This is a genomic window from Pseudohalocynthiibacter aestuariivivens, from assembly GCF_018457175.1.
GTDB lineage: Bacteria > Pseudomonadota > Alphaproteobacteria > Rhodobacterales > Rhodobacteraceae > Pseudohalocynthiibacter > Pseudohalocynthiibacter aestuariivivens.
In genome coordinates, this window is the sequence record NZ_JAGFNU010000014.1 from 1 (window position 1) to 109,525 (window position 109,525).

Consider the following 109,525-nt stretch of genomic DNA (forward strand, 5'->3'; position numbering starts at 1 on the left):
CTCTGAGGCCGCAAAGAAAACACGAAAGGAAACACCGACATTGACCGCGAAATAAACGCTGATACATAATCAAGGGTGGGTCAAATCTCGGTGAAAATACCGGGTCAGTTCTCAACGCAAATCAACATTTGGTCCAAGAAAGTGAACGCTTGCAACTATGGCGGTACTAGCGTGGGGCGGTACTCAGGCGCTCATTCGTTGTATTTTTAGGCGCATTAAATCTTTGGAAACAATGTGCTTTTTGACAACCTAAAATTGACTCATCCATCCTTCCATATTGTTTCTGCCCCAAGAAGTGGCAATCATTTGGTGCGAACCATTTTCGAAGCTTACTCTCACAGGCCGACAGAAGGGTGTCTCGGTATCAAATCTGACCCCCCAATCCATTCGAGGAAGCTGAATTTAGAAAAAAAACTAATAACAATTTCGGATACTCGTCCAATTGCGTTCAAGGCACATAGAGTCCGAGAAGTTTTTCTACGCGAAAAGAATTGGGATGAAGCAAGCGGCCTGATTTTCGTTTTGAGGGATCCAGTTAGCGCGATATCTTCGCAACTGGTTCGATCTGGCATGATGAATAATAATCCACTGAAGAACATGACTCGCAAACGTCGTCTTTTTCTTCAAGATGCTGTTGAAAACTACATATCATTGATCAATTTGTACAAGCTTTGGAAAGAAAACAATAAGATTCTTGTAAGATTTGAAGACCTGATCTCGGTTGAAAAACAAGACTCTCAAATAGATTTGCTTTTAGATTTTGCTGGTCTCGATAGAAGAGCAATCCAGTCACCTATAGAAGAGTTGTTCTCTCTAGGGCAGGAAAGTCAGCTCGACAAACTAAAGGATAGGCCGAGAAAGCAGTCCAAAGCTAAAGAGCAAGTTTCGAGTATTATTACATACGCTGATGTAGAGAAGCTTTTGCTTGGGCATATGTAGCCTGAATTTAAGCATTTGAACTTACAGCCTAGAACTTGTGAACAGAGATTTCATGATTTTCTGAAATACTCTCGCCATGCTCACTGGCGGGGGAAAGCGGTGTACCACCACCGCTCACCACGCAGCCTGCGTTAACAATAGCTGCGCCGACGTACTTACCAGAAACCGTCGCCCGACTCTCGCGAGAGCGGGCAACTCTTATTCTGGAATCAAAGACAATGACAATGGAACAAGTGCGGGCTGCCGCGCCTGTCGCCCCGTGGCTGGGTGGCAAGAAACAGCTTTCGAAAACCCTGATCGAGCGGATCGATGCGATACCACATGCAACCTATGTCGAACCATTCGTCGGCATGGGAGGGGTGTTCCTGCGCCGAAGCTGGAAACCAAAAGCCGAAGTGATCAATGATTTGAACGGAGAAATCATCAATCTGTTTCGGATTCTGCAGCGCCATTACCCGCAGTTTATGGATTGCCTGAAGTTTCAGGTGAGTTCGCGCCGGGAATTTGAGCGGCTACGGCAAACCGATCCGGCCACGCTCACCGATCTGGAGCGTGCGGCGCGATTCATCTATCTGCAGCGACAGAATTTTGGCGGAAAGCGTGATGGTGTTTTTGGCGTCGCGACAGGCCGGGCATCCCGGTTTGACCTTTCCCGGCTTGGCCCGTTGCTTGAAGCCGCGCATGAGCGCCTGTCCGGTGTAGTTTTTGAGAACCTGGACTGGTCAGAGCTGATCACCCGCTATGACGCGAAAGATACCCTCTTTTATCTCGACCCGCCCTATTTCGGGGGCGAGAACGACTATGGGAAAGGGATGTTTGACCGGGGAGCCTATACGCAGATGGCAGAACAGCTTTCCTCGATCGAGGGTGCATTCCTGATGTCGATCAATGACAAGCCCGAAATCCGGGAAGTCTTCGCTCCGTTCATCATTGATGAGGTGCGCCTGAGTTACACGATCAGTAAAGGGAAGTCGGGCGGAAAGGTTCAGGAGCTAATTATTTCGAACAGGTCGACGGTGGCGGGATTGCTGTGAATGTTTAAAGCCGGAAATGCGTTTTGTCGCACTTCCGGCTTTTTCTTCTAGCTGATTCAGTCACGCACACATTTCGAGCGGCGTGATGTCAGAAACATCCACTTCTTTTCGTGCGCCAGCCAGATCATAGCTGCGCTGCAAGTTCATCCAGAACTCAGCAGAATTACCAAAGAAGCGAGACAACCGCAGCGCTGTGTCTGCTGTCATCGATGTTTGCTCCTTCACCAACCGCTCTATCCGCGTGCGTGGCACATTGAGCGATTTGGCCAGTTTGATTGGCGATATTTCCAGCTCATCCAAAAACTCTTCTTTAAGAATTTCTCCCGGATGAACGGGGTTTTTCATTTCTATAGCCCCGCTAATGCTTTGACCCATTGCCTTTTTCTCTCCTTTTCCAAATCTGGAGCTTTCCGCTCTCTTGTTGGTGTTTGTATTGTCCTCTTATCGGGACCTTAGTGATAGTCAGTTATCTCGACCTCCGTTGCGTCCGTTCCATCCCATTTAAAACAAATTCTCCATTGCTTATTTATTCGGATGGAATGTTGTCCTTTGCGGTCACCGCTCAAGGCTTCCAAGTTGTTCGATGGTGGTATGCGCAGATCATTCAGGTCTCGCGCACTGTCCAATATCGCAACTTTTCGTTCGGCGCGGCGGACAAGATCAGAGGGAAAGCCCTTACCGGGTTTACCAGCAATGACTGCCGCGATTAACTTGCCCTTAGTCCCCTGTATCATGTTGTGATACGTATCGTGACACGATACATGTGTCAAGTCGTGATACATATTTAAGTGTCTGCGTTTAACTTCACAAGCTGCGGATAGATCACCTTGCAGGTATTGCTGATCAGCCGGTTCGTCGGATCGTGTTTTGGGCAATCCTTCGATAGTATGTGCAATGCGTCTGGGCCCGCGGTGTTGGCTCCGACAATTTCACAGAACCGTTTCTTCGAATACTTCCCGTATCGTCCGCAGGTTTTGCAGCGGATTTCTACCGTTTCATAAGGGAAGTCGAAGACGCGCATGATTCACCATGTTTACGATGTCGTGTTTTTGTAACAAAGTGGGTCAGTGCGCTTCACCCGCACCATTTTTTTTCAAATGATTGACCGACAATATTGTACCGATAGGGTAATTAGGCATTTGTTGAGGAAATTGAAATGACCGAACTGACGCCTGCCAACGAAAATCCATGGTACATTCTGGCGACAATATGTGGTGAGTTTGAAAGACATGTCCCGAATTCAGAACTACTGGCCCAAAATAGACGTATGTGGAATGGTTGGGCTTGTTCGGGAATGTCTGATGAACACCGCAAATCTATAGCGAACAAAATTGGGCTACCGATAGAAGAACTAGCCGAGTTAGAGATTGAAGAGAGGATGCAGTTAGAAGCAGCTTTTCGCGACCGCGTACCCGAAGGAATCGCAATTCCATTGCCGAAGGACCAAGTAGCCCTCTCAAAAACCTTGTTTTCTAACACGGTAATTTTTAACAAATACGTATTCGCCGGAAGTGCTAGTATCGCAGATTGCATCTTTGAAGGTGGTGCAGATTTTTCATCATGCTATTTTTGCGAATTTTGCAACCTTGGCGGCACTGAATTCAAATCAAACGCATGGTTTGAGGCCGCCACATTTTGTGGCCCTCCAAGTTTTAACTCAGCGATTTTTCTAGGTGCAAACTTTACATCAGCTGAATTTGGAAAAATGACCGATTTTGGTAAAGCGATTTTCAGTCATGGTGCAGACTTTTCCAATTCAGTTTTTAAGAAGACTGCTCGATTTAATCGTACAAAATTCGCCGGGGCAGCCCCCAAATTTTTTGAAACTGTATTGCATCAAGATACTCGACTTAGCACCGAAACAGAATATTGGCCGCCCGTAAGTGAAGGCGACCCGCAAGACAGTATCGAGGCCTATACCCGGTTGCGACAAGTCATGAATGAGCTGCAAAAACCTGAGGAGGAGCATTTCTTTTATCGGCAGGAAATGCGTTGGAGAGTAAAAGGTGCCTCGGGCTGGAAATGGCTTTTGCTTGTGCTATTTCAAGAATTATCTGAGTTTGGATACAGTATTGCACGACCCATTTACTGCCTGACAACCTTACTGATAGTACCATTTCTGATTTACCTAGTAAAATTTAACTGGGACGAAATTGTTTACGAAACTTACCACACGAAGTTTGAATCCATAGCTTTATCGTTTGCAAGCATATTCAAGATATTTGGTTTTCAAGGTTTGTATTTTGACAGTAAATATATGAACGGATTGCATCCTGCTCTACAATTTTTGTCAGGGATCCAAACCATCCTAGGTTTCGTATTTCTGTTCTTTCTAGCGTTAGGGCTTCGTAATCGATTTAGGTTGCGGTAGGAGGTATATTTCGGAGATCAACTTTCACAATATGTTGCGAGTTTTTTCCCGGAAATGCGCGTAGATAACAATCTGAATAAGAAAACAATCAAATAGTCTATTCTTCAGTGTCTTTCTTTGCTGGCCAGAATGAAGACGCGTCCCAAATTTCAAACCTTAGGTTTTCAAGTTTTGCATCACCTTTGAAGTTGCCAGTTACGGTCATATCGGGGTGATACTTGTATTTGTCTACATGTTCATCAAAAGTGATGTCCTTTATCCCATTCTTCCAGAATAGAGACGGCCAATCAAATCCGTCCGGAGGATAGTTTTCGGAGACTCCCGTCAATTCTCCTGACAAATACAACTCCTGACCTAACGGACCACGCGGTTTGTTGTATGGTTCACCCATAATTTTTTCCAAAGTGTCTTGATCAAGATCGAGCACACTAAAAATAGCTTCGCGGAGGTATTTTGCGGTCAAAACTAAATTGTCTCTAGCCCTTGGTATCAGAGTGCCCATATTCTCCAAGCCATGTTCGTATCTGTCGCTGACATCTTTCGCAGCATTGTACGTATCGCGGTCTGATTGAAAGACGAGTTCTCCTTTTGCGGCTGCGTCTAGGTATTGTTGGATCGTCATATTCCCGCCGCCTTCGACCCAGCCCCAGTCGGCTGCGAGCTCTTCACTAGTTTTTCCATCTTTCTTTAACTTATGACGCAAACAAGCCTTTTGAATTGCTTCGACGCCCATGAACAGGTGAGACAATGCAATCAATTCAAATCCGTGTCGCCAGTTCCGCAATGCTTGAGCGTATTGAGCAGTCGCTCTGATTATGCGGTCCTGCTCGTCCGAAGCATGAACAGCAGTAATGGCCTTTGAAGCAGCCTCGACGTTGATGAACCTGGATGTAAGTGCGGGTTTGTCGGCACGCATAAATCTCTGAAAATATTCCCCTCTATCCGACTCTGGTTCGACTTCAAACGATATTTCCGGTTCGAGTATACTAGCGTGAGCGTTTGCCACGCACGCTATTATCGCGATCAAAACCTGCCCATGCATTAGAAATGACTGCGCGGCCTCCATGCAATTTGGCGCGTCGCCTTGGGCAAACACCATCATGTCTCCCGGATGGGGGACAGTGAAATTCTTTACGTATCGTGTAATGAACATGTAACGAACAAGTCGCCCATCCAATTCCGAATGGACTTCTAGCTTGTCGTCACTCCGAAAAATTGAACTCGCTTTAGATCGTGCGGTCACGCGGAAAGTTTTCATGTGTATCGACCTGCCCGATTTGTTGAGTTTCCATGAGATTATGGGCTTACGGTCAAATTTTGCAAAGTCTTCTTCCTGCACAAGCCGCCCATAGAGGGATAGACGATGCAATGGTCATTTTGGATCGTTGGGGGCGTTCGCCACACTACTGCCAAAGGGCTGCTAAGCGAGCGATACTGGAGCTTAGAATCCTCGTAAAGTTAATGTTGATAGTAGAGTTTTAAGGGCGAGCCCTTGAAACTACCAATCTCTCGGCGCTGCAGATTTCCTGTAAGGTATTAATTTCATTGGTGCACCCGACTGGATTCGAACCAGTGGCCTCTGCCTTCGGAGCGCACTGCTTGTTCAGGAACACCAACATCCAGAACAGGATTTCAGATAAATTACACATGGAAGTTTTGCAATTTGCTTAGTCGTTCGATCCACTCCCAGCCGTCGTATTTGTCCCCAACCTGATCAATGTGGGTATATCGCTGGAGCGATGACCAAGACCTATGGCCTGACACAGCCGCGACCTGAGGAATAGAAAGTCCCATTTCAAACAGGCGCGAAACTCCTTCATGTCTTAGATCGTGAAACCGAAGGTCATTTATTTCCAAAAACTTACAAGCTCTTGTGAAAGCAGCGCTGATAGCGTCTGTGCGGTAGGGGAAAATGCGCGCATCGACAGCAGGCATAGCCTCTGCAATTGCGCACGCAGGATCCGGCAGGTCGCACCGGACATTGTTGCCAATCTTATCACCCGGATGCTTCATGTTAGTCACTAGAACACGTTCATTTTCTGTGTCCAAACCCGCCCAAGTAACGCGCGTTATTTCCTCCTGTCGCCTAGTGGAGAAGAGGGCGAAGGCAACCACGCGATGCATGGGGATGGACTTCGGGCGATGCAAGTGCTTTTGCTCGAACAGCGCCATTAATGCATTAAGCTCATCCAGCGTCGGTCGACGATCCCGTTCTTTCGATTTTCCTGTGATGCCCAACCGATTGCAAACCGCAAATGCGTCTTTCATTGCCTGCCCGTCAAGCGGTAAACCCCAAGCAGGGCGGGCAATGGTGAATACCGCGCCGAGATGTGACATGTAGTTGCTGACGGTTGCAGGAGACCGGCTGGTTGAAAGGCTTCGCGCAAAATCAACGATGTCGGGGCTTTTTATGTCCTCGCATCTCATATCTGCAATATCGAACTCCAAAATCGTATTCAGGACTTGCGCTTTTGTGCGGCCAATTTCCTTGATGCTTTCCCGAGAGTATTTGCGGATCGCATCTCCAAGAGATTTACCCTTCGACTTTAACGAGCCGAGATCTTCGCCTGCAGCGTCAATTTCTTTTTTCCGTTTCTTGATCCACGCATTTGCGGCGGATTTGCGATCAAATGTTTTTGCTTCCCGGTGAACCCGTTTGCCATTTCTTTTGATGTCGATTTGTGCCAGATAGGCCGACGACCCGTCTTTACGCTTTCGTTCAATGATGTGAGGCATCGGGCCAACATTCCAAATTTCAGACCAACATTTGTTGGCCCTGAATGACAGAACGGGCAAAAATAGGCAATAATCGATACTAAATGGGCAACTAAAAATATCCAAATGAGTGGCGATAACGTAAATAAAACAAGCAATTACAAGGCATCCCGTCTATCGATCGCACCCATGATGGATTGGACAGACCGACATTGTCGCTACCTGCACCGGTTAATGAGCCGGCGTGCCTTGCTTTATACCGAAATGGTGACAGCGCCTGCTTTGGTGCGTGGCGGAGCGCGGCATTTACTGCGTTACAGCCCTGCGGAGCATCCTGTTGCTGTTCAATTGGGTGGTTCTGACCCGGCAGAGCTTGCCGACGCGACCGCAATTTGTTGCGAGGAAGGCTATGATGAGGTCAACCTCAACGTCGGGTGCCCATCTGACCGGGTGCAATCGGGATGTTTTGGCGCGGTTCTGATGGAGCGCCCGGCGCTTGTTGCTGACTGCGTTGCTGCAATGATCAAAGCCTCATCCGTCGAAGTAACGGTAAAATGCCGGATCGGGGTAGATAATCAGAACCCCGACAAGGTCCTGCCTGACTTTCTGGCACGCGTCAGGGATGCGGGTGCGCGTCGCGTGCAAATTCACGCACGCAAAGCCTGGCTCCAGGGGCTGAGCCCCAAGGAAAACCGGAACATACCGCCGCTTAACTATGCGCTTGTTTTTAAGATGAAAGACGCCTTTCAAGATCTTGATATATCAATAAATGGTGGTATTTCGAGCCTCGCTCAGGCAAAAGAAATGCTGGCGGCTGGATTGGATGGTGTGATGATTGGCCGGGCGACTTATCATACACCTTCTGACATTCTGCTTGACGTCGACCGCGAAATATTTGGTGAAATCACCCACAAATCTGCCCACCAGGTTGTGCGCGAAATGCGCCCCTATATCGACGCGCATATAGCCGAAGGTGGCAAGCTTATGTCGGTCAGTCGCCATATGCTTGGGCTGTTTGCCGGCCGGCCGGGCGCGCGTGGGTGGCGACGGATGCTTTCTGAAAACGGGCACCGTGCGGGCGCTGACTGGGGTTTGATCGAACAGGCACTGGACTGTGTTGAAGAATTCCCTGAGAGTGCCGCAACCACAGCCTAGGAGCCACCATGCCAGAGATGTCGATACTTTTGCAGATGGCGGGTCTATTGCTTGTCATTGGTGCATTCGCAGGCGTTATGGCCGGCCTTTTAGGGGTCGGCGGCGGCATCATTCTGGTGCCTGCATTTTTCTATACGTTCAGCGCACTTGGGTATCAAAGCTCTCAGCTGATGCAAATCTGTCTGGCAACCTCTTTGGCAACGATCATTGTGACATCGCTGAGATCGGTGGCCAGCCACAACAAAAAGGGCGCGGTTGACTGGGAGATTCTGCGCCGGTGGGCCCCGGGCATCGTCGTCGGGGCTGTTTTGGGCGTGATGGTCGCGGCTTCGTTAAGGTCGGTTGTTTTGCAGGGCATATTCGGTGTCCTGGGAATTATCGTCGGACTATACCTTGGATTTGGGCGTGAAAACTGGCGGTTAGGCGCGGCTATGCCGGGTGGTTTGACCCGGATTATCCTGTCCCCGATACTAGGGTTTCTTTCAGTTTTGATGGGAATCGGTGGCGGTTCATTCGGTGTTCCTTTGATGAGCCTTTACGCGCAGCCAATTCACCGCGCCGTTGCAACAGCTGCGGGCTTTGGCGTGATCATTGCGGTCCCTTCTGTTATTGGGTTTTTGCTAAGTGTTCCGGATGTTCGCCCTCCCTATACCATTGGTTCAGTTAATGCTCCTGCGTTTATACTTGTTATACTTATGACCATGATAACAGCGCCTTACGGGGTAAAGATCGCGCATAGCATGGATCCAAAACCACTGAAACGCGTGTTTTCATTTTTTCTGATATTGGTTGCGCTTAACATGCTGCGAAAGGCTGCCGGACTATGAATGCGCTGCTGGATAAGGGTTGGCAGAAATTTGCGAGCGATCCGGCGGTACTTGAGTGGCTTAAATCTGCAGTTCCAGTCGCATTGAAGGCACGGCGTGACCTTGCTTTTGTGCGGGACTGGCTGGATTGTGAAGGCACCTGGTTTGTTGGCGTTGATGCCCTGAACGCCGATGAACGCGGCGCGGTCGAAGGGTCCGGCCCACTAAAGGGAACAGTATTGGAGTTTCTACGCAGCTATCTTGGGGGCGCTTTATTGCCCTTTGATAAGGGGCAGGTTTCCATTGTTTATCCGGGGTATCCGCGTCCGCGCATGGGCGAAAGTGACGCTGGCTTTTGGTATCGACAAAACCGGGACGCCGCACATGTTGATGGGTTGAAGCCTGTTGGGAAAGCCCGGCGCCGCATGGTGAAAGAACCCCATGCCTTCGTGCTTGGGCTTCCGATGACCGCTTGCAATGATCGCACAGCTCCTCTGGTGATCTGGGAAGGCAGCCACAAGATCATGCAGCGTGTTTTCAGAACTGCGCTGAAGGCGCATCCTGTTGAAACTTGGATGGATGTCGATTTGACCAATGTGTATCAGACCGCCCGCCGCGAGGTTTTTGAAACCTGCCCGCGGGTGAAAGTTACCGCCCAACCGGGTGAGGCCTATCTTTTGCATCGCCACGCATTGCACGGTGTCAGCTCGTGGGAAGAGGGGGCAGAAGCCCCTGACGAGGGCCGGATGATCTGCTATTTCAGACCGGAATTCACAGGCGGCGTGAAAGAATGGCTGGATGCGCCGTAGTAAAACTCTTGCAAAGAGTTTTAAAAAAGTTTTGAAAACTTTTTGGGTGCTACCGGTTCAGCCGTGCCGCACGTCCGCCACGTCGTTTGGCGAGTTTTGGGGCGCGGCCAGACAATTCTGACATGATATCGCTGCGTGTTTCGGGGGTCATCCGCGACCAGTCCCGAATTTCATCCATTGTGCGGTAACAGCCCGTACAAATCCGCGCTTCAGGATGGACGACGCAGATTTTGATGCAGGGCGATTGCACCTCATCTCTTTTCCAAACATCGTCTTTCATCTTGTGGCGCCCTATTTCAAATGGCCGAGTCTGTCCAACACACCCTGCAGGATATACCCTGCCGCGACGTGATCTATGACCTCTGCGCGACGTTTTCGTGTCGTATCCGCCTCTAAAAGCGCTTTTTCGGCGGCCACAGTCGACAAACGCTCGTCCCAGAATCCGATTGGCAGATCTGTCAGACGACTTAGGTTTCGGGCAAAGGCGCGGGTTTTCTGGCAGCGCGGGCCCTCAGAGCCATCCATGTTTCGCGGCAGACCAAGCACGAGCCCGCCAAGCCTGCGCCCATCGGCAATTTCGAGCAGACGAGCGGCGTCGAGCGTGAATTTCTTACGACGAATGGTTTCAAGCGGGGTAGCAACCGCGCGGTAGCTGTCAGAGACCGCCACACCAATTGTTTTTTCACCAAAGTCGATCCCGGCGATCGCCTGCATCGATGGCAATGCGGCGGCGAATTCGGAAATATCGTCGTAGATCATTCAGCTATTCCAGCGTTTTTGGCGGCGGTACCGATTTCCGCAAGCGCCGCTGGGCTGTCTGCAAAGACCTCCTGTGCATCTACCCATATAGCCTGCGCACGATCCTGTTCACCTAAAACACCAAGGGCCGTAATCAGACGTGCCCATTCCGACTGTGTCCCGCCTTCAGAGGCGAGCCGCGCTGAAAGCCCTTCAACCATGTTGCGGATCATTGCCGTGCGTTCTTCAACGCTCATGTTTTGCGCTGCTTCAACATCTGCAGCACTTGGACCGATGGGTGCACTTTCCTTTGGCGGCAGGGTGTATTTCACCCCGGCAAGATAGGCGATATCTTCGATTTGAGCGCGAATAGCCGGAACCCAGGGGGCGTCCGGCGGGCTGCCGTCCAAAAGGCCACGCCAGAACTGAAAAGCAAGGTCAGGACGCCCGTTTTGAGCAAAAAGCAATCCTGAATAATAGCGCGCCGTTCCGTTTTCCCTGTCAATTTGCAGGCTGCGCATGAGTGCGTTTTCTGCTTCGGGGGAAACATACCCTCCAGCGGCCAGAACGAGGAAATCAGCATATTTTGCGTAGTCATCCGCGGTCGCGCTGTCGCCCTTCAGTTCCAGAACCCGGCCTTGCGCGCGGTAGGCGGCTTCGAAATTACCCATGATGGCTTCGTTCGAGGCGAGCAGGCGAAAGCCTTCAAGATCATTGGGGCGGCGTTCAAGCGCACTGCGCAACTGAACCATCAGTTCAACAAACTGTGGATCGCGCGGGATCGCTGTTGCGGGAACACTCGATTCTACTGTGGCCTGATCCGGTCGGCTGGCGCGGGCCTCTGCCGCATTTTCCAAGCGTGCCTGAAGTGGTAAATCGGGGTAACCTGCAGCACCCAGTTGATGGTACAATGCATATGAGCCACCCAGCAGAACCAGCGACACAAGCAAAGCAGTGAAGCGCGACATTTTTTCAGGGGCTTTGATGGCTGCGTCACGCCCTGCTGCGTCTTTATCAGCGCTCAGAATGCGGCGCGAGATTTCCAGCTTTGTTCTTTCTGCCTCATCATGGCGTACAACGCCGCGGGCAAGATCGCGTTCAAGCTCTTTTAGCTGATCACGATAGACCCGCATATCATGGGCTGCGGGGGCATCAACACTTTCGCGTCGCCGCAGAAGTGCTGTTAGCATCAATGCCAGCACCAGAATGCTCAGGCTTGCAGATGTGATCCAGAACCCCATTGGCCCCTCCGAATTTCCTGCAAGACATCTATATGCGAAGCCGAGGGATAAAAAGGGGCGATGGGTCGCAACTCGGTACAATTTAAGAGTTGGTTGAAGGGACGCGGCATGAGTTCTGCCTCAATTAGGGGCGCTATGTCGCATCTTTTATCATTTATGCCGCTGGGGGTGTCCTTAGCAGCCGAGTTCTGCCGCACAAGGAAGGATAGGCAGGTATGGGCCTGCTTTCCCCAATCTGGACGTGCCAATGAAACGCTATTCCGCCTTTGCAGTCGCCCGTGAAGCTGTTCGTTACCATCAAGGGTGGGAGCGCGCCTGGGCCTCTCCGCAGCCTAAAAAACGGTATGATGTTGTTATTGTCGGTGCCGGTGGGCACGGGCTTGCGACAGCATTCTACCTTGGTAAGAATTTTGGTATCACAAATGTCGCGATCATCGAAAAAGGCTGGCTGGGTGGCGGAAACACGGGCCGGAATACAACGATCATTCGCTCGAACTATCTGCAGGACCCCTCTGCCGCGATCTATGAAAAGGCGCGCAGCCTTTACGAGACCATGTCACAGGATCTGAACTACAACGTGATGTTCAGCCCGCGTGGTGTGATGATGTTGGCGCAAACCCAGTCAGAAATCCGCGGCTATGAACGCACAGCACATGCAAACGCCTATCAGGGCGTGAAGACAGAATTCATTGGCCCTCAGCGCGTGAAAGAACTGTGTCCGATCATAAACATCGATGGCCCCCGCTATCCGGTGCTTGGCGCACTGTGGCAGGCGCGTGGCGGCACAGCACGTCACGACGCCGTTGCATGGGGGTATGCACGCGCCTGTTCAGACATGGGTATGGACATCATCCAGAAATGCGAAGTTACGGGTGTTCGTCAGAACGCTGGTAAGGTGGTTGGCGTTGACACAACCAAAGGCGCGATTGACTGCGATAAACTGGCGATTGTTGTTGCCGGGCATTCCGGTGAGCTGGCGGGTATGGCTGGCTTCCGTCTGCCAATGGAATCTGTCGCGCTTCAGGCTTTGGTGTCTGAGCCGATCAAGCCTTGCATGGATGTGGTGGTCATGGCCAACACCGTGCACGGCTACATGTCCCAGTCTGACAAAGGCGAAATGGTGATTGGCGGCGGCACAGACGGGTTCAACAACTACACCCAACGTGGTTCGTTCCATCATATCGAGGAAACCGTGCGCGCATTGGTCGAAACCTTCCCGATGATTTCACGCCTCAAAATGCTGCGCCAGTGGGGTGGGATCGTGGATGTAACGGGTGACCGTTCACCGGTCATCACCAAGACACCGCTTGGCAACTGCTTCATGAATGGCGGCTGGGGAACCGGGGGCTTTAAGTCCATTCCGGGGTCTGGCTGGGCGATGGCGGAACTGGTTGCCAAAGGGGAACCCGGACCACTGGCTGCTGCCTTTGGTATGGACCGTTTCAAAGAGGGTCGGTTTATCGACGAAAGCGTTGCTGCGGGGGTGGCGCACTGATGCTACAATTGACTGGTATCTCCTCCGAATCCACCTTTGTTGATTTGTTCAGCGCGGTTAAGGCCAGCGTTGGGTTTATGAGCTTCGTGCTTTTGGTTCGCAATGCGTTGTTGTTGCGCGCGTTTTTCACGGCGAACAATCAGAACACATCCGAAAACCACCAGCCCCAAAGTCAAAATAGTTATAATCCAACCGATACTCATGCCATCAAGAATGGTCCAATTGGAGCGTTGATGCAATGTTGACTCTAGACTGCCCATATTGCGGCGTGGCCGCCGAAGAAACCGAACTCCACGGCGGGGGCGAGGCGCATCTGAAACGCTTTGGCCCAGCCTCTTCGGACGAAGATTTTGAAGGCTATTTGTTTATGCGTGAAAACCCCAAGGGGGTGAACTTTGAACGCTGGCGGCATGTGAATGGTTGCGGCAAGTGGTTTCATGCCGCGCGCTGCACCATGACGCTTGAGGTGTTCGGCACCTACAGCGCGCAAACGACAGAGCCACCAAAGGCACTGCTCGCGAAAATCAAAAAGAAACGCCCCCAATGGCCCGGATATGGAGCCGAAAAATGAGCACACGTCTGCCAAACGCTGGCCGCCTGCTGAACCGCAGCAAGGCCGTGGAATTCACCTTTAACGGCAAGCGCCTTAAGGGATTTGAGGGCGACACGCTGGGCGCTGCCCTGCTTGCCAATGATCAGATGATGGTTGGCCGGTCGTTTAAGTATCACCGCCCACGCGGGATTATCGCGAGCGGTGCAGAAGAGCCGAATGCGCTTGTGAACATGGGGCAGGATGGACGTTTCGAGCCAAACCAGCGCGTCACCACGACAGAGCTGTTTGATGGTTTGACGGCGACCAGCCAGAACCACTGGCCTAGTCTTGAGTTCGATGTGGGTGTTGCAAATAACTACGTCGCACGCTTTCTGCCAGCCGGGTTCTACTACAAAACCTTCATGGCGCCACGTGCCGCGTGGAAGCATGTGTTTGAGCCGATCATCCGCCAGTCAGCGGGTCTTGGTAAAGCACCAAAGGACCGCGACGCCGACCGGTACGAACATTTCTACGCCTATGTGGACGTAATGGTCATTGGTGGCGGTATCGCCGGTCTTCAGGCTGCGAAAGCAGCGGGTGACTCTGGCGCCAAGGTTCTGCTTGTTGAGCAAACCAGACACTGGGGTGGTCGTGCGCCGGTTGACGGGGCAAAGATTGACGGCAAGCCGGCGGATGAGTGGATCACAGAAACGCTTGCTGCACTCGCAGCGATGGACAATGTTTCTGTCCGCACGCGCACCATGGGTTCAGGTGTTTATGACCACGGCTACGTGCTGGCGTATGAACAGGTCGCAGACCATACTCCGGGCGACGGGCGTCCGCGTCACCGCCTGTGGCGGGTGCGCGCAAAGCAGATTGTTACGGCAACTGGTGCGATTGAGCGGCCATTGTCGTTTGCTGGAAACGACATTCCCGGCGTAATGCTGGCAGGTGCTGTACGCGACTATGCGATTAACTGGGGCGTGTCGGTTGGCGACCGCTCGGTTGTTGTCACCAACAATGACGATGCATATAGAACAGCGATTACGCTGAAAGAAGCGGGGCTTGATATTCCTGTCATCATCGATGCCCGAGCCGAGGCTAACGGCGACTTGCCAAATCAGGCACGCGCACTTGGCATACGGATCGAGACTGGCAAAGCAATTGCCAAGGTCAAAGGCGGCAAACGCGTGACCGGTGTTGCGATTTGTCAGCAAGCAGGCGAAGGCGCGGTTCTGGAAGAAATCGCATGTGATTCGGTTGCCATGTCCGGCGGCTGGTCCCCTGTGGTGCACCTCTGGTCACACTGCGGTGGCAAGCTGATCTGGGATACCGAACAGGCCCATTTCCGCCCCGACGCGGACCGCTCGCCAACAGGTGCTGATGGCGCTGCCTTTGTCGTTCCCGCAGGGATCGCCAATGGCGCTATGGGAACGGCCGATGTTCTGGTGGATGCAGATAAGGCAGGTAAAGCAGCGGCCAAAGCTGCCGGCTTCACTGCGAAACGCACAGCAGCACCGAAAGCCGTGCAGGTTGACGAAGCTGCTCTTTCACCGGTCTGGATCATGCCACAGGGCGCTGGCCCCAAGGCACGGATGAAAATGTGGCTCGACTATCAGAACGACGTTAAGGTTTCCGACGTTCAGCTTGCCGCGCGCGAGGGGTACGAATCTGTTGAGCACACCAAGCGTTACACAACGCTTGGTATGGCGACGGATCAAGGTAAACTAAGCAATATCAACGGTCTGGCAATTCTGGCCGACAGCCTGAATGCTGATATTCCGCAAGTTGGAACCACGACCTTCCGCCCGCCTTACACGCCGATCTCGATGGGAGCGATTGCGGGTGAGGCGCGGGGCGAGATTTTCCAACCCCTGCGCAAAACCCCGATACACGGCTGGCACGAAAAAAACGGTGTTTATTGGGAACCTGTCGGTCACTGGCGGCGTCCTTACTGCTTTCAGCGGTCTGGTGAGAGCGTTGAGCAGGCTGTGCACCGTGAAGTGAAAAACACACGTGAAAACCTAGGTCTGCTTGATGCATCGACACTTGGCAAGCTGGTGGTCACGGGGCCGGACGCAGGCCGCTTCCTCGACATGATGTACACCAATATGATGTCGAACCTGAAAGTCGGCAAATGCCGCTATGGCTTGATGTGTTCAGAGAACGGTTTTCTGTCCGACGATGGTGTTGTCGCGCGCATCGACGAGGATACATGGCTTTGCCACACGACCTCTGGCGGGGCAGACCGCATTCACGCCTGGATGGAAGAATGGCTTCAGACCGAATGGTGGGACTGGAAAGTCTATGTCGCCAACCTGACCGAACAATTCGCGCAGATCGCAGTTGTTGGCCCCAACGCACGCAAGGTTCTTGAAAAACTGGGGGGTATGGACGTTAGCAAAGAGGCGCTGGCCTTCATGGAATGGAACGAAGGTAAGATCGGCGGGTTTGATGCGCGGGTTTACCGGATTTCGTTCTCAGGCGAATTGTCCTATGAAATTTCGGTGCCTGCCTCGCAGGGGCGGGCATTCTGGGATGCGCTGCATGAAGTCGGGGCCGAGTTTGGTGCGATGGCCTATGGCACGGAAGCGCTGCACATCATGCGGGCCGAGAAAGGCTTTATCATGATCGGTGACGAAACCGATGGCACGATCATTCCGCAGGATCTGGGTTTGAACTGGGCGCTTTCCAAGAAGAAAGAAGACTACCTTGGCAAACGTGCGCAACAGCGTAGTCACATGACCGACCCGAACCGCTGGAAACTGGTCGGGCTTGAAACGCTTGACGGGTCTGTGCTGCCAGATGGCGCCTACGCGATCGCGCCGGGCAACAACGATAACGCTCAGCGCAACATGGTTGGGCGGGTGACCTCGACCTATCATTCCCCAACGCTCAACCGTGGCATCGCCATGGGGTTGGTTCTGCATGGACCGGACCGGATGGGGGAAGTCATCGAATTCGGCAAAACCGATCAGACCATGGTGAAGGCGAAGATCGTTGATCCGGTTTTCTACGACAAAGACGGGGAGAAGCAAAATGTCTGAAGCAGTCAGCGCATTGAATAACGCAAGCTACGCGGGCTTTGTCGAGGTCACGGAAATGGGCCTTCAGGGCATGATCACGCTACGCGGTGATCTGTCTTCTGCCGCGATCAAAAAAGCTGTCAAAACTGCCGTAGGGGTGGGCGTTCCTGAACAGCGTAAGATGGCTATGGCCGACGGCAAGGGCGCTGGCTGGATGTCGCCGGACGAGCTTTTGCTACTCGTGCCGTACGCTCAGGTTGAAAAGACCGTTACTGGCCTGCAAAAAACGCTCGCCAAGGCACATTTCATGGCGGTCAATGTTTCGGACGCTCGGGTCATGTTTCGCCTGAAGGGTGCTGGTGCACGCGAAGTGCTGGCCAAGGTTGCCCCGGTTGATTTGTCATCTGATGCATTTGGAGAAGGTGACCTGCGCCGCAGCCGGATTGCACAGGTTGCGGCAGCCTTCTGGATGTCCGGCGAGGATGAATTTACACTGGTCGCCTTTCGGTCAGTCGCCGATTATGTCTTTGGCGTTCTCAAAATCGGGGCGCAGCCGGGGTCCGAGGTGGGTTACCTCTGAACGGTGCGCAGGTTTGTTGGAAATCTCTGGCTTGCCCCTTGACCTTTGGGGCAGCTAACCGCCATTTAGACGATGAGTTTCACACGCGAACAAAGGGGTCCAACAATGGCTTTCGAACTTCCTTCACTTCCTTATGCCCATGATGCGCTGGCTGACGCCGGTATGTCGAAAGAAACACTCGAATATCACCATGACCTGCACCACAAGGCTTATGTCGATAACGGCAACAAGCTGATCGATGGCACAGAGTGGGCGGACAAATCTCTCGAAGAGATCATCGTTGGTACCTATGACGCGTTGTCTGTTGCGCAGAACGGTATTTTCAACAACATCAGCCAGCTTTGGAACCACAACCAGTTCTGGGAAATGATGGGTCCGGGCAAATCAGCAATGCCGGGTGAGCTGCAATCACGTATCACGGACGCCTTTGGGTCCGTTGATGATTTCAAATCGCAGTTTAGCGCTGCAGGTGCAGGCCAGTTTGGTTCTGGCTGGGCCTGGCTCGTCGCTGACAAAGACGGCAGCCTGAAAGTGACCAAAACGGAAAACGGCGTGAACCCGCTGTGCTTTGGCCAGACAGCGCTGCTTGGCTGTGACGTTTGGGAACATTCCTACTACATCGATTTCCGCAACAAGCGCCCGGCTTATCTGACCAACTTCCTTGATAATCTGGTCAATTGGGAAAACGTGGCTGAGCGTCTTTCTAACGCCTGAATTTTGAAGAATTGAGATCCGGCCTGTGGCCCGGATCAAGACATATCTCAGCCCCGCAGCCAAGACTGCGGGGTTTCGTGTTTAGTGTGGGTATCGAGTGCCGTGACAGACAAGCTGTTCTTGCAGAGGTGCAGAGCGTTTTAAGAAGGAATTGTGGTTTTTAGCTCGGAGACAAGTGTTTCAACGCTGTTCACACTGCGCAGGTAGGTTGTAAGCGAAGGGTCCGCAAACCCCTCGACAATTACATGATCAAGCAAGGCAATGAGCGGATCCCAATAGCCGTCCAAGTTCAGCAGAAAGATCGGTTTTTGGTGCAGTCCAAGCTGACGCCATGTTAGAACTTCGAAAAATTCGTCCAATGAACCGGCGCCGCCTGGCAGTACGATTATTGCGTTTGAATTCATGTACATGATCTTTTTACGTTCATGCATGTTCTCGGTCACAATGAATTGTGACAGATCGCGTTTCCCGACCTCAAGCTGCATCAGGTGGACAGGGATTACGCCGAAAGTCTCGGCACCGCCCTTTTGCGTGGCATTTGCAACGGCGCCCATGAGCCCGACATCACCGGCACCATAGACGAGACGCCAGTTTTCCCTTGCAATTGATTCGCCAAGTTCGATTGCCGCGGTTTCGAATGCCGGGTTTTCACCTTTTCGGGAACCACAATAGACACAGACAGAAAACGGAAGCATAGCACAGACCTATGAAAGGGGTTGTTTTGACCCGTGATACCTGCGTTGTTATGGTCGTACAAGCGCTGCTCTTTGGGGGGGCGGCGTTATCTTGGAGATTGGGGAATGGCAGACGGAAAACTTTCCGGTGTAAGTAAAGGAATGCTAGTTGGTGGCACCGTTGCCGCCGCTACGGCATTCCTGGGGCATTTTGGGTATAAGGCGTTGGAAGCTGCGCGCGAACCCGTTGTGATAGCAGAAGGAAACAGAGAAACAGAACAAGTCGCGCTGGTGGCGCCCGAGGCTTCAGAGCCTTCGGAAAACAACGGTGCAACGGGTGCAGGTGAAGCAACTGACGATACGGCAGCGGTTGAAGAGGCTGAAATGACAGAAGAAGTTGTCAGCGAAATGCCGGTCGACGACACAGCGACCGAGGCTGATGTAACGCCCGAGCCGCCGACGTTTGATGTTGTGCGCGTTGATCCGGACGGTGCTGCGTTGATTGCCGGGCAATCCCCCGCTGGATCGTCTGTCGAAATTCTTGTTGATAGTAGCGTCGCGGCAGAAGCGGTTGCCGATGGGCAGGGAAAATTTGTCGCTTTGTTTGATATTGAACCAAGCGATCTTCCACAGGTTTTGACGTTGCGGGCAACTGATGCGAACGGTCAGACGATAGTGTCCGACGAGAATGTTATCTTAGCACCAAGACCTGCCCCTGTTGTTGTCGCAGAAGCCCCGGCAGAAGAGGCAGTGACACAGGAAGAAACACTGCCTGAAGATGAAGCTGCAGCGGAGGCAGATGCAACAGGTGTTGATGTGGCAATGGCTGACTCGACGCAGACAGAAAATGAAGTCGATGAGACAGCGTCCGCAAGCGAAGGCGCGACGATAGCAACTGAGGAAAACGCGCCAGATCCGGCGCTAGAGGTTGAAGAGATCTCAGAGCCGGTTGCTGAAGTTGCAGAAGCGGCAACCGAAACAACAACAGTAGAAACTGAATCTGCCGATCCAGAACCAGTAGCTCCAGCCGTTTTGCTGGCTGATGCAACCGGTGTGCGCGTCTTACAACCTGCAATTCCAAAACCCGACGTTTTGCAAGATGTTATAATTGACGCCATTTCTTACGGCGCTGCAGGAGAAGTCTCTGTTAGCGGCAGGGGTGAGGAAAACAGCTTTATCAGGATTTATCTGAACAACGCGCCGGTTGGAGCGACAGAAATACAAGATAACGGTAACTGGTCGGTCGAACTGTCTGGAATCGAACCTGGCGTCTATGCAATGCGCATTGATCAGCTGAACGAAGCAGGGGCGGTGACATCACGGGTGGAAACTCCTTTCAAACGCGAAGCTGCAGAGGTCTTAGCTGCTGCGCGCGACGAAGCCGCAGCGGCTGCAGAAGCTGAAACAGTCGCTGAAACAGTAGCTGAGACGGAGACGGAATCTGCGTCAGAAACAGTGACTGCGACAGCGGCACCGGCAAGCCGTGTTCAAGTAAGTGTAGTAACCGTGCAGCCCGGCTTCACACTTTGGGGGATTGCCAAGGAAAACTACGGCGACGGGTTGCTTTATGTTCGGGTTTACGAGGCGAACAAAGATCGTATTCGTGACCCTGATCTGATCTATCCCGGCCAGATTTTCACTGTACCGAATTGAGATTGCGACCAAAACAATTCCGCATGTAAGCTGCAGCGACACTGCTTGTTAATATGTGTTAATCCACTGGCAATCCCGGACGAGGGTGACTACTTTCTGCGTTCAGGCAGGCGGAGACCGCAGAATGCGCAGATTAACCCATACGGATGCAAACCTAAGCGATACTGCCCGTGTCAGTGGGTTGCGCACGATTAAAAAGGTTGTGCCCTACCTGTGGCCAGCCGATCAGAGCTGGGTAAAGTTTCGGGTCTTCGCAGCAATGTTTATGTTGCTGCTGGCGAAGGTTGTCGCGGTGGGAACCCCATTTCTTTACAAAGCGGCAGTTGATGTGTTGGCCGGAGATGGTACGGACGCCCCCTGGATGCTGGGTGTCGGTGCCGTCGGTCTGACGGTGGCTTACGGGGGTGCCCGTCTGGTTACTGTGGGTTTCCAACAGCTTCGCGATGTAATTTTCGCAAAGGTCGGACAACGCGCGCTCCGCTCGCTTGCGCTAGAGACATTCCGCCATATGCACCGTCTTTCGTTGCGGTATCATATCGGGCGTAAAACCGGTGGCCTGTCCCGCATTATCGAACGTGGTGTGAAGGGCGTTGATTTTCTGCTGCGCTTCCTTTTGTTCAGCATCGGCCCGCTTGTGCTGGAACTTTTGATGATTTCAGCAATTTTGTTTTTTGTGTTTGATGTCTGGTACCTGGCAGTCGTTGTTGTTACGATTTCGCTTTATATCTGGTTCACATTTTCAGTCACTGAATGGCGCGTCAAAATTCGAAAAGAAATGAATGATCAGGACACTGATGCCAATCAAAAAGCGATCGACAGCCTGCTGAACTTTGAAACGGTGAAATACTTTGGCTCTGAAGAGAGAGAGGCCACGCGCTATGACGCCTCAATGAAAGGCTATGAGGCTGCGGCGCTCAAAACATCTTATTCGCTTGGGTTTTTGAACTTTGGCCAGTCCTTGCTGATCACCTCCGGATTGGTGGGGGTGATGGTCATGGCGGCGATTGGTGTTCAGTCAGGTGATTTGACGGTTGGCGACTTTGTTATGGTCAACGCCTATATGGTTCAGATCACCATGCCGCTCAATTTTCTGGGTACCGTGTACCGCGAAATTCGTCAGGCGCTGGTTGATATGGGGGAAATGTTTGACCTTTTGGAACAACCCGCAGAGATCGAAGACAAACCCAATGCCAAAGCCCTTTCGGTTACGAATGGGGAAGTCAGCTTTGACAATGTGGTCTTTGGGTACGAGCCGTCACGCCCAATTCTGAAAGGCGTCAGCCTAAAGGTCAAAGCCGGGCAAACACTGGCAATCGTGGGTCCTTCAGGATCAGGGAAGTCAACCATCGGGCGTTTGTTGTTTCGGTTCTATGATGTGATTGACGGCGCGCTACGCATAGACGGTCAGGATGTGCGCGATGTCAAAAGCCAGAGCGTTCATGCCCAAATCGGCGTCGTTCCGCAGGATACCGTTCTGTTCAACGATACAATTTACTACAACATTGCCTACGGCCAGCCAGATGCGAGCCGGGAAGAAGTCGAAGACGCGGCCAGGGCAGCCAAAATCCATGATTTCGTCAAAAGCCTTCCCGATGGGTATCAAACCACTGTGGGAGAACGTGGCCTAAAACTTTCCGGTGGCGAAAAGCAACGTGTTGGTATCGCCCGTACGCTGCTGAAAAACCCGCCGATCCTGTTGCTGGATGAAGCGACAAGCGCCCTTGATAGCGAGACAGAACGCAATATTCAGGATTCCCTGCATGAAATGGCTGAGGGGCGCACGGTGATCACGATTGCCCACCGCCTGTCCACCATCGCAGACGCAGACCAGATTGTGGTTCTGGAAAATGGGGTAATTGTCGAACAGGGCCGCCATGAAGAGCTATTGGAACGTGGTGGGCGTTATTCGCAGATGTGGCACCGCCAACAGCAGGGCGAAGACGACGTTATCGCTGTTGCCTGATCGCCCGGAGGGCGTGGCGATACGAAATGAATTATTCCGCAGCTTTAATGGGAAGGGTCGCTTTGTCGGCGTTATCCTGATTTTGGGAGCTCTCAGCGGCTTCAGGCTCTGCGTTCGTGTTCGCTTTTGCTTTAGCCGTGGGTTTCCTGCGGGGTTTAGGGCTCGCCTTTGCTTTTGACGTTTTAACATCTTTCACCTCAGCTACTGTTTCAGCCTTTTTGTCAGTCTGAACAGCGGCTTCTACGTCGACCATAACGTCTGTTTCCCAAAGGATTTCCGGATGTTTGATTTTGCGAGCAGCCCGATTGAGCGCGATGTCACGCGCAGCGCGGCTCGATTGGCCCATGGAAAGCGCTTTTAAACCTGCGAAAGACTTGTAGGCTCCGATTGATATCCATACCCTCAGTGCGAGCATTGATGGCGTAAAAATCAGTGTCAGCACAGTTGCAATGCCAAGCCCAAACACAACAGCTGTTGCAAGCTGTTTCCACCAGAGCGCCGTTGGGCTGTTGATCGAATAGCCACCATTCAAAAAATCGAGCGACAGACCGAACATCATTGGCGCAAGTCCTGCCATTGTTGTGATCGTTGTCAGCAGAACAGGGCGAATACGCGCCTGTGCCGTTCGGGTAATCGCCTCAATCCGCGGCATGTACTTGCTATATTCCTGATAGGTATCGATCAGCACGATGTTGTTGTTCACGACAATCCCGGCCAGCGCAACGATGCCGGTGCCCGTCATAATGATTGAAAAGGCCTGATCCATCACCAGCATTCCGAGCAGAACACCAGCCGTGGACAGAACGACCGCCAATAGAACGAGTGTGGCATTGTAAAAACTGTTAAATTGCGCCAGCAAAATAATGAACATCAGTGCCAGCGCACCTGCGAAAGCTTTCATAAGGAACGCGCCGGATTCGGCTTCTTCTTCCTGATCGCCCGTCCATTCCCAGCTCACGCCTTGTGGCAGGGGGCGTTCCGTTTCTAACCAGCTTGTCAGCAACGCGATGCGTTCGTTCGCAGTTATCGGTGCGCCTTCTTCGTTAAATAACCCATCGTCTACGGCTGCTTTAACATCAAAGTAACGGCTTTGCTCTGCCCGGTCGATCTGGCCAAGTTTTTGAACCGGCTCACGGGTGATGAAATTTGAAAGCGGGACGAGCCCGTCAGAGGTACGCAGTTTTAGAGTATCAAGTGTTGATAGCACCCGGTCCGCTTCGGGCAGGCGCACCCTGATTTCGATTTCTTCGTCCGAACTGTCGACGCGCATCGTGTCAAGCAGCAGACCGCGCGTGACGAGTTGAACCATTCCGCCGACAGTCGCAACATCGGCGCCGTAGCGTCCAGCCTTTTCGACATCCACGTTAATTTGCCAGTCGATGCCAGGCAGGGGGCGGGTGTCTTCGACGTCAGCCAATCCGATTGTGTTTTCAAAGCGGTCTGCAACAAGGCCTGCAGCAGTTTGCAGATTTTCCCAATTGTCGCTTTTCAGGCGCAGATGAACAGGTTTGCCAGAGGCCGGACCGCGGCTGAGGTTCAGGATTTCCGTCCGTATTCCGGGTATTTCAGCAAGCGATGCCTCCAGTCGCTCTAGCACCAGATCTCCGTCAAGGTTGGCGTCGTTTGCGCGGTTCTCCCATGGGATAAGTTCGATCTGGACCTGGCCGATTGAATCAAGCGGCGCTCCTGAGCCACGGTCATTGTTTGTCAGCCCACCAGCGCCAGCAAAGGCAAAGGCGGTTTCCACGCCAACGGTTTGCAGGACAACTTCTTCAACCTTCGCGACCGCTGCATCTTTTTCCACCAGAGAAAGGTTGCCGCGCTGGCGCACAAAGATGATGGCCTGCTCCGGTTCACTGTCGACGAAAAATTCAACGCCGTTGTTGTTTTCACCAAAGGTGATGAAGGTCGCGGCAACAAAGGTACCGACCGCAGCAATAGATATCAGCGGCATCACGGGGTTGCCGGCGATAAAATGAATGAACCAGCCAAAGAAGGAGCGCCGATAGCCCGCGTCGACTTTCTTTGCGCGCCGTTCGATTTTAGCTGCGCCAACCGTGATCGAGGAAAGAACTGTTCCTAAAAAGAACAGCAAAGCGCCCGGTAACAAGTTGATCACCGGTGGTAGTAGGGACGGGCCGCTAATCAGATTCACCGGGTTTAGAGTCAGCATTGCACCCAGAAAAATGAGGTAAAGAGAGGGTGGAACGAGCAAGGCCCGCGCAAGCCATGGCAACCCTTTTAACGCGTTTGAACCCCTGCCAAAGGTGCGGGACGCGCGGCCAAACACACCGCCCATCACCGGCAGATAAATCAGCGCCACCACAAGAGATGCCGAAAGCACAAAGATTAGTGTTATCGGCAGCATCCCCATGAATTGCCCCGGCACACCGGGCCAGAACAACATTGGCAGAAAGGCGCAGAGGGTCGTTGCCGTAGATGAAATGATTGGCCAGAACATCCGTTTGGCCGCCTCGACATAGGCGTGCATCGGGCCAACGCCGTCGGAAATACGCCGGTCGGCATATTCAACCACAACAATTGCGCCGTCGACCAGCATCCCAACAGCAAGGATAAGGCCGAACATCACGATGTTTGAAACCGAAACCTCCATGATCGCGAGCAAAACAAAACACAGCAGAAACGATGTCGGGATCGCAAAACCAACCAGCAGCGCGGACCTGATTCCAAGCGTTGCCAGAATCACAATCATGACAAGTGCAATTGCGGTCAGAACAGACCCTTCAAGCTGGCGCACCATGCTGTTCACGGTGCGTGACTGGTCATTTGACGCGCCAACATCAATCGCGACCTGCAATTCTGGCGGCCAACTGGCGCGTTCGGCTTCCACCTCGGCCCGGACCAAGGCTGCGGTATCGATGATGTTAAAGCCTTTGCGCTTCACCACCTGTAAAGCGACGGTTGTCTCTCCGTTAAAACGCGCGGTTCCCTGACGGTCTTCAAAGGTCAGTCGAATGTCAGCCAGATCGCCAAGCGTAACAACCCGGTCGCCATTTGTTTTGACTGGCAAGTCGTAAACATCCCGCGCCTCGTCGAATGAAGACGGAATTTTAACCGAAAACGCACCGGTCGGGGATTCAACTTCGCCCGCGGCGATCAAAAGGTTGTTGCGTGTCACAACGCCAATCAACTCATCCGCCGTGACGTTATAGGCTTCCAGCCGCAGCGGATCGATCACCACTTCAAGCATTTCGTCCCGATGACCGGCCAAACCCGCTTCAAGCACAGGTTCCAAACCTTCCAGCCGGTCCTGCAGATTGGTCGCCACGCGCAGCAAGGTGCGCTCCGGCACGTCACCGGTCAAGTTCACGATGATGATCGGGAATTCGGAAAAGTTGATTTCGGTAATGGTATAGGTTTCCGCGCCATCCGGAAAATCTGCCTCCACAGTACCCATCTTATCGCGGACATCCGCGATGATCTGACTCTTGTCCCAGCCAAATTCGAATTCAAGCGCGATCCCTGCATAATTCTCTGCAGCGGTTCCTGTCATGGATTTCAGACCATCAAGGTCAGAAAGCTCTGTTTCCATGGGTTTCAGCAGCAATTTTTCTGCGTCTTCAGCTGAAATCCCCGGAAAGGGAACCGCAATGAAAAGAGCAGGAATTTCGATGTCAGGCTCGCCTTCTTTCGGCAAGTTGGCATAGGCCAGCCCACCAGCCAGAATCGACAGGACGATAAACGCAAGAACCATTCGGGCGTGTTCAGCAGCCCAATCGACCAAACCTGTCATTGCGCAACCTCGCTGTAGGTTACTGCAATTCTGGTGCCACTTGTTACATACTCTTGCCCGGCGGTGATAACGCTTGCCGTGTCGGGAAGGCCGGCTACCCACACGCCTTCGATGGTGTCACGTAAAATTGTGACAGGGGCAAAGACTGCAACATCGCCTTCGCCAACCAGCCGCACACCAAGCCGACCATCATTATTTAGCGTCAGGGCGGATTGAGGTAGCAAATGCGCCGATGTGCCCTCTGCAGAAATAATGATTTCGGCTGTTTGGCCGTCGCGGATGTTCAATGAAACGTTGTTAACCTCAATTTCGACCCTGAAGGTGCGGGTCAACGGATCAGCAGAGCGTGAAAGAAACGTGACCTGACCCACGACTTCATCCCCGGTCGCAAGCCTTGACCCGGCCATCGCACCAAGGGACACGCGGCTGACCTCTGTTTCCGGAACAAAGCCAACCAATTTGATCGGATTTAGCTGCAATAAAGTTGCGCAAAGCGCACCGGGTTGCAGCAGCGCGCCAAGTTCCGCCGTGTCTGTTTCAAGGAGCCCGGCGAAGGGGGCACGCAAACGCAGCCTTTCAATTTCTTTTTTGGCGGCCTCCACACCGGCTTCTGCAGCTTGAAGCGCGGCACGCGCGGCAGCCGCCCTTGTTTCAGAGGCAAACCCGTCTTCGGCAAGCTTGGCAGCAGCGGTGAAATTTATTTGTGCCTCGGCGCGGCGGGCCTCTGCTTCTGCAAGCGTGGCTACCCGCGTTCCGGGGTCAAGTTCACAAAGAACCTGTCCTGCCTCGACATGGGCGCCTTTTCGGAGCGGCTCAGAAAGAACAAGCGCCGACGTTTCGGCCCGGACTTCGACTTGCCTTGCCGCCTCGGTCTGGCCTCGTAAAAGTACTGCCTGATCAACAGTTTGAGCCATCGTTCTTAATGCGACAACCGAGACCAACCGTTTCGGTTCTGATGGCACTTCTTCGGCTTCGCCGGCGGGGGCTTCCGACACCGACGGATCACCGGAAGCAAAGCTAAGCAGCGATTCGCGCTCCATAATCAGCGCATAAAGAAATCCCGACACTAAAATTGCGGTGAGAACTGAAAAGAACCGCATCTTAACCTCGTTTGGCTGCCGTCACGGCACAATGTGATTTTGCATGTAGGCGCGCATTTTCCTGGTACAATGCGTTCCAACTTAAATTCTGAACTATCCGGTTTAGAATAGTCCTTTCTGCAGCAGGGTTCAAGGTTCGCTCTTTCCTGCAGAAGCTTTGATGTCAGAGCCCTTGGCAAAGCGATGTCTTCCGGGGTATGAGGGCCGAATACGGGGTGAAGACCCGATGCGGAGGCGAACGTGAGCAATACCGAGAGCTTTATTGAAGAAGTAACCGAAGAGGTTCAGCGCGACAGATTGTTTCTGCTTATGCGGCGCTATGGTTGGATCGCGGCTTTGCTTGTTGTTCTTGTGGTTGGCGGTGCTGCCTACAATGAATGGCAAAAGGCGCGCAAAATTGCAGCCGCCGAGGCCGTGGGCAATGGTGTGCTTGCAGCGCTGGAAGCAGACGATCCAAGCGAAAGAGTTTCTGCGTTGTCAGGAATTTCAGCCGACGCAGAATCAGCTGCGGTTCTGGCGCTGCTAACGGCTGCTGAATCGCAAATCGCTGAGGATCTTCCAACCGCGCGCACAGCACTGGAATCTATTGTATCGGACGCGATATTACCGGAAGTCTACCGCGATCTTGCAACATTCAAGCTGGTACTTCTTGAGGGCACAGAATCCCCAGTGGAAAACCGGCGTGCAGCGCTTGAGAGCATTGCGACGCCTGGTGCGCCTTATCGTCTTTTGGCGGAAGAACAGCTCGCGATGATTGATGTGGAGACCGGTGAGATAGACGCGGCAATTGCCCGTCTGCAATCGCTTATGGTTGACACCGAAGCAACAGCGGGCTTGCGTCGCCGTGCGTCTCAGTTGATTGTGGCGCTAGGAGGGTCATTGGCAGCAAGCTAGCTGTTGGTGGTAAAGAGTAATAGAAGTCCGGGGTGGTTTATACCTCGGAGCACTAAGGGGACGTGAGCAGTGAAGCTGATCCAGAGCGCCGGAATTTTGGCCCTTATCCTTACGATGATCGCCTGTTCCAGGGAGCCGGTGTTAAAAGGTGAGCGGCTTGATCTGCGGACGCCTTTAACACGTTCCGATGAAGCGGCCACCGGCGAGACCGAGGACGGGGTCACTCCAGCAGTGAACGCGCTGGGAACCGATGGAAACATTGCGCTTCCGATCACGCTGCCGGCCGCTGTAAATCATTCAGAATGGACCCACCGGAATGGCACTGCAACGCACAGGATTATCCATCCTGCGCTTGGAAAGGAGCTTTCCCGCGTCTGGTCTTCAAACATTGGTGCGGGTGATAGTCGCAGATTCAGAATCACGGCTGATCCGGTTGCGTCTGCCGGTCGTCTTTTCACCATGGATTCGCAATCGGGCGTAAGGGCACATACAACCGATGGCGCCTTGCTGTGGAGCAGGGATTTGACTCCAGGATCCGACCGGACAAGTGACGCATCAGGTGGCGGGCTTGCGGTTTCAGGCGATATCGTTTTCGCAACAACGGGCTTTGGAACGCTGAACGCGCTTGATGCAGCCAGCGGGCAGATGCGCTGGACGCAGCGCCTGAATGCACCGGCAACGGGTGCACCTACCGTTCTGGGCGATCTTGTCTATGTTGTTTCCAGAGATGGCCGCGCCTGGGCGGTTAACATCGCCGATGGGCGTGTGCGCTGGGAATTGCCGGGCGTGCCAACTCAATCTGTTATGGTTGGAGGTGCAGGCCCCGCTGTGAATGACAAAGTCGCAGTATTTCCTTTTGGGTCTGGTGACTTGGTTGCCGGTTTCCCGCAGGCCGGTGTGCGGCTTTGGGGCGCGCGCGTCGCGGGGCAGCGCCGTGGGCGTGTTTACGCGACTGTCAACGATGTAAGCGGTGACCCGGTCATTGACGGCGATGTTGTTTACACGGGTAACTCATCTGGCAGTGTGATTGCGCTGAACGCTCGCAGCGGCGAGCGGATATGGACCGCAACAGAAGGAACCTACAGCCCGGTGTGGCCTTCAGGCGGGTCGGTCTTTCTTGTCTCTGATCAGGCAGAGCTTATTCGCCTCGACGCAGAAACAGGTGCCCGAATCTGGGCTGTTGAACTGCCGTATTACACAACAAGGCGCGAACGCCGCCGCAAAGGTGTTTATGCACATTACGGGCCAATTCTTGCCGGAAACCGTTTGATCGTCGCCTCAGGCGATGGACAAATCCGGTCCTATAATCCGGTCGACGGAAGCCTGTTATCCTCGGTTGGGTTGCCAGGGGGCGCTACGACGAACCCCATCGTTGTGAACGGTACGCTTTATGTTGTTTCCTCTTCAGGAACACTCCACGCTTTCCGCTGACGAAAGAATGGTGTATCGGGGCGACTTGGACCGCCTCGGAGAGCCGAAATGAGTTTTACACTTGCCATTGTAGGGCGCCCCAATGTGGGCAAATCTACGCTTTTCAACCGACTTGTCGGCAAGCGCCTTGCGTTGGTTGATGACCAGCCGGGTGTCACACGTGATTTGCGAGAAGGCGATGCACGCCTCGGCGATTTGCGGTTTACTGTTATCGACACGGCCGGGTTGGAAGAGGCGACAGACGAATCCCTTCAGGGTCGGATGCGCAGGCTCACCGAGCGCGCTGTTGAAATGGCGGACGTATGCCTGTTCATGATCGACGCGCGGGCAGGGGTGTTGGCAGCTGATCAGGTTTTTGCTGAAATTTTACGCAAAAAGAATGCGCATGTCATCGTTGCTGCGAACAAGGCCGAAGGCAAGGCTGGCGAGGCCGGTGTGCTAGAAGCTTATGCGCTTGGTCTGGGCGAACCCCTTGCCATATCGTCCGAGCACGGTGAAGGTTTCGAGGATCTCTATACCACCCTGCTACCGCTTTCAGATGAGTTCGCGGAACGTGAAAAAGACCTCACTCCTGAAACCGACGTAGATGTTTCTGAGGACGATGACGAAGCAGAGGGTAAGTCGCGTGATTTTTCAAAGGGAAAACCTTTGCAAATTGCTGTTGTCGGGCGTCCAAACGCGGGCAAATCGACGCTGATAAATCAATTACTGGGCGAAGAACGCCTTCTGACCGGACCCGAAGCCGGGATCACACGCGATGCGATTTCATTACGTTTTAAATGGGGTGATACGCCAGTCAGGATGTTTGACACGGCGGGAATGCGCAAAAAAGCAAAAATTCAGGACAAACTTGAAAAACTGTCAGTATCGGATGGTCTTCGCGCGGTAAAATTTGCCGAAGTTGTCGTGGTGCTGCTGGATGCAGAGATTCCCTTTGAACAGCAGGACTTACGGATCGCAGATCTCGCGGAACGCGAGGGGCGTGCTGTTGTTGTGGCCGTGAACAAATGGGATATCGAAGAAAACAAGCAGGAAAAACTACGTGATCTGAAAGAAGCTTTCACACGTTTGTTGCCGCAGCTTCGGGGCGCGCCGCTTATCACGGTATCAGCCAAGACTGGCCGGGGATTGGAGCGATTGCGCGAGGCAGTGCTGGAAGCGCATGAAACCTGGAACCGCCGTGTTACCACAGCTCAGCTAAATCGCTGGCTGTCGGGAATGCTGGAGGCTCACCCGCCGCCCGCACCTGGCGGAAAGCGGATCAAGCTTCGTTACATGACACAAGCAAAAACACGTCCGCCAGGATTTGTCGTGATGTGTAGCCACCCCGAGAAGATGCCGGAAAGCTATTCACGCTATCTTGTCAATGGGTTGCGTGAAAGCTTTAATATGCCTGGCACGCCGATCAGGCTTTACGTACGCAGCCAGTCTGAAGCTAATCCGTATAAAAACAAGAAAAAGACAAAGCCGTCTCGTCTTAGAAAGCACCTCAATAAAAAGCCGCACGGTGAATGATCAATCCGCCTATGCGAATGAGAAGCGCCTTTAGGCGCTTCTTTTCATTTAGCGGGCTAAGCTACGTTGTCCTAACAACGCTTTCACGCCAAGTACTATCATAACCACACACCCGAGCAATGCGGCAATGGTTATGCCGGTGTCGCGAGACCAGTTTGTGACCGCGATCGCAACAAGAGCCCAAACCACCCCCGCCGCGTATTCCGGCGCGCGAGCCAGACTTGTTTGTATCGCTGCCGCAAAAATAACACCTGCCGACAGGCAGATCCACGCCCAGCCAGTCATGTCAGTCAAGAAACCATACCCGGCTCCAAGAAGCGCGATTGATACAAAGCTCGCGGCAGAAAGCCAGCCCGCATAAAGCGCAACTGGCCCTTCAAGCCACCAACGATCCTTCGTTGGGGTGCGAAACAGCGCAATCAGCGCAGTGATAAGCATTATCCAGATAAGGATTGTCGCCCAAAGCGGCGAAACACGCGCAACGGACAACCAGCTAGCACCTATTGCAAGGCTCAGGATCAGTGGCGTGCGCGTGTTATCCCACTCTGCATCAGTTCTTCGCCCGATAATACCATAGGTCGCCATCGCCAGAAGCCACGTGTAGATAAAACCCCAGATGGAGAACGCATATCCTGCAGGCTGTATTGGCGGATTGATTTGCGGAATCGGATAGCGGTTCGGATCAAATCCACCAAACCCGGGTATCAGAAAAAGTGGCGCAGCTATAAAAGCAAGCGCGGCAAAGAGCGTGAGAGAGGCTTTCAACGTTGTCATACGTTGGATACGCTAGAAAGCTGCTCTTGGATCACTTTCAGACCAATATTCCCTCTGCCGAAATTTTTGTTTTTCCACCGAGATACCTGTTTAGCGCGTCTGGCAGCGAAACAGAGCCATCTTCCTGTTGGAAGTTTTCCAAAACCGCAATCAGGCAACGCCCGACCGCTAGGCCAGAGCCGTTGAGCGTATGAACAAACTCAGGTTTTCCACCATCCGCCGGTTTGAACCGCGCATTCATACGCCGTGCCTGATAGGCATCAGCGACCGAACAGGAACTGATCTCGCGGTACATGTTCTGTCCCGGAAGCCATGCCTCGATATCATGGGTTTTGCGCATACCGGCACCAAGATCGCCGGTGCAAAGAACAACAGTCCGGTAAGGGATGCCCAGTTTTTCAAGAATACCCTCGGCGCACCGAGTCATGCGCGCGTGTTCTTCCTGTGATTTATCCGGATGGGTGATAGACACCATTTCGACTTTTTCAAACTGATGCTGACGCAACATGCCTGCGGTATCACGCCCGGCGCTGCCCGCTTCTGAGCGGAAGCACTGTGTATGGGCAACATAGCGGCGGGGCAGGTAGCTTTCGTCCACAACCAGACTATTCACGATGTTTGTCAGTGTCACCTCTGCCGTTGGAATCAGCCACCAGCCATTGGTGGTCTGGTAACTGTCTTCGCCGAATTTTGGCAGTTGGCCTGTGCCGTACATCATTTCTTCGCGCACAAGGATCGGGGTCCAGGTTTCTGTCAACCCGTTTTCATCGATATGTGTGTCGAGCATGAATTGCGCCAGAGCACGGTGCAGACGGGCAATTGCCCCAGACATCACAACGAAACGCGATCCTGACAATTTGGCCGCAGTCTCAAAGTCGAGCCCGTCCTGTGCCGCCGAAATTTCGTAATGCTCTTTCGGTTTGAAAGAAAACTCACGCGGCGTACCCCAGCGCCTGATTTCGACGTTGTCGTCTTCATCAGCCCCGTCGGGGATATCATCCATTGGAATGTTCGGCAGCGCCATAAGCAGGTCTGTCAGGCGTTTGTCTTCGGTCTTTGCCATATCCGTCAGATTGGCAATTTCAGCCTTCTTTTCAGAAACCAGAGCACGCAGGCGCTCAAATTCTGCATCGTCACCACGTGCCTTCGCAGCACCCACCTCTTTTGCAGCAGCGTTGCTTTCTGCCTTGGCTTCTTCGGCAGCCTGAATTTTGGCGCGGCGCGCTTCATCAATCGCCAGAACCTCGGCTGAGACACCGGACAAACCACGACGCGCCATAGCTGCGTCAAAGGCTGCGGGATTTTCGCGGATCGCGCGGATGTCGTGCATTTGTCCGTTCCTTGGATTGATCATTGTCATTCAACCCCCATATGCACCAAGCATACGGGGTTTTGAACCGCGAAAATGCATTTCGAAATGCATGTTCGTCGCCTTGCCAAGCAATTGGGCCACATATAGGGTGCCCGCTATTCAAATTGCGGGCCAAAGCCCGGTCACAGAACGAAAGAGAACCTATGGAAGCCATTGGCCAGTTTATTCCGCTCATTTTGATCTTTGCGATCATGTATTTCCTGTTGATCCGCCCACAGCAGAAAAAGGCAAAAGCCCATCAGGAAATGGTGATGGCATTGCGTCGGGGCGATCAGGTGATCACGCAGGGCGGTTTGATCGGAAAAGTGTCTAAGGTCAAAGAAGACAACGAGATCGAAGTGGAAATTGCTGACGGCGTGAAAGTGCGTGTTGTGCAGGCCACGATCGCGCAGGTTATCAGCAAAACCGAACCTGCGTCTTAATCCTTTATTCGGGCAGAAAACATGCTTCAAATCCCTCTTTGGAAGCGGGTCACGATCTGGGCGTTTTGTGCGCTTGGGCTGCTGATGGCGATGCCAAACGCATTTTACACAAAGGTCGAAACCCACAATGATGCCCTTCAGGCCATTGAGCTGTCGGGGGAAACGCCGGAATTACTGGCAGATCAGGCAAGTTGGCCTGATTGGTTGCCTTCGTCGCTTATCAATCTGGGGCTCGATCTGCGGGGGGGTGCACATTTGCTGGCCGAAGTGCATGTTTCCGATGTTTACGAAGCGCGTCTTCAAGGAATGTGGTCTGAAGTGCGCGATGCGTTGCGCCCGGAACGTACAACCGTTGGCACAATCCGCCTTCAGGACAGCGCCGCCGACGAACTTCGTGTGCGTATCTCGCAGCCAGAGGGTATGGCGCGCGCGCTGGAGATCGTTCGCGGTCTTGCGCGCCCTGTCACAACATTGGCGGGTGTCGGTGCCAGTGATATTGAGGTGCGCGCTGAAAACGATGTGATCGTCGTGAACCTTTCAGATGCCGAAAAGGTTGCGACAGATGAACGTACAGTTCAGCAATCGCTTGAGATTATCCGCCGTCGTGTGGATGAGGTTGGCACCCGCGAGCCAACAATTCAGCGTCAGGGGACAGAACGAATTCTGATTCAGGTTCCCGGCGTTGGCTCGGCAGCTGAACTGAAGGATATTATCGGCACACCGGCAAAGCTGGAATTCAAACCGGTTGTTGGGCGTACGCAGGATAGCAACGCCAACCCCGGTGTTGGAAATGAGCTACTGCCTTCGATTGACGAAGAAGGCGTGTTTTACATTCTTGAACGCGCTGCTGTCGTGTCAGGTGAAGAACTCGTCGATGCACAGCCCAGTTTTGACCAGAATGGGCGCCCTGCTGTCAATTTCCGCTTTAATCCGACGGGTGCACGAAAATTCGGAACTTATACTGCTGAAAATATTGGTTCTCCCTTTGCTATCGTGCTTGATGAAGAGGTTATTTCAGCACCTGTTATTCAGTCCCATATTCCGGGCGGATCAGGCATAATCACCGGGCGTTTTTCGGTTGAAGAGACGACCAACCTTGCCGTGCTGCTGCGCGCAGGTGCATTGCCAGCGAAAATGACCTTTCTTGAAGAGCGCACCATTGGCCCGGAACTTGGACAAGACAGCATTGATGCGGGCAAGCTGGCCTGTATCGTGGCGTTTGCTGCCGTGTTGATCTTTATGGCGCTAAGTTATGGACTTTTCGGTCTTTTCGCCAACATCGCACTGATCATCAACGTTGGTTTGATTTTTGGATTGCTAAGCATGATTGGTGCGACGCTGACCTTGCCAGGTATCGCAGGTATTGTTCTGACAATCGGCATGGCAGTAGATGCCAATGTGCTGATTTTTGAGCGGATCCGTGAGGAGCTTAAAACCGCAAAAGGACCAGCCCGTGCGATCGAGCTTGGGTATGAAAAGGCGCTCAGCGCCATTCTGGATGCCAACATCACCACGTTTATCACGGCCGTCATCCTGTTTGTCATGGGCTCAGGCCCTGTACGGGGTTTTTCCATTACGCTGGGGCTGGGAATTATCACATCTGTCTTTACGGCGATTTTTGTAACCCGTGTGATGATCATCATGTGGTTTGAACGCCGCAAACCCAACACAATCGAGGTCTGAGAGATGCGTCTTAAACTGGTACCGTCCGAGACGAACTGGGATTTCTTCAAGCGCTGGAAGCTGTGGCTTGGTGTTTCGGGAGTGATGATGGTTGTGGCCTTTGTTTCCTTCATGTTGCAGGGCCTGAACTACGGCATCGATTTTCGCGGTGGCACAACCATTCGAACGGAAAGCGCACAGGCTTTGGATGTCGCCGCCTATCGTTCGGCGCTCGAGCCGCTGAACCTTGGTGATGTTTCAATTACCGAAGTTTTTGACCCGACGTTTGGGCCAAAGCAGAATGTTTCGATGATCCGTATTCAGGCGCAGGACGATCAGGAAAGCGTGACCGTAGACCTGTTAGAGAGCGTGAGTGGAGCTTTGTTGCAGATTGATCCGGATATGAAGTTTCCATCTGTCGAATCCGTTGGGCCAAAGGTGTCAGGCGAGTTGATCCAGACCGCCGCCCTTGCCGTCGCTTTGGCGATCGGGGCGGTGCTGATCTATATCTGGCTGCGGTTTGAATGGCAGTTCGCGCTTGGGGCAGTCGCGGCCTTGATCCACGACGTTATCCTGACGATTGGAGTCTTTTCTGAGGTTCAGATAAAATTTGACCTTGCGATCATCGCGGCGCTTTTGACAATTGTTGGGTATTCGCTGAACGATACTGTTGTTGTGTTTGACCGGGTTCGTGAAAACTTGCGCAAATACAAGAAGAAGGACCTGAAAGAGGTTCTGAACCTTTCAATCAACGAAACGCTGTCGCGAACCATGATGACATCTGTCACGACCTTGCTTGCGCTGGTATCGCTCTACATTCTGGGCGGAGATGTTATCCGCGGATTTGTTTTCGCGATGATCTGGGGCGTGATCGTTGGTACGTATTCCTCAATCTTCGTTGCATCCGCCTTCTTGCTGTATCTCGGTGTGAAACGTGACTGGACCAAGCAAGATGCTAACGCAGGTACCCAGTTTTCCGGCATAGACGCCTGATATGGAGGCGCTGAGCGCCGTTTTTACCATTGACGGTATTTGGCTGCTGGTGATTGGCGCTTCTATCGCAGGTTTGGTGCGGGGCTTTTCAGGCTTTGGAACCGCAATGGTTTACCTGCCGTTAGCAGGGCAGGTCATACCGCCCTTTGAGGCGCTGACCACGATGATCATTATGGATATGTTCGGCCCAATACCCATTGTGCCGCGCGCATTGCGTGATGGTCATCCGCGCGATGTCCTGCGGCTGGGAATGGGTATGGTTGTTACGCTGCCCCTTGGTGTTTTGCTGTTATCCGTGATCGCTGCAGAAGTCTTTCGATATGGCGTTTCATTTGTGTCGCTTGCACTGCTAGGTCTTCTTGTTGCAGGTGTGAGGTATAATAAACCTTTAAAAAACCACATGATGTTTGCCGCAGGCGGACTTGCCGGATTTCTTGGTGGCAGTGTTGGCCTGGCCGGGCCCCCGGTGATCATGCTTTACATGGCGAGCCCACATCCAGCCGAAGTCATTCGCGCAAATACGCTGCTGTTCCTCATCCTTGCAGATATCTCTATGATTGTCGTATTCCAGATCGGTGGTCATCTTGTGGTTTCGGCAATCTTTACGGGTATCATTTTGGTCGTTCCGTACCTGTTGGCCAATCTCGCTGGGGCTGCTATTTTCAAACCGGGCCGGGAACGGGTTTACCGTACTGTTGCCTATCTGATTATCGCGGTTTCCGCCCTGTCTGGGCTACCGTTGTTTGACTAAGGATGCTGCTGTGCAACTGAACGAAATGAACTTTGCCGACGCTTTACCAATAGAAGGATACGGTCCGGGCTTTTTTAGGGTCGGCGGGAAGGTCTACAATAACGCCATTCTGGTGATGCCTACCGGGGTAGTGGAATGGCAGGGCTACGACGATTCGGAATCACTGTTGGCGAAAGCCGACGAGATTGACGTGCTGTTCATCGGCACAGGCGCTGAAATAGCCCATATACCCGCACACCTTAGGACGGCGCTTGAAGCTGCAGAGATTGGCGTCGAAACCATGGCCAGCCCGTCTGCCTGCAGAACCTATAATGTTTTGTTGTCAGAAGGCCGTAGAGTCGCAGCCGCGTTACTATGTGTGTGATCGCGCTTTTCGCTGTCGCTTCTTTAGGCTAAGCCCTTACCCATGAGTTTTTCCATTTCCAACCTTGCTTGTGCCCGTGGCGGTATTCCGGTGCTGGAAGGGGTGTCTTTTACGCTGGAAGCAGGGCAAACGCTGCTGTTGCGCGGGCCAAATGGTATTGGAAAAACAACGCTGTTGCGCACAATTGCCGGGCTACAGCCTGCTGCTCACGGATCAATTACACCTGGCGCAGATCAGATCGCATATGCCGCGCACGCAGATGGGTTGAAGGCGACCCTGACTGTCAAAGAAAACCTGCGGTTTTGGGCAGATGTTTTTGGCTGTGATGATATCGAACCCGCGCTTGTCGCGTTCAACTTGACAGAGCTCAGAACGCGACTTGCGCACAACCTGTCTGCTGGCCAGAAACGCCGCCTTGGGCTCGCGCGGCTTTTGGTGACCGGGCGGCCCATTTGGGCACTTGATGAGCCAACGGTTTCGCTTGATCAGGAAAGTGTTGGCTTGTTCGCCACAGCTGTTGCCGCGCATTGCCGGGCAGGGGGCATAACGCTGATTGCGACACATATCGACCTTGGCATTGAAGCCGAGGCTCTGGACCTGACGCAGTTTCGGGCCGATCGGCAGTCAGAAGATCATTTTGATGAGGCGTTTTTATGATCGCGCTTTTGATACGAGATCTGAGACAGGCAACACGCGCAGGCGGCGGCTTTGGTCTGGCGCTGGCTTTCTTCCTGATCGTCACGGTTCTTGTTCCATTTGGCGTAGGTCCTGAGAGTGCGGTCCTGGCGCGCATCGCTCCGGGCGTTTTATGGGTTGGCGCACTTTTGGCCTGCCTGCTTTCGCTTGACCGCATCTTTGCGCTGGATTTCGAGGATGGCTCGCTCGATTTGCTGGCGACTGCGCCAATCCCCATGGAGGCGGTTGTGGTTATCAAGGCATTGGCGCATTGGCTGGTCACTGGGGTGCCGCTGACACTTGCAGCACCTGCGCTTGGGGTCTTGCTGAACCTACCTCAGGGTGGGTATGGCTGGCTTGTCCTGACGCTGGCTCTCGGGACACCGGCACTTTCGATGATTGGCACCTTTGGCGCCGCTTTGACGGTTGGGTTGAAACGCGGTGGGCTGTTGCTTTCGCTGCTTGTTCTTCCACTTTATGTGCCCACATTGATCTTTGGTGCGGAGGCGCTGACCCGTGGCTTAGCCAGTCTAGATAACGCGACACCGCTTCTGATGCTGGCAGGAATTACCTTTGGAGTCATTGCAATCCTACCCTTCGCCGCGGCTGCGGCAATCCGCATCAATTTACGATAGGCCGAATGCGGTTATGATCACCCGCAACAACCAAAAAGAACCATAGGTAAACGCGATGTCGCTTTGGGAATATGCAAATCCGAAAAAGTTCATGCAGACCTCGCAGGTCTTGCTGCCATATTTTGCTGTGCTGGCTGCGGTTTGTCTGGTTATCGGTCTTGTCTGGGGATTTTTCTTTACCACTGACGACTATCGGCAGGGTGCCACAGTCAAAATCATATATCTGCATGTTCCCGCTGCGATGATGGCAATAAATGCCTGGGTGATGATGCTGATCACTTCGCTGGTCTGGCTTGTGCGGCGTCACCATGTGTCTGCTCTGGCGGCAAAGGCGGCAGCGCCGATTGGGCTTGTGATGACTTTGATTGCCTTGATAACAGGTGCGGTCTGGGGACAGCCCATGTGGGGGACATGGTGGGTTTGGGACCCGAGACTTACGTCTTTCCTGATCCTGTTTTTGTTTTACCTTGGCTATATCGCGTTGTGGGAAGCGGTGGAAAACCCTGATACCGCTGCGGACCTTACCTCGATTCTATGTCTTGTTGGGTCCGTTTTTGCGCTGCTTAGCCGTTATGCAGTGAATTTCTGGAATCAGGGGCTGCACCAAGGCGCTTCACTTTCGCTTGATGAAGAAACCAACGTTCATAACGAATATTACCTGCCGTTGCTTTTCTGTATTGCGGGGTTTGTTCTGTTGTTTGTCGCGCTTGTTCTGCTGCGCACACGGACAGAGATACGCTCACGCCGCATACAGGCAATCATGGCACGAGAGAGGCTTGGATGATGCCCGATCTTGGAAAATATGCTTTAGAAGTTTCTGCAGCCTACGGCGCTAGTATTTTGCTTCTGCTGTCACTAGTTCTAATGAGTTGGACAAAAGGGCGTAAAGTACGCCACCAACTTAGAGAATTGGAAAAGAGGCGCGCAAAACGTGACTAAACTGAATCCCCTGATGGTTGCTCCACCGTTGGTTTTCGCTGCGTTCGCGCTGATGTTTTATTTTGGCCTTGGTAAGGATGATAGCCACCCCTCTGCCAGACAGGGAGGGCCTGCTCCTGCTTTGTTTTTAAGCCCTGTTGGACCTGAACCCACCTTTGGTGATGCAGAGTTGCGCGAACCGGGAGTAAAACTGGTAAATGTTTGGGCCAGCTGGTGCACACCTTGCCGCGCTGAGCATCCAATCCTCGTGATGCTGGCCGAAGAAGGCTTGCCGATTTACGGGATCAACCGTGATACGGATGTGGACAAGGCGCTTGATTTTCTGGAGGAGCTTGGCAATCCGTATACTGCGCTTGGCATGGATCAGGGTGCTCGCACCGCGATTGAATGGGGTGCGACAGGGGTGCCGGAGACCTTTATCATCGACAGCGAAGGTATCGTTGTCTTGCGGTTTGCCGGGCCAATCACGCAACGGGTTCTGGAAAGTACGGTTCGACCAGCGATAGAAGCCGCCAAATAGATAGGTTTGAGGTCAAAGGGACGTGATGTTCTGGTTCGCACTTTTCATTGGCGCAATCCTCTTCCTGATTGCAGCGATACATCTCATCTGGGCCTTTCGGATCTGGTGGCCCGGCGGGGACGAAGAAAGCCTCGCGCGCAGCGTTGCAGGATTTCGAAACATCAGAAAGATGCCCAGTGCATTGCAATGTGGCGCCGTATCGTTTGCGATGGTGGGTGCTGCCGCTGCAGTCATTTATCTAGGGGCAGGGTCACCGTTTGGTGGGTCAGTCTGGCTGCAAACGCTTTGTGCGCTTATTGCAGCAGTGTTTCTGACAAGGGGTGTTTTAGGGTTCACGCAGTTTTGGGCGGGCCTTACACCGGAATTTCCATTTCGCACTTTAGACAGAAAATACTATTCGCCACTGTGCATTCTGCTTGGCGTCGGTATTGTTATGATTTTGATCTTGGGGTGACAGAACTTACAGAGCCAGTGCAAGAAGCACAGCAGCTTCCAGCAGGACAATCGGGATCCCGAACTTAATAATGAGGCGATTTTGTGGCACTCTTAGATCTATCATGCCTTTCTATCTAAAGTATAACTCTTAACAAAAATATAGGGGGCGCTCGAAAACGCCCCCCAAAACTGGAAACAATGTGTTTCGTTGAGGATCAGCTTTTGGCCAAATTCCGCAGCACATAGTGCAAAACACCACCATTTTCTATGTATTCGATCTCTACTTCCGTATCGATACGGCATTTCAGCTGTATCTCTTTCGACGATCCGTCGGCATATTTGATTGTTGCAGGAACATTTGAAAGCGGTTTGAGATCGCCGTCTAAACCTGTGATTGTCACAGTTTCGTCACCTTTCAGGCCGAGAGAGGTACGATTGTCTCCACCAGTGAATTCAAACGGGATAACCCCCATTCCGACAAGATTCGAACGGTGAATGCGTTCAAAACTTTCTGCGACCACCGCTTTCACACCCAACAGGGCTGTGCCCTTGGCTGCCCAGTCACGGGAAGACCCTGCACCATATTGTTCGCCAGCGAAAATCACCAGCGGAGTGCCTGCCTCCTGATAGGCCATTGCAGCATCAAAAATCGCTGCTTGTTTCCCATCCGGGCCCTTGGTGTAGCCGCCCTCAACACCATCCAGCATTTCGTTTTTGATACGGATATTGGCAAATGTACCGCGCATCATAACTTCGTGGTTTCCGCGTCGCGATCCGTAAGAGTTGAACTCGCGCACGGGCACTTGCCGGTCAACAAGATACTTCCCGGCCGGTGTCGTGTCCTTAAACGATCCAGCGGGGCTGATGTGGTCGGTTGTGACCATGTCGCCAAGGATTGCCAGGACTTTTGCATCTGTCACGTTTGAGATAGTGCCAGCTTCTTTTGACATGCCCTGAAAGTAAGGCGGGTTTTGCACATAGGTTGATGTGGTGGGCCAGTCATAGGTCAGGCTGTCAGTCGTTTCGACAGATTGCCATTTTTCATCGCCTTTAAAGACGTCGGCATATTTCGACTGGAACGCTTCACGTGTGACGGTTTTTTCAACCAGTTCCGCAATTTCTTGTGTCGTTGGCCAGATGTCTTTCAGGTAGACGTCGTTGCCGTCTTTGTCCTGTGCGATCGGGTCTGACGCAAGATTGATGTCCATCGTGCCAGCAAGCGCATAAGCAACCACAAGCGGCGGAGAGGCAAGATAGTTTGCACGGACATCCGGGCTGATGCGGCCTTCAAAGTTCCGGTTGCCAGAAAGCACAGAGGTTGCCACCAGATCACCTTCGGCAATCGCTTCGGACAGTTCTTTCTGGATCGGGCCAGAGTTGCCGATACAAGTTGTGCAGCCATAGCCAACAAGGTTGAAACCAATGGCGTCCAGATCTTTTTGCAGGTCCGCCGCTTCAAGATAGGCGCTCACGACCTGTGAACCGGGTGCCAGAGAGGTTTTAACCCAAGGTTTACGGCCCAGGCCAAGTGCCGCTGCTTTGCGTGCCACAAGGCCTGCTCCGATCATCACGTAAGGGTTGGAGGTGTTGGTACAAGAGGTGATCGAGGCAATCACAACCTTGCCGGATTCCATCGTGTAATCTTCACCGGCAACAGCAACCTCCTTGCCCATGGGGCGCTTAAAGGTCTCTTCCATTTCTTTTTGGAACGCAGTCTTTGCCTGATCAAGCGCGACATAGTCTTGTGGGCGTTTAGGACCCGAAATCGCAGGTACGATTGTCCCCATATTAAGATGCAGCGTATCCGTGTAAATCGGAGCGTAGTCATCGCCGCGCCAGAAACCGTTTTCTTTTGCATAGGCTTCGACAAGCGCTATCCGGCCCTCGTCGCGGCCAGACGTGCGCAGGTAGCGCAGCGTTTCGTTATCGACCGGGAAGAAGCCACAAGTCGCGCCATACTCGGGCGCCATGTTGGCAATGGTCGCGCGATCTGCCAGCGGCAGGCGATCAAGCCCTTCACCGTAAAACTCGACGAATTTTCCGACAACGCCTTTGGCGCGCAGCATTTCGACAACTTTGAGAACCAGATCAGTGCCTGTTGTGCCTTCGCTCATGTCACCGGTCAGTTCAAATCCGACTACTTCGGGGATCAGCATGGAAATGGGCTGGCCAAGCATTGCAGCCTCAGCCTCAATGCCACCAACACCCCAGCCTAGAACGGCGAGGCCGTTTACCATTGTGGTGTGGCTGTCGGTACCAACGAGCGTGTCAGGGTAGGCAACGTTTTCGCCGTTTTGGTCCACATCGGTCCAGACCGTCTGCGACAGGTATTCGAGGTTCACCTGATGGCAGATACCGGTTCCGGGGGGAACAACACGAAAGTTGTTAAACGCGGACTGGCCCCATTTCAGGAATGTGTAGCGTTCGATGTTACGTTCATATTCGCGGTCAACGTTCATCTGAAACGCGCGGGGGTTGCCGAACTCATCAATCATGACCGAGTGGTCGATCACAAGATCAACCGGGTTCAGCGGGTTGATCTTTTCAGGATCACCACCAAGGCCCATGATTCCGTCGCGCATGGCTGCAAGGTCAACAACGGCAGGAACGCCAGTGAAATCCTGCATCAGAACACGCGCGGGGCGATAGGCGATTTCGCGCGGGTTTTTGCCACCCTGGACTGCCCACTCGCTAAACGCCTTGATGTCATCAACGGAAACGGTTTTGCCGTCTTCAAAGCGAAGCATATTTTCAAGCACCACTTTAAGCGCGGCGGGTAATTTGGAAAAATCGCCAAGTCCGGCCGCCTCGGCGGCAGGGATGGAATAATAGGAAATGCTCTCAGAGCCGACTTTCAATGTTTTGCGGGTTTTAGAACTATCGCGTCCAACGGTGATGGGCATCGTGGCCTCCCTCAAATGATTTCGGGGTATTGTTAAGGCTGGTATTGCCTTAACATTGGCGTTCATTCAAGAGGAGATGTGCACTTTTGTATACTATTGTACACAATTATCACAATCCTCACGCGTTTGTAACAAGAATTAGAGTATTCTCGCAAAACCTTGATTGGTGTTCGGCGCAACTGTGATTTAGCAAGGGGTAAGTACGAAGGAAGAGTAAGCATGAGAAAACAGCTGTTCAGCGCAATTATTGGGTTATGGGTCGCGGTTGCAGGCGGTACGCAAGCGCAATCCGATCCGGTTGTGCTTGAGCTTTACACCTCACAAGGGTGTTCTTCATGCCCACCGGCCGACGCGTTGCTTACATCACTTGCAGACCGGGAGGATGTGATCGCGCTTGCGCTTCATGTTGATTACTGGGACTACATCGGTTGGGTCGATAGTTTCGGAGATCCTGCTTATACCGCGCGACAAAAAGCCTATGCACGCGCTGCAAACAAACGGATGGTTTACACGCCGCAGATGATTGTCGGCGGAAAGGACCATATTGTTGGTCACGAGCCTGAAGAAGTGGCTGCAACGCTGCAGCGACACGCTTCACAAACAAACAATCCGGGCGTTTCTCTGGAACGACGGGGGCAATCATTGAATGTTACTTTGGAGCCTTCCGGCCAGGTGCTTGGACCGCTTGTTGTGCAACTGGTTCGCTATACGCCATCTTCAACAGTTAACATTCGACGCGGAGAGAATGCTGGACGGTCAATCACCTATTCGAATATTGTAACGTCGTGGGAAAATATCCGAAACTGGGATGGCCGCCGGGCACTTTCTTTTCCTGTTCCGGCACTTGGCTCTGACCCGGTCGTCGTGATCGTGCAAAAGGCTAATCATGGGGCGATCGTTGCATCCGCGCGTTTACGCTGAAGCTCTGCATTTATAAAACTTAGCCTTTAAACAGGGGCAGACCGAGTTTCGTTCTACCGTTTCTTGTTAAATAAGTATGCAGGTCAGGACGGTAATTTTGCGATACCTGTGCCAATCATGCTGTCGCGACTCACCAGTTCAGCAAGTTCTTCCTCGGTCATGTTCTCTGTTCCGTCCGGGCGCACAGGTATTACAATATAGCGCATATCTGCAGTTGAATCATGAACCCGAACCGTTGTTTCGGCGGGTAGTTCCAAACCAAACTCAGCCAGAACTTTGCGCGGCTCTTTCACAACGCGTGACCGGTAGGCCCTTGTTTTATACCAATCGGGTGGCAAGCCAAGCAGGTTGCGCGGATAGCAGGAACACAAAGTGCAAACTACGACATTGTGGATATCTTCAGTGTTTTCCAGCGCAATAAGGCGCAACGTGCCGATGTCGAAACCCATTTCACGGCTGGCTCTGGACGCGTTTTCCAGCAACCGTGCCTTAAAGGCTGGATCTACCCAGGCACGTGCAACGACAGCGGCGCCGTTCGCAGGAGACCGGGCATCCATCGTGTCTATCTGAGAGGCAATTTCAGTGGCCGTTGTAACACCCTTTTCGATCAAAAGTTCGCGCATCGCGATCTCCATACACTGCCAATAGGTCAGTGGTTCGTCATTGTCTTTGCGGTACGGGTGCCCCGAAGGGCTCAGGTGGTCATGGTGATCATGGGGCATCATGTGTTTCCGGATATTCTAGCCAATGGGCAAAGATTTCTGCGTCCAGCGTATCGTTCGGGTATTCTGTGTCACTTCCCCAGACTTCAGCCATTGAGAAACGTACCCGGACCAACGGGATTTTTTCGGCAGGCAAGCCATAGGCAAGCTGTTCAGGGTTGCCAAATGCGCCAAGCTTGCGCTCGACAAAGCCAGTTTTTCCCCGCAGATATGCGGGCGCTCGCACATGCCCAGGGGGCATCATGTGTTTTACACGAACACGCTCAGCCATGCGCGGCCTCGCCGTAGGTTTCACCACGCGTTGCGATCTCTTCCATGCGCTCGCCAAGTTCGGTTGGGGTGTAAACCCCGGCCTCTACAAGGTTTTGATTGAGCGAAGCAACCCACCGTTCGTAGTAGCTCATCGTTTCAAATGCGTCTTCGCCCATATCCTCGAGAGCACGGCGCAGGCCATCTACGGTAAAATGTCCCTTGGCAGAGCAAAGCACCATAAGTGCGTCGATACGCTTTTCCCAAAGCGCAAAGTCGTGATCTTCCTTCGGAACCGGCCCAGCGGCCTGTCCCCCCATATCGTGCCAGCGGCGTCCATCATTCTGTTTCATGCAGTAAGGCTAAGCATAGGTTCCGGAACTGTCCAGATCACATTTTGTTCAGATTTCGTTTCTCTCGGCATCTTCTTCGATCGCAATCGTAATCTCCCCGCTGGTGGCAAGTTTCTGGATCTCCGCAATGACAACACTCATTGCCGTTTCCGCAATAGGTTCTTGAACCGCACGCATATCTTCAATCATTGTCCGAAGTTGGTCAGCCATACGTTTCGGCATGTTATCAAGCACATAGTCAACAACCAATCCATCGTCATTTGCCTGGGCAGCCGTCAATGCAGTTGCCAGATCTTTCTGTTCTAGCCCGCGTATAATTTTTGGGATATCGCGCGCATCAATGCGTGACGGAATGTCAGCAAAGGTGAAAATGGCTTTTCGCACTCTGCTTGCAAACTCTGCGTCTGTTTCTTCCAGCCCGACCAAGACATCGTCACGCGTGGTCGAAAAGGAGGAGTTTAATATTGCACTCACGCGCTCCACAGGTTCTTCAGAGAAGATAGAGACCGGACGCGCATCAATTTGGGTGACGACAGATTTTCCAATTCGTTCTAACGCATCTTTAGTGACACCACCTGTCATGGAGATCGCATAGACAATGCGTCGCGCTTTTGGACCTGGAATGAGGCCCAGTAGTTCTGCTGATTTTGCAACGTTTAACTTTGAAAGAATAACAGCACAGACCTCAACGCTTTCTTCAAAAAGGATGGATAAAAGGTCTGAGTTTTTAGTTTCCGCTATACGTTCCCACGGATCGTTTTGGCTATGTGATCCAACTCCACGCCGTAGTCGCCCGGCGGCGACGGGGCTGATTGACCCATCCAATAAGGAAAGAGCACCTTCCAGCCCGCCACTAAACGCCATCCCAACCGATTCCAGTTCTGTCAAGAATTCTTGGAGTACGTCGTGTAGCGTTTTCCTGTCTACCAGACGCAAAGCGCCAATATGTTCTGTCAGGTCGGCCTGAAGCTGTTCCGGCAGTTTTGCTAAGGAAAGTGTCGCCCCCTCACCAAGCAGGAGCCGAACAACGATTGCTGCCTTTTGTTTGCGGGTAAGATTGCTCGCCGTCGTTGGAAAGCTGGGGGCAGGGCCGCCCGAAAGTTCAGGTTGGGGGGGGCTCATGGGGTCTCTCCGGTTCACGTCGCGGTATATTGGCAGCGAAGCGTTAAGAGACCCCTTAAAACGTTTCTAAGTGACCTAGTCCTTGCCGAAGACTCGCGCAAATATCGTATCGACATGTTTGGTATGATAGCCAAGGTCGAATTTGTCTTCGATTTCTTCTGCACTTAGCGCTTTTAGAACATCCGCATCACCCAGTAGCTCTGTCTTGAAATCTTTACCTTCTTCCCAGACTTTCATCGCGTTTTTTTGCACGAGCTTGTAGCTGTCTTCGCGGCTGACACCGGCTTGCGTCAGGGCCAGCAGAACACGCTGAGACATAACCAGGCCACGGAATTTATTCATATTGGCGAGCATGTTGTCGGGATAGATCACCAGCTTGTCTATGACCATGGTCAGGCGCGCGAGTGCGAAGTCGAGCGTAATGGTGGTGTCAGGTCCGATATTGCGTTCAACGGATGAGTGCGAAATATCGCGTTCGTGCCAGAGCGCAACATTCTCCATCGCGGGAACAACCGCCATGCGGACAAGGCGCGCAAGACCGGTAAGGTTTTCGGTCAACACAGGGTTGCGTTTGTGCGGCATCGCGGATGATCCCTTTTGCCCTTTTGAGAAAAACTCCTCGGCCTCAAGCACTTCGGTGCGCTGCATATGGCGGATTTCGATGGAGACATTCTCGATTGAACTCGCAACCACCCCAAGGGCTGCAAAGAACGCCGCGTGACGGTCGCGCGGAATGACCTGAGTTGAAATTGGTTCTGGTTCCAATCCCAGTTTCGCGCAGACGTGTTCTTCTACCGCAGGATCAATATTTGCGAATGTGCCAACAGCACCCGAAATTGCACCAGTCGCAATCTCTTTCCTCGCCTTCTTCAACCGGTTCAGGTTGCGGTCCATCTCTGCATAGAACCGCGCGAAGGTCAGGCCCATTGTTGTTGGTTCGGCATGAATTCCGTGGGACCGGCCGATGCGCACCGTATCCTTGTGCTCATAGGCGCGGCGCTTCAGGGCGGCGAGCAATTTGACCATATCTTCGATCAGAATATCGGTCGCCTTGACAAGCTGCACGTTGAAACAGGTATCCAGCACATCGGAACTGGTCATCCCCTGATGAACAAAACGCGCGTCATCGCTTCCGACATGTTCCGCGAGATGCGTAAGAAAGGCGATAACGTCGTGTTTTGTCACGGCCTCAATCTCGTCGATCCGCGCTACATCAAATTCCACGTCCTTGGCTTTCCAGACGGCGTCAGCATTCGCGCGCGGGATCACACCCAGATCGGCCTGTGCGTCGCAGGCATGTGCCTCGATCTCATACCAGATGCGGAATTTGGTTTCTGGCGACCAGATGGCAACCATTTCAGGGCGGGAATAACGGGGGATCATGTTAAAGGCCTTTTGAATTGAGACAGGGCGCGGGTTCTCTTAGACTGACGCGGTGTCTACAGCAAGCACCCCGGAGGTCCCATGCGGCGCGCTGTCCTTATTTTCTCGATTATTTGGCCTGCGGTTGCCCTTGCCGAAAACTGGGAACCACTTGAAGCAGAAGGTATCAAAAAGGCGCTGATCGACAAAGGCATAACTTATGAGGCCGCAACACAGTATTTTTATGCCTCTGGTCGAACCCTATATAATGCAGGCGCAGATAGTTGGGGATACTGGCGTGTTGAAGAAGACCGCTATTGCTCTCAGTGGCCACCCAGTGACCTTTGGGCATGCTATGATATGGAAATATCTGGTCAGAGTATTCGGTTTCTGGGGGAACATGGGTATATCACTATCGGAGTCCTGGCGGAGTGAGAAGGGGGCCAAAGCAGCTTATGGATTTTTGCGGCTCCTGGTGGTTAGGTCGTGAGATAATCGACCTAAAAACCGGGCTGCGGGGATATATGGATGGAATGGCAACATTTGAACCCGACAGTTCGTCGCTTCGGTACATCGAAGTCGGGCGTTTGGTCTATGCAGGGCAACCTCAATTGCGGGCGTCGCGTCGGTATTGGTGGCAACCACGCCCCGGTGGCATTGATATCTGTTTTGACAATGGGCAATTCTTTCATCGCCTTGATATAACGCAACGCACCACAAAGGCAGAACACGTATGTGCTGAGGATACTTATAACGTATTGTATGACTTTTCGGAGTGGCCAGTCTGGTCAGCCACATGGCATGTTGCCGGACCGCGAAAACTCTACACTATGACATCCAGCTATTACGCCGCAGGTGATATCGGTTAAGGCGTTTTGCCTACGCCGTGGCTAAAGAGGTTTCGATCTCTGAACTGCTTTCAAGCGTTTTGTGCACCGGGCATTTATCAGCAATTTCCAGCAATCTTTGTCGCTGATCATCTGTCAGGTTGCCAGTCAGGTGAATTTTTCGTTGAAAGGTGTCGATCTTAGTGTTGGCGCCATTGCCCGCATCCTGGGCATGAACCTTGTCGTGCGTTACATCCACACTGACGTGTTCCAGCGGCCATTCTTTTCTACGCGCGTACATGCGGATTATCATCGATGTGCAGGCCCCAAGACCCGCAGCCAGATAGCCGTAGGGCGACATGCCTTTGTTGGTGCCACCATAGGCTAGTGGTTCATCCGCAACAGTATGATGAAGCGGGCCAGCGTTCACATCCTGCAAGAAACCTTCGGGATCAGCCTCTGCTACGCGAACCACACCCTCAGGGGCACCTATTGGGGGTGCAGGCGGGCGCAGGTCCATGTAGCGGCCTGCCCAAGCTGCGATCACCTCGGCCGCATATTCCGCATCTGCCGAATTGGTTATCAGATGATCCGCATTGTCGAGCGTGACAAAGCTTTTCGGATGACGCGCTGCGGTGAAAATTTGCGTTGCGTTTTCGACGCCAACAATTGTGTCGCGCGGGGCGTGCATAACAAGCAAAGCGCGTTTCAGCCCGGCGATGGCGGGTGCCAGGTTTTCGGCGGCGACATCTTCAACAAACGCGCGCCCGATGCGAAAGGGGCGTCCGCCAAGGTTAACTTCGGCGGTGCCTTCGGCTTGTATTTTCGGCAAGGCATCAGCGAAATTATGCGTGACGTGACCGGGGTCAAACGGTGCACCCAAGGTTACAACAGCTTTTACACTTGGCAGCGAATCTGCAGCACGTAAAACCGCAGCTCCGCCAAGAGAATGACCAATCAACATCCCCGGAGCCATGTCCCGCTCTTTCAGATAGTTGGACGCTGCAACAAGATCAGAAACGTTCGAACTGAACGAGGTATTTTCAAATTCACCTTCCGAATGCCCAAGACCGGTGAAATCAAAGCGCAAGACAGCAATGCCCATTCCCGCGAGCCGCCCTGCAATCCTGCGTGCTGCGGGAATATCTTTTGAGCACGTAAAACAATGTGCAAATAAAGCGGTTCCCAGATGTGGTCCGTCTGGTAGATCCAGCCTGGCGGCAAGTTTAATGCCTGAATGTCCCGTAAAAGTCACGCGCTCGGTCGCCATTGGGATTCCTTTCTATCTGCCCGCACAAATTGGGCTGCAACCGCATTTAACACAAGGTATGTCACGGTTGCGTAACATGAAGGTGAGGGTGTGTGACTGAATTGCGGTTGTCGCCTTTATTGACTATGTCAATGTCATACGCGATTGGCTTTCGTATGATCAGAGGTTTTGAATGTTAAGATTTTTGGGTGTCGCGCTGTGTTTGTCACCAGTTCTGCCTTTGGTACTGGGTCTGACTGGTGGTCTTCATCCAATTGGCGATTCTTTTGCGGTTTTCCGTTGGCATTTCGCCGTTTTGACCGGCCTTGGTGCTTTGATATTATTCACCATGAGCTGGAAATGGCTAAAGGGTGTTGCCGCTGTCTGGTTTGGTGTGGCGATCTTTTTTGGCACAGGTGTCCTTTGGGCCGGGCTCGAACATCGAGTATCGGAAGAGGCAAAATACAGTCTCTACCAGAAAAACCTGTCCTTTCGTTTGGCTGACAAGCAAGCTGTTGTCTCCGATATCTTACAGCATAACCCGGATTTCGTGACGCTTCAGGAGGTCAATGAAGCGAATACCGAAGTGCTGTCAGCATTGGCTGGGCAATATCAAAGCCAACTCACGTGCGGGTTTTTATGGGTGGGGGCCGTTAGCGTTGCGTCGCGCTGGCCGATGGTTGAAGGGAGCGAGCGTTGTATTGAGCGTTTGGGCGCGGTTGCGATACAGGTGATAACCGCTGATGGGCCTCTCTGGCTTGTTTCGGTACACCTGCACTGGCCGTATCCTCATACCCAGGCCCGACAGATTGAACGGCTTCGGCCATTTCTGAATGGGCTTGACGGGAGGGTCGTTGTTGGTGGAGATTTCAACATGGTACCGTGGTCCTACGCCATGCATTCTCTGCTGGATTTAACGGAAACGGAGCGGGCAGGTGCTGTAAGTTACACCTATTCGCTCTTTAATGGTTTTCTTGAATTGCCGATCGATCACGTTTTGGTCCCGGCGACTGAAGGACAGGAAACACGCACACAGCTTCGACCACTTCTTGGGTCGGATCATATGGGCATTTTGGCGCGGTTTAAACTTTAACTACGTTGTTTTAGCTTATGATTTAAAACGATATATTGTTAACTACGTGAGCATTTTCGCTGAACAGGTTTAGCAGGATCAAAGGTTGCTCTGATCTGCTTAAAAATACCCCATCAAGCGCGAGTCAAAGGGATAAGTCGTCAGGTTTTCAAAACCGTCCTCTGTAATCAAGACCTGATCTTCGAGCTTGATTGAAAAATCACCGTCTTCCGGGCTAACCAATGCTTCAGAGCAAAGCACCATCCCGGCCTCCAGTTCATATTCAAAGGCTCCTTCAACGAATTGGTCTGGATAAGCAATCAGGGGCCATTCGTCGCACAACCCGACTCCATGCATTAAACAGCCGTATTTTTGTTTTTGAAACTGTTCGTCAAGCTTGTGACAGTTGTGCGTAAGATCACGCATCTGGACACCTGGTTTCAGCATTTCCATGTTTGTCATGATGTGTTCATGGGCGTGTTGCATGGCGTAAACCATGTCCGGGCGGGGGTCCGCGTCACCGACCCACCAACTGCGCGAAATATCAACACAGATTCCGTAGGAGCCGATCAGGTCAGTGTCAAATGAAAGAATTTCGTTGTTCTGAAGGATACGTGGGCCACATTCCTGAAACCACGGGTTGGTGCGTGGACCCGTGGACAGAAGCCGGGTTTCGATCCATTCGCCGCCCCGCTTGATGTTTTCAGCATGAAGGACAGCCCAGATTTCATCTTCGCTCATTCCGGGTTCACAAGCGCGTTCCATCTCTGCCACAGCATTTTCACAGGCGATCGAGGCGCAGCGCATTGCCAGAATCTCGTCCGGGCCTTTGACTGAGCGGGCCTTTTCGGTCAGTTCCTCGCCTTCCATGACTTCAAACCCCTGTGCAACAAGGGCGCGGTTTCCGTGAATTGTCGGTTTGTCGACACCAAGCCGCATGTTTCCGCAGGAATGTTTTTCGATCAGAATACGCACTTCGTTTGAAAAGGCATCAGCCGCCACATCCACCTTGTCGCCCCGGTCAAAGTAAAACAGGTCCGCGCCAGAGCGCTGCTCGCGCACCAATGGGTTGAATTTGCTGAGGAAAGGGGAATTCTTGTAGTCCCAGATCACCATATACCCATCCGCGCAAACCAGCACCGCACGAAAGGAATTATGTGTATTCCAAAGCTGCATATTAGTGCTGTCGGTTGCGTAGCGGATGTTCATCGGATCAAACATCAAAACGCCGCCGTAGTCTCGGGCATTGATGTGGCTTACCAATCGTTGGAGCCTGTAAGCACGCATCTTTTCAAGGTTGGGCAGAACAAGTTCCGCTGCTTCCCATTCGCGAAAGGCAAGTTGCGTCGGCCCAATTTCGACCCGGTCATTGTCATTTGGAGAACCGTCAGGCAGTTTGTCGCCGCGTGTTGGGTCGATCTTTCTTCTTTCGCGATAATGCGTGTTCATAGCTTTGGCTCCGTCGGTGCTGGCAAAACGATGAAATGCTTTCCCCGCATTGTCCTGCCTGAAACCGACCAAAACAGGGGTCGGTTTTGGTATAATAGGGCAGTTTTTGATGGAAGAAGACGAATTGGTTTTACAGGAAAGACTTCCATTTGCGCCTTGGCTTGATGCGCGAGCGCGCAAATTGCCGGGCATTATGCCGCTCGAGCGCCCTGTTTGGCTGACGATCGACGAGGCTTACAAGGGGCAACTGAAGCTAAAAGAAAAACTGTTGAAACACCGTTTTGATGAAGTTCATGCTGTATCAACCTCGGCGATGCCTGCAGCGCGAGAATTGCTGGATGTTGTCGTTTCTGAATTGTCAAAAATATCCGGTTTTGAAGTCGGGGATAGGTTTGTTATCCGACCGGATGGCGCCCGCGTCGATTGTTTAAAAGAACAACCGCTTGTGACATTGAGCAAACTTGTTCAGGAAGATTTTGTTATCCTTGAAAAACAGGACGACGAACATGTCATAACAGGCGCACTTTTGTGTTTTCCAGCCAGTTGGACCTTGTCACAGAAATTCCTGAAGCCTCTGGTCGCGGTTCATCAACCTGTCGAGTCGTATGACACAAACATCGCCAAACGTGTGCAGCGTCTTTTTGACGGCATAAAGGTTGGTCGCCCGATCTGGCGTGCAAATGCATTACACTATCATGATCCGGCCCTTTTTCAGCCGCGACTTGAAGAAGCTCCGAGGCAAAGGCCGAAAGGGCGTGCAAAGTATCTGCGTTCGGAACGGCAGACATTGGTGCGTCTACCCAAAACAAATACAGTTGTTTTCGCGATCCACACCTGCCTTGTTCGGTATGAGAACCTTACGCAGGAACAGAAAAACGGCTTACTCTGCTTTCAGATTGACGAGGTGGGCATATGAGCAAAGTACAAGAGCAGTATGAGGTCTTTCCGTACCCTGAACGTGACCCAAAAGATGAAAAAAAGCGGCTCGTTACCGGTTCACCTTCGCATCCGCTGGAAATTGATCATTTCGTATTTGGGGGCAAGCGTGATTGGTCAAAACCGCTGCGTGCGCTGGTTGCGGGGGGTGGCACAGGGGATGCGCTGATCCAGTTGGCGCAGGTGCTGAGTTCTGTAAACCGCCCTTATGAAATCACCTATATTGATCTCTCGTCTGCGTCACGCCAGATTGCTGAAAAACGTGCAGGCATCAGAGGTTTGAAAAACATCAATTTCGTGACCGGTAGCCTACTCGACGTGGCTGAGTTTGGCTTGTTTGACTATATTGATTGCTGTGGTGTTTTGCATCACTTGCCCGAACCCCAGCTTGGGTTTGATGCCCTGGCAGCCGCGCTCGCGCCAAGGGGCGGGTTGGGTTTTATGGTTTATGCACCTTACGGGCGAAACGGGGTTTATCCGCTGCAGGAAGCCTTTAGTCAGCTGCTTGATGGTTTGTCTCCTGAAAACCAATTGGCGCAGGCAAAAAAAATATTCCGTGCACTGCCAGACGGACATCCGTTTAAGCGTAATCCACATCTTGATGATTACAATCAAAGTGATGCGGGGTTCTTTGATTTGTTGCTTCATAGTCAGGACCGCCCCTATACCGTGAGGGATATAACTGAAGCGCTGAACCATGCCGGGTTGGGTTTGGTATCATTCACCCAGCCAGCGCTTTACGATCCGTCGCCATTGTTGCCGGATGGTTGCTTGGCGCCAGAAGATAGAACCGACGCGATGGAGATTGCGGAAAAACTGCGTGGGACAATAAAAACCCATGTCGGTTATGCGACCCGGATCGCCCAAGCGCCTGATGCGCTCGCAAAACACAGTGATCCCAACCAGATTCCACATATGAAAGGGGTGAATCCGCAGGCGCTGGCACGTGAAGTGGCGTCTAAGGGGCAGCTTCGTGTGGTTTTGGGTGCCGATAAAACCATTCTGAAAATTCCAAAGAACGCCGCACCATTGCTGGCACAGGTAGACGGTCGGAAATCCTTGGGTTTGATCGCAAAAACAGTGGAGCTGGATCAATTCAGTTTCAACGCGCAGTGGGGACCTGCGGCCAAGGCATTGGCAGGATATGGGCTTTTGCTTTATTCCCGGTTGCTTGTTTGACTTTAGACAGTCTTTCTATCCGGCTTGCTGATTTCGAGGACGTGTCAGGGTTCTAAACTGACCCGAAGGGCAGCCGGCTTAACAGTGTATTGCCCTCTGGGTTGTCTTCCACCGTTCCATCATCGAACAAGGGCTTGCGAGGATCGCCCCGAAAAACAATTTTTAGCAAAGCTTCCTGTGTCATGACCTGTGCAGGCCTCTTAAAGGTCACTGCAGATCTCGGGGCCAAGCTTTCCGGTCGTTGAGACCGGTCTTTTTTGATTGGTTTTGGTTTTGGTTTTTGGGTGTGTAAATAGGTAAGTTCTACAATGCCGTTCGGATGATCGTCATCAGGGGCGATATGGTTCACACGCACCTGATTCTTTTTATCACGTCCGAAACACTCACCGTCTGGCATTATTTCGCCTGTGTTTCGGTGGTACGCCATGAATTCGCTCAGATGTTCAAAAGCTTTCTCAAATGGCAGGAAGGTTTCATTATAAACCAGCGGTTTGCCGATAAATTGTGAAATATGATCGACACGAAATCCTGCAAGCAATGTGTCGTCCAGCTTTTCACCACTTGAAAACGGTTTTGGATGGACATAAAGCGCCAGCGGAAAATCAATATCACGCATCGACAGAAATTGTTGTGGGCAGAACATCTGTTTTGATTGGTGCCACAGAACCGCGTCAGGCTTATTGAAAGAAATGAGCGACGTAACGGCGTTTTGGCAGAGGTTCAGCTTTGTTTGAAAAGTTTCCGAAGTATTATTTTCGGAAGGCGAAGGGGTTTCACTGATCTGCGGTGCGCAATCCTGCCCGTCCCAGACCGTTACGGATATGTGCTTAGTATGGCCACTTATGATTGCTGTCATCTCAGCATGGCTCAGGGATGTCACTGGGGAGTTCAGAACATCGCTGAATTTTTCGGCAGTAAGCGGCTGGTCTTCATCACGAATCCGGATTGAAAACTCACCGTTAGAGTATACGGCGTAGACACCCGTTTCAATTTCGGTCGTTTCAAATTGAAGCTTTGTCTCGGAAAGATGCGCGTTTAACAAAGCATTGAGTTGTTTAAAATTCACGGGCTCCAAGCTGTGATACAAAAGAGCCGCTTCTATTTTATCTGGGCAATTCAAGGTCATGGGCAGTCTGCCTTAAGATGTTTCAACCTCAACCTAGGGGCGAAATAGGCCGGAAATCAGGCAGATTGCAGGAATTCCAAAGGCAAAAGAAAAAGGGCGCCCAACTGAGCGCCCTTTCTAATCTGTCTTGAGATGGGGCAAGGCCCACCAAAGTTAGCAGCTGTAATACATCTTGAATTCAACGGGATGCGGTGTGTGCTCGTAAGCGTAAACCTCTTCCCATTTCAGTGCGATGTAGCCATCGATCTGGTCCTTGGTGAACACGTCACCGGCCAAAAGAAAGTCATGGTCTGCCTCGAGGCTGTCCAGTGCTTCGCGCAGGGAGGCACAAACAGTTGGGATTTCAGCCAGCTCTTCAGGTGGCAGATCATATAGGTCTTTGTCTGATGCCGGGCCCGGATCAATCTTGTTTTTGATACCGTCAAGGCCAGCCATCAGCAACGCGGCAAAGCAAAGGTATGGGTTAGCTGCCGGATCAGGGAAGCGTGCTTCTACACGTTTTGCTTTCGGGCTTTCTGTCCATGGAATACGTACGCAACCAGACCGGTTACGTGCAGAGTAGGCCCGCAGAACAGGGGCTTCAAAGCCGGGGATCAGGCGTTTGTAGCTGTTTGTCGACGGGTTGGTGAACGCGTTCAGTGTTTTCGCGTGTTTCAGGATACCGCCAATGAACCAAAGTGCTTCACTTGAAAGATCAGCATATTTATCGCCAGAGAACAGCGGCTTGCCGTCTTTCCAGATTGACATGTTCACGTGCATCCCGGTGCCGTTGTCGCCAGAGATCGGCTTTGGCATGAAAGTCGCCGATTTACCGTAGGCATGTGCAACGTTGTGGATGATGTATTTGTACTTCTGAAGCTCGTCTGCCTGATGGGTCAGTGTGCCAAAGATCAGCCCAAGCTCGTGCTGACAAGACGCAACCTCGTGGTGGTGCTTGTCAACTTTCATCCCGATGCGTTTCATGGTGGACAGCATTTCAGACCGGATGTCTTGTGCGTCGTCAATCGGATTAACCGGGAAATAGCCACCTTTGATACCGGGGCGATGGCCCATATTGCCCATTTCGTACTGGGTGTCTGTGTTCCATGACGCGTCCTGGGCGTCGATCTCGTAAGATACCTTGTTCATCTCAACGCTATAGCGCACGTCATCGAACAGGAAGAACTCAGCTTCCGGGCCCATGTAGGCGACATCACCGATACCTGTTGATTTCAGATAAGCTTCGGCTTTTTGCGCTGTTCCGCGCGGGTCACGCTCGTAAGGCTCGCCCGTGTCTGGCTCGACAACGGAACAATGCACAGCGAGTGTTTTTTCCGCATAGAAAGGGTCGATATATGCAGACGATGGATCAAGCATCAGTTTCATGTCAGACGCTTCGATTGACTTCCAGCCAGCGATGGAAGAGCCGTCAAACATGAAGCCTTCTTCCAGAAAATCCTCATCAACCAGATCCGCGATAACGGTTACATGTTGAAGCTTGCCGCGCGGGTCTGTGAACCGCACGTCGACATATTCAACATCTTCATCTTTTATCAGCTTAAGAACGTCAGCGTTGTTCATAAGGGTTTCCTTTTCTTTCGTGTGTTCGTTGAAGCGGAAATATCCGCAGAGTTACAATGCGTCTTCGCCTGCTTCACCGGTCCGGATACGGATGGCCTGCTCGACAGGGGAAACAAAGATTTTGCCATCGCCGATCTTGTCGGTCTTGGCGGCGGCGATAATAGCTTCGATCGCGCCATCCACCTGATCATCGGCCAGCACGATCTCGATTTTAACTTTGGGCAGAAAGTCGACGACATATTCGGCACCACGGTAAAGTTCCGTGTGGCCTTTCTGGCGGCCAAAGCCCTTGACCTCAATCACCGACAGCCCCTGAACGCCGACGTCTTGCAGCGCTTCTTTGACTTCGTCCAGTTTGAACGGTTTGATGATGGCTTCGATCTTCTTCACGGTCGCGACTCCATTTAATGCTTCAGGGGCGTCAGACCACTTTCAATGAGGCGCGACAATTGGCTAAGATGGCGCAGGTGCAGGCATTTGAATGATTTTAAGGCAAATGCATAAAAAATAAACAAATTGCACAATTGTTGTGCGGTTTATGAAAAGGGCCAAAGAGCCATGACAGAATTGCTGACCGCCGCGCAAATGCGAGAGATCGAACAGGCCGCAATCGCCTCGGGCGAAGTGACAGGGCTAGAGCTGATGGAACACGCCGGGCGCGGCGTGGTCGAGGCGATATTCGAGGAATGGCCAGAGCTTGCGAAAACCTCACACAAAGCGGTGGTATTGTGCGGCCCCGGCAACAACGGTGGCGACGGGTTTGTCGTCGCGCGCCTGTTGAAGGAATGGGGCTGGGAGGTGGAGGTTTTCCTTTACGGAGATCCCGAAAAACTGCCGCCGGATGCGAAGGTGAATTGTGCGCGGTGGTTGGAGATGGGGGAGGTCGGTACATTTGAAGAAGCGCCAAAATACACGCATGAAGCGGATATTTTTGTGGACGGTTTGTTTGGCACTGGCTTGCAACGCCCGCTTGAAGGAGCGGTTTTCGACTGGGCAGCAGATCGCACGGCTGACCCGTACGTTGCGGCTAGAACTGTTGCCATAGATATCCCTTCAGGGCTTTGTAGCGATAGCGGTCGTGAGCTGAACTTGAGTACGGAAACCGTTCTTGCCGGGCTAACAGTATCGTTTCACACGCCGAAGTTGGGTCACTACCTAGCTTGGGGGTCATTCAAATCTGGTAAGACAGTTGTGGCTGATATTGGATTGCGCCACATCGTTACAAGCGAAACCGCCGTATTGAACGAGATGCGAGATGGCGGCATCCTGGGTAAGGCGACGTTGGCACACAAATATTCGGAAGGCCACGCGCTGATCCTCTCAGGTGGTTCCGGTAAAACCGGAGCGGCACGTATGGCGGCGAGGGGAGCTTTGCGTATTGGGGCAGGATTGGTGACGGTCGGTAGCCCGCCAGAAGCTCTGCAGGAAAACGCCAGTCATCTGACCGCGATTATGCTGAAACTTATCGCGGATGCTGAAGGTTTGGCGGAGGTTCTGGAAGACAAGCGTCTGAACGCGCTTTGCCTTGGGCCCGGTTTGGGGACGGGCGAGGCGCAGGCGGCGCTTGTTGCGACAGCGTTGAAACCAAATCCCCCGGGTCGTGAACGATCCGGGATGCGACCGACCCGCCCCCAAGGGCGGGCGCATTCTGCACCCACCCCCGGGCCGGACGCATCATTGCCCTTGCGTTCGATCGTTCTGGATGCTGATGCGCTGACGCTTATCGCGGGCGATGCTACTCTTTTCTCTGCACTGCATGACCAATGTGTCCTCACCCCACATGCCGGTGAATTCGCGCGTCTGTTCCCGGATATTGCTGAGAAACTGAACGCTCCGGCGACCAAAGGTCCGGCCTATTCCAAGGTCGATGCGACGCGCGAGGCCGCAAAACGGGCAGGGTGCGTGGTGCTGTTCAAAGGGCCGGACACGGTGATTGCAGACCCGTCGGGGCGTTGTTCCATTAATTCAGCCCACTACGAACGCGCGGCCCCATGGCTCGCCACAGCCGGGTCAGGGGATGTGCTGGCCGGGTTCATCACCGGGTTGCTCGCCCGCGGATTTGCTCCAATGGAAGCCGCAGAAACCGCCGCCTGGCTGCATGTGGAATGTGCGCGCAGTTTTGGCCCCGGTCTGATTGCGGAGGATTTGCCCGAAGAACTGCCAAAGGTGTTTCGCGCGCTTGAGATCGACAAAACCTAGATCGAGAGCACTGCACTTTCCCAAGCTTTCAGGGAAGGTCGCGCAGAAGGCCCGTAAGCGACGAACTCAGGGAACAGCGCGTAAAATTCTTCCTGCGAGTCTTGGGAAAATGCGCCAAGATTGTTTGGCGCAGGGTGGTAGCTTTCGCTTGGTAACCCGTCTGAAAATACGATCTGATGCCGTTCAAACAAAATGTGGATGTACGATATGCCGTTCTCGGGCGTGATGCGCCTAATTGTTTGGTCATTGATCTGGTGCTTCGCCGGCACCAGAAGTTCACTTTCGCCGTAGAAATATTCGGCCCGCCAATCATCCAGCAACACGCGGTGTTGTGGTGAAACAACCATGTCACGCGATGGGCGGTTTGGGCCAAGGCTGCCCTTTCGGATCATAACCGGTCGCAGTTGCGGCGCGATATGCAGATCCAACGCAGACAGTTGCAAGCAACCTCTCCAGAGAACCTGCTGCGGGCCGTCGTCACGCGTAAGCAGCCAGTCGCCGGTGGCAACTGTTTCGACAGGAACTGGACCATCAGGTGCGTCAAGCATTGTGCCGGGTGTAAAGCATGGTACCGCCAGATTAGTCTCATTGACCGCACCACCCGCGTTTCCTTCGCTGGCGTCGTCAATCAGCAAGGAGACATTGCCGGGGGGAACACCATTGGGTCCAAACCATGCGACACCTTCGATGGTTGCATAGGATGGATAGCTGTCGCGCACATTGAACCCCAGCCCTTCATAAGTGACGCCGTCGTAGGTTGCGGTAAACTTGTACTCGGCCTCAACGCGCGTGTTTGCGGCATAGGTCACGCCATTCAGCGTTGTTTCGGACTGAAGCCTTTGTGAGCCATCATTGTCCGCAAAGAAACCTTCGTTATCGTCGATCACGATAGGCTGATAAGTATTGTCGTTTATTGTCAGGGTTTTTCCAACCAGATGCGAGCCATCACCCTGCGTGATACCGTCAAGCTGCCCTGACGAGAGCGTTATATTATCGTCGGGCAGAACCCATACGGTGTATTGCGGCATCGTGTTTCCCGATTGAAACAAAATAGAACATTCCCGACAAGCTTATGAACTTCAAGCTGCCAAGGGTCCAATCTGAAATTTATTACCATAATCCCGATTAAGAAAGACCTTCGGATGAATGGGAGAATTTAGCAGAGTGAGGTGTTGTAAAAAGAGTTGCGGAGGGGTCTTCCCTCTGGTCTGTGGCTTTGTTAGAAGGCGGGCAGAATCTTGGGCAGACTTTGCTGTTCCATGTGCGGGTGTGGCGGAATTGGTAGACGCACCAGATTTAGGTTCTGGCGCCGTGAGGCGTGGGGGTTCAAGTCCCTTCACCCGCACCATTTTCTTTCAAATGATTGACCGATGATATCTTACCGATAGGATAGTTTGGCATTTGTTGAGGAAATCGAAATGACCGGACTGACGCCTGCAAACGAAAATCCTTGGCATGTTCTGGCGACAATAAAAGGTGCGTTCGAAAGAGGCACCCCGAATTCGGATGTTGTGGCAATACGAGAAAATTCTGCGACAAATTCCGCACTTTCCCATGCCGCCAAATCGCTTGCGCCGGCGATAATAAGTTTGTTCAACAATCTGCACTTCACGAATGGCACCTATACGCGCCATTCCTTGACCGAACAGCACTTCAACCTGCCGTAATTTAGCAATAATTTCTTTAGGCTTGCGGCGTTTTTTTCCGTCTTTGATCCTCTATTTCCTGACTATAGAGGCGGACCATTTCAGTGGGGGAGGATCAGTCGCTCGCAGCTGAAATTTTCGCCGCCGAGAATTTGAACTCCGGGATTTTTCCATAGGGATCAAGTTGCGGATTTGTCAAAAAATTCGCAGGCGCTTCGACAAAGCAAAATGGCATAAACAACATGCCCGGCGTAACATCGCGGTCTGCTCTAAGCGTCAACGTGACTTCACCACGCCGGGTCGCAACTTTGACCTTCTGACCACGGGTCAACCCTTTGCGACCAATATCCTTTGGGTGCATCGATACCACCGGTTCATCTTCTTGTGCATTCAACTGCGTAGCCCGTCGTGTCATTGCGCCCGTGTGCCAATGCTCGAGCATCCGGCCAGTTGTCAGCACCATCGGGAACTCTTCATCCGGTAGCTCATCCGGTGGCAAGAGGTCCGTCGGCACGAGCTTGGCACGACCATCTTTGGTCGGGAAACCAGAATAGAAGATGATCTCCTCGCCCGGGCCGTCCTTGTCCTTGGCCGGATAGCAGACAAAGCCCTCGCGCAACAGGCGATCCCAACTGATGTTGTCCAAAGACGCCATATGACTGGCCATCTCCGCATAGACTTCACTGATATCAGAATAATCCCAATCAAGCCCGGATCTCTGGGCCATCTCCACGATCAGTTTCCAATCCTGGCGGGCTTCACCCGGCGCTTTGCGCACGGGCATGGCCAGCTGCACCTGACGATTGGAATTTGTGTAGGTGCCAGGTTTTTCCGGCTGCGCCGTGGCTGGCAGGATAACATCCGCAAACCACGCTGTTTCCGTGAAGAAAATATCCTGCACGATCAGATGATCAAGGCTCGCCAAAGCCGCCCTTGCATGCGTCTGATCGGGGTCAGACATTGCTGGGTTTTCGCCCTGCACATACATTGCACGGATATTGCCTTTGGCGACTTCATCCATGATCTCGACCACCGTCAGACCCTTCGCCGGGTCTAGGGAACGGCCCCAGGCGTCTTCATATTTGGCGCGGATGTCGGGATCCTCAACCGATTTGTAGTTTGGATATACAATCGGGATCAGGCCAGAGTCTGATGCGCCCTGCACGTTGTTTTGGCCACGCAGCGGATGTAACCCGGTGCCTGGCCGGCCTACCTGACCGGTGATAAGGGAAAGTGCAATCAAGCAGCGCGCATTATCGGTTCCATGGACATGCTGGCTGACGCCCATGCCCCAGAAGATGATCGATCGCTCAGACGTTGCATAGGTTCTGGCAAGCTCACGCAGGTAATCCGGCTCGACGCCGCAAATTTCCGCCATATTCTCCGGGCTGAATTCTTTGACTTTTTCAGACAGTGCTTCGAAGCCATCGACATTTGCCTGGATGTACTGCTTATCGAAAAGGCCTTCTTCAATGATCGTGTGGATCATCGCATTCAGCATAGGCACATCCCGCCCCGGTTCGAATACCACAGGGTGAGAGGCGTGCCGCATCAGTTCCTGTTTACGCGGATCAAAGACAAGAAGTTTCGTGCCCCGCTTTGCAGCCTGTTTGAAATAGGTAGCTGCTACAGGGTGATTCTGCTCCGGACGGCACCCGATCGTCATGATGCAGTCACTCTCATCCGCCGTCGTAAATGGGGCAGAGACCGCTCCAGAGCCGACGCCTTCCATCAATGCGGCCACCGATGAGGCGTGACACAGGCGTGTGCAGTGATCGACATTGTTCGTGCCAAAGCCCTGCCGGATGTATTTTTGAAAGAGATAAGCTTCTTCATTGGTGCCTTTGGCTGAGCCAAACCCTGCAATGGCCTTTCCACCAATGCTGTCACGTACTTTTGTCATGCCTCCCGCCGCAAGCGCCATGGCTTCCTCCCACGAAGCTTCGCGGAAATAGTCCGGAATATCAGCAAAGGTCAGCTTGGCTTTCGCGTTCTTGGGCGCATCCGCACGGCGGATCAGTGGTTTGGTCAGTCGTTCGGGCGACATGACGTAGTCCATGCCAAATCGACCCTTCACACAAAGTTTGCCGCGGTTGGCAGGCCCCTGACGCCCTTCTACGCGTATAATATCATTGTTTTTCAGGCTGATCTCTGTCTGACATCCAACGCCACAGAACGGGCAAACGGAGGGTTTGACCGTATCTGGATAGACTTCCCGTTTCGTCGCCGTTTCATCCAGCAACGTTCTTTCCATCAGGGCCCCGGTCGGACAGGCCTGTACACATTCGCCGCAGGCCACACAGGAGGAGAGACCCATTGGGTCGTTGACGTCAAAGGCAGGAACAGCCCCCATGCCGCGATCACTCATGCCAATCACGTCATTGACCTGAACCTCGCGGCAGGCACGTTCGCAGAGCCCACAGGAAATGCAGGCATCCAGATTGACTGCTATCGACGGGTGGGACGCATCATGGAAGATGCTATCCACCGGAATGTCCTTCTGGGCACCGGGCCTGCCACCAGGGTAACGCGGGCTTGTGCACATGCCTGCCAAATCCATCTGATCCCAGAAATGGCTTTCCGGGTCAGGGCTTTGGTTACGGGCAGGCATGTCAGAGGCGAGAAGTTCGAAAACCATATTGCGGTTTTTCTCGACACGCTCACCGGCTGTCATGACCTTCATGCCTTCGGTTGGTTTGCGGATACAGGATGCGGCGAGGACCCGTTCACCCTTGATTTCAACCATGCAGGCCCTGCAATTGCCGTCGGCGCGATATCCCGGCGCGTCTTTCCAGCAGAGATGCGGGATATTCGTCCCTTCACGTTTGGCCACCTGCCAGATCGTTTCTCCCTCTTGCGCGGTGACTTCTTCACCATCGAGCACGAAGCTTACTGTCGGGAGAGTTGCATTATCAAGGCTCATTGGGTTGTCTCCCCATTCTCAAATTCTTCCGGAAAATGCGTCATGAGATGTTTCACGCAATTACCTGCCGCCTGTCCAAGACCGCAGATTGAACTATCGCCCATCACCTCCAGCAAATCGTCATAAAGTGCACGGTCCGCCTCGCGCGCTTCCAGCATGCGCACCATCTTGTCGGTCCCGGAACGGCACGGCGTGCATTGGCCACAGCTTTCATGTTTGAAAAAGCGCATCGTGTTGAGCGTCGCATCACGCACGCTGTCGTGTTGGCTCAGGATCACAACGGCATGGGATCCGATCAGACCGCCTTCGGGCTCCCATGTCCCGAAATCCATAGGCCGGTCGGCCATATGGGCGGGGAAAATCCCACCGGATGCACCGCCTGGGAAGAAGGCTTTCAGCTCATGCCCGTCGGCCATGCCGCCGCAATAGTCTTCAATCAGGCGGATCAGCGGAATGCCAGCGGGGGCAACCTTGACGCCCGGGTTTTTGACGCGGCCTGAAACAGAAAACGCCCGTGGACCATTGTGGTCCTCAGACCAACCCTGATCCTTAAACCAGGCTGGACCGTTTTTGAGGATATCCGCAATCCATGAAAGTGTTTCAACATTGTGGTTCAGAGTCGGACGCCCAAAGAGGCCGACCTCGGCGATATAAGGTGGACGATGGCGGGGCAGGCCGCGTTTGCCCTCAATGCTCTCGATCATCGCGCTTTCTTCACCACAGATATACGCGCCTGCGCCACGGCGCAGTTCCATCGGGATCATCTCGATATCAGAAGCCTCCAGCACCGCGATTTCGGTTTTCAGGATCTCCAGCACAGCCGGGTATTCATCGCGCATGTATATGTAGATACGTTCACAGCCTACCACACGGGCCGAAATCTGCGCACCTTCGATCATGCGGTGCGGGGCTTGTTCCAGCCACCAACGGTCTTTGAACGTTCCAGGCTCGCCCTCATCGCCGTTGATCGTCATAAACCGGGGACCAGCATAGCTTCGCACAAATCCCCATTTGCGCCCAGCAGGAAAACCGGCACCTCCGAGACCGCGCAGTCCCGCATTCGACATGGTCTCTGTCGCCTGATCGGCAGTGATGTCTCCTGCAAGAACCTGGGCAAGGACGTCGTAACCACCCTCAGCGCGGTATTCTTCCATAGTCTGATAGTCTGGAATGACTGGAGTGATCGGTCCCGTTGCGGCCTCGGTCAGTTTTGGAACACTGGCGTGCTCAATCAACCTCTTGCCCACTTGCGCCGCAGGAGCGCTATCGCACCGGCCGATACATGGAACGGGGTCGATACGGATGTCTTCGCCAAGCGCAGCCTTCAATTCTTCTATAAGAGGTTTGGCCCCGGACATCTCACAGGACAGGCCGTCGCATACACGGATTGTCAGCGGCGGTGGGGGTGTTTGTCCCTCCCGGACAATATCAAAATGGTGATAGAAGCTGGCAACTTCATATACTTCAACCTGGGCCAGGCGTAGATATTCAGCCAGCGCGGCAATGTCGGTGGCCGTAATATGTCCGCGCGTGTCCTGAATGATATGCAGCGCTTCGATCACCATATCTTTGCGCCGGGGCATATCTCCGAAGAGCTTTGCAATCTCCTCAACATTCTCATCAGAAATCTGGCGTCCCTTTGGCAGCGAAGGATCGCGACGCTTGAATTTTTGTCGGACGATCTGATCCATCGGAATAGGCCCTTTCGGTGTATCTGAACTTAGGAAAAAGGCGAGCCACCTGGTGGCTCGCAATAGACCGCGGCGATCTTAGAGGGAAAAGACCGCCGCAGAGTAAGAAGGTTTATTCAGCGGCCACCGCCCGCGGATGTGTCTTCTCTACATGGTGTCGATCGCCGACGGGGCGCACGAACAGATTGGCGAAGAACGCAATCACCAGCAGGGCAGCCATGGCGTACATCGTCGTGTTGTAGAGCGACGGAGTCGGATCAGCGGTACCAGCCGGAGCGATTTCCATCAGCCGTGCAATGGTCACCGTGTTGGCATCGACCAATTCCTGAAGACTGGAAACAGGTGCCCCGAAACGCTCGGCAAAAGCCGCCGGATCCATCCTTGCCACCAGATCAGAAATCGCGTTGTTGCGTGACAGATCCCGCAAATAGGTAATTGCGAACGGACCAAGCACTCCAGCTGTGGACCAGGCTGTCAGCAAACGCCCGTGGATTCCGCCCACATGCATCGTGCCGAACATATCCGCCAGATAGGCCGGAATGGTCGCAAAGCCGCCGCCATACATTGTGAAAATGATCATTGTCGCAATGTAAAAGCCGATCAGAGCGGCTCCGCCTCCCATTCCCGCCCAGAAGGGAATGGACAAGTAGAGGATCGTGCCAAGGATGAAGAAGCAATGATAGGTGTTTTTGCGACCGATAAAGTCCGAGGTCGAGGCCCAGAAGAACCGGCCAACCATGTTAAACACAGAGATCATCAGAACATATGTGCCAGCAAATGCCGCTGTCACAACTACCAGTTCACCGAAAATCTCGTTGATCATGGTCTTGGCAACCCCGATCACGCCGATACCAGCTGTCACGTTGAAACACAGTACAATCCAGAGCAGCCAGAACTGACGTGTCTTCAAAGCCTGATCAATATGCACGTTGTTGCGAGTGACCATACCAGAGGCCGATGGGGCCGGTTGCCAACCCTCAGGCTTCCAGCCCTCTTTGGGAACGCGATACTGGAAAGCTGCGATGATCATGACGATGAAGTAGCCAATGCCAAGCGCCATAAAGGTTGCCGCTGCGCCTGTGTTGCCGGTTCCAACGCCATAGGCGCCTGCTTCGCCGCCAAAGGCTGCCGCCTGTTGGGCCGTGGCCAGAACAATTTCGACTTTCCCGGAGGCTGTTTCTGCAAAACGCCGACCACCTTCCGTGATCAGATTAAGCGTGCTTTCTGCTCCTAGATACTCTGGTGCTTTTTGGAAGTTGCTGAGCAACCATCCAATCAAAGGCGCACCAATCATAGCACCGCCGCCAAAGCCCATAATCGCCATTCCGGTTGCCATCCCTCTGCGGTCAGGGAACCATCGGATCAGTGTCGAAACGGGCGAGACATAGCCAAGCCCGAGGCCTGCACCCCCAAAGACGCCGTAGCCTAGGTAGACGAGCCAGAGCTGATGGGATGAGATACCCAAAGATCCAATGATGAAACCACCGCCCCAAAGCGTGGCGGCGACCACACCTACATAGCGTGGACCCACTTTTTCCAGCCACTTACCACCAAAGGCCGCAGCAAGCCCCAGAGCAACGATTGCCACTGAGAAGATCCAAACGACCGAAGACAGGCTCCAGTCTGCACCCGAAGACGCAACAATGCCAAGTTCGCGCGTGAGCGGTGGGTTAAAGACGGACCATGCGTAGACGGATCCGATACAAAGGTGAATTGCGATTGAGGCGGGTGGTACGCGCCACCGGTTATAGCCCTCAGGCGCTACGATATTTTCTTTTCGCAGGAACCCTAAGGGCCCGCTTGCTGACTCTGACATGTCAAGTGTCCTCCCAAGTTGCGGGGGACGCCGAGCCCCCGGTTTCGGAAACTGCCTTTCCTACACGAACATTATGATGAGCAGCCTCTTCTTTGCTTTTAGGCGTTTGATTTTTTTGATTGTCAACTTATTAATTAATAAAAACAATATGTTAGAGTAATTTGGCTGTACTGAGAAAAGGTTAAAATGTCCATAAAACACCGCTTGTAAAGTTGGGCGAGTGACAAAATGTCCACTTATTTGGCTGTTTTCAAATGAGGGTCAGACGAGTTGTCCGCGATAGGGCACCATACAAAAAACTTTGAGCCGACACCCTCTTCGCTCTTTACGGTGATCAAACCGCCTGCGTGCGTGATCAAAGTCTGGCTGATTGACAGCCCAAGGCCCGTTCCCTCAGCGGGCTTTGTCGTGAAAAAGGGATCAAAGACATTGTCCAGTTTCTCTTTCGGGATGCCCGGACCTGAATCCGCGACAATGATCTCGGCTCCGGGAACACCGTCGCGTTTTGCTGCCCGCGTTGTGATGCGCAAGCTGCCGCCATCAGGCATGGCCTGAGATGCATTGATCATCAGATTGACGAGCACCTGAACCAGTTCGGAGGCAACAATCATGATCGACGGGGCTGGGGCGTGCGCGGTCTCTGTTTCAATGGAATGTTTCCTCAGGTCCGGTGTCACAAGAACCAGCGCGTCATCGGCGCATTTGGCGACATCCACATGGGAACTCACATCAGATATTTCTTCAGGCCGTGTAAAGTTCAAAAGTTTGCCAACGATCACATTGATCCGATGTGTTTGGGCATCAATCAGATCGAGTTCGGTTTTATGTTCCGCTTGAAAGCCAGGATCCATCGTTCGGCGCAGGACATCCAGATTGCCTTGAATTACGGCAACCGGGTTGTTGATTTCATGCGCTACACCGGCTGTAATCTCACCTATAGACGCCAGCTTCTCAGACATCACCAATTGCGCAAATGTCGCTTCCAGTTTTTGTTTCGCGTTCTGTAACTCTTCGGTGCGCTGGTCCACCAATTCGTTAAGGTTGTCGGCATAACCCCGCAACGCTTCGTCCCTCTCCTGGACCTGATCAAGAAGTCGATCCAGATGCCGCGCAACGGTTCCGATCTCATCGCGGGCATCCACTTTACCGATGCGTGCCGCAAACTCACCCTGCTCGGCGCGGGCCATGGTCGCCGTCATTTGCTCAAGTGGTGAAAATATTCCGCGCGCAAGCCGCAGAAACAAAGGGATCGAGATGCAAATCACCGCAATAAACGCGAGGATCAGTGAGAGAATCGTCGTGTTGCGGTCGCTTGTAAAAGGAGATTCCAAAAACCCCGTATAGAGCATCCCAATCCGGGCTCCATCACTATCGGTCACCGGGACATAGCCTGAGATATACCAATCATTGACGACAAAGGCGCGATCCAACCACGGCTTGCCCTCTTGCATGACCTGTTGCCAGACCACTTCTGAAACCCGCGTCCCAAGCGCTCGTGAACCTTCAAACAGCCTGACATTGGTGGATATGCGCACATCGTCGAGAAACAGCGTGGTTGTGCCCTGGCGGGTTTCGGAATTTTCCTCTTCTCGGTAAATCAGTTTGTTCATCGTATCGATGACATCAAGGTTCTGGTTCAGTAATCGCCCGCCGATCAGGATGTTTCCGGTGTTGGGGGATCTGTGCGCTGCAAGCAGCATCATGCCGCGCGACTCAATTGTGCGATCGATCTTGCGAGCCGCCTCCGTGGCCACAAGAGTCAGTTCAGCCTTCTGCGCAAGTCCAGGTGATATTGCGCCAAGCTCCTGACCTGAAAAAATCGCGAGCCCTGCGCCTGGTGCGTCAGGCCGTGCCCTTTCAGCAACCGCATGTGCGCTTTTTGGGATATCGTTTCCCTCGAGCGCGCCATAGATCAGAAGATCAAGGCCCATTCTGGCTTGCTCCGCTTCAAGGAAGCCCAATAGCCCAGCGTCTCCGCCCATCTGCGCACGCTCAAATCGGCCTGATTGTGCCAAAGCGGCTATATCAGCAGCCTGTGTCGCTTCAATGCGGCCAAAGTATTGTTCCGCCACCCTGAGATCACTGGCCACCTTGGCCAGCAAAAGTTCATCGAATTTATTGATCCAGCGCACCATCGTGACGCCCAAAAGAAGCGGCAGTAACACAACAAGAGGCAGAAGGGCGAGGATCAGAAGTCTGAGGCGAACAGAGCGCATGCGAGGGCTATACCCCCCATGTCTGACATTTCCGGTCAATTGTTTTTCGGGCAACACCAAGCCGTCGCGCTGCTTCGGCCCTGTTGCCGCTACACGCATCCAGAACCGACAGGATATGGCGGCGCTCAACCGCCGCAAGGCTTTGCGGCTCGGTATTGTTTTGTCCAATGTCGACCACTGAATCAAACGTGCCACGGATCAGGGCCCGCTCGACAATGTTGCGCAGCTCCATCACATTGCCCGGCCATTCATGTGCCATGAGTCTGCGTTTCGCCGACGCGGAAATCTCTGGTGCGGGAACCCCCATGCGTGCAACGAGCTTTTCCCGGAAAAATTCCGCTAAGGCGACAATATCCTCAACACGTTCTCTCAAAGGAGGAAGTGTGATCTCATGAATATTGAGCAAATAATAAAGATCGGTGCGAAAGGTGCTTTCCTGTACTGCGTCCTTTAGTGCCAGCGTTGTCGAGCAGACAATGCGAACATCGACTGGAAAGCTACGCTCTGCGCCAATGGGGCGGAACCGGCCCGTTGTCAAAAGCTCCACAAGGAGGTTCTGACAGGCGGGTGGTAAACGCTCGACATCCTCAAGGAACAATGTGCCGCCTTTGGCGTTTAGCAACAGACCTCTGGTTTCCATGTCGCTTTCTGCTGATGCATCCACACGGCCAAACAGAGTTGATTTGAAAGCTTCCTCGTTCAAGCCGTGGCATTGAAGCCAGACGAACGGGCAGTCAGATCGTGCGGATCGATCATGGAGCATGCGTGCTGCGATTTGCTTTCCGGCGCCAACCTCACCACAAATCACTACATGGGCATCAATTGAAGCTGCGTGTTCAATCGTATTCCGGACTTTTTGAATAAGATCGGAATTTCCGATCAGCGCGTGACGGTGGCGCAGCAGGTCCTGACCTGCTTCAAGTTCGTTGCGCAGAATTAAGTTTTGTCGGCTCAGATTGGATCGTTTCAGATTTTGAGTGATGGCATTCAATATCTGATTTGAGCGGAATGGCTTCAGTAGAAAATCAGAGGCTCCGGCGCGAATGGCCGCGATCGCTGTTTCCAAATCTGCGTAGGCTGTCATCAGAATCGCATCGGAATAGAGGCCGATTTTCTTTTGCTCTGCCAGCCAATCGACTCCCTTCTTTTTGGGCATGACATTGTCTAGGATAATGATGTCATAGTTGGCCTGATCCAGAAATAACGCTGCTTCGTCTGTATCGGCTGCCACGTCAACGCGTGCGCAGTATTCCGTCAGGGTCTTTTTGAGAAAGTTTCGCATGCCCGGCTCATCATCAATGACAAGCACAGAGGCATTTGACAACACATCCTTGAATCCTTCAGGCGACGCCTGAGATGCTGTTTTGTGTTGAGTCACAGCCACTCTGTGCGGCTCAAAACTTCTTTGACGAAGCGGAAGATCCATGTGTGATTCCTTTCCAAATGTGTTGTGCCTGTTCTCAGTTGGAAGGTGTTGAGGGGTATATTTAGAAGTTACAGATCAGTATGGTAAATAGCCAATAAATATCACAATTTGTCAAGGTTGATATCATGTAATACAATGTTATATATATTTTAATCCACCTATTCATACATTTACCGAACGGTAAACGATAATTCTCATTGGATATTCAAACAGAGATGAACGCGTCTGCAAAGGTGTTTAACCAGAACGGCTTTGGCGCGACGGGCATGGATCGGATTGGCGAGGAGACAGGCATCTCCAAGACGTCGATCTATAATCACTTTTGCACGAAAGATGACTTGGTTCTGGCTGTGCTGCGTTTGAGGGAGGAATGGTTCCGGAACTGGCTGTACAGGCGCATAGAAGAACTGGCTGGCGAGTCAAAAGAACAACTGATCGTACGCTGTGTCGCTGATAGTCACCCGAGCGCTGCTTGGTTCCTGGAATGTAAGCGGCACAAAGGCAGACACCCGCACCATCTGTTCTCTCAAAACCTTTGATACCGGATCAGATCACTTTTGCGCGCATTGATTGGGCTTTCGCGTGGAACGAGGGGCGATCGGACCGGCCTTGGCGATACCCCGGTTTCCACTTGCAACACAGCGTTTGGGCCAATAGAAGGTCCCCTGATTTATACCCACGCCGCGCGCGCGCGGCCTTTCGTAAGAGATGAGGACGAATATGCAGGTCACCGAGACCCTGAACGAAGGTCAGAAGCGCGGATACGCCATCACCCTGACTGCCGCTGAACTGGACGCTAAAGTCACCGAAAAGCTGAAAGATGCTCAGCCAGACGTCGAGATGAAAGGGTTCCGTAAGGGCAAAGTGCCGATGGCCCTGATGAAAAAGAAGTTTGGTCAAAGCGTTCTTGGCGAAGCCATGCAGGAAGCCATTGACGGTGCGATGAGCGAGCATTTTGAAGCCTCGGGCGACCGCCCTGCGATGCAGCCCGAAGTTAAAATGACCAACGAAGACTGGAAAGAAGGCGACGACGTAGCCGTAGAAATGACCTACGAAGCGCTGCCTGAAATTCCAGAAGTTGACATGAAAGGCATCAAGCTTGAGCGTCTTGTTGTCAAAGCAGACGATGCTTCCGTAGAAGAAGCATTGGCAAACCTTGCTGAAACAGCACAATCGTTTGAAGACCGCAAAAAGAGCGCGAAGGCGAAAGACGGCGATCAGGTCGTTATCGACTTTGCCGGTAAAGTTGACGGCGAACTTTTTGAGGGTGGCACGGGCGAAGACTACCCGTTGGTCCTCGGTTCAAATTCTTTCATCCCCGGTTTCGAAGAACAGCTGGTTGGTACAAAGGCAGGCGACGAAGTTGCCATTAATGTGAAGTTCCCGGATGAATATGGTGCAGAGCACCTTGCAGGCAAAGACGCTGTTTTTGATTGCACCGTGAAGGCAGTCAAAGCGCCAAAAGCTGCAGAGCTTGATGACGAGCTTGCCAAACAATTTGGCGCAGAAGACCTCGCAGCTCTCAAAGGGCAGATTTCTGAGCGCCTGGAAGAAGAATACAAGGGTGCAGCACGCGCCATCCTGAAGCGTAACCTTCTGGATGTGTTGGACAAGAAAGTAGACTTCCCACTTCCGGCATCGCTTGTTGACTCCGAAGCCAAAGCGATTGCGCATCAGCTGTGGCATGAAGATAACCCTGATGTAGAAGGGCATGATCACCCTGAAGTTACACCAACTGATGACCATGTTGGGCTTGCAGAGCGTCGTGTACGTCTGGGGCTGTTGCTGGCAGAGTTGGGAACAAAAGCTGATATTCAGGTCAGTGATCAGGAAATGACGCAGGCGATCATGAACCAAGCCCGTCAGTACCCAGGTCAGGAACGCCAGTTCTTTGAATTCGTTCAGAAAAATCAGCAAATGCAGCAACAAATGCGCGCGCCTATTTTCGAAGACAAAGTTGTCGACTACGTTTTTGAACTGGCAAAAGTCAAAGATAAAGAAGTGACCAAAGACGACCTTCAGAAAGCGGTTGAAGCGCTCGAACAAGAGTAACGTTTTAGATCACGAAGATTTTGTGGGCTGCCCTTTGCGGGGCAGCCCTTTTTTGTTTTCGGCATTTGATTGCTGCGCCGGAATAGCGTTAACCTTTTCTGATAGCTCTATTTGGGCCTTCCAGCAGGAGTCTTCCAATGCCATCGGACAGTTTGAAATTAGCCGCAAACCATGATCAGCAAGAATTTTGGAGCTCCGAGTTCGGTCAGAAATGGGTGGTGCATCAACAAAAGCTCGACACTCTGTTTACAGAAATCAAGGAAAACCTGCTCGCGCGATGTGATGTGAGAGCAGGGGAAAGCGTGTTGGATATCGGGTGCGGAACCGGCGAGACAACGCTTGCGCTTGCTGCGTCTGTGGGGGCTGACGGCAAAGTCCTGGGCGCTGATATTTCTCCGACACTTCTTTCTCTTGCGAAAGACCGCGTTTTCGGCATCAAGAACGTAAACCTCGTGCAGGAAGACGCGCAAATGTACAGGTTTGAGCCTGAGGCATTTGATCTTCTGGCCTCAAGGTTTGGGTTGATGTTTTTTGCCGACCCTGTAGCGGCATTTTCAAACCTTGCGTCGGCGCTTTGTCCGGGGGGCAGAGCCGTTTTCGTGACATGGGATGCGCCGCAACGTAACCCATGGTCTTTCCTCACCAAACGTGCGGCGATAGCGCAACTTGGTGATGCACCGGTTGAACCAAAACGCGCGCCCGGCCAGTTTGCTTTTGCCGAAACAGATTATGTATTGGAAATTCTGTCGGCTACCGGATTTACGCAATGCCAGGCAGAAACTTTAAACCTTTTTCTTCACATTGAAGGTACGCCAGAAGATGCGGCAGAACTGGCGACTAATATCGGACCAGTTTCGCGGCTTATGAATGAGTATAACGGGACAGAGGATGATCGCTTGGCAATCGCCGCGGCAACGACCAAGGCCTTCGCGCCTTTTGCGGTGGACGGGGCAATGCGTGTTCCCGCGCGTGTACATTATTTTACGGCGGTTAAAGCCTGAGGTTGCAGGTGGCGGCGATTTCCCGCTTCCGTAAGGTGCCCCTCTGGTAAATCAAATGCGGAAGGTACATCTTTGGCGTAACATAGGAGGCTTCGGTGCAATTTAAGTATTTATCACTCGGTTTATTGTTGGCAACGGTCACTTTTGCCCCGTCTGTCGCATTGTCAAAGAACGGCTATGGTCATTGCCCACCGGGTCTTGCGAATAAAAACCCACCATGTGTTCCACCAGGGCTGGCGATGCAGGGCCTTCGTGTAGGCGATAGGTTGCCGCATGGTGACTACTACGTCATTCGCAATCCGGACCGATATCGTTTGCCAAGGCTAAGACGCGGGGAAAGCTACTATCGGATTGGTGATAGCTACGTGCGAGTTGAGCGGGAAACCCGTGAAATTCTTGAGTTGATCGAAGCAGTGGCCGCCGTTCTGGATTGATCTGCACACATCATATCCCAGCTGTATTTTAGGAAGACGGCTTCTTTCTTCTGCAACGCTTTGCAATTCTCTCATTCCTGTCGTATCTGGCGCGAATGACTCAGTTTTCATTTTCCCTGAACGCCACCGATGGCAAAGCGCGTCAAGGCGTCATTCAGATGCCTCGGGGCGAAATTAGAACCCCGGCCTTTATGCCTGTTGGAACTGCTGCAACTGTAAAGGCGATGCTGCCTGAAAGTGTTGCCGCGACTGGCGCTGATATTCTGCTTGGAAATACTTATCATCTGATGCTCCGGCCAACGGCAGAGCGGATTGAACGGCTGGGTGGCCTTCACAAGTTCATGAACTGGTACAAACCTATTCTGACAGACAGCGGCGGGTTTCAGGTGATGAGCCTTTCGAGCCTGCGCAAAATGTCGGAAGAAGGGGTGACCTTTAAATCTCATATTGACGGGTCCAAGCATCACCTTAGCCCCGAACGCTCTATGGAAATACAGCGAATGCTTGGGTCTGATATTGTGATGTGTTTTGATGAATGCACACCGTTTCCGGCAGAAGAGAAGGTTTCGCTTGAAAGTATGCGCATGTCGATGCGTTGGGCCGAACGTTCGCGCGCGGCCTTTGGTGACCGGCCGGGATATGCACTGTTTGGCATCCAGCAAGGCAGCATTTTTTCTGAGCAACGCGCCGAAAGTGCCGAAAAACTAAAGGAAATTGGATTTGATGGATATGCGATCGGTGGGCTCGCTGTGGGTGAGGGCCAGGCCACAATGTTTGACGTATTGGACTATGCACCAGACATGCTGCCTGCGGATAAACCACGTTATTTGATGGGGGTTGGCAAGCCAGATGATATCGTGGGGGCGGTTGCCCGTGGTATCGATATGATGGATTGCGTTCTGCCCTCACGTTCGGGCCGCACGGGGCAGGTTTTTACGCGCCACGGCGTCGTAAACATAAAGAATGCACGTCATCAGGATGATCCGCGACCGCTCGACGAGGAATGTACATGTCCGGCCTGTTCAAATTACAGCCGCGCCTATCTGCACCACGTATTTCGAGCACAGGAAATGATCTCTGGCATGCTGCTGACCTGGCATAACCTGCACTATTATCAGGAATTGATGCAGGGAATGCGCGATGCAATTCAAGAAAATCGTTTTGACGCGTTTCAGAAAACATTTTTTTCTCAACGAACTGAAGGCGACATCGAGCCTTTGTAATGCAGGGGGAAACAGTAGCTGAGATTTTGGTTTTTAGGCGGAAATCCTGACGTTTTGCAGACTGCTCCCTTGCCCCCGGCAATCAGTGCGTGCAAAGTAACGTCCAACTGAATGAGTCCGGGTTGAAAGAAGGGCGAACAAGCCCCACTTCCTAAAACCAGACCGGAGAAGACCAATGTGTTGCCGCCAAGCCGGGACACGCGTCTTCTTGCAAAGAAGGAAAGAGCATGCACGAGCAACTCAACCAATCATATCCTGTCCTGCCGCTGCGCGATATTGTGGTGTTTCCACATATGATCGTACCGCTTTTTGTTGGGCGCGAAAAATCTGTCCGCGCACTAGAAGAGGTGATGCAGGACGACAAACAGATATTGCTGTCTAGCCAGATTGACCCCAGCATTGATGACCCAGAGGCAGAAGGCATTTATCAGGTCGGTGTACTTGCGAATGTTTTGCAATTGCTGAAATTGCCTGACGGTACCGTGAAGGTGCTGGTCGAGGGGCGCAACCGCGTGAGCATCACCGAATACCTGGAGAACGATAATTTCTTCGAAGCACAAGCTGAGTTTCTGGAAGAAACACCAGGTGATCCTGCATCTGTCGAAGCTTTGGTGCGCTCTGTCGGCGAAGAGTTCGAACGCTACGCGAAGATAAAGAAAAATATACCGGAAGAAGCACTGGCAGCCGTTGCTGAAAGCCGCGAAAGTGACAAGCTTGCTGATCTGGTCGCCGGGCATCTGGGCGTTGAAGTGGACCAAAAGCAGGAGCTTTTGGAAACGCTGGACGTGGCAGAACGGCTCGAAAAAGTATACGGCCTGATGCAGGGCGAAATGAGTGTTCTGCAGGTCGAGAAAAAGATCAAAACCCGCGTCAAAAGCCAGATGGAGCGTACGCAACGTGAATACTATCTGAATGAGCAAATGAAAGCCATTCAGAAGGAACTGGGCGACGGCGAAGAGGGTGCTAGCGAAATCGCAGAACTCGAAGCCCGCATCGAGGAGACCAAGCTGAGCAAGGAAGCCCGCGAAAAAGCGGATGCTGAGCTTAAAAAGCTGAAATCAATGTCTCCGATGTCGGCAGAGGCGACCGTTGTGCGCAACTATCTTGATTGGATGCTTTCCATTCCCTGGGGTGTAAAGTCGCGGGTTAAAAAGAATCTTGGGAATGCGCAAAAGGTTCTGGATGACGACCACTACGGCCTTGAGAAGGTCAAGGAACGGATTGTCGAATATCTTGCTGTTCAGCAACGCTCAGTAAAACTGAAGGGCCCAATCCTGTGTTTGGTCGGCCCTCCTGGCGTGGGTAAAACCAGCCTTGGTAAATCGGTTGCACGCGCGACCGGGCGTGAATTCATCCGTATTTCACTGGGTGGTGTACGTGATGAAAGCGAAATTCGGGGACACCGCAGGACTTACATTGGGTCTATGCCCGGTAAGATCATTCAGGCGTTGAAAAAAGCGAAAACGACGAACCCGCTTATCTTGCTCGACGAGATCGACAAGATGGGTCAGGATTTCAGGGGCGACCCTGCAAGTGCAATGCTTGAGGTGCTTGATCCGGAACAGAACTCGACCTTCACCGACCACTACATGGAAGTGGAATATGATCTGTCGAACGTGATGTTCCTGACCACATCGAACAGCTACAACATGCCAAGCCCGCTGCTTGACCGGATGGAGATTATTCCTCTGTCTGGCTATACAGAGGACGAAAAAGCCGAGATCGCCAAGCAACACCTGATCGCAAAACAGATCAAAAACCACGGCCTGAAAAAAGGCGAATTTGAACTGACCGACGCGGCCTTAATGGAAATGATCCGTACCTATACGCGCGAAGCTGGTGTTCGAAATCTGGAGCGCGAGATCGCGAAACTAACCCGTAAGGCGGTAACAAGAATTATCAAGAAAGAAGAGGAAACCGTTGTTATAACACCGGAAAACCTTGAAGAGTATCTTGGTGTCAAACGTTTTCGTTATGGACTGGCTGAACAGGAAGATCAGGTCGGCGTCGTAACCGGCTTGGCCTGGACCTCCGTGGGCGGAGAGTTGCTTTCGATCGAAGCGCTGAAGTTGCCTGGCAAAGGTCGGATGAAGACGACCGGCAAGCTCGGCGATGTGATGAAAGAAAGCATCGAAGCGGCAAGTTCGTTTGTGCGCTCTATCAGTCCTGAACTGGGCATAAAGCCGCCCGTCTTTGAAAAGGTCGATATCCATGTTCACGTGCCAGAAGGGGCGACACCAAAGGACGGCCCTTCAGCCGGTGTAGGCATGGTCACATCTATCGTTTCCGTGCTTACTGGAATTCCGGTGAAAAAGGATATTGCGATGACGGGCGAGGTAACGCTCCGAGGTAATGTGCTTGCAATCGGTGGGCTTAAGGAAAAGCTTCTGGCAGCTTTGAGGGGCGGCGTTAAGACCGTGCTTATTCCTCAGGAAAACGCCAAAGACCTGCCGGAAATACCGGATAACGTAAAAGACGGTTTGCGGATCATACCGGTTTCGCATGTTTCAGAGGTTCTGAAACACGCTTTGGCAGAAGTCCCTAAGCCAGTTGAATGGGATCAGGAAGCTGAAGATGCGGCAGCAGCAAAAGCTGCGATCTCCGGTCAGAGTGGCGCACAGAATACAACACATGGTGCGGCCCACTAATAGGCTGACAGTCTGACAGAAAGGCGCGCCAGATCAGGCGCGCCTTTTTCGTTTCACGACCTTCCCACAACACCATATTTTGAATGTTTTTGTTTGGTGCCGACATTACCAAGGTGGATTGTCCGCACTATTCGCGCTAAGGTGACGTTAAAATCAAAAACAGTGAGGTCCAGTTAGGCAATGGTAAAGACAACCACAAAAACCCGCTCAGTAAAGACACGAAAAAAACCGACCAGTGTCAGATCAGCGAAAAAGCCCGCGGCGACGGCGAAACCTGCAACAATGGTTTCGGTAAGCCCGGAAGCAGCAGTGAAAACCGCAGCTACGAAAACGGCAGCTGTTGTCGCGACTACGGCGAGCGATTCAGTGCAAATCGGAGAAGTGAGAGAGCTTCGTAAGAAAGAACTGATCGAAAGGGTTGTTGCGCGGTCCGGTATCAAAAAGAAAGATGCGAAACCTGTAATCGAAGCAATGCTAGCGGTTCTGGGTGCGTCTCTGGCTGATGGCGATGATTTCGTTTTGCCACCATTTGGAAAGGTGAAAGTAAAACGGACAAAAGAGCAGCCTGGCGCAAAAGTCTTCACATGCCGCATTCGCCAATCTGACAGTTGGACAACGCCACTTGTTAATCCACTGATTGATGCTGCTGAATAGTAAATTTTATTGATGAAGCGATGATCTGTACCTTGTTTCTTTGACCGAATGATATTCTGTCAAAGCATTTCCTAGGTAAAATACGGGAGCCGAGGGTGCATTTTCCACCACTTTTCATTTTGCGCCACGGTCAAACAAAGTGGAATCTCGAAGGTCGACTGCAAGGCAGGCAGGATTCACCACTGACTGACCTCGGCATTCAGCAGGCGCAAATACAAAGGCGGCTGCTGGCACAGGTTCATACGGATTATCCTGATTTGACTGTAATTAGCAGCCCACAGGGCCGCGCGCGCAGGACTGCGGAAATCGCCACCGAGGGGCTGGATCTTTCTCTGACGTTTGAAGATCGTGTTCAAGAGGTTTTTGCAGGAGAGTGGGAGGGGCAGACACGCGCCGTCATTCGGGAAGAGTTTCCGAATCCGATGGAAGATTTTGTCACGGAATTTGATTTATTCCTGAATACACCCGGCGGCGAACGTTTTGACGATTTGCACGACCGGTGTCTGTCTGTGTTACAGGAACTGACAAGGCCGACAGCAATCATAACGCACGGCATAACGGGCTGCGTTTTACGTGGCTTGGTTCTTGATCTGCCAATCGATGAGATGGACAAGCTGGAACGCGGGCAGGGATGCATCTACAGGCTGGAAAATGGTGCAGAAACCTGCCTTAGAGAAAGCTGAAACCAAAGGCAGATCGACAAACTTAAATCCTCTGTGCGTTGATAAAGCGCTGTGTTTCAACGCATATTTTGTTTCAAACGGTGCCCGATTCCATGGGGCTAACAAGATCAATTTAGTTTGCCTGTATGTCCTGACAAGGAAGTGCGTGTCATAAAAAGTCTTTGTTGCTGTCAGTAGCAGTTAGGGAATTGCAAAAACCTTCCTTAAGATGTCTGAGCAAGCCGTTTAAATCAAAGAATTAAAACCATCAAAGACTAACAGAGGATATCTTTATCGTTGCATATGTTTCCCGATTTCCGATCCACTCTCGTTTACTTCGTAAAATTTTTTTGAACGAAACTAAATTCAGCGAAAGAGGGCTTGCAGACCAGAGGCAACTTGGTTTATCAGACGGTCGGACGGGTGATTAGCTCAGTTGGTAGAGCGCTTCGTTTACACCGAAGATGTCGGGAGTTCGAGCCTCTCATCACCCACCATCATTTCTTAGCCCATTTCAGATTTATTCTGTGCAGGAATCGAAAGCTGTGACGCAAATTTGGTTTTTATTGTTTTCTAGCTAAGGTAGTATTATAACAACCAAATATTTCTTTAAGAAGAACGGCGATAGGCTCTACATTGAAAAAAGAACAAGCCGAACTCGCAGTTAAAAACGGTGTCGTTATCGCTGCTATCCTGACAATTACCAGCTTGTTTTCATTACTTAATACAGTGCTGCCATTGGCGGGAGCGGGCAGTTTCGACTTTTTAGTGTATTGTAAGATTGCCGGAATCGCAGTTTTTGCGATCATCCTTGTCGTCTTTGCGTTAGCGCTACGTAAATACTGGATTTTTGCAGGTGTGGTGCTCGTGCTTGTCGCTTGTCTTGATCTGCTCTATTTTTCTTTTACCACCAGCATCCCGCTTCTGGTTTTGGGAATAGTGCCCAAAGTGTTTTTTATCTATGTGTTTTACCAGTCTACAAAGGGCTGCATTGCGTTGCGGCGTGTAGATTAAAGCGAAATATTTACTTAATTTCAGGGCACATTCGTTCAGTGTGAACACGCTGAAATCTACGAAAACCTGCGGTCTTTCGTAAACTTCGTTGAATGGGTTTTGGATCTTCTTCTGTTTCCCGGAAACTGGGCTGGATACTAAGAATGTTCCGGTCTGTTTTACAGTTCATGGCGCTTAAGTGAGATGTTCTGACAGCTAAAAAAAAGCTTACACAAGAGGGAAGATGGAATTGTCAGAAAGAAATCTTCACGAGGCGCTTAAATTACATGCTATGGCCGCTTGACGGGGAAGCCCGCCGCGCTTAGAACGCACCTCACGCTTGGGTTTAACCTCGGGCGGGCAGCGAGCGGTTGTAGCTCAGTTGGTTAGAGTACCGGCCTGTCACGCCGGGGGTCGCGGGTTCGAGTCCCGTCAACCGCGCCACTGCCCAGCCCAAGAGAGTTCAAAGCGTAAAACGCGCGGTTGTAGCTCAGTTGGTTAGAGTACCGGCCTGTCACGCCGGGGGTCGCGGGTTCGAGTCCCGTCAACCGCGCCATTTTTCTTTGAATTTTTCGCTTTATTTTGACATGGCGTCAAGAATACGCGCCCAGCTGCGGATGCCTTTGTGAAAGCTCTCCAGATCATATTTCTCGTTCGGAGAATGGATCTGATCGTCATCACGGCCAAATCCGACCAGCATGGCATCAACGCCCAGGATATTCTTGAAGTGACCGGCGATGGGGATTGATCCACCACAACCGACGTAGGCTGCCGTGTTTGGCCATTCTTCGGACAGGGCTATGCGGGCTTGCTCAAAGGCCGGGTGATCTGTTGACATATGACCAGCACGCGATGCGCCGTGGTCTTTGAAGTCAACGCTGCAATCTTGAGGCAACATCGACTGTACATAGGCGCTAAAACTTTCACGAATTTTGAGCGGGTCCTGTTGTCCGACGAGGCGAAAGCTGATTTTGGCGCTGGCCTGCGAGGGCAGAACGGTTTTAAAGCCGTCACCAGTGTAGCCCGACCAAAGGCCATTCACTTCGCAGGTCGGACGCGACCAGATCATTTCAAGCGGGCTACGCCCCGTCTCACCGGCGGGAACAGACAGGCCGACTTCACCCAAAAAACTTTTGTGATCAAAGTTCAGATCTTCCCACTGCGCACGCAGAGAGTTGGGCAGTTCCGGAACATCATCGTAAAAGCCATCAACTGTGACACGCCCCTCATCATCATGCAGACCTGCGATGATACGGGCCAGAACGCGGGCCGGGTTCATCGAAACACCACCATACATGCCGGAATGCAAATCTTTGCTGGGGCCGGTGATCGTCAACTCCTCGCCAAGCAGGCCACGCAGCATTGTCACAATAGCCGGCGTGTCGTGCCCAAAGAGCCCAGTATCGCAGATCAACGCCACATCAGAGCGCAGCTCATCTGCGTTTTCCGTCATGAATGGCACGAGAGAGGGGGAACCGGATTCTTCCTCGCCTTCGAAAAAGAATGAGATGCGTGCGGGCAGCGTCCCGTTAACTGCTTTCCAGGCGCGGCACGCTTCGACAAATGTCATGAGTTGACCCTTGTCATCAGAGGACCCGCGGCCACGAATTACCCGGCCTTTAGCGGTATCTTCGATCGCAGGTTCAAATGGCGGAGTATCCCAAAGGTCGAGTGGATCGACAGGTTGCACATCATAGTGACCGTAAAACATAAGGTGCGGAGACGCGTTATCAGCTACTTCAGTATCATGCGCGACAACCATCGGATGGCCGGGTGTTTTACGTTTCGTGGCGTCAAAGCCAATGGATGTCAGGTCTTCCACCAGCCAGTCAGCCGCGGCGTCGCAATCTGCTTTAAAGGCTGGGTCTGTCGAGATTGATGGAATGCGCAGCAAGGTCAGAAGACGGTCTGTCGCCGCCTCAAGATCCTGGTCAATTCGGGAAAGAACGGCGTCGAGACTCATCGGGGGTGCTCCTGATCGATGCTGGAATTTTGGCAACCCTATCAAGGCGTGCAAGTATGTCCAGAGACGCACGGAAACTGGTTGTGCAAAGCCAGTAAACTTCCTGAAATCGCAACCAGCGGAAACGTGTGCTACATTGTAGGAAATGGATTGTTACAGTGCGGCCGACTGCGGGTCGTCCAAATAACAGAAAGATGCAATCTGGCAAATCAAAACCCCGCGACAGATTGTTACATTCTGATTACTTACTATTACTGGTGTCACAGTTGATTTTTTCGTACACAAAACTAAACCGGGGTCTCGGCTTCGGAGCAAAAAGCGGCTAGTCAACACGCCGTACCATACCCGGGAGATTCGTCAGTGGACTATACGGCCAAACTCGACCTTGCGATCGAACGTCTTCACGAAGAAGGCCGTTATCGCACGTTCATCGATATCGAACGCAAGCGCGGCGCATTTCCACACGCGACGTGGCGCCGTCCGGACGGTGAAGAACAGCCTGTAACTGTCTGGTGCGGAAACGATTATCTGGGTATGGGTCAACACCCGGCAGTGTTGGACGCGATGCATGAGGCGCTGGACAACGTTGGGGCTGGCTCGGGCGGAACGCGCAACATTTCCGGTACAACCGTGTACCACAAAGAGCTTGAGGCAGAGCTCGCAGACCTTCACCATAAAGAAGCTGCGCTGGTCTTTACCTCGGCTTACATCGCAAATGACGCGACGCTTTCGACTCTGCCAAAGCTCTTCCCGGGGCTGATAATTTTGTCGGATGAGCTTAACCATGCATCAATGATTCAAGGCGTTCGGAACGGTCGCGCAGAGAAGCACATTTTCAGACATAACGATGTTGCGCATCTGCGTGAGATCCTGGAAAGATTGGACCCAGAGGCACCAAAGGTAATTGCGTTTGAGTCCATTTACTCGATGGACGGCGACTTTGGGCCGATCAGGGAACTACTTGATCTTGCAGAAGAATTTAATGCGTTAAGCTACATTGACGAAGTGCATGCCGTAGGTATGTACGGACCAAGAGGTGCGGGTGTTGCAGAGCGTGACGGCCTGATGCATCGCATCGATATTATCAATGGTACGCTGGCGAAAGCCTTTGGCGTGATGGGCGGCTATATTGCTGCAAGCGCCAAGATGGTAGATGCGATTCGCTCTTATGCGCCGGGCTTTATTTTCACGACCTCACTACCTCCCGCAGTTGCTGCGGGTGCGACAGCTTCGGTGCGCCATTTGAAGAATGACGGCACATTGCGCGAGCAACAGCAAACGCAGGCGAAAATTTTAAAGACACGCCTTAAAGGGTTGGGTTTACCAATTATCGACCATGGCAGTCACATTGTTCCGGTGCATGTCGGCAACCCCGTAAAGTGTAAAATGATTTCTGATAAGTTATTGGAAGATCACGGTATTTACGCGCAACCAATCAATTTCCCGACTGTTCCTCGTGGTACCGAAAGGCTTCGTTTTACACCGTCCCCAGTGCACGGCCCAAAGGAAATGGATGCGCTTGTTCGCGGGCTTGACGCATTGTGGTCGCAATGTGCGCTAAATCGTGCCGAACTAACAGGTTAACCTATAGGCTGGTGTCGAATCGATTGCTCTGTGATATTGTTGACTAAGTAGGTCGGCTTTGGGGCAGGCGTCGATCATTTAGGGATAACGAAGTACATGTCAGGGGCAGGGCAGATGATCGGGCGGATATTGTCGCCTAGAGAGGCCGAAACCGAAGCGCTTAAGGGCTTTGATGATTTCGACCTGCGCCTTGGTGACATCATGCGCGGCGAACGCGCAACGATGGGAAAATCCCTGTTGGATGTGCAGCGAGAGCTGAAAATCAAAGCTACATACATTGCCGCTATCGAAAACTGCGACCCAAGCGCGTTTGAAACGCCCGGTTTTATCGCGGGATATGTGCGATCATATGCACGATATCTGAGCATGGACCCAGACAATGCTTTCTCGACTTTTTGCAAGGAAAGCAATTTTGAAACGGCCCACGGGATGTCCGTTCAGGCGTCCACAGCAAAATCAAGGCGCGCAGAGAAACTTTCTGGGATCAAACCCCCTCGTGATCCTTTTGCTGATCCGAACGTAAGCTTTGTTCCGCGTGGCGACGCGATGTTCTCACAGGTCGAACCCGGTGCATTAGGTTCAATCGCAGTATTAGCTGCGCTGATCGGGCTGATTGGCTTTGGTGGTTGGACAGTTTTACGAGAAGTACAGCAAGTCCAGTTTATTCCTGTGGAACAAACACCCGGTATCGCAACAAGCATTGACCCACTGGTTGGCACCAGCAACATTATTGTCGCAAGCGGCGAGACTGAGACGCAGTCACCAAATGCAGAAGCGCTAGAGCGGCTTTATCGGCCAGAAGCGCTTGATGTGCCCGTGCTGGTTGCCCGCGACGGACCGATCGTTGCTCTCGACCCGGCTCGATTTGGGACTTTTGCAGGTCTTGCTGCCGACACCCAGGTTTTACCGTCGACGACCCAGACAGCACAAATAAACGTGGCGACGGAAGAAGACACTTCCATTCAGGTCGTAGCAGATGACGCCCCGGAACTTGTACTGGTTGCAGCACGTCCTGCTTGGGTACGGGTTCGCGGTGCAGGCGGGACTGTGATTTTTGAGAAAGTCATGGATGCGGGTGAAGAGTATGTCTTACCCCAAACGGAAGAACCGCCAGTTTTGCGCGTGGGCGAATCCGGCGCTATTTATTTCGCGGTGAACGGACAGCATTATGGGCCGAGCGGCCCAGACGGTATCGTGACGTCCAATATTGTTCTGACTGCTGAAAAACTGACCGAAACTTATAGCATCGCTGACCTCAACCAGGATTCTGATTTGGCGCGTATGGTTGCAGAAGCGCAAACCGCTCAAGCAGAAGTTCAGCCAACCGCTGGTGAATAGAGCCTGAGCTTACGAGCTTTGGCCGTTGCCCTTGGCGTGACCATCCCTTATCTAAAACGAAACTTACCAATTTGGCGGAGACGGCCGATGTCGCTCAACCCAGTGCGCCCATGGCGCGATGTATATCGTCGAAAATCCCGTCAGATATTTGTCGGTAATGTCCCGATTGGTGGGGATGCACCAATTGCTGTGCAAACGATGACCAATACTGACACGTCGGACGCCAAAGCGACGATCAAACAAATCGTCGACTGCGCGGAAGCCGGTGCAGATATTGTTCGCGTCTCAACCCCTGACGAGGCGTCTACAGCAGCGTTGCGCGAAATCGTGCGTGAAAGCCCTGTACCAATCGTTGCTGACATTCATTTCCACTACAAGCGCGCGATTGAGGCAGCAGAGGCAGGCGCAGCATGTCTTCGGATAAACCCCGGCAATATCGGAAATCAGGACCGCGTGAAAGAAGTGATCCGGGCGGCCAAAGATCATGGCTGTTCAATTCGCATCGGCGTGAATGCCGGAAGCCTGGAGCGTCACCTGTTGGAGAAGTACGCGGAACCTTGCCCGGAAGCCATGGTCGAAAGTAGTCTGGAGCATATCAAAATTCTTCAGGATAATGATTTCCACGAGTTTAAGATCAGCGTCAAAGCGTCAGATGTGTTCCTGTCAGCCGCCGCGTATCAATCACTGGCAGAGGCAACAGACGCACCCATCCATCTTGGTATAACCGAGGCTGGGGGACTAAGGTCCGGTACGATCAAATCTGCAATCGGGCTTGGCAATCTTCTTTGGATGGGCATTGGCGATACGGTGCGCGTCAGCCTGTCTGCCGATCCTGTGGAAGAAGTGAAAGTTGGCTTCGAAATTCTGAAATCGCTCGGCCTGCGCCACAGGGGCGTTACAATCATTTCCTGCCCCAGTTGCGCGCGTCAGGGCTTTGATGTGATCAAGACCGTGGAGAAACTGGAAGACCGCCTGGCGCACATTACAACGTCGCTCAGCCTTTCAATAATCGGGTGCGTGGTTAACGGGCCGGGCGAGGCTTTGATGACCGATATTGGTTTTACCGGTGGAGGCAAGGACGCTGGTATGGTTTACCTCGCCGGCGCACAAAGCCACAAACTTAGCAACGATCAGATGGTCGAGCATATCGTCGGGCTAGTCGAGGAAAAGGCCGCCGCAATTGAGGCCGAACAAGCAGCCAAAGAGGCGGCTGAATAAAAGCTTAGCCTATCCCTTGCGCGCCGCGGCAACCAATTCGCGCATCGCTTCAAGAGGCAGATAACCGCGCAACAATTCATCCTCCAGGATGAAAGTTGGGGTGCCGCTGATCTGCATTCGTTGGCCAAGCGCGTAGGTGTCAGAGATTACCTTGGAAACCTCGTCACTGTTCATCCGTGCGGAAATTGCTTCAAAATCGAGCCCGAGTTCCGCCGCGATACGCCCGAGTGAATCCACGCTTACGTCGCCTCGGAAGGTCATCAGTACATCATTCACCACTGCATATTTTTCGGGCCCTGCCAGTTGCAACGTTGAAATAGCAAACCGCGACGCGAGCACAGATTGTTCCCCGAGGATCGGAAACTCCTTTACGATCAGGCGTATATTGCCGTCGCTTGCAAGTAGCTCATTAAGTTCAGGATGCGCCCGGCGGCAATAGCCACAGCGATAATCTGCAAACTCGACAATCGTGATGTCCCCGTTCGGATTGCCACCGACAAAGGAATACCCATCGTTGAAAAGAGCGTCGGAATTAACCCGGACCAAGTTTTCGTCCGCTGCAGATTGCTGTTCGGCCTGACGTTGTTCAAGGACGGCTACCGCTTCCATAATCACCTCTGGGTGTTCCAAAAGATAAGCACGGACTTCTGTTTGAAAAGCTGCCCGCTCTTCATCGGTCATAGAGGATAGATCAAGCGCGTTCGCAGGTGATGCTGCAGTCACTGTCAAAAAGAAAAGTGCCACAAGAGCGGTGGTAAAGAAGGTGCGGAACATTTTTATCTCCGTTGGGTTGCGGCGTCTGCCGCTCTTAACACATCCTGAGCGAGGTTCCAGCCTGTTGAACCTCTGGGTAGTAACGCTTCAGCACGTGTAGCGTGTATGCGTGCATCTGAAAGTCGCCCTAAAAGAGCGTAACGTTCTGCAGTTGTCAATGATGCCATGCCGTTATTGCCGGATTTGGCGTAGGCGACGGCAAGGTCGCGCAACATGCGCGGTTGTTGTGCGTCGCGCGCGCGCGCCTGTTCAAGAACCCGCAATGCGCGCCGATTGCCATCTGCTGTATCGAGTGCCAAAAGAGCCCGACCATACCCAGCAAGTAAAAGCGGATGTCGTGGAGATAATTCAACAGCCCGGCTATAGGCACGAACGGCAGAACGCGCATCACGGGATTCAAGGTGTATTTGGCCCAGGAGTTCGTGAACAAAAGGATCAGACGGGCGTCGCGCGGCCAGCGCATTGATGTTTTCCAGAGCTTTTGAACGGTTAGGCATTCTATGATACGCAACCGCGCGGCGCATCAACGCAATATCCGAATTATCGTTACGGTCGATTTTACGAAGCGTGCTGGAAGGATTGCGGATGAAGGCTTCAAGTTTGCCGCGCGCCCGTGCGAACCAGTACGCGTTGTTGTTTTCCGGGTTGTTACGAGGTGTATACGCGGCGGCATATCCCCGCGCTGCACGCAGCCTGTCCCGAGACAACGGATGCGATTGTGCGTAAGGGTCTTGCCGTGACACAGCCAATGCTTCCTGGCCTCTGAAAATCTCGAGCACTTCAATCATTGCAGCGGGGTCTACGCCAGCGCTTGCCATGAAACGGGCACCCGACTGATCGGCAGAGCTTTCCTCGCTCCGGGTGTGTGCCAGAAACAGCCGCTGCGCGGTCCCGCTGGTCCCGGCAGCAACACCTGCGGCGGCCTGGCCGTTTCCGGTTGCGGCGACAGCTGCTGAGAGCAAAATACCAAGCCCCGCTGCTGTGCGTGAGTTCGCGGCATTTGTAAGTCGGCGTGTGATATGGCCGTTTGCGATATGTGCGATCTCGTGTGCAAAGACAGCTTGCAACATTTCGGGTTTTTGAAGTTTCAGTATCAGCCCAGAGTGAACAAAGATATGTTCGCTGTCGATCACGAAAGCGTTCAACGAGCTGTCAGCAAGGACGTAAACTTTCACCCTGTTTGGGGAAAGACCGGCAGCATTTAGAAGAGGTCGCGCCAGTTGCTGAAGCGAGTATTCTATTTCAGCATCGCGTATCAAACCCTGAGCGCGCGCTGGCTGCAATATCGCAACAAACGCCAATCCAACTGCAGTTAAGAAAATAAGAACTCTGCCTGCCATTGACCTTATGCTTCCGCGCTGGAACAACACCAGCTAGACGCAGTGTAAGGAGGGTTTGATGCGAAGTTCAAGGCGTGGTTCAGTTGATCCCTTCATTGTGATGGATGTGATGGAGGCAGCGCGCAAGGCTGAAAAGGCCGGGCGCCACATTGTCCACATGGAAGTTGGGCAACCCGGAACACCGGCGCCACGCGCAGCGCGTAAAGCTTTGGCAGAGGCCATGGAAACAGAGTCTCTGGGCTATACCGTTGCTCTGGGCTTGCCAGCGCTACGCAGCCGCATCGCCCTTCTTTATAAGGACTGGTATGGCGTAACTGTCGACCCCGCGCGCATTATTGTGACGCCGGGATCATCCGGTGCGTTTATCCTGGCGTTCACAGCATTGTTTGAAGCCGGAGAGAAGGTTGCCCTGGGTGAGCCGGGTTATCCATCTTACCGTCAGATATTAAAGGCTCTTGATCTGGTTCCAGTTGGGTTGCAAACCTCGGCAGAAAATCGCTTGCAACCGGTGCCCGAAGATTTTTCAGGTATAGATTTGGACGGTTTGATCGTTGCTTCGCCGGCAAACCCCTCTGGAACAATGCTGAATCGTGATGCGCTTGCCGCGCTTATCAAGGCCTGTCAGGCGAAAAATATGGCCTTCATTTCGGACGAAATTTACCATGGAATTCAGTACGAGGGGCGGGTGGTTTCCGCTCTGGAGATCTCGGACGAGGTCTATGTCATCAATTCTTTCTCAAAATACTTTTCGATGACCGGCTGGCGTGTTGGCTGGATGGTTGTTCCGGATGATCATGTTCGAACGATAGAACGGCTGGCACAGAATATGTTTATCTGTGCGCCACACGCAGCGCAGGTTGCAGCATTGGCCGCAATCGATTGTGACGATGAACTGACAACCAATTTCGAAGTTTACGCCAAAAACCGCAAACTGATGCAGGACGGTCTGCCCAAGGCTGGGTTCACGAAGATCGCTCCGCCTGATGGCGCTTTCTATTTTTACGCAGATGTAAGTGCCTACACGGATGACAGCCGTGCTTTTGCAGCAGAAATACTTGAAAAGGCCGGTGTTGCGGTAACTCCAGGGATGGATTTTGATCCAGTTCGTGGGGTAGGGACCCTGCGTTTTTCCTATGCCCGATCAACAGCAGATATCAAAGAGGGATTGAAGCGCTTGCAAAAATTCATGGCAACGCGTGGCAGGTGACTTGCTTCAGACAAAAGCTTATACTGAGGATAAGCAGCCCCAGAGAGAGGGCGGAAAACAAGAGCCCGGCATGAGCAGTATTTTTAAACGATTCCTGTGCAAAACGGCACGGTTTGTGTTGGCCATGGTCTTTCTGACGGGGGCAGCACAAGCGCAGCAGCTTTCGGCGCTTGCCCGTGTCGACAGCGGCGCAACAACGGTTGAAGATATTGACGGGTCCCTTGAAATCGATATTGCGCTGACACAGGCGGTGCCTTTCCGGTTGTTTACCCTGACAGACCCAACCCGTCTGGTTATTGACTTTCGAGAAGTCGACTGGAGCGGTTTGAACCGTGACGCCTTTACTGAATCTTCTCATATCGTCGATCTTCGATCCGGCCTTTTTCGCCCCGGCTGGTCCCGGCTTGTTGTGCAGCTTTCAGAACCTATGTGGGTGGAGCAAGCCGGAATGGAGACAAATCCATCCGAAGGCAGCGCAGTTGTGCAGTTAAGGTTAACACCAACGAGCGCTGAAACCTTTGCAGCGTCTGCTGGGGTACCTGACGCGGCGATTTGGGGACAATTTGAAGGGGAAGCTCTGGAACAGCCAATCCAAAGGCAGACCGGGGATCGTCCTCTTGTCGTTGTTCTTGATCCGGGGCACGGTGGAATTGACCCGGGCGCAGAACGCGAGGGGTTGAGCGAAGCCAACCTTATGCTGACCTTTGCACGCAGCCTTAAGGAATCCTTGATCCGTACGGGCGGGTTTGAAGTATTGCTGACGCGCGACTCTGATGTTTTCGTTCCTCTGGAAGCACGCGTTTCGATTGCCCGCGCCGCGAGGGCCGATGTGTTTTTATCTTTGCACGCAGATATTTTGCCAGAGGGGCGCGCAAGCGGTGCTACGATCTATACGCTTTCCGATACGGCAACTGATGAAGCATCGGCACGTTTGGCGGAACGTCATGATCGTGAAGATCTGCTTGCAGGTGTTGACCTTTCCGATCAGGACGATGTGATTGCGTCAGTTTTGATGGATCTTGCAAGGCGTGATACCGCGCCACGAAATGACAGGCTGGCGAATGCTCTGGTCGAGGGGATCATGCAGTCCGTGGGCGAGATGTACAAACACCCCCGACTTACGGCTGGCTTTTCTGTTCTGAAAGCCCCGGATATACCTTCAGTTTTGATAGAGCTTGGGTTTCTTTCCAGTTCGAAAGACCTGGAAAACCTTCAGTCTGAAGAATGGCGCAGCAAGGCAGTTGCAGGTATCACCAGCGCGCTGCAGGAATGGGCCAAGGCAGACGCCGCCGAAGCCCAGCTTATTCGGCAGTAGGTAACTCCTAGCGCCCGGTAACAGGTTTACTGAGAAGAGAAACCTGAAGTTAATTGTGATGTGATTAGCAGGCACTAAATAGCTGATCTCTTTTGACCCTGCGCCGCTGCGCGCCTATATAGAGCAGGAATACGAATAGGAGCGCCGTCTTGATCCGGTTTATAATGTCCTTTTTTGGCGCAATCTTCAGTTGGCTGACGATCGGTGCGGTCATGGCTGTATTGGGCGTCGTCTCTATTTTCTGGATGTACAGCCGCGATTTGCCGAACCACGAACAATTGGCACAATACACACCGCCGACAATCAGCCGGATTTACTCGGGTGAAGGACGTATCATCGATGAATTTGCGCAGGAACGCAGGCTTTTTGCACCGGTAGAAGAAATTCCAGAACTGGTTAAGCACGCGTTTATTTCTGCGGAAGACAAGAATTTCTATACCCATCGCGGGTTTGACGTTCGCGGAATCGCAGCCGCAATTTTAGAGGCGATCCAGACACGCGGTGGCCGTCTTCGCGGGGCTTCGACAATTCCGCAGCAAGTCGCAAAGAACATGCTGCTAGGTGGGGAAAGAACGATCGAACGCAAAATACAGGAAATTATTCTTGCAAACCGCTTGGTGAACACCATCAGCCGCGAAAAAATTCTGGAGATTTATCTGAACGAGATTGATCTTGGTTTCAGAAGTTTTGGGGCGATGTCTGCCGCACAGACCTACTTTAACAAAACATTGACGGAACTCAGCGCCGGTGAAGCCGCATATTTGGCAAGCCTGCCAAAGGCGCCTTACGACTACCACCCGGTGTTGCAGACTGAACGCGCAACCGGGCGTCGTAACTTTGTCCTGCAGGAGATGTTTGAGAACGGCTACATCGATCAGGCGACCTATGAGGCTGAAGAAGCCAAGCCGCTTCTTTCAGTACAGAATGGTGATTATCCGGCATTTCGTGCCTCTTTGCCTCCGCGTGATTATTTCACAGATGAAATACGGCGCCAACTCAGCAGAGATTTCGGTGAAGGTGAATTCTTTACTGAAGGGTACACAGTGCGCGCCACGGTTGACCCGGAATTGCAACCTGTCGCGGCGCAATCTCTGCGTCGTGGTTTGGAAGAATATGATCGCACCCAAGGGGTTTGGCGAGGCACAGGCGTTACAATTGCAAGTGATCTTCTGAAAGACGAAGAAACCTGGCGCGAAGCGCTTTCTGAAGCTGACGTTCCGCGTGATATCGAGGGATGGTTCCCTGCTGTCGTTCTCGAAGTTGGTGAGACACATGCAAGGATCGGAATCGAAGAGGTCGAAGAAGATGAAGACGGCCATTGGATTCCGCCCAACGATGTGACCTGGGCTAAAAAGCTACGCGAAGACGGCAGCCTTTCAAATACCGCGCGCAATGCCGGTGATCTGGTCGACGTTGGTGACGTCGTCCATGTGCGGGCAATGTTCAAGGATGAAGATGGCTCGTTCATTCGCTGGACCTTGCGGCAAATTCCCGAAGTACAGGGTGGTTTCGTCGCGATGGACGTGAACACCGGGCGGGTTATCGCAATGCAGGGCGGATTTTCCTACCAGCATTCGGTATTTAATCGCGCGACACAGGCTGCACGGCAGCCCGGCTCATCGTTCAAACCTTTTGTCTATGCCTCGGCGCTTGATAGTGGGTTTTCACCTGCGACGATCATCGTTGATGCGCCTATCGAAGTTGATACAGGTGCCGGTATCTGGCGACCCCAAAACTCTTCAAATCAGTATTATGGTCCAACACCGCTACGCACGGGAATTGAACAATCCCGGAACCTGATGACCGTTCGCTTGGCGCAGGAAATCGGCATGGAGGTTGTCGCCTCTTATGCTGAGCGTTTTGGTGTCTATGACAGGATGAATCCTTATCTTTCGAACGCGCTTGGCTCGGAAGAAACGACACTTTTTAAGATGGTTGCTGCTTATGCGATGTTTGCAAATGGCGGTGAACGGGTTGAACCGACGCTGGTTGACAGGGTGCAGAACCGCTGGGGCGAAACTGTCTACAGGCATGACCAGCGTGTTTGCGAGGAATGTCAGCATGCAAGCCTGATAGGTGGCCGCGGCCCGCGCGTCACGTCAAACCGCGAGCGGGTGATGGACGCTGTCACTGCCTATCAGTTGACGTCGATGATGCGCGGCGTGGTGCAGCGTGGCACCGCAGCGGGACGCATAACACTTAACGTGCCAGTCGCAGGTAAAACCGGAACCACGAACGAGGCAAAGGATGTCTGGTTCATTGGCTTCACCTCTAACATTGTTGCGGGCTGCTACATTGGTCATGATCGTCCGCGCCCGTTGGGCCGCGGGGCATATGGGGCCAGCATGTGTGGCCCGGTTTTCAATCGTTTCATGCTGGAAGCAACGGCCAAATATGGTGGTGGTGAATTTGAGGTTCCTCCAGGTGGGCATTTCATCAAGATTGATCGGTTCACCGGAGAGCGCCTTCCGGATGAGGCGGGCGGCGAAATGGTTGTTGCTGAATACTTCAGAGACGGTGAAGAGCCGATCTTTGGCTTGGGTGCGCTGATTGATGGTGGTTTCGCCATGGGGGCTAACCTGCCATTGTTTGCGCCGGGTGATGATGCCCTTATCACTGATCGCACTGTCACGACCTCAACCGGTGATACTGCACGTATCGGAGAGCGGGCAACGTTTGGAACGCTAAGTTCCGGTGGGCTATACTGATCTTGCTGATACCGGCAAGCATTGTTATCACACAGTACTGACGAACAAGAAAAGGGCAGCTTGATGCGGGCCGATACACAGAATGCTGTTGAAGCAATTGAAAAGTCACTGGCGCTGCTAAAGCAAAGGTTGGACTGGGAAACTGCAGAGCATCGGCTAGAGGAATTTAACGCACGCGTTGAGGACCCTGATTTGTGGAATGATCCTGCAAAAGCGCAAAAACTGATGCGCGACCGTCAGATGCTTGTTGACGCTATTGGTGTTTGCTCATCGATTGAACAGGATATGTCAGATAACATCGAACTGATCGAACTGGGTGAGATGGAAGAGGACGAAGAGGTCATTCGCGACTCTGAAAATGCACTGAAAAAGCTCGCACAAAAGGCTGCAAAGAAAGAAATCGAAGCGCTGCTGGACGGCGAAGCGGACGGCAATGACAGCTTTCTCGAAATTAACTCTGGTGCGGGTGGCACCGAAAGCTGTGATTGGGCGTCGATGCTTGCGCGGATGTATGTTCGCTGGGCAGAGAAGAAGGGCTACAAAGTTGAACTTCAGTCCGAGACCGCAGGCGAAGAGGCGGGGATCAAATCTGCCACTTACAAAATAAGCGGCCCTAACGCATATGGCTGGCTGAAATCTGAAAGCGGCGTTCACCGGCTAGTTCGTATTTCCCCGTTTGACGGGTCAGCCCGACGCCACACATCATTTTGTTCTGTTTGGGTCTACCCGGTGGTTGATGACAACATTGAGATTGACGTGAACCCCGCTGACATACGGATTGATACATACCGATCTTCCGGGGCAGGCGGGCAACACGTCAACACGACCGATTCTGCCGTCCGGATTACGCATATGCCAACGGGGATTGTGGTTACAAGCTCTGAGAAATCTCAGCACCAGAACCGCGATATCGCGATGAAGGCATTGAAATCGCGCATGTATCAGATGGAACTCGATAAGCGAAATGCCAGTATACTCGAAGCACATGAGGCGAAGGGCGATGCAGGGTGGGGCAACCAGATCCGCTCCTACGTTTTGCAGCCTTACCAGATGGTGAAGGACTTGCGCACGAATTTCGAAACATCGGATACACAAGGCGTTCTGGATGGTGATCTGGATGGGTTTATGGCTGCAACTCTCGCGTTGGATGTTGCCGGCAAAAGCCGCTCAGAAGCGCAAGCAGACAATTAAGGCGAATTCTGTTCTATCGAAAATGGACAGCTCACTGGGAGGCTTCTTAGCTTGCAAGGTCCGTTAAGGGAATTTTAACAAATTAATTTCCCAATGCGCGTATCTTACGTCTTTTCTTGTGCAATTTCGGACGTAGACTGACTTCGGGAGGAGCGAGAATGACACAAGATAAATATAAAGCGGCATCACCCGTTCCAGAGATTCAATCGATCACAATTCAGATGCTGCGCGCTGCCCTGAAAAATGGCTGGCAGGATTTTCTGAAAGCCCCCAAGTTTGGCCTTTTCTTTGGAGGTGTCTATGTTCTTGGTGGTATGTTGATGGCCTGGGTTACCATAAGCACAGGACAAACCTACTGGCTTGTCCTTGCGGCGTTTGGTTTCCCATTACTTGGTCCATTTGCGGCAGTCGGGCTCTACGAGGTCAGCCACAGACTTGAAGAGGGTAAAGCGCTGGACTGGAGCGAAATTCTGGGCGTGATCTACCGACAAAAGGACAGGCAAGTCCCGTCTATTTGCGCGATCATTATTTTGATTTTTATGTTTTGGTTTTTCATCGCACATATGATTTTTGCACTGTTTCTGGGTTTGTCGACCATGACAAATGTTTCAAGCTCTTATGATGTTTTCCTAAGTGCAAATGGCCTGACTATGCTGGCGATTGGTTCTTTGGTTGGCGCCGTATTAGCCTTTTTGATCTACGCTATTACTGTGACGGGCTTGCCGCTTCTTCTGGACCTTGAGGTCGATTTTGTAACTGCAATGATAACGAGCTTTCAAACGGTCGCGCAAAATTTACCAGTCATGCTTGCGTGGGCTGTCTTTATTGCTGCAATCATGTTTTTGGCGATGATACCTGGATTTTTGGGTTTGTTAATTGTCGTTCCGGTTTTGGGACATGCGAGCTGGCATCTTTATCGCAGCGCATTGCGACCGGGAAAATAGAACGAAAATGGGCGCCGCAAAATTTGCACGCGCCCAGATTTTAAATTTGTTTTTGGTCTACGAACCGGTTGCCGGTTTGCTGGCAGGGGCGGGTGCCGCTGGGGCCGCTTTTTTGGCACCGGTGCTCAGCGGGTCATCCTGACGTTGGACAGAACCTTCGAAGTGAGCGCCCGATTCAATTGCGATCGTCTTGTGGATGATGTCGCCCTCAACGCGTGCTGTAGATGTCAGACGAACTTTCAAACCACGCACACGGCCGACAACACGCCCGTTGACAACAACGTCGTCAGCGACGACTTCGCCTTTTACAGTTGCTCCTTCGCCAACTGTTAACAGATGAGCACGAATATCGCCTTCAACCTGTCCTTCGATCTGGATGTCGCCAGTCGTTTTAAGATTGCCCTTTACGTAAAGGTCTGGCGACAAAGTCGATGCTGGTGGTTTTGCTTTGGGTGCCGCAGGAATTTCGGACGCAGGAGGTGCTGCCGGCTTTTCTTTTGCTTTTTCGTCGCCGCCCTGTTTGGGGCCAGGTTCATTTATTCTGCTCTTAGAAAACATTGTTTGCTGCCCTGATGTAGTTCATGGGATTAACTGGGTTGCCGTCCACCCGGACTTCGTAGTGTAGATGAGTTCCGGTAGAACGACCAGAGTTCCCCATATCACCGATTCGGTCTCCGCGCGAGACCCTTTGACCAACCTCGACGCGAACGGCTGACATATGCGCATAGCGTGTTTCGATTCCGAACTCATGCTGGATTTTTACGAGACGCCCGTAACCAGATGACCAGCCTGCGTGTGTGACCACCCCGTCGGCGGTTGAATATATGGGTGTGCCACTTGCACCTGCAAAGTCTGTACCGTTGTGCATCCGTCCCCAGCGGGGGCCAAAACCCGACGTGTACCTGAATGCAGATTTGACAGGTATTGCAAATGGCGTTTTCTGCGCCGCGATCCGATAGATATTCACCCGGTCCATTTCAGATAGAATGGCGTTTGCACGAAGGCTCTCGGCACTCGGTGGCTCGCCTCTGGTCGAAAATGATAGCGGTGTTAGCGGTCCACCCTGGCCTGAATAGCCGCGGCGAATTTGTTCGATAATTCGATCCGTCGGGAGCCCCGCAGCGCGGAACATTTCATCCAATGGAGCGAGTGAGATTGAAACTGCATCTTCCAACTGCTGGAAGATGCGATCATTACGCTCCTGAGCCAATCGCGCCTGCAGCAACAACTCTTCGACAGAGGCTTGTGCTTCAGAGGCTGTATCAGCAATTTCGTCCCGTTCTCCCGCCGTTAATTCAAGTGCTGACGTTAGAAAATCTACGGTGCTCTCAATGTCCTGAATACGGCCTGAATCTGTACGTACAGATCCGGTTGTGCCTTCGAGTTCCGCGCTCAGCGTATCGGCTTTGACAAGGGCGTCATCACGTTCATTCATCGTTCGCCGAAGCGTTCGTTGAATGACCTCGATCCCGGTTTCCAGTTCTTTGCGTTGATCTTCAGAGGCGAGCAAAGAGGATTGCATTTGCGATATCTGCGAAAGCGCGAGATTAAACCGTTCCTGTGCGGCCAATGCTTCTTCGGCGCGGGAATCACGTTCTGAAGACAAGGCATTCAGGCGCGTTTCGTAGATGGATTGTTCACGCCGCGCCTGATCACGGACATTGCCGGACCCAATGCTGTCCATCAACAAAATCGCGGTTGCAACAATGGCCCAGGATACGAGCGCGGTGCCACCAAGAAGTGATGTAACCTGCGCGATGGGAGAGAGACGTATGAAACGTGTTTCAGTGTCAGACCTCAGGAATACCCTGCGCTCTGGAAAGCGTCGCTCGATCACTGCTTTTAGCTTGTTGAACATAGTTATGGTCAAACTGCCCGTCCCTCACTCCGATCCCCAGATATTGCAACGCGCTTGTCCCCACATCGCGATGCACGCCGAAGTGTTACCTTCCCGCTCGCTTTGTCGCAAGAAATTTCAGGTATTTAATGGGCTTAGATGGTTAATAAGCTATCAAAACCGGCGGGTTTTTGCCGATTGATGGCTTGATCCACACGTAGCGAAGGTAGAAATACCAGTATATCGACTGAGCGGAAAAGTGTTTTCTCCACGACGGTTCAACGGTATTTCAACGAAGTTCGCGCGTATCTGCTGCATTTCTCAATCTGTTTTTCACTCAAGTTTTTCCGTCAGCGGCCAGTAAAAATCCGGTGGCAATCCTGCTTCTGCGCGCTTCTCTTCATTAAACGGTGGTCTGAGAGTGCTATGAAAATATTTGCGGACCAAGGCATGGAATACCACCTTTGGGTCCTTCTCATGACGACCACAGAGAAAGTTGAACCACTTTGAGCCATAAGCAACATGTCCAACTTCTTCGCGGTAAATCACTTCAAGCGACTCGACCGCCTTTGCCTCGCCGGATTTTCGAAAAATTTCGATCATTCCGGGCGTCACATCCAGTCCACGTGCCTCCAGAACCATTGGCACAACAGCAAGTCGGCCCATGAAATCCTCTGCAGTGTCCTCTGCCGCACGCCACATACCTGCGTGCGCGGCCAGCGCGCCGTAGTGGCTGCCTCTATCTTTGAGGCATTCACAGATCAGATTGAAGTGTTTGGATTCTTCATCAGCTGCTTTAACCCAATCGTCGTAAAACCCAATCGGCATCTTTACGTCCGAAAATCTCGCAATAATGTCCCAGTGTAGGTCTACGGCATTGAGTTCAATATGCGCCACCGCATGCAAAAGCGCGATGCGCCCCGCAGGTGTGCCAGGCTTTCTGCGCGGAACATCACGCGGGCTAAGCAAAACAGGTTGGTCTGGGCGTGCTGGAAATGAGGGTGGAGAGCAATGGCCAATTTCCAATGCTGGCCCGGCCTCGCGGGACGCGAACCAGCTTGCTGCATGCGCCCGCGACAGCGTAGTTTTTGCCACGCCGTCAGCGCAATTCAGCACCTCGACCGCCATCTCTGTGAGCGTTATGCTCACAGGGATTCAGCCATGTTAAGCACGTCTTCGACGTGACCCGGCACTTTCACTTTACGCCAGACATGCAGGATTTCGCCGGACTCGTTAATCAGAACTGTCGTGCGCTCAATCCCGAGGAATGTTTTTCCATACATCTTTTTTTCAACCCAGACGCCATAGTCTTCGCAGACCGTACCCTCTGCATCTGACAACAGCGGAACACCTAGCGAATGCTTGTCGCGAAATTTATCATGTTTTGCGACAGTATCTTTGGAAATACCGATCACCTGCGTTCCGGCGGCTTTGAACGCATCAAGATGTTGCGTAAAGGCGATGGACTCTTTTGTGCATCCGGGCGTGTCATCTTTAGGGTAGAAAAATAGAACAACGTTATCCGGGCGCAAAGACGAAAGCGTTAAAATGCCGCCGCCATCGCGTGGTAGGGTGAAGTCCGGGGCAATCTCGCCTATATCTACCATGTTGATCAATGTCCTGCTGGCAAAGTTTCTGGTTCTGTTTTAACGCGGAACTTGCGAAGATAAAGAGCATGTCGGCAAAAGACGAAAAAATGCAGCCGTCGAAAGATTCGGTTCGGCGGATAAGAAGAGGCAAGATGAGCTACGGCGCGACAGAAGGTAAGCGGCGGAGGCGCAGGGGCTTTGGCCTCTGGATGCTACTCAGTCTTGCGCTTTTGACTTTGGTTGCTGGTCTGGTTGCGTTCGCCTTGTTGGGGCGCTCGATCGAGGTTCCGAACTGGGTAAAGACGCGGATAGAGACGAGTATAAACCAGTCGCTGGCGGGTGGGCGCGTTGGCCTGGGTGCCGTAAATCTTCAGGTTTCAGACAACTGGGTTCCGGTTATCAGACTTGATGATTTGCTTTTAGAAGACCGGACAGGGCTGCCGATCGCTTCCTTCTCGGATATCGAAGTTACGCTTGCGATGTCAAAGCTTGTTGAAGGTGTCGTTCAACCCACCGCGCTGATGGTCAGGGGCGCGGAATTTTCGATGCGACGAGAGCCGAACGGGCGGTTCGATTTATCTCTGGATGATCCGGAGCAAACGCTGGGGACGAACGGATCACTCTCTGATGTTCTGAAAAGTATCGACAGACTTTTTGCGACACCGCAGTTGGCCGCCATTGAAAACGTGCAGATCAGCGATGTTACCTTTCAGTATGAAGATGCCCGCGCCGCACGATACTGGGTTGCAACCGATGGCGTGTTGGAGCTGACGCAGGACCCTGAAAAGCTAGATATCCGCCTCGGGTTTGAACTTTTCTATGGTCAAGACACACCGGCAGAAGCGTCGCTTTCGTTCAGATCTTTCAAAGGGTCGCCGCGTGCAACGATTTCGGCAAATCTAAAGGACGTTCCGGCCGACGACTTTGCGACACAGGCACCCGCGCTTGCGTGGCTTGCGGTGATAGACGCGCCCGTGTCAGGCGCGGTAAGGGCCGAGATTTCAGAGGACGGTGAACTTGGTTCCATGAACGGAACCCTTGAAATCGGAAAAGGTGTGCTGCAACCGACAGAGCAGACACGTCCCATTGGTTTTAACACTGGCAAGGCGTATTTCACGTACGACCCCGATCTTCAGAAAATTACATTCAGCGAATTGTCAGTGTCGACAGATGCCGCTGAGCTCAAGGCAGAGGGTAAAGCCTATCTTCGAGATTTGATTGATGGCTGGCCCTCAACTTTGCTGGCTCAGTTTTCATTTTCGCAAATTTCTGCAAATCCCGTTGGTATATTTGTCGCTCCGGTTTCCTTTGATGGTGGTGCGCTGGACATTCGACTTCGCTTGGATCCCTTTTCACTGACAATCGGGCAGCTTGTGCTAATAGACGGTGATACACATTTGCAGGTGCGTGGCGGAGTGGCGGTTGATGAAGCCGGTTGGGCGGTTGCACTTGACCTGAACCTTAATGAGATTCAGCAAAAGCGGCTGATGGAACTGTGGCCAGTGGTTTTGATTTCGAAAACCCGGGACTGGCTGGAAGAAAATGTTTACTCAGGGCACCTCAGTAATGTGACGGGGGCGTTGCGTCTGTCACAGGGCCAGGACGTACGGATGTCATTCGGGTTTCGGTTTCACGACGCAACGGTTCGCTACATGCGAAAACTGCCACCAGTTGAGCAGGGGAATGGATATGCAACGATAAGCGATAAAACACTATCGCTTGTCGTCGAAAATGGCATTGTAACAGCACCAAACGGTGGACTTCTTGATGCAACAGGCACCGTCTTCAGTATACCTGATGTGTTTGTTCGGGAACCTCCGGCAGTTGTCGCTCTGCGTGCCAAAGGGACAATTCCGTCTGTTCTTTCGCTGCTCGATGAACCACCTTTTGAGTTTCTGTCAAAGGCGGATCAACCCACGGATCTGGCAGAAGGCGTGGCCGATGTGCAGGCAGATATCCGGCTTCCGCTGGCCGATACCGTTTTGCTGGAAGATGTGGATTTTGAGGTCTCGGGTCAGTTGCAGGACGTTACATCAGACAAGTTGGTTCAGGATCGGGTTCTAAGTGCGCCGGAGCTTGCGTTGCGCGCATCACCTGATGGAATCGAAATTTCGGGGATGGGAAAATTTGGCTCCCTGCCTTTTAACGCCACATGGACACAGGGGTTCGGGGAAGCAAACAAAGGTCGCTCGCAGGTTGAAGGTACGGTGGAGCTATCGCAGGTTTTTGTAAATGAGTTTAACCTTGGATTACCAGACGGAAGCATAAGTGGTGTTGGTCGTGCCGCGATCAATATAGAGCTGCTAAAAGACGCGCCGTCGTTGTTCACCCTGACCTCTGACCTCAACCAGCTAGGGATGCGACTAAACGATCTTGGATGGGCGAAGCCAAGAGATGTAACCGGAGAACTGCTTGTTTCCGGTTCATTGGGAAATCCAGTGCGTATAGAGTTGCTGAAGATCAACGCCGCCGGGTTGGACGCAACGGGCAGTGTGACCTTAAAAGAGGGCGGCGCTTTGGATGCTGCCCGCTTTTCAAGCGTTCAGGTCGGACAATGGCTAAACGCACCTGTTGTGCTACGCGGGCGCGGTATCGGACTTACGCCGGCCGTATCGGTCGAAGGCGGCATGATCGATATTCGTCAAACAACCTTTGGTCGCGGAGGCGGGACCGGGCAGGGTGGGCCTATCTCTCTTGCGTTGGACCGTCTTGTTGTCTCTGAGGGGATTACGCTGACAGGGCTGCGCGGGAATTTTCAGACAAGCCCGGCTTTCAACGGAACATTTCAGGCGAAAGTGAATGGCCAGGTGGATATTCTTGGGACACTGGCCCCTCAGGAAGGCGGAACCGCTATCAGGATTCGGAGTTCGGACGCGGGGGCGGTTATGCGCGCCGCAGGTGTTTTGGACAAAGCACATGGCGGGGATATGGATCTGATCCTGATCCCACTTGGGGAAACAGGTAGTTACAATGGGCGATTAACAGCAACAACCGTTCGTGTTCGGGACGCACCGGCTTTGGCCGATTTGCTGGGCGCAATAAGTGTTATCGGATTGCTGGAACAATTGAATGGTCAAGGTATCGTTTTTAGTGATGTCGAAGCCAATTTCCGCTTGACGCCAACCCGGGTTATTATCACGAGAGGCAGCGCAGTTGGTGCCTCTCTCGGGGTGTCGATGGACGGTGTGTATAGCTTGGGAACAAAGCTTTTGGATATGCAGGGTGTGATTTCACCAGTCTACATTGTGAACGGAATCGGGGCGATTTTCACGCGCCGGGGGGAGGGGATATTTGGCTTCAATTATCGCCTTACCGGATCATCGGATGACCCAAGCGTTTCGGTAAACCCACTGTCGATTTTTACACCCGGCATGTTTCGCGAAATATTCCGTCGCCCGCCGCCAAAGGTCGACGAATGAAACTCTCGGATTTCGATTTCGACTTGCCGGAGGATATGATTGCCACGCGGCCGGTCAAGCCACGCTCTGCATCACGTCTGCTGGTTGCCGAAGACCGACGTATTTGCGACCTACATGTCTTTGACTTGCCCGATCTATTGCGGGCAGGCGACAGGTTGGTTTTGAATGATACAAAGGTGATCCCAGCGCGCCTTTTTGGTGTGCGCCGCCGCCTGGGTGCCGAGGGTGAGACCGAAGCGAAAATAGAAGTCACCTTGTTGGACCCGCGTGGTGACGGCACGTGGCGCGCCTTGGTAAAACCCCTCAAGAAAGTGAAGGAAAGCGAAGAAATTCACTTTTCTTCAGGGCTTTCAGCAGTTCTTAAAGCCAAAGATGAGGGCGCTGCCCATCTTGAGTTCAATTTGACAGGTCAGGATTTTGACGATGCACTTGCTGTTGCCGGTGCTATGCCATTACCGCCCTACATCGCGGCAAAACGAGCTGCGGACGAGCAGGACAAATCTGACTACCAAACTGTATTTGCCCGCCAAAAAGGCGCGGTCGCTGCGCCAACCGCTTCGTTGCATTTTGATGAGGCTTTGCTTCGGAAGATTTCTCGGAAAGGTGTTTCGATCACCTACGTAACGTTACATGTCGGCGCCGGAACGTTTTTGCCCGTTAAAGTTGACGATGTACGCGATCACAAGATGCATTCTGAATGGGGCGAGGTATCACAGAAAGCCGCAGATGAAATCAACGAGACACGCGCGCAAGGCGGGCGCATAATCCCGGTTGGAACGACTGCACTGCGATTAATAGAATCTGCCGCCTCGCCAGATGGCCAGATGCAAGCGCGGCGTGGCAATACCGATATTTTCATAACGCCGGGTTACAGTTTTCGCGCTGCTGACGCGCTGATGACCAATTTCCATTTGCCGAAATCGACGCTCATGATGCTTGTTTCAGCACTTATGGGGGTCGAAGAAATCCGAGAAATTTACGCACACGCAATTTCGAAGGAATATCGGTTCTTTTCTTATGGCGATGCGTCTTTTCTGGTGCCTGAAAGCAAAAGGCGACTTTAAATGTCGTATCGATGCGGTATGCGCGCCCAGAATGTGGGTACACCCCCCTTAAATACGCGCGAGGATTAAAATGATACAGGTGCTTGGAAGCTCTTGGGCGCTCTTGCTTGGTATGACCTTGCTTATGGTCGGCAACGGTATGCAGGGGACGTTGTTGGGTGTGCGCGGCGCGCTTGAGCAGTTCTCGACCTTTGAGATGTCTATCGTCATGTCCGCGTATTTTGTCGGATTTCTCGGTGGCTCGCGCCTTGCACCCGAAATGATCCGAAGAGTTGGCCATGTGCGGGTCTTTGCAGCACTGGCGTCATTTATTTCTGCGGTTCTTATCTTGTACCCCTCTTTTGCCAACCCAATTGCATGGGCATTGGGGCGTGTTCTGATCGGGTTTTGCTTTTCCGGTGTGTATGTCACAGCAGAAAGCTGGCTTAACAACGCAGCCACAAACGAAAATCGGGGTAAGGCGCTATCGCTCTATATGATGGTGCAGATGATCGGGATCGTTTCTGCACAAGCGCTGATCGCGGCGGGTGACCCATCAGGGTTCATTCTTTTCATTATTCCATCAGTACTGGTCTCGATATCGTTTGCACCAATTCTGCTGTCGATCAGTCCGACACCTGCGTTTGACACCACGCAACCTATGTCGCTGAGAGAGTTGTTCTCACGATCTCCGTTGGGGTGCACAGGACAGTTTCTACTTGGTGGTGTCTTTTCAGCGCAATTTGGGATGTCAGCCGTTTATGGTGCGCAAATCGGATTGTCGCTTGGTAAAATCTCGCTGTTCGTGTCGGCCTTCTACATCGGTGCTCTTTTGTTGCAATACCCGATTGGTTGGTTGTCAGACAGGATGGACCGGCGGATATTGATTGCCGTGGTCGCGCTGATTGGCGGGCTGGCGTCTTTTATCGGGTTCATGGCGGGCGGCGTATTTGAGCTTTTGCTGATTTCCGCGTTTTTGATTGGTGGAACCTCGAACCCGCTTTACGCGCTGCTGATCGCGCATACCAACGACTTTCTTGAACACGAGGACATGGCATCTGCTTCGGGAGGTTTGATTTTTGTGAATGGCCTTGGCGCAATCGCAGGACCGGTCATAACCGGGTGGTTGATGGGAATGATCGGGGCGCATGGATATTTCATGTTCATGGTAGTTTTGCTGCTTGCGCTTGCGGCCTACTCGGCCTATCGCATGACGCAGCGGCCAGCGGCAAATGTGGAAGATACCGTTTCTTATGCGACTCTCATGCCTTCCTCATCTCCTGTCGCGCTTGAAGTTGCCCAGGAGATATTCATAGAGGCGTCGATGGATGAAGAAAGCAACAATCTGAATCTCGATGAAAATTAATGTTGTAAATGTGTAAATGTTTTGTAACGCTTCCTATGTCTAGGGGGTTTTATTGCTACGGAGGAGGGTCCGATGCTGAACCCAAGTGAAGTGCTGGACTTCTGGCTTAAGGAAGTCGGTCCAGATGGTTGGTACGAGGGCGGGGTAGCGCTTGATACCAAAATCCGTAACAGGTTTGAAAAATCCTGGTATGCGGCGAAAGAAGGCAAGATGGCGGATTGGGCAATGCGCTCAGAAACCACACTTGCATATCTGATACTTATTGATCAGTTCCCGCGAAACATGTTCCGAAATGACAGCCGCGCATTTGCGACGGATGGATTGGCGCGTGCGGCTGCGAAAAAGGCGATTGATAAGGGATGGGACATGCGCGTTCCGGAACCTGAAAGGCAGTTCTTTTATCTGCCGCTGATGCACTCAGAATGCTTGTGTGATCAGGAACGTTGCGTACGTCTGATGCTGACGCGAATGCCTGAGACGCAAGAGGAAAACCTCCTGCATGCAAAAGCGCATCGGGAAGTGATCCGTAAGTTCGGCCGATTCCCTTACCGAAATGAAGTTTTGGAACGTGCTGACACAACGCCGGAAGCCGCATTTTTGGCTGAAGGTGGGTATCGTAAAGCGGTTGAATTGGTACAGGCTTAGTACATTAGCTTATAAACCAACAGTTTAAGACTGCGTCACTAAGGCGTTAGTGTGGTTGGTTGCTGCTGCGCTCCGGATAGTTTAATATCAAACTACTTTTTTAACGGAGGGCGCAGATGTCTGCCAAGTCATTCGATGTTGTCGTTGTTGGGGCTGGCCCCGGCGGGTATGTAGCAGCGATCCGCGCCGCCCAGTTAGGGCTGAGTTGCGCGATTGTGGAGCGTGAGCATTTAGGCGGTATCTGCCTGAACTGGGGATGCATCCCAACCAAGGCGCTGCTGCGCTCGTCCGAAGTTTTTCACCTTATGGAACGGGCCAAGGATTTTGGCCTTAAGGCAGATAACATCGGCTATGATCTTAAGGCTGTTGTGAAACGTTCACGCGGTGTCGCAGCGCAGCTTTCGGGCGGCATTGGCCATCTGATGAAGAAGAACAAAATCACCGTTTTCATGGGGACAGCCACATTGCCTGTGAAGGGCAAGGTTAGTGTGAAAACTGATAAGGGTGTCGAAGAACTGACAGCCAAGAATATCGTTCTGGCAACGGGTGCAAGGGCGCGCGAACTGCCGGGACTAGAGGCTGACGGTGATCTGGTCTGGACCTACAAACACGCGCTTGACCCGGTTCGGATGCCGAAAAAACTCCTGGTCATTGGCTCGGGCGCAATCGGAATTGAATTCGCAAGTTTCTACAATACCCTCGGATCCGATACGACTGTTGTCGAAGTGATGGATAGAGTGCTTCCCGTCGAAGACGCAGAGATCAGCGCATTTGCCAAGAAACAGTTTGTTAAGCAGGGTATGAAGATCATGGAAAAAGCCATGGTCAAGCAACTTGATCGCGGCAAGGGCAAGGTCACGGCCCACATCGAAACGGGCGGCAAGATTGTCAAAGAAGAGTTTGATACGGTGATTTCTGCGGTTGGCATTGTCGGCAATGTCGAAAACCTAGGGCTCGAATCGCTTGGCGTGAAACTCGATCGAACCCATGTTGTGACGGATGAGTTCTGCCGCACAGGTGTCGACGGGCTTTATGCGATTGGCGACATCGCGGGTGCGCCATGGCTTGCACATAAGGCCAGCCACGAGGGCGTGATGGTCGCAGACCTGATTGCCGGTAAACACGCGCATCCGGTTAAACCCGAAAGTATCGCTGGCTGCACTTACTGTCATCCGCAAGTTGCCAGTGTCGGTTATAGCGAAGCCAAGGCGAAAGAACTGGGCTATGAGATCAAGGTTGGCCGCTTCCCGTTCATCGGGAACGGCAAGGCGATTGCACTCGGGGAACCCGAAGGGCTGGTCAAAACGGTCTTTGATGCAAAGACAGGCGAACTGCTCGGCGCGCATATGGTCGGGGCCGAGGTGACAGAGCTTATTCAGGGCTACGTCGTCGGGCGCCAGCTGGAAACCACGGAAGAAGACCTGATGAACACCGTATTCCCGCATCCAACCCTGTCTGAAATGATGCATGAATCCGTTCTGGATGCCTACGGGCGCGTCATTCACATGTGATCCATTCGGTAATGACCATAAGCGGCCCGCGTGAAGATTGCGGGCCGTTGTGGTTTGCAGTTCAAGTGTGTCCTAGGGCTCAGGATTGGTAAACTGATCGAAAGAGTCAGATGACTGCTTCGAACTCTTTTTGACAACCGCTGCACTGCAATTGACCCGGGAATATTCACAACAGTTTACCATTGACGCATATCAAAGAGTAAATCCTCTATTCTGGTTTAGCTTTGAGTCGAACTCTGAGCCTCCGGGTTCATTGCAGGTGAAGTGACAAGAGGTAGAGGAAACATGAGAAAATTAATGGCTAAATGGCGCGCCAGAACTCTCGCGTTGGTGTTTGTTCTGACAAGTGTCATCCCGGCTACGGCCGAAACGTCAGTCGGGTCGAATATCGATAGTCGTGTTGTCTTGGCTTTCAAAGTGAACGACGACGCCGTTCAGTCGATGCTGCCAGACAGATGGGTCGTACTAACCCTTCCGAAAGGACCGTTTGCAGGAACTAACCTGCTTGTAGCCTTCATTGACCGCCACTTGGCACTTGATCCAGAAGGCAAGCCGCTTGCTCCACACAATCGCAGGTCAGTGGCCATTGTGGCCTATGGTGTCAATCCGGGGTTTGAGGGTGCACGCATGTTTGTCACTCGTGTTTACGAAACGCCACCAGTTGCGAGCAGTTATGACAACGGAGTGGCGGCAAGAATTAGCCGGGACTTGGCCTTTAGTGGCCCCTATGAAGGGGCTCGCAACCACAGAGAAACCTGGGTTGTCGAACCTGAAACTGGTGGTACGCTAAATCTGAGCCTGGCATATCAGACCGGACGTCCCGTATGGTCTAAGTCCGAGACTACGCCATACTCTGCGGCCAACCCGGATTTTCATCGGATTTACCGCTATGAACAATTGGCAGATCTAGCCATGAGCACAGCTCTTGGGCGTGAGCTTGTAGGTGAAGTTACCTTACAATCCAGCGTTCCGGAGTTGGCAGAAATATTTGATGGTAGTGAGGCTCTGACGGGTGTACTCGCCATCCCTGTTTACACGCGCGACGTTTTCCTGCCGTAACAGAGTAGCATGTAATAACCGCTTTGTCCTGTGTGGATGTATATGGACCCCGCCTTTTTGCAAGTACAATTTTGTGCTTGGCGTTTTGTCAGAAGCAGTCTTGTGTTCGGCCTCTTAGCGCGACGCACATGGCCGCTGGCCCTGATGGTTTCCACCAACCAAGTCCCATTCCGCACATC

General features: G+C 52.6%; 93 protein-coding genes, 4 tRNA genes and 1 pseudogene. 61 read left to right on the forward strand and 37 right to left on the reverse strand.

What is annotated here, in order from left to right; genetic code table 11:
- Nucleotides 1–234: 234 nt before the first annotated feature.
- On the forward strand, nt 235–939 hold the full coding sequence (locus J4E70_RS16470) for a sulfotransferase domain-containing protein (RefSeq protein WP_213890750.1): 705 nt from the start codon (nt 235–237) through the stop codon (nt 937–939).
- 224 nt (nt 940–1,163) lie between these two features.
- Nucleotides 1,164–1,973, forward strand: a complete 810-nt coding sequence (locus J4E70_RS16475; protein WP_213890835.1) for a DNA adenine methylase — start codon at nt 1,164–1,166, stop codon at nt 1,971–1,973.
- 60 nt (nt 1,974–2,033) lie between these two features.
- Here J4E70_RS16475 and J4E70_RS16480 read toward each other — a convergent pair whose 3' ends face one another.
- Both J4E70_RS16480 and J4E70_RS16485 read right to left on the reverse strand, forming a co-directional pair.
- Entirely contained in the window at nt 2,034–2,318 is a 285-nt protein-coding gene (locus tag J4E70_RS16480; RefSeq protein WP_213890751.1) for a HigA family addiction module antitoxin, read from the reverse strand.
- A 107-nt stretch (nt 2,319–2,425) separates the two neighbouring features.
- On the reverse strand, nt 2,426–2,755 hold the full coding sequence (locus J4E70_RS16485; protein ID WP_343229474.1) for a type II toxin-antitoxin system RelE/ParE family toxin: 330 nt from the start codon (nt 2,753–2,755) through the stop codon (nt 2,426–2,428).
- 374 nt (nt 2,756–3,129) lie between these two features.
- On the opposite strand from J4E70_RS16485, the gene J4E70_RS16490 reads away from it, so the two are divergent.
- Nucleotides 3,130–4,344: a pentapeptide repeat-containing protein gene (locus J4E70_RS16490; protein ID WP_213890753.1), complete on the forward strand. Its 1,215-nt coding sequence runs from the start codon at nt 3,130–3,132 to the stop codon at nt 4,342–4,344.
- A 97-nt stretch (nt 4,345–4,441) separates the two neighbouring features.
- Here the strand turns inward: J4E70_RS16490 and J4E70_RS16495 are convergent, their stop codons facing one another.
- Both J4E70_RS16495 and J4E70_RS16500 read right to left on the reverse strand, forming a co-directional pair.
- Nucleotides 4,442–5,602 (reverse strand): hypothetical protein, encoded by a 1,161-nt coding sequence (locus J4E70_RS16495; RefSeq protein WP_213890754.1) that lies wholly within the window; start codon nt 5,600–5,602, stop codon nt 4,442–4,444.
- 383 nt (nt 5,603–5,985) lie between these two features.
- Nucleotides 5,986–7,080, reverse strand: a complete 1,095-nt coding sequence (locus tag J4E70_RS16500) for a site-specific integrase (RefSeq protein ID WP_213890755.1) — start codon at nt 7,078–7,080, stop codon at nt 5,986–5,988.
- A gap of 105 nt (nt 7,081–7,185) precedes the next feature.
- Between J4E70_RS16500 and dusA the strand changes: the two genes are divergently transcribed.
- Genes dusA through J4E70_RS16515 form a run of 3 tightly spaced genes read left to right on the forward strand, consistent with a single transcriptional unit; the run spans nt 7,186 to nt 9,829 of the window.
- On the forward strand, nt 7,186–8,214 hold the full coding sequence (gene dusA, locus J4E70_RS16505; RefSeq protein WP_213890756.1) for a tRNA dihydrouridine(20/20a) synthase DusA: 1,029 nt from the start codon (nt 7,186–7,188) through the stop codon (nt 8,212–8,214).
- An 8-nt stretch (nt 8,215–8,222) separates the two neighbouring features.
- Nucleotides 8,223–9,041 (forward strand): sulfite exporter TauE/SafE family protein, encoded by an 819-nt coding sequence (locus J4E70_RS16510; protein ID WP_213890757.1) that lies wholly within the window; start codon nt 8,223–8,225, stop codon nt 9,039–9,041.
- Nucleotides 9,038–9,829 (forward strand): hypothetical protein, encoded by a 792-nt coding sequence (locus tag J4E70_RS16515; protein WP_213890758.1) that lies wholly within the window; start codon nt 9,038–9,040, stop codon nt 9,827–9,829. Before J4E70_RS16510 ends, J4E70_RS16515 begins: the two co-directional genes overlap by 4 nt.
- Before the next feature lie 49 nt (nt 9,830–9,878).
- Here J4E70_RS16515 and J4E70_RS16520 read toward each other — a convergent pair whose 3' ends face one another.
- The 3 genes from J4E70_RS16520 to ccmI are packed head-to-tail and all read right to left on the reverse strand — an operon-like array spanning nt 9,879 to nt 11,808.
- Nucleotides 9,879–10,109 (reverse strand): DUF1289 domain-containing protein, encoded by a 231-nt coding sequence (locus J4E70_RS16520; protein WP_213890759.1) that lies wholly within the window; start codon nt 10,107–10,109, stop codon nt 9,879–9,881.
- An 11-nt stretch (nt 10,110–10,120) separates the two neighbouring features.
- Complete coding sequence (gene ruvX / locus J4E70_RS16525; protein WP_213890760.1) at nt 10,121–10,588, reverse strand: Holliday junction resolvase RuvX; 468 nt, start codon at nt 10,586–10,588, stop codon at nt 10,121–10,123.
- Nucleotides 10,585–11,808 (reverse strand): c-type cytochrome biogenesis protein CcmI, encoded by a 1,224-nt coding sequence (ccmI, locus tag J4E70_RS16530; protein WP_213890761.1) that lies wholly within the window; start codon nt 11,806–11,808, stop codon nt 10,585–10,587. Before ccmI ends, ruvX begins: the two co-directional genes overlap by 4 nt.
- Nucleotides 11,809–12,055: 247 nt before the next feature.
- Between ccmI and J4E70_RS16535 the strand changes: the two genes are divergently transcribed.
- From J4E70_RS16535 to J4E70_RS16555, 5 genes are all read left to right on the forward strand, one after another.
- Nucleotides 12,056–13,303 (forward strand): sarcosine oxidase subunit beta family protein, encoded by a 1,248-nt coding sequence (locus J4E70_RS16535; RefSeq protein WP_213890762.1) that lies wholly within the window; start codon nt 12,056–12,058, stop codon nt 13,301–13,303.
- A gap of 238 nt (nt 13,304–13,541) precedes the next feature.
- Entirely contained in the window at nt 13,542–13,874 is a 333-nt protein-coding gene (locus tag J4E70_RS16540; RefSeq protein WP_213890763.1) for a sarcosine oxidase subunit delta, read from the forward strand.
- Nucleotides 13,871–16,882 carry a sarcosine oxidase subunit alpha family protein gene (locus tag J4E70_RS16545; protein WP_213890764.1) on the forward strand — a complete coding sequence of 1,004 codons (3,012 nt, stop codon included), beginning with the start codon at nt 13,871–13,873 and terminating at the stop codon, nt 16,880–16,882. Before J4E70_RS16540 ends, J4E70_RS16545 begins: the two co-directional genes overlap by 4 nt.
- The gene (locus J4E70_RS16550) at nt 16,875–17,441 is read left to right on the forward strand and encodes a sarcosine oxidase subunit gamma (protein WP_213890765.1); all 567 of its coding nucleotides are present in this window, start codon (nt 16,875–16,877) and stop codon (nt 17,439–17,441) included. Before J4E70_RS16545 ends, J4E70_RS16550 begins: the two co-directional genes overlap by 8 nt.
- A gap of 105 nt (nt 17,442–17,546) precedes the next feature.
- The gene (locus J4E70_RS16555) at nt 17,547–18,155 is read left to right on the forward strand and encodes a superoxide dismutase (RefSeq protein ID WP_213890766.1); all 609 of its coding nucleotides are present in this window, start codon (nt 17,547–17,549) and stop codon (nt 18,153–18,155) included.
- Between the two features lie 140 nt (nt 18,156–18,295).
- Here J4E70_RS16555 and J4E70_RS16560 read toward each other — a convergent pair whose 3' ends face one another.
- A complete protein-coding gene (locus J4E70_RS16560) occupies nt 18,296–18,850 on the reverse strand; it encodes an LOG family protein (protein ID WP_213890767.1) in 555 nt (184 codons plus the stop codon).
- Between the two features lie 105 nt (nt 18,851–18,955).
- On the opposite strand from J4E70_RS16560, the gene J4E70_RS16565 reads away from it, so the two are divergent.
- Nucleotides 18,956–20,482 (forward strand): LysM peptidoglycan-binding domain-containing protein, encoded by a 1,527-nt coding sequence (locus J4E70_RS16565; RefSeq protein WP_213890768.1) that lies wholly within the window; start codon nt 18,956–18,958, stop codon nt 20,480–20,482.
- A 124-nt stretch (nt 20,483–20,606) separates the two neighbouring features.
- The gene (locus J4E70_RS16570) at nt 20,607–22,445 is read left to right on the forward strand and encodes an ABCB family ABC transporter ATP-binding protein/permease (protein WP_213890769.1); all 1,839 of its coding nucleotides are present in this window, start codon (nt 20,607–20,609) and stop codon (nt 22,443–22,445) included.
- A 31-nt stretch (nt 22,446–22,476) separates the two neighbouring features.
- Here the strand turns inward: J4E70_RS16570 and J4E70_RS16575 are convergent, their stop codons facing one another.
- Complete coding sequence (locus tag J4E70_RS16575) at nt 22,477–26,199, reverse strand: efflux RND transporter permease subunit (RefSeq protein WP_213890770.1); 3,723 nt, start codon at nt 26,197–26,199, stop codon at nt 22,477–22,479.
- Nucleotides 26,196–27,299 (reverse strand): efflux RND transporter periplasmic adaptor subunit, encoded by a 1,104-nt coding sequence (locus J4E70_RS16580; protein WP_213890771.1) that lies wholly within the window; start codon nt 27,297–27,299, stop codon nt 26,196–26,198. Before J4E70_RS16580 ends, J4E70_RS16575 begins: the two co-directional genes overlap by 4 nt.
- 240 nt (nt 27,300–27,539) lie before the next feature.
- Between J4E70_RS16580 and J4E70_RS16585 the strand changes: the two genes are divergently transcribed.
- The 3 genes from J4E70_RS16585 (at nt 27,540) to der (ending at nt 31,139) form a co-directional block, all read left to right on the forward strand.
- Nucleotides 27,540–28,193: a tetratricopeptide repeat protein gene (locus J4E70_RS16585; RefSeq protein ID WP_213890772.1), complete on the forward strand. Its 654-nt coding sequence runs from the start codon at nt 27,540–27,542 to the stop codon at nt 28,191–28,193.
- A gap of 69 nt (nt 28,194–28,262) precedes the next feature.
- The gene (locus J4E70_RS16590) at nt 28,263–29,624 is read left to right on the forward strand and encodes a PQQ-like beta-propeller repeat protein (protein WP_343229475.1); all 1,362 of its coding nucleotides are present in this window, start codon (nt 28,263–28,265) and stop codon (nt 29,622–29,624) included.
- A gap of 48 nt (nt 29,625–29,672) precedes the next feature.
- On the forward strand, nt 29,673–31,139 hold the full coding sequence (gene der / locus J4E70_RS16595) for a ribosome biogenesis GTPase Der (RefSeq protein WP_213890773.1): 1,467 nt from the start codon (nt 29,673–29,675) through the stop codon (nt 31,137–31,139).
- A 48-nt stretch (nt 31,140–31,187) separates the two neighbouring features.
- Here the strand turns inward: der and J4E70_RS16600 are convergent, their stop codons facing one another.
- Both J4E70_RS16600 and serS read right to left on the reverse strand, forming a co-directional pair.
- Nucleotides 31,188–31,913, reverse strand: coding sequence for a hypothetical protein (locus J4E70_RS16600; RefSeq protein ID WP_213890774.1), 726 nt, complete (start codon nt 31,911–31,913; stop codon nt 31,188–31,190).
- A gap of 37 nt (nt 31,914–31,950) precedes the next feature.
- A complete protein-coding gene (gene serS, locus J4E70_RS16605) occupies nt 31,951–33,243 on the reverse strand; it encodes a serine--tRNA ligase (protein ID WP_213890837.1) in 1,293 nt (430 codons plus the stop codon).
- 185 nt (nt 33,244–33,428) lie between these two features.
- Between serS and yajC the strand changes: the two genes are divergently transcribed.
- Genes yajC through J4E70_RS16660 form a run of 11 tightly spaced genes read left to right on the forward strand, consistent with a single transcriptional unit; the run spans nt 33,429 to nt 40,700 of the window.
- Entirely contained in the window at nt 33,429–33,707 is a 279-nt protein-coding gene (gene yajC, locus J4E70_RS16610) for a preprotein translocase subunit YajC (protein ID WP_213890775.1), read from the forward strand.
- A 21-nt stretch (nt 33,708–33,728) separates the two neighbouring features.
- Entirely contained in the window at nt 33,729–35,390 is a 1,662-nt protein-coding gene (secD, locus tag J4E70_RS16615; RefSeq protein WP_213890776.1) for a protein translocase subunit SecD, read from the forward strand.
- 3 nt (nt 35,391–35,393) lie between these two features.
- A complete protein-coding gene (gene secF / locus J4E70_RS16620) occupies nt 35,394–36,362 on the forward strand; it encodes a protein translocase subunit SecF (protein WP_213890777.1) in 969 nt (322 codons plus the stop codon).
- Between the two features lies 1 nt (nt 36,363).
- Complete coding sequence (locus tag J4E70_RS16625) at nt 36,364–37,113, forward strand: sulfite exporter TauE/SafE family protein (RefSeq protein WP_213890778.1); 750 nt, start codon at nt 36,364–36,366, stop codon at nt 37,111–37,113.
- Nucleotides 37,114–37,123: 10 nt separating this feature from the next.
- A complete protein-coding gene (locus tag J4E70_RS16630; protein ID WP_213890779.1) occupies nt 37,124–37,477 on the forward strand; it encodes an Mth938-like domain-containing protein in 354 nt (117 codons plus the stop codon).
- 42 nt (nt 37,478–37,519) lie between these two features.
- Nucleotides 37,520–38,134: a heme ABC exporter ATP-binding protein CcmA gene (gene ccmA / locus J4E70_RS16635; RefSeq protein ID WP_213890780.1), complete on the forward strand. Its 615-nt coding sequence runs from the start codon at nt 37,520–37,522 to the stop codon at nt 38,132–38,134.
- Nucleotides 38,131–38,787: a heme exporter protein CcmB gene (gene ccmB / locus J4E70_RS16640; RefSeq protein WP_213890781.1), complete on the forward strand. Its 657-nt coding sequence runs from the start codon at nt 38,131–38,133 to the stop codon at nt 38,785–38,787. The genes ccmA and ccmB overlap by 4 nt, the downstream gene beginning before the upstream one ends.
- 55 nt (nt 38,788–38,842) lie before the next feature.
- On the forward strand, nt 38,843–39,571 hold the full coding sequence (locus J4E70_RS16645) for a heme ABC transporter permease (RefSeq protein ID WP_213890782.1): 729 nt from the start codon (nt 38,843–38,845) through the stop codon (nt 39,569–39,571).
- A complete protein-coding gene (gene ccmD / locus J4E70_RS16650) occupies nt 39,571–39,726 on the forward strand; it encodes a heme exporter protein CcmD (RefSeq protein ID WP_343229478.1) in 156 nt (51 codons plus the stop codon). Before J4E70_RS16645 ends, ccmD begins: the two co-directional genes overlap by 1 nt.
- Nucleotides 39,719–40,246 carry a DsbE family thiol:disulfide interchange protein gene (locus tag J4E70_RS16655; RefSeq protein ID WP_213890784.1) on the forward strand — a complete coding sequence of 176 codons (528 nt, stop codon included), beginning with the start codon at nt 39,719–39,721 and terminating at the stop codon, nt 40,244–40,246. Before ccmD ends, J4E70_RS16655 begins: the two co-directional genes overlap by 8 nt.
- 25 nt (nt 40,247–40,271) lie before the next feature.
- On the forward strand, nt 40,272–40,700 hold the full coding sequence (locus J4E70_RS16660; protein WP_213890785.1) for a DUF3995 domain-containing protein: 429 nt from the start codon (nt 40,272–40,274) through the stop codon (nt 40,698–40,700).
- Nucleotides 40,701–40,896: 196 nt separating this feature from the next.
- On the opposite strand, the gene acnA is transcribed toward J4E70_RS16660, so the two are convergent.
- Nucleotides 40,897–43,584: an aconitate hydratase AcnA gene (gene acnA, locus J4E70_RS16665; protein ID WP_213890786.1), complete on the reverse strand. Its 2,688-nt coding sequence runs from the start codon at nt 43,582–43,584 to the stop codon at nt 40,897–40,899.
- A 219-nt stretch (nt 43,585–43,803) separates the two neighbouring features.
- Here acnA and J4E70_RS16670 point away from each other — a divergent pair, with 219 nt between their 5' ends.
- The gene (locus tag J4E70_RS16670; protein ID WP_213890787.1) at nt 43,804–44,505 is read left to right on the forward strand and encodes a DUF1223 domain-containing protein; all 702 of its coding nucleotides are present in this window, start codon (nt 43,804–43,806) and stop codon (nt 44,503–44,505) included.
- An 83-nt stretch (nt 44,506–44,588) separates the two neighbouring features.
- Here the strand turns inward: J4E70_RS16670 and nthA are convergent, their stop codons facing one another.
- From nthA to purB, 5 genes are all read right to left on the reverse strand, one after another.
- Nucleotides 44,589–45,227 (reverse strand): nitrile hydratase subunit alpha, encoded by a 639-nt coding sequence (gene nthA, locus J4E70_RS16675; protein WP_213890788.1) that lies wholly within the window; start codon nt 45,225–45,227, stop codon nt 44,589–44,591.
- Nucleotides 45,217–45,498 carry an SH3-like domain-containing protein gene (locus tag J4E70_RS19630; RefSeq protein WP_213890789.1) on the reverse strand — a complete coding sequence of 94 codons (282 nt, stop codon included), beginning with the start codon at nt 45,496–45,498 and terminating at the stop codon, nt 45,217–45,219. Before J4E70_RS19630 ends, nthA begins: the two co-directional genes overlap by 11 nt.
- The gene (locus J4E70_RS19635) at nt 45,491–45,829 is read right to left on the reverse strand and encodes a ScnB-like protein (RefSeq protein ID WP_343229476.1); all 339 of its coding nucleotides are present in this window, start codon (nt 45,827–45,829) and stop codon (nt 45,491–45,493) included. Before J4E70_RS19635 ends, J4E70_RS19630 begins: the two co-directional genes overlap by 8 nt.
- A 48-nt stretch (nt 45,830–45,877) precedes the next feature.
- Entirely contained in the window at nt 45,878–46,951 is a 1,074-nt protein-coding gene (locus J4E70_RS16690; protein WP_213890790.1) for a FliG C-terminal domain-containing protein, read from the reverse strand.
- 75 nt (nt 46,952–47,026) lie between these two features.
- Complete coding sequence (gene purB, locus J4E70_RS16695) at nt 47,027–48,334, reverse strand: adenylosuccinate lyase (RefSeq protein WP_213890791.1); 1,308 nt, start codon at nt 48,332–48,334, stop codon at nt 47,027–47,029.
- An 81-nt stretch (nt 48,335–48,415) separates the two neighbouring features.
- Here purB and J4E70_RS16700 point away from each other — a divergent pair, with 81 nt between their 5' ends.
- Both J4E70_RS16700 and J4E70_RS16705 read left to right on the forward strand, forming a co-directional pair.
- Nucleotides 48,416–48,748 carry a hypothetical protein gene (locus J4E70_RS16700; RefSeq protein WP_213890792.1) on the forward strand — a complete coding sequence of 111 codons (333 nt, stop codon included), beginning with the start codon at nt 48,416–48,418 and terminating at the stop codon, nt 48,746–48,748.
- Nucleotides 48,749–48,768: 20 nt separating this feature from the next.
- The gene (locus tag J4E70_RS16705) at nt 48,769–49,182 is read left to right on the forward strand and encodes a DUF6314 family protein (protein ID WP_213890793.1); all 414 of its coding nucleotides are present in this window, start codon (nt 48,769–48,771) and stop codon (nt 49,180–49,182) included.
- A 10-nt stretch (nt 49,183–49,192) separates the two neighbouring features.
- Here the strand turns inward: J4E70_RS16705 and J4E70_RS16710 are convergent, their stop codons facing one another.
- Nucleotides 49,193–50,410 carry a bifunctional alpha/beta hydrolase/OsmC family protein gene (locus J4E70_RS16710; RefSeq protein ID WP_213890794.1) on the reverse strand — a complete coding sequence of 406 codons (1,218 nt, stop codon included), beginning with the start codon at nt 50,408–50,410 and terminating at the stop codon, nt 49,193–49,195.
- Nucleotides 50,411–50,582: 172 nt separating this feature from the next.
- On the opposite strand from J4E70_RS16710, the gene J4E70_RS16715 reads away from it, so the two are divergent.
- A complete protein-coding gene (locus J4E70_RS16715; RefSeq protein WP_213890795.1) occupies nt 50,583–51,482 on the forward strand; it encodes an endonuclease/exonuclease/phosphatase family protein in 900 nt (299 codons plus the stop codon).
- Between the two features lie 99 nt (nt 51,483–51,581).
- On the opposite strand, the gene dddP is transcribed toward J4E70_RS16715, so the two are convergent.
- On the reverse strand, nt 51,582–52,910 hold the full coding sequence (gene dddP, locus J4E70_RS16720; RefSeq protein WP_213890796.1) for a dimethylsulfonioproprionate lyase DddP: 1,329 nt from the start codon (nt 52,908–52,910) through the stop codon (nt 51,582–51,584).
- Between the two features lie 109 nt (nt 52,911–53,019).
- Between dddP and J4E70_RS16725 the strand changes: the two genes are divergently transcribed.
- Entirely contained in the window at nt 53,020–53,826 is an 807-nt protein-coding gene (locus J4E70_RS16725; protein WP_246531821.1) for a heme-dependent oxidative N-demethylase family protein, read from the forward strand.
- Complete coding sequence (locus J4E70_RS16730; protein WP_213890797.1) at nt 53,823–55,025, forward strand: class I SAM-dependent methyltransferase; 1,203 nt, start codon at nt 53,823–53,825, stop codon at nt 55,023–55,025. Before J4E70_RS16725 ends, J4E70_RS16730 begins: the two co-directional genes overlap by 4 nt.
- A 52-nt stretch (nt 55,026–55,077) precedes the next feature.
- Here the strand turns inward: J4E70_RS16730 and J4E70_RS16735 are convergent, their stop codons facing one another.
- The 3 genes from J4E70_RS16735 to J4E70_RS16745 form a co-directional block, all read right to left on the reverse strand.
- Entirely contained in the window at nt 55,078–56,151 is a 1,074-nt protein-coding gene (locus J4E70_RS16735; protein ID WP_213890798.1) for a hypothetical protein, read from the reverse strand.
- 153 nt (nt 56,152–56,304) lie between these two features.
- Nucleotides 56,305–57,711 carry a type I glutamate--ammonia ligase gene (gene glnA / locus J4E70_RS16740; RefSeq protein ID WP_213890799.1) on the reverse strand — a complete coding sequence of 469 codons (1,407 nt, stop codon included), beginning with the start codon at nt 57,709–57,711 and terminating at the stop codon, nt 56,305–56,307.
- Between the two features lie 51 nt (nt 57,712–57,762).
- Nucleotides 57,763–58,101, reverse strand: a complete 339-nt coding sequence (locus J4E70_RS16745) for a P-II family nitrogen regulator (protein WP_213890800.1) — start codon at nt 58,099–58,101, stop codon at nt 57,763–57,765.
- 168 nt (nt 58,102–58,269) lie between these two features.
- Between J4E70_RS16745 and J4E70_RS16750 the strand changes: the two genes are divergently transcribed.
- Nucleotides 58,270–59,910 carry an NAD(P)H-hydrate epimerase gene (locus tag J4E70_RS16750; RefSeq protein ID WP_213890801.1) on the forward strand — a complete coding sequence of 547 codons (1,641 nt, stop codon included), beginning with the start codon at nt 58,270–58,272 and terminating at the stop codon, nt 59,908–59,910.
- Here J4E70_RS16750 and J4E70_RS16755 read toward each other — a convergent pair.
- Nucleotides 59,907–60,938: a Hint domain-containing protein gene (locus J4E70_RS16755; protein WP_213890802.1), complete on the reverse strand. Its 1,032-nt coding sequence runs from the start codon at nt 60,936–60,938 to the stop codon at nt 59,907–59,909. The two genes, J4E70_RS16750 and J4E70_RS16755, sit on opposite strands and share 4 nt — an antisense overlap.
- 235 nt (nt 60,939–61,173) lie before the next feature.
- On the opposite strand from J4E70_RS16755, the gene J4E70_RS16760 reads away from it, so the two are divergent.
- Nucleotides 61,174–61,258 (forward strand) — tRNA-Leu (locus J4E70_RS16760).
- A 202-nt stretch (nt 61,259–61,460) separates the two neighbouring features.
- Here J4E70_RS16760 and J4E70_RS19420 read toward each other — a convergent pair.
- The 6 genes and pseudogenes from J4E70_RS19420 to J4E70_RS16790 all read right to left on the reverse strand — a co-directional run.
- Nucleotides 61,461–61,625 (reverse strand): annotated as a pseudogene (locus J4E70_RS19420) (IS3 family transposase); the annotation flags it as partial.
- 46 nt (nt 61,626–61,671) lie between these two features.
- Nucleotides 61,672–64,479 carry a formate dehydrogenase subunit alpha gene (gene fdhF / locus J4E70_RS16770; protein ID WP_213890804.1) on the reverse strand — a complete coding sequence of 936 codons (2,808 nt, stop codon included), beginning with the start codon at nt 64,477–64,479 and terminating at the stop codon, nt 61,672–61,674.
- Nucleotides 64,476–66,170: an NAD(P)H-dependent oxidoreductase subunit E gene (locus J4E70_RS16775; RefSeq protein ID WP_213890805.1), complete on the reverse strand. Its 1,695-nt coding sequence runs from the start codon at nt 66,168–66,170 to the stop codon at nt 64,476–64,478. The genes fdhF and J4E70_RS16775 overlap by 4 nt, the downstream gene beginning before the upstream one ends.
- 112 nt (nt 66,171–66,282) lie before the next feature.
- Complete coding sequence (locus J4E70_RS16780; protein ID WP_213890806.1) at nt 66,283–67,986, reverse strand: OFA family MFS transporter; 1,704 nt, start codon at nt 67,984–67,986, stop codon at nt 66,283–66,285.
- 236 nt (nt 67,987–68,222) lie between these two features.
- Nucleotides 68,223–70,202 carry a sensor histidine kinase gene (locus J4E70_RS16785; RefSeq protein WP_213890807.1) on the reverse strand — a complete coding sequence of 660 codons (1,980 nt, stop codon included), beginning with the start codon at nt 70,200–70,202 and terminating at the stop codon, nt 68,223–68,225.
- A 7-nt stretch (nt 70,203–70,209) separates the two neighbouring features.
- The gene (locus J4E70_RS16790; RefSeq protein ID WP_213890808.1) at nt 70,210–71,628 is read right to left on the reverse strand and encodes a sigma-54-dependent transcriptional regulator; all 1,419 of its coding nucleotides are present in this window, start codon (nt 71,626–71,628) and stop codon (nt 70,210–70,212) included.
- Between the two features lie 197 nt (nt 71,629–71,825).
- Between J4E70_RS16790 and J4E70_RS16795 the strand changes: the two genes are divergently transcribed.
- The 12 genes from J4E70_RS16795 (at nt 71,826) to J4E70_RS16850 (ending at nt 81,851) form a co-directional block, all read left to right on the forward strand.
- On the forward strand, nt 71,826–72,167 hold the full coding sequence (locus J4E70_RS16795; protein WP_246531822.1) for a TetR/AcrR family transcriptional regulator: 342 nt from the start codon (nt 71,826–71,828) through the stop codon (nt 72,165–72,167).
- 181 nt (nt 72,168–72,348) lie between these two features.
- Entirely contained in the window at nt 72,349–73,680 is a 1,332-nt protein-coding gene (gene tig, locus J4E70_RS16800; protein WP_213890809.1) for a trigger factor, read from the forward strand.
- 137 nt (nt 73,681–73,817) lie between these two features.
- Complete coding sequence (locus J4E70_RS16805; RefSeq protein ID WP_213890810.1) at nt 73,818–74,681, forward strand: class I SAM-dependent methyltransferase; 864 nt, start codon at nt 73,818–73,820, stop codon at nt 74,679–74,681.
- 95 nt (nt 74,682–74,776) lie between these two features.
- A complete protein-coding gene (locus tag J4E70_RS16810) occupies nt 74,777–75,115 on the forward strand; it encodes an RcnB family protein (RefSeq protein WP_213890811.1) in 339 nt (112 codons plus the stop codon).
- A 95-nt stretch (nt 75,116–75,210) separates the two neighbouring features.
- The gene (tgt, locus tag J4E70_RS16815; protein ID WP_213890812.1) at nt 75,211–76,338 is read left to right on the forward strand and encodes a tRNA guanosine(34) transglycosylase Tgt; all 1,128 of its coding nucleotides are present in this window, start codon (nt 75,211–75,213) and stop codon (nt 76,336–76,338) included.
- Between the two features lie 227 nt (nt 76,339–76,565).
- Nucleotides 76,566–78,986 carry an endopeptidase La gene (gene lon / locus J4E70_RS16820; protein ID WP_213890813.1) on the forward strand — a complete coding sequence of 807 codons (2,421 nt, stop codon included), beginning with the start codon at nt 76,566–76,568 and terminating at the stop codon, nt 78,984–78,986.
- A gap of 309 nt (nt 78,987–79,295) precedes the next feature.
- Nucleotides 79,296–79,640, forward strand: a complete 345-nt coding sequence (locus J4E70_RS16825; RefSeq protein WP_247078557.1) for an HU family DNA-binding protein — start codon at nt 79,296–79,298, stop codon at nt 79,638–79,640.
- A gap of 95 nt (nt 79,641–79,735) precedes the next feature.
- Entirely contained in the window at nt 79,736–80,323 is a 588-nt protein-coding gene (locus J4E70_RS16830) for a histidine phosphatase family protein (protein ID WP_213890815.1), read from the forward strand.
- 400 nt (nt 80,324–80,723) lie between these two features.
- Nucleotides 80,724–80,799, forward strand: a tRNA-Val gene (locus J4E70_RS16835).
- 139 nt (nt 80,800–80,938) lie between these two features.
- Nucleotides 80,939–81,316, forward strand: a complete 378-nt coding sequence (locus tag J4E70_RS16840) for a hypothetical protein (RefSeq protein ID WP_213890816.1) — start codon at nt 80,939–80,941, stop codon at nt 81,314–81,316.
- 346 nt (nt 81,317–81,662) lie between these two features.
- Nucleotides 81,663–81,739, forward strand: a tRNA-Asp gene (locus J4E70_RS16845).
- A gap of 35 nt (nt 81,740–81,774) precedes the next feature.
- Nucleotides 81,775–81,851: transfer RNA gene (locus J4E70_RS16850), tRNA-Asp, on the forward strand.
- A 21-nt stretch (nt 81,852–81,872) separates the two neighbouring features.
- On the opposite strand, the gene J4E70_RS16855 is transcribed toward J4E70_RS16850, so the two are convergent.
- On the reverse strand, nt 81,873–83,258 hold the full coding sequence (locus J4E70_RS16855; RefSeq protein ID WP_213890817.1) for a M20/M25/M40 family metallo-hydrolase: 1,386 nt from the start codon (nt 83,256–83,258) through the stop codon (nt 81,873–81,875).
- Nucleotides 83,259–83,618: 360 nt separating this feature from the next.
- Between J4E70_RS16855 and hemA the strand changes: the two genes are divergently transcribed.
- The 3 genes from hemA (at nt 83,619) to ispG (ending at nt 87,398) form a co-directional block, all read left to right on the forward strand.
- Nucleotides 83,619–84,842, forward strand: a complete 1,224-nt coding sequence (hemA, locus tag J4E70_RS16860) for a 5-aminolevulinate synthase (protein WP_213890818.1) — start codon at nt 83,619–83,621, stop codon at nt 84,840–84,842.
- Nucleotides 84,843–84,956: 114 nt separating this feature from the next.
- Nucleotides 84,957–86,180, forward strand: a complete 1,224-nt coding sequence (locus J4E70_RS16865) for a helix-turn-helix domain-containing protein (protein ID WP_213890841.1) — start codon at nt 84,957–84,959, stop codon at nt 86,178–86,180.
- An 87-nt stretch (nt 86,181–86,267) separates the two neighbouring features.
- Complete coding sequence (gene ispG, locus J4E70_RS16870) at nt 86,268–87,398, forward strand: flavodoxin-dependent (E)-4-hydroxy-3-methylbut-2-enyl-diphosphate synthase (RefSeq protein WP_213890819.1); 1,131 nt, start codon at nt 86,268–86,270, stop codon at nt 87,396–87,398.
- A gap of 9 nt (nt 87,399–87,407) precedes the next feature.
- On the opposite strand, the gene J4E70_RS16875 is transcribed toward ispG, so the two are convergent.
- Both J4E70_RS16875 and J4E70_RS16880 read right to left on the reverse strand, forming a co-directional pair.
- A complete protein-coding gene (locus J4E70_RS16875) occupies nt 87,408–88,172 on the reverse strand; it encodes a DsbA family protein (protein WP_213890820.1) in 765 nt (254 codons plus the stop codon).
- A 2-nt stretch (nt 88,173–88,174) separates the two neighbouring features.
- Nucleotides 88,175–89,512 (reverse strand): M48 family metalloprotease, encoded by a 1,338-nt coding sequence (locus J4E70_RS16880; protein WP_213890821.1) that lies wholly within the window; start codon nt 89,510–89,512, stop codon nt 88,175–88,177.
- 58 nt (nt 89,513–89,570) lie between these two features.
- Between J4E70_RS16880 and J4E70_RS16885 the strand changes: the two genes are divergently transcribed.
- The 5 genes from J4E70_RS16885 (at nt 89,571) to J4E70_RS16905 (ending at nt 96,877) form a co-directional block, all read left to right on the forward strand.
- Entirely contained in the window at nt 89,571–90,719 is a 1,149-nt protein-coding gene (locus J4E70_RS16885) for a pyridoxal phosphate-dependent aminotransferase (RefSeq protein ID WP_213890822.1), read from the forward strand.
- A gap of 70 nt (nt 90,720–90,789) precedes the next feature.
- Entirely contained in the window at nt 90,790–92,034 is a 1,245-nt protein-coding gene (locus J4E70_RS16890; protein ID WP_213890823.1) for an N-acetylmuramoyl-L-alanine amidase, read from the forward strand.
- Nucleotides 92,035–92,183: 149 nt separating this feature from the next.
- Nucleotides 92,184–94,742 carry a penicillin-binding protein 1A gene (locus J4E70_RS16895; RefSeq protein WP_213890824.1) on the forward strand — a complete coding sequence of 853 codons (2,559 nt, stop codon included), beginning with the start codon at nt 92,184–92,186 and terminating at the stop codon, nt 94,740–94,742.
- Nucleotides 94,743–94,805: 63 nt separating this feature from the next.
- Nucleotides 94,806–95,933, forward strand: a complete 1,128-nt coding sequence (gene prfB / locus J4E70_RS16900; RefSeq protein ID WP_213890825.1) for a peptide chain release factor 2 — start codon at nt 94,806–94,808, stop codon at nt 95,931–95,933.
- Between the two features lie 158 nt (nt 95,934–96,091).
- Nucleotides 96,092–96,877 carry a DUF2189 domain-containing protein gene (locus J4E70_RS16905; protein WP_213890826.1) on the forward strand — a complete coding sequence of 262 codons (786 nt, stop codon included), beginning with the start codon at nt 96,092–96,094 and terminating at the stop codon, nt 96,875–96,877.
- Between the two features lie 57 nt (nt 96,878–96,934).
- Here the strand turns inward: J4E70_RS16905 and J4E70_RS16910 are convergent, their stop codons facing one another.
- From J4E70_RS16910 to J4E70_RS16925, 4 genes are all read right to left on the reverse strand, one after another.
- The gene (locus J4E70_RS16910) at nt 96,935–97,435 is read right to left on the reverse strand and encodes a bactofilin family protein (protein WP_213890827.1); all 501 of its coding nucleotides are present in this window, start codon (nt 97,433–97,435) and stop codon (nt 96,935–96,937) included.
- Complete coding sequence (locus J4E70_RS16915) at nt 97,425–98,735, reverse strand: DUF5930 domain-containing protein (RefSeq protein WP_213890842.1); 1,311 nt, start codon at nt 98,733–98,735, stop codon at nt 97,425–97,427. The genes J4E70_RS16910 and J4E70_RS16915 overlap by 11 nt, the downstream gene beginning before the upstream one ends.
- A gap of 312 nt (nt 98,736–99,047) precedes the next feature.
- Nucleotides 99,048–99,842, reverse strand: coding sequence for a ferritin-like domain-containing protein (locus tag J4E70_RS16920; protein WP_213890843.1), 795 nt, complete (start codon nt 99,840–99,842; stop codon nt 99,048–99,050).
- 17 nt (nt 99,843–99,859) lie between these two features.
- A complete protein-coding gene (locus J4E70_RS16925; RefSeq protein WP_213890828.1) occupies nt 99,860–100,321 on the reverse strand; it encodes a peroxiredoxin in 462 nt (153 codons plus the stop codon).
- A gap of 134 nt (nt 100,322–100,455) precedes the next feature.
- Here J4E70_RS16925 and J4E70_RS16930 point away from each other — a divergent pair, with 134 nt between their 5' ends.
- The 6 genes from J4E70_RS16930 to J4E70_RS16955 all read left to right on the forward strand — a co-directional run bounded on the left by J4E70_RS16930 (nt 100,456) and on the right by J4E70_RS16955 (nt 109,346).
- Nucleotides 100,456–103,722 carry a YhdP family protein gene (locus J4E70_RS16930; protein ID WP_213890829.1) on the forward strand — a complete coding sequence of 1,089 codons (3,267 nt, stop codon included), beginning with the start codon at nt 100,456–100,458 and terminating at the stop codon, nt 103,720–103,722.
- Nucleotides 103,719–104,786 (forward strand): tRNA preQ1(34) S-adenosylmethionine ribosyltransferase-isomerase QueA, encoded by a 1,068-nt coding sequence (gene queA / locus J4E70_RS16935; protein WP_213890830.1) that lies wholly within the window; start codon nt 103,719–103,721, stop codon nt 104,784–104,786. Before J4E70_RS16930 ends, queA begins: the two co-directional genes overlap by 4 nt.
- Before the next feature lie 70 nt (nt 104,787–104,856).
- On the forward strand, nt 104,857–106,131 hold the full coding sequence (locus J4E70_RS16940; RefSeq protein WP_213890831.1) for an MFS transporter: 1,275 nt from the start codon (nt 104,857–104,859) through the stop codon (nt 106,129–106,131).
- A 72-nt stretch (nt 106,132–106,203) separates the two neighbouring features.
- The gene (locus J4E70_RS16945; protein ID WP_213890832.1) at nt 106,204–106,776 is read left to right on the forward strand and encodes a DUF924 family protein; all 573 of its coding nucleotides are present in this window, start codon (nt 106,204–106,206) and stop codon (nt 106,774–106,776) included.
- A gap of 116 nt (nt 106,777–106,892) precedes the next feature.
- Nucleotides 106,893–108,287 carry a dihydrolipoyl dehydrogenase gene (gene lpdA, locus J4E70_RS16950; RefSeq protein ID WP_213890833.1) on the forward strand — a complete coding sequence of 465 codons (1,395 nt, stop codon included), beginning with the start codon at nt 106,893–106,895 and terminating at the stop codon, nt 108,285–108,287.
- A 297-nt stretch (nt 108,288–108,584) separates the two neighbouring features.
- Nucleotides 108,585–109,346 carry a hypothetical protein gene (locus J4E70_RS16955; protein WP_213890834.1) on the forward strand — a complete coding sequence of 254 codons (762 nt, stop codon included), beginning with the start codon at nt 108,585–108,587 and terminating at the stop codon, nt 109,344–109,346.
- Nucleotides 109,347–109,525 lie beyond the last annotated feature (179 nt).

What these genes read in the sequence shown, in the direction of transcription:
- J4E70_RS16735 (WP_213890798.1), bottom strand. Translation starts at nt 56,151, where the DNA reads ATGACCTTGAATTGCCCAGATAAAATAGAAGCGGCTCTTTTGTATCAC.
- J4E70_RS16475 (WP_213890835.1), top strand. Translation starts at nt 1,164, where the DNA reads ATGGAACAAGTGCGGGCTGCCGCGCCTGTCGCCCCGTGGCTGGGTGGC.
- ccmD (WP_343229478.1), top strand. Translation starts at nt 39,571, where the DNA reads ATGCCCGATCTTGGAAAATATGCTTTAGAAGTTTCTGCAGCCTACGGC.
- dddP (WP_213890796.1), bottom strand. Translation starts at nt 52,910, where the DNA reads ATGAACACGCATTATCGCGAAAGAAGAAAGATCGACCCAACACGCGGC.
- queA (WP_213890830.1), top strand. Translation starts at nt 103,719, where the DNA reads ATGAAACTCTCGGATTTCGATTTCGACTTGCCGGAGGATATGATTGCC.
- der (WP_213890773.1), top strand. Translation starts at nt 29,673, where the DNA reads ATGAGTTTTACACTTGCCATTGTAGGGCGCCCCAATGTGGGCAAATCT.
- J4E70_RS16925 (WP_213890828.1), bottom strand. Translation starts at nt 100,321, where the DNA reads ATGGTAGATATAGGCGAGATTGCCCCGGACTTCACCCTACCACGCGAT.
- J4E70_RS16910 (WP_213890827.1), bottom strand. Translation starts at nt 97,435, where the DNA reads ATGTTTTCTAAGAGCAGAATAAATGAACCTGGCCCCAAACAGGGCGGC.
- J4E70_RS16880 (WP_213890821.1), bottom strand. Translation starts at nt 89,512, where the DNA reads ATGGCAGGCAGAGTTCTTATTTTCTTAACTGCAGTTGGATTGGCGTTT.
- J4E70_RS16905 (WP_213890826.1), top strand. Translation starts at nt 96,092, where the DNA reads ATGACACAAGATAAATATAAAGCGGCATCACCCGTTCCAGAGATTCAA.
- J4E70_RS16855 (WP_213890817.1), bottom strand. Translation starts at nt 83,258, where the DNA reads ATGAGTCTCGACGCCGTTCTTTCCCGAATTGACCAGGATCTTGAGGCG.
- J4E70_RS16550 (WP_213890765.1), top strand. Translation starts at nt 16,875, where the DNA reads ATGTCTGAAGCAGTCAGCGCATTGAATAACGCAAGCTACGCGGGCTTT.
- J4E70_RS16520 (WP_213890759.1), bottom strand. Translation starts at nt 10,109, where the DNA reads ATGAAAGACGATGTTTGGAAAAGAGATGAGGTGCAATCGCCCTGCATC.
- J4E70_RS16700 (WP_213890792.1), top strand. Translation starts at nt 48,416, where the DNA reads ATGCGGCGCGCTGTCCTTATTTTCTCGATTATTTGGCCTGCGGTTGCC.
- J4E70_RS16920 (WP_213890843.1), bottom strand. Translation starts at nt 99,842, where the DNA reads ATGGCGGTCGAGGTGCTGAATTGCGCTGACGGCGTGGCAAAAACTACG.
- J4E70_RS16940 (WP_213890831.1), top strand. Translation starts at nt 104,857, where the DNA reads ATGATACAGGTGCTTGGAAGCTCTTGGGCGCTCTTGCTTGGTATGACC.
- J4E70_RS16725 (WP_246531821.1), top strand. Translation starts at nt 53,020, where the DNA reads ATGGAAGAAGACGAATTGGTTTTACAGGAAAGACTTCCATTTGCGCCT.
- J4E70_RS16480 (WP_213890751.1), bottom strand. Translation starts at nt 2,318, where the DNA reads ATGAAAAACCCCGTTCATCCGGGAGAAATTCTTAAAGAAGAGTTTTTG.
- J4E70_RS16515 (WP_213890758.1), top strand. Translation starts at nt 9,038, where the DNA reads ATGAATGCGCTGCTGGATAAGGGTTGGCAGAAATTTGCGAGCGATCCG.
- J4E70_RS16915 (WP_213890842.1), bottom strand. Translation starts at nt 98,735, where the DNA reads ATGTTCAACAAGCTAAAAGCAGTGATCGAGCGACGCTTTCCAGAGCGC.
- J4E70_RS16690 (WP_213890790.1), bottom strand. Translation starts at nt 46,951, where the DNA reads ATGAGCCCCCCCCAACCTGAACTTTCGGGCGGCCCTGCCCCCAGCTTT.
- ruvX (WP_213890760.1), bottom strand. Translation starts at nt 10,588, where the DNA reads ATGATCTACGACGATATTTCCGAATTCGCCGCCGCATTGCCATCGATG.
- J4E70_RS16885 (WP_213890822.1), top strand. Translation starts at nt 89,571, where the DNA reads ATGCGAAGTTCAAGGCGTGGTTCAGTTGATCCCTTCATTGTGATGGAT.
- J4E70_RS16875 (WP_213890820.1), bottom strand. Translation starts at nt 88,172, where the DNA reads ATGTTCCGCACCTTCTTTACCACCGCTCTTGTGGCACTTTTCTTTTTG.
- J4E70_RS16510 (WP_213890757.1), top strand. Translation starts at nt 8,223, where the DNA reads ATGCCAGAGATGTCGATACTTTTGCAGATGGCGGGTCTATTGCTTGTC.
- J4E70_RS16575 (WP_213890770.1), bottom strand. Translation starts at nt 26,199, where the DNA reads ATGACAGGTTTGGTCGATTGGGCTGCTGAACACGCCCGAATGGTTCTT.
- J4E70_RS16645 (WP_213890782.1), top strand. Translation starts at nt 38,843, where the DNA reads ATGTCGCTTTGGGAATATGCAAATCCGAAAAAGTTCATGCAGACCTCG.
- J4E70_RS16560 (WP_213890767.1), bottom strand. Translation starts at nt 18,850, where the DNA reads ATGCTTCCGTTTTCTGTCTGTGTCTATTGTGGTTCCCGAAAAGGTGAA.
- purB (WP_213890791.1), bottom strand. Translation starts at nt 48,334, where the DNA reads ATGATCCCCCGTTATTCCCGCCCTGAAATGGTTGCCATCTGGTCGCCA.
- J4E70_RS16785 (WP_213890807.1), bottom strand. Translation starts at nt 70,202, where the DNA reads ATGCGCTCTGTTCGCCTCAGACTTCTGATCCTCGCCCTTCTGCCTCTT.
- fdhF (WP_213890804.1), bottom strand. Translation starts at nt 64,479, where the DNA reads ATGAGCCTTGATAATGCAACTCTCCCGACAGTAAGCTTCGTGCTCGAT.
- J4E70_RS16805 (WP_213890810.1), top strand. Translation starts at nt 73,818, where the DNA reads ATGCCATCGGACAGTTTGAAATTAGCCGCAAACCATGATCAGCAAGAA.
- J4E70_RS16705 (WP_213890793.1), top strand. Translation starts at nt 48,769, where the DNA reads ATGGATTTTTGCGGCTCCTGGTGGTTAGGTCGTGAGATAATCGACCTA.
- J4E70_RS19635 (WP_343229476.1), bottom strand. Translation starts at nt 45,829, where the DNA reads ATGAAACAGAATGATGGACGCCGCTGGCACGATATGGGGGGACAGGCC.
- J4E70_RS16570 (WP_213890769.1), top strand. Translation starts at nt 20,607, where the DNA reads ATGCGCAGATTAACCCATACGGATGCAAACCTAAGCGATACTGCCCGT.
- J4E70_RS16540 (WP_213890763.1), top strand. Translation starts at nt 13,542, where the DNA reads ATGTTGACTCTAGACTGCCCATATTGCGGCGTGGCCGCCGAAGAAACC.
- prfB (WP_213890825.1), top strand. Translation starts at nt 94,806, where the DNA reads ATGCGGGCCGATACACAGAATGCTGTTGAAGCAATTGAAAAGTCACTG.
- J4E70_RS16600 (WP_213890774.1), bottom strand. Translation starts at nt 31,913, where the DNA reads ATGACAACGTTGAAAGCCTCTCTCACGCTCTTTGCCGCGCTTGCTTTT.
- dusA (WP_213890756.1), top strand. Translation starts at nt 7,186, where the DNA reads ATGAGTGGCGATAACGTAAATAAAACAAGCAATTACAAGGCATCCCGT.
- J4E70_RS16755 (WP_213890802.1), bottom strand. Translation starts at nt 60,938, where the DNA reads ATGCCGCAATACACCGTATGGGTTCTGCCCGACGATAATATAACGCTC.
- J4E70_RS16625 (WP_213890778.1), top strand. Translation starts at nt 36,364, where the DNA reads ATGGAGGCGCTGAGCGCCGTTTTTACCATTGACGGTATTTGGCTGCTG.
- J4E70_RS16555 (WP_213890766.1), top strand. Translation starts at nt 17,547, where the DNA reads ATGGCTTTCGAACTTCCTTCACTTCCTTATGCCCATGATGCGCTGGCT.
- J4E70_RS16670 (WP_213890787.1), top strand. Translation starts at nt 43,804, where the DNA reads ATGAGAAAACAGCTGTTCAGCGCAATTATTGGGTTATGGGTCGCGGTT.
- tgt (WP_213890812.1), top strand. Translation starts at nt 75,211, where the DNA reads ATGACTCAGTTTTCATTTTCCCTGAACGCCACCGATGGCAAAGCGCGT.
- yajC (WP_213890775.1), top strand. Translation starts at nt 33,429, where the DNA reads ATGGAAGCCATTGGCCAGTTTATTCCGCTCATTTTGATCTTTGCGATC.
- J4E70_RS16780 (WP_213890806.1), bottom strand. Translation starts at nt 67,986, where the DNA reads ATGTCAGAGTCAGCAAGCGGGCCCTTAGGGTTCCTGCGAAAAGAAAAT.
- J4E70_RS16775 (WP_213890805.1), bottom strand. Translation starts at nt 66,170, where the DNA reads ATGGATCAGATCGTCCGACAAAAATTCAAGCGTCGCGATCCTTCGCTG.
- tig (WP_213890809.1), top strand. Translation starts at nt 72,349, where the DNA reads ATGCAGGTCACCGAGACCCTGAACGAAGGTCAGAAGCGCGGATACGCC.
- J4E70_RS16945 (WP_213890832.1), top strand. Translation starts at nt 106,204, where the DNA reads ATGCTGAACCCAAGTGAAGTGCTGGACTTCTGGCTTAAGGAAGTCGGT.
- J4E70_RS16890 (WP_213890823.1), top strand. Translation starts at nt 90,790, where the DNA reads ATGAGCAGTATTTTTAAACGATTCCTGTGCAAAACGGCACGGTTTGTG.
- glnA (WP_213890799.1), bottom strand. Translation starts at nt 57,711, where the DNA reads ATGAACAACGCTGACGTTCTTAAGCTGATAAAAGATGAAGATGTTGAA.
- nthA (WP_213890788.1), bottom strand. Translation starts at nt 45,227, where the DNA reads ATGCCCCATGATCACCATGACCACCTGAGCCCTTCGGGGCACCCGTAC.
- J4E70_RS16955 (WP_213890834.1), top strand. Translation starts at nt 108,585, where the DNA reads ATGGCTAAATGGCGCGCCAGAACTCTCGCGTTGGTGTTTGTTCTGACA.
- secD (WP_213890776.1), top strand. Translation starts at nt 33,729, where the DNA reads ATGCTTCAAATCCCTCTTTGGAAGCGGGTCACGATCTGGGCGTTTTGT.
- ccmA (WP_213890780.1), top strand. Translation starts at nt 37,520, where the DNA reads ATGAGTTTTTCCATTTCCAACCTTGCTTGTGCCCGTGGCGGTATTCCG.
- serS (WP_213890837.1), bottom strand. Translation starts at nt 33,243, where the DNA reads ATGCACGACATCCGCGCGATCCGCGAAAATCCCGCAGCCTTTGACGCA.
- J4E70_RS16865 (WP_213890841.1), top strand. Translation starts at nt 84,957, where the DNA reads ATGATCGGGCGGATATTGTCGCCTAGAGAGGCCGAAACCGAAGCGCTT.
- J4E70_RS16490 (WP_213890753.1), top strand. Translation starts at nt 3,130, where the DNA reads ATGACCGAACTGACGCCTGCCAACGAAAATCCATGGTACATTCTGGCG.
- lpdA (WP_213890833.1), top strand. Translation starts at nt 106,893, where the DNA reads ATGTCTGCCAAGTCATTCGATGTTGTCGTTGTTGGGGCTGGCCCCGGC.
- J4E70_RS16500 (WP_213890755.1), bottom strand. Translation starts at nt 7,080, where the DNA reads ATGCCTCACATCATTGAACGAAAGCGTAAAGACGGGTCGTCGGCCTAT.
- J4E70_RS19630 (WP_213890789.1), bottom strand. Translation starts at nt 45,498, where the DNA reads ATGGCTGAGCGTGTTCGTGTAAAACACATGATGCCCCCTGGGCATGTG.
- ccmI (WP_213890761.1), bottom strand. Translation starts at nt 11,808, where the DNA reads ATGGGGTTCTGGATCACATCTGCAAGCCTGAGCATTCTGGTGCTGGCA.
- ispG (WP_213890819.1), top strand. Translation starts at nt 86,268, where the DNA reads ATGTCGCTCAACCCAGTGCGCCCATGGCGCGATGTATATCGTCGAAAA.
- J4E70_RS16710 (WP_213890794.1), bottom strand. Translation starts at nt 50,410, where the DNA reads ATGGCGACCGAGCGCGTGACTTTTACGGGACATTCAGGCATTAAACTT.
- J4E70_RS16930 (WP_213890829.1), top strand. Translation starts at nt 100,456, where the DNA reads ATGAGCTACGGCGCGACAGAAGGTAAGCGGCGGAGGCGCAGGGGCTTT.
- acnA (WP_213890786.1), bottom strand. Translation starts at nt 43,584, where the DNA reads ATGCCCATCACCGTTGGACGCGATAGTTCTAAAACCCGCAAAACATTG.
- J4E70_RS16715 (WP_213890795.1), top strand. Translation starts at nt 50,583, where the DNA reads ATGTTAAGATTTTTGGGTGTCGCGCTGTGTTTGTCACCAGTTCTGCCT.
- J4E70_RS16660 (WP_213890785.1), top strand. Translation starts at nt 40,272, where the DNA reads ATGTTCTGGTTCGCACTTTTCATTGGCGCAATCCTCTTCCTGATTGCA.
- lon (WP_213890813.1), top strand. Translation starts at nt 76,566, where the DNA reads ATGCACGAGCAACTCAACCAATCATATCCTGTCCTGCCGCTGCGCGAT.
- J4E70_RS16750 (WP_213890801.1), top strand. Translation starts at nt 58,270, where the DNA reads ATGACAGAATTGCTGACCGCCGCGCAAATGCGAGAGATCGAACAGGCC.
- J4E70_RS16535 (WP_213890762.1), top strand. Translation starts at nt 12,056, where the DNA reads ATGAAACGCTATTCCGCCTTTGCAGTCGCCCGTGAAGCTGTTCGTTAC.
- J4E70_RS16485 (WP_343229474.1), bottom strand. Translation starts at nt 2,755, where the DNA reads ATGTATCACGACTTGACACATGTATCGTGTCACGATACGTATCACAAC.
- J4E70_RS16580 (WP_213890771.1), bottom strand. Translation starts at nt 27,299, where the DNA reads ATGCGGTTCTTTTCAGTTCTCACCGCAATTTTAGTGTCGGGATTTCTT.
- J4E70_RS16565 (WP_213890768.1), top strand. Translation starts at nt 18,956, where the DNA reads ATGGCAGACGGAAAACTTTCCGGTGTAAGTAAAGGAATGCTAGTTGGT.
- ccmB (WP_213890781.1), top strand. Translation starts at nt 38,131, where the DNA reads ATGATCGCGCTTTTGATACGAGATCTGAGACAGGCAACACGCGCAGGC.
- J4E70_RS16495 (WP_213890754.1), bottom strand. Translation starts at nt 5,602, where the DNA reads ATGAAAACTTTCCGCGTGACCGCACGATCTAAAGCGAGTTCAATTTTT.
- J4E70_RS16545 (WP_213890764.1), top strand. Translation starts at nt 13,871, where the DNA reads ATGAGCACACGTCTGCCAAACGCTGGCCGCCTGCTGAACCGCAGCAAG.
- J4E70_RS16730 (WP_213890797.1), top strand. Translation starts at nt 53,823, where the DNA reads ATGAGCAAAGTACAAGAGCAGTATGAGGTCTTTCCGTACCCTGAACGT.
- secF (WP_213890777.1), top strand. Translation starts at nt 35,394, where the DNA reads ATGCGTCTTAAACTGGTACCGTCCGAGACGAACTGGGATTTCTTCAAG.
- J4E70_RS16790 (WP_213890808.1), bottom strand. Translation starts at nt 71,628, where the DNA reads ATGGATCTTCCGCTTCGTCAAAGAAGTTTTGAGCCGCACAGAGTGGCT.